Consider the following 115,343-nt stretch of genomic DNA (forward strand, 5'->3'; position numbering starts at 1 on the left):
ACGCCAACCTGTGGCGCGACACGGCGAACAAGACCTCTCCTGACTCCGCGCGGGCGCAGTTCAACCACGGCGTCGCCCTGGCTCGGGAGCAGCTCTATCCCTTGGCGGAGTCGAGCTTCGAGAAGGCGCTCGAGATCGCGCCCGACTTCGACCTGGCCCGCATCCAGCAGGCGGCGGCGCTGATGGCGTCCTTCCGCACCGAGGAGGCGCTGGTGCCCCTGCGCGCCGTGGTCATCAACCAAGTGGTCGCGGACGACTTCAAGTACGAGCGCGACCCGGTCGTCGGCCTGCTCAACGTCGACCTCTTGCTGTTCCAGATCACGCAGATCGACGCCATGGACGCGGGCGGCGATCCCGAGCGTCACCTGGCGTGGCTCGATGGCCTGATCGAGGAGGGCTACGAGAGCCCCTTCGCGCACCTCTACCGCGCGGAGACCCTCAGCAAGCTGGGACGCAACGCCGAGGCCGAGGCGGCCTTCCGTCGCTCGCTCGAGATCGAGCCGACCCCGGCGGCCGTGCGCGGCTTCGGCAGCTTCCTGCGGATCCGCGGGCGCAACGAAGAGGCCCTGGCCCTGTACCAGTCCGAGATCGGTCGACTGGGCAGCGAGAGCACCGACGCCAACGACAAGGCGGCGTCGATCGAGTTCAAGCTGCAGGAGGCCGACCTCGAGTACCTGCGCGACCCGGCCCGGGCGAACCAGTTGGTCTCGGCTCTGATCGAGGCCGGCGGGATGACGCCCGACCAACTGTCGCGCGCCCTGATCCTGCGAGCCCAGACGCGCCTGGACCTGGTCCCCGCCTCGGACAGCCTGGCCGCGGCCACCGCGGTGGCCGACAGCGCCCGTGACCTGCAGAAGGCCCTGGGCACCTACCAAGGCCAGTCCGAGCAGTCCTACATCGCCCTCTACATGCTGGTCGACCTGTTGATGCAGCAGGGTCGCGTGGGCATGGCCGAGGCCACGATTCTCGAGCTGGTGGCCTTCCGCCGCGCGCCGGTGCTGCACGGCCGCCTGGGCGAGCTGTATGCCAACACCGGCAACCACGACAAGGCCGCCGAGCAGTTCGAGCTCTCCACCTCGGGCCTGGCCGACGAGACCGGCGCGCCCTTGGATCCGGGCATCTACGTGCGCACGCGCATGCTCCAGCTCCACAACCTCGCCGCCCTTGGAGGTCGCGAGGCGGAGATCGCCGAGATCATCGGCGCCGAGCGCGCGCGCGCCGATGCCGCAGCGGCCTCGATCGACGCCTACTGGTCCGCGGCGACCGGCGACTGGTCGGCCCTGGAGGCCGCCATCATCGACCTGCGCGACCGGGTCCCGGGACTCAGCGTCCAGGCGACCATCGGCCAGCTCGAGGACTACCGGCAAGTCGCCCAGGCGCTCGCGGTCTCCGACCTCGACCTAGGGTCGCTAACCCGCCAGGCCCAGCTCGCCCTGGAGCTCTACAACTACCCGCGGGCCAAGAGCGCCATCGAGCGCGCCTTGGACCTGACCCCCGACAGCGACACCGACGGACGAGCCTTCCGCACGTCGATCCTGGCCCAGGTGCTCGAGCGCACCGGCAACCCGGCCGGAGCGCTCGAGGCACTCCAAGCCGTCGCCGCGTTGGAAGGTGTGTCCGTCGACGGACGCGCCTTCCTCGGCGAACAGATCGAGCGCCTCGAGGCACTGCTGAGCACCTGAGCGACGCACGCTTCGATCCAGCGAGGGCGCCCCACCGCAATGCGGTCGGGCGCCCTCGCTCGTTTCGGACCGCCCTGCGCGAGTTCGCGAGGAATCCGCGAGGCGCTGGGACCGCGCCGCTCGGGATCGAGCGCGGCAAGTCGTCGTCGAGGTTGCAAAGGCGCAGATCGACTCGCCGACTCGGACCTCGAGCTGCAGACTCGGCCCGCGAACGGGCCAGAACCCGGCGGGGACGGCCCTAGCCGGAAGGGGTGAGAAGGCCGATCTCCTGGCCGTAGTCACCCCGTCCGGCTAGATCCAGGTCCCTCAATCCTCGCTCGCGGCGGCCGAGGTACGCGCCGCCAGCGCGCGCTCGGCGGCCGCGCGAATCGACGCCGTCAAGCGCCGCGCGGCCTCCGCAAGGGGCGCCGGCAAGTCATCCATCGACTGCGCCGCCGCCATCCGCTCCTCGAGGACGCGGGCGATCGCCGCCTTGGGATAGCGTTGGCCCGCGGCTTCGAGGGCGTGGGACAGGCGCAGGGCGAGGCTGGTGCTCGGCTCGCTGCCGCCGTCGCGGGCGCGGTCGAGTGCCTCGGCTGCCGCGCTGCCGCAGACCTCGCGCGCCGCGCTCAGGTAGTAGTCGAGCGGAAACAGGTCCTCGATCGTGGCGTTCTCGAGCTCCATTCCGGCGGCCGGCGCGAGCTGCAGGAGCTGCACGTGCCAGTGGGCGCCGGCGTCGCGACTGACCTCGCGCAGCTCTCGATAGGCTGCGACCCCGGCGTCGTCGAAGTCGAGCAGCACGATCACCCCCAGACCCTTGCGCCCCAGGAACTCCGCCACCGCGACCACCTCTCGCACGCCGCCCGCGCTGATCACGCCCAGATCGTCGGGCAGGCCAGGCTCGCCGGAACGGTCCAGCAGGCGACCCAGGGCCTTGACGATCAACTCGTCGGTCGCGCCCTCGACGATCAGGTTCAGCTCGTCGATGCGGAAGGATGCACGCCCGGTCATGCCGAGCACCGAGCGCACGACCAGGTCGCGCCCCGCGTCGTGGGCGTGCCAGGCCACGGCTCCCGCCCGCGGTGCCGGGGTCAGGGCCAGGACCTGCTCGGAGTACTGCAGGTCCACGTCGAAGGGCAGCCGGGAGGTGTAGACCACCTGGGCTCCCGCCTGGGCGAGTCGCTCGACCATGGCGTGCAGCCGGCCGCGCGCTTCGCCGCGGAAGAATCGGCCGGGGCCGTCGAGCAGGCACAGGGGGCGCGAGCGGGGGCCGCCGAAGGCCGCCATCAGGCGCAGCTCCAGGGTCAGGCGGTAGCGCTCGGGCGGCGGCAGCTCGTCGAGCGGCACGCGCACGCCACCCAACTCGAAGTCCAAGAGCAGTCGGCCGCGGTCGATGCCCAGGTGCAGGGCCGAACCCAAGCCACGCGCCGCGAGGGCCTGGCCCAGGGCGACGCTGGCCTCGCTCACCCGCCGCGCGGCGCGGTCCCCCGCCAGCGCTGCATCGTCCAACCCCACCCGGGACAGGAGGCTGGCCAGGGCTGCGATGCCGGAGTCGACGGTGGACGAGCGCGCGGGCGACAGGTCCTGACCCGCGATGGCTCCGGGTAGGAAGGGGTCGTGCCCCGCGTGGACGATGCGGGGCAGGTGTTCCTGCACGAAGGCGGTCAGGGCCGGGCTGCCGCCGAAGCGCTCGTGGCCGTTGGCGAGCTCGTCCCCGGCCGGATCGCCACACCAGGCCTCGGTCACGAACTCACCCGCGAAGGTGCGACCCACGCGCACGCCGCAGGCGTCGGCAGCGACGGCGCCCTGCTCGACCAGGCGCGCGCGCGCCGACTCGCCCAAGCGGTAGGCCGTGAGGCAGGGCACCTGGTCGGCATCGCGTCGTTGTCGTCGATCGTGGGGCCAGTCGCGCTCCAGGGAGTAGGGCGAGGACGTGTCGGGATCGAGCCCGCGCAGGGCTCGGATCAGGGTCGTCTTGCCGGAAGGCTGACTGCCGACCAGAGCCGTGATCTGCGCCAGGGGCACGAAGCCCGAGTCGCGCACCGTGCGGAACATCCGCACCCGGAAGCCCACGAGTCCGAGCGGCTGCTCGTCGCGCTCGGGCGGGACGTCGGTGGGTCGCGGGCGATCCAAGGTCGGTTCGAGCTCCGAGCGGCGGCGTGGTGAGGAGGACGACCCCGATCAGGAGGCCGAGAGCTCGAGCGTCTCGCCCTGGTCGGCCACGTGGGCCGGCAGCTTCAGGTCCTGCGCCACGCGCTGGCGCAGGGTGTCGAGGGATGCCGGCTCGCCGTGGACCAGGATCACGCCCGCGGGCGGGCGCGGCGAGCGGCCCAGCCAGGCCAACAGCTCGGCCTGGTCCGCGTGGGCCGAGAGCATCGAGAACTGCAACACCTCGGCGTTGATCGGCAGTCGCTCGCCGTGGACCTTGACCTCCCTGGCCCCGGCGGCGAGGTCGGCCCCGCGCGTGCCCGGCGCCATGAAGCCGGGCAACAGGATCAAGTTCTCGGCGCGCGGACCAAAGGCCTTCAAGTGGTGCAGGACCCGCCCGCCGGTGAGCATGCCAGCGGCGGAAAGGACGATGCGCGGTGCGCCCGGCCGGTCCAGCGCCTTCGACTCTTCGACGGAGCGCGCGAAGTCCGCCAGGGAGCAGACCGCCTCGCACAGGGACGCGTCCATGCGATGCTCGTCCACGTGTCGCTCGTAGACCGAGGTCACCTTGCGCGCCATGGGGCTGTCCACGTGCACCGGCACCCGCGGCAGCGAACCGGACTCGAACAGCTTGTGGAGCGCGAAGAGCAGGGCCTGGGTGCGCCCCACCGCGAAGGCCGGCACGAGGGCCACGCCGCCCCGCTCGATGCAACGCCGCAGCGGATCGGCCAAGGCCTCGAGCACGTCGACGTCCTCGTGCAGGCGGTCGCCGTAGGTCGACTCCATGACCACGTGGTCGGCCTCCTGGGGCGCGCCCGGCGGGCGCATCAACAGGTCGTGGTCGCGCCCGAGGTCGCCCGAGAACAGCACGCTCGTCGAACCGTCGTCGACCCGAACGCTACAGGCCCCGAGGATGTGGCCCGCCTGGCTGAAGCGCACGGTCAGACCGCCCACGCTCAGGTCGCGGCCACGCTCGACGATCTGGAAGTGGCGATCGACCCGCTCGGCGTCGGCGACGGTGTACAGGGGCAGGGCCGGATGGTGCTTCGAGTAGCCCTTGCGGTTGGCGCGCTCGGCGTCGTCCTCCTGGATCCGCGCGCTGTCCGGCAACAGGATCCCGCACAGGTCGCGGGTGGCGGCGGTAGCCAGGATCGGCCCCTCGAAACCATCGCGGACCAGGGCCGGGAGGAAGCCGGAATGGTCCACGTGGGCATGGGTCAGGAGCACCCCGTCGAGGCTCGCGGGGTCCAGGGGCAGACCGCGCCAGTTGCGCTCGCGCAGGACCTTGTAGCCCTGGAACAGGCCGCAATCGACCAGGACCCGAGTACCACCGCCCTCAACCAGGAAGCGGGATCCGGTCACGCAGCCCGCGGCACCGAGAAAGGTCACCTGCATCGGGGCAGTCTAGCGCTCGCGCGCGCTGGCGTTCGGTACGGTGCCAGGCAGCGGACAGGTGCCTGGCACGGTGCCGAACGCCAAACGAATCACACCGCACCCCGTACACACCGTCATGAGCTCCGATTCCGAAGCCGAACTGCGTCAACGTATCGAGCGACTCGAGACCGACTACGGCTACCTCAAGCTCAAGGTCGACGAGCTGGACGCCGCCAGCGAGCTGGAGCAGAAGATCGCCATCGCGCGCAAGCGCCTGGGCGAGTTGAAGGCCAAGGGCGAGGACTCACTGGACGACGCCACGCGCATGGCCGAGATGGCCTGGGGCGAGGTCGAAGGGGCCTTCGAGCGCCTGCGCAAGCGCTTCAAGCGCGACTGAGGCACGGCCGGCGAGGTCAGAGCCCGGTCAGGTCAGGCGCGAGAGCAGGGCCGAGGCCGTGCCGAGCACCAGCAGGAAGCCGCACATGTCGGTCAACGTGGTCAGGATCGGGCCCGAGGCCAGGGCCGGGTCCATCCCGAAGCGCCGCAACAGCAGCGGAACCGTTCCCCCGATGGCGACCGCCACCAGGGTGTTGGCCGTCAAGGCGCCGCCGACCACGAGCCCCAGGTAGGGGTTGCCCTTCCAGATCCACGCCGCCGAGCCGACCATCACGCCCAGCACCACGCCGTTGACCAGGCCCACCGAGAGCTCCTTGCCGAGCACCGAGAGGGCGTCGGAGGGTCGCAGGATGCCCAGGGACATCTCGCGCATGCTGACGGCGACGGCCTGGTTGCCGGAGCAGCCGCTCATGTCCGAGATGATCGGCAGGAACACGGCCAGGGCGATCACCGCCTCGAGCGTGTCCTGGTGCGCGGCGATCACGCAGGCGGCCGCGATGTTCAGGAGCACGTTGGTCGACAGCCAGGCCAGACGCCGCCGCGAGCGCACCGCCAGGGGCATGGAGCGCAGCTCCTCTCCGCCGACGATGCCCTGGCTGGCGCGGTAGGTCTCGTCCGACTCCTCGACCATCGCGCGCTCGAGGTCGTCGCTCTTGACGACTCCGATCAGGCGGCCGCGGTCGTCGACCACGGGTAGGGCCGAGTAGTCGGTCTCCCGGAACAGGGGCGCCAGCTCCGCGATGTCCGAGACGTCGGTGACGCTGGGGAAGTCCGGCTGCATCAGGTCGACCAACCGGCGCCGGCGGGGCGTCAGCACCAGGTCGCGCAGCAGGAAGGAGCCGATCAGCTTCCACTCGTCGTCCACCACGAAGGCGCGGTGGAAGCCCGAGCCGACCAGGTCCTCGGCGCGCTCGGCCAGGTCGACCAAGACCGCCGCCACGTCGTGGGTGCCCGGGTAGGCCAGGAACTCGGTGACCATCAGGCCCCCGGCCTGGTCGTCCTCGTAGGCGGCCAGGCGCCGCACACTCTCGGCCTCCTCCTGGCCCAGCTCCACGAGGATCGCCTCGGCGTCCCCGGCATCGAGCTCGCCGATCAGGTCGGCCTGCTCGTCGCTGGAGAGCTCCTCGAGGATCCGCGCCGCCGCCGAGGGCTCGAGGGACTCGAGCGCCTCCAGGGCCTGGGGCTCGGGCAAGGACTCGAGCACCTCGGCCGCCGCGGCCGGCTCGAGCAGGTTCAGAAGGCCCTCGCGCTCGTCATCGGACAGGCGCGCGAGCACGCGCACCGTGTCCAGGCTGGGAGTGGCCTTGAGCCACTCGGCGCAGGCCGCGCCGTCACCCGCCCGCAGGAGATCGCGCAGGTCGACGACCTCGGTCACGTGACGCTCCTGTCGCGCAGGGGCCGCACCGGGTGGGGACGGGCGTCGACCTTGACTCGCGACTCACCCTCCACGGGCACGATGCCGCGCATCAGGAAGCCGAGCAGGTCCGCGCCGGTCAGGACCCGACGCTCGTCGTCGTTCCACAGCAGGATCAGGTCCTCGTCGATCACGTCGTCCTCGTCGCCCTCGGGACGCACGTGGAGCTTGCGCAGGGCGCGCCCGATGGTCGTGGTCGAGTTGCGAACCACGATCGGTCGGTGGCAGCAGTGGTAGGGCTTGAAGGCCGGGCCGTCGAGGAACAGGCCGCGCAGGAACTCGTCCGAGTCGAGCACCAGCAGGGGCTCCTCGTCCTCACCGCACAGGATCACCCACTTGTGGCCCGACTTGGACACCAGCTGCACGAAAGGATCGTCGGCCGAAGCCTCGCACTGGGGCAGCACCGGCAGGTCCAGTTGGGTGGGCAGCACGATGACCGAGTCCGGATCGACCGGCTGGCCCTCGTGGCTGAGGGGCAGGTCGTCGAGGGCCAGGAAGTTGAGCACGCCGCGGCCTTCGTGGACCTCGAGGTCGGCCTCGTCGGCCTCCATGTGCTTCACGATCACGCGGCGCAGGTCGTGCTCGCGCAGGTAGGCGATGCCTTCCTTGCCGAGCCAGCGGTCGAGCATCCAGGCCGAGGGCTTGGCCACGGGCCACAACAGGAACTGGTAGACACGCAGCACCGGCGCGAGCCGCGCGCCCATCCGCAGGGCGTTGCGCGAGAACCAGGCCTGGGGAACGATCTCACCGAAGAAGGTGATGCCGAAGGTCGAGAAGGCGAAGGCCCAGACCCCGGTCATGACCGAGTCCGTCAGCAGCGTCAGCAGCACGTTCGCGCCGACGTTGCCCCACAGGATCGTGGTCAACAGGAAGTTCGAGTCCCGGCGCAGGGCGATGATCGCGGCGGCCTCGGTGCTGCCGCCCTCGGCCTCGACTTCCAGCTGGAGTCGGCCGAGCCCGAACAGGGCCAAGTTCAGGCCGGAGAAGATCGCGGAGTGGGCGAGGCACAGGGCCACGCCGAACCAGGTCAGTGCTTGCATGGAACGCGGCGCCGAACGCGGCCGCTCCGGTACGCGGGGCAGACTGGATCGTCGAACCGCCCGGGACCGGGGCCGTCAGGTGGCGGAGACTAGTGCAGGGACTGGAGGAACTGGCGGATTTGCTCGAGCTTTAGTCGGTAATCCCGCCAAGCAGATCGGCGCTCGGCGGCCAGGTCGACCAGCGAAGGCTCGTCCAGATCGAGGAGCGCCGCAGCGGCCGCCTTCAGCTCGGCCAGCTCGGACTGGGCCAGGTCCTGCAACTCCTGCTCGAGGCCCGCTTCGGTCGCGGCCGCAAGCGTCGCAGCGACCTCGGCTACGTCCTGGCCGATGCTGGCATGGGTCGGGGTGGTGGGCATGGGAAGGGCTTCTCGCTCGTCCAGGGCAGGTACGACGGTCGGGAGGGATGGACGCCGACCCGAGAGTCGGCGCCCCGCCCGTCACATTCCCGCTCAGCTACCGGCCGTACCGACCGGGATGCTCTCGATCGGCTTGAGGACCTCCTCGAGCTTCTCCGTGGGACTCTTCTTCACCGGGACCGGCGCCGGGGCCTGGACCTGGGGCACCGGGGCGGGGGTCGGCGCCTCCGGCCAGTCCGGGCGGTACTCGGACTCGATCGCGCGGTTGGCCACGTAGATCGAGACGCCGTTCTCGACCGAATGGTCGGCCATCTGCGGCACCTGCCCGTCCATCACCAGCCACACGTAGCAGTCGCCGTTGGCCGGGTCGAACCACATGGCGCGCTGGCGGCTGCCGGACAGCACCAGGTCGGTGATGGCGCGATCGACCCCGAGGGACGACTTGGCCGAGCTGTTGTCGAAGGTGACCTCGTCGACCACCCGCGCGGCCTCGATGTACTGCTCCAGGTCGCCGCGGCCGACCTCTTGGACGCGGACCTCGAGCATGCGCGCCAGCTCGATGCGACCGTCGCGGCGTGCCTCGTTGAGCTGCTCGCGGGTACCCAGATCATTCTCGGGCGCGACGCCCAGGGATCCGAGCACGCCGTCGATGGCTGGATTCACGATCCAGTCCGGCGGGGTGAAGCGCACGTTGGCCGGCAGGCCCAGGGTCGTGATGTAGCGCGTGCCCGGCTCGAAGGGACGGGTCTGGCCGTCGTGGATGACCTTCACCACCTGGGTCGTGCCGTCGCCGGCCGGAACCAGGACCTGGGTCTCTTTCTGGGGCTCCTCGGCTGAGCCCGCCTTGGTGGTCGCGCAGCCTGCGATCCAGGTCGCGCAGGTCAGGCTGATGAGGATTCGGGTCGATCGGAGGAGGACGGTCATGGCTTCTTCTTCGGGGGAGGCGGGGATGCGGGCGGGGCGTCGTCAGAGGCCCCACTCACTTGCTCGGGGTCGTGTGGCGCGCCACCCGGACGGTCGGCGGTGGTCGAACCGCGGGGCGGGCCGGCCACGCTTCGCAGCCGCCGTGCGGGCAGTGCGCGGAACGACAAGGGCTAAGGCTTCCCCCGAGGCTTGCACGGGCCGTGCCGCGATCCATCCCCACGCCATAAGAGGCTCCCCCGCAACGACTTCGGGTGGAGCGTGAGCGCCCACTTCGCAGCCGCCCGCACACTTCGGGCCTTCAGCACCGTTTTTTCAGGCAGCCAGGCACTACGTTTCCGGGCCCATGCTGCTGCGAATCCTGATCGGCTCCCACGACCCCGATCAGGCGGCCGCGCTCGGCAAGCTGCTGGGGCCGAGCCTCGCGGCCCACGTTCGCGCCCTTCGGCCCAACGAGAACTTGTGGGCCGTCCTTCGCGCCGAACCGATCGACCTACTCGTCGTCGACGAACCGCTCCTGGGTGGAGGCGCCCTGGCCGCGATCCACGAGCTGCGCTCGCTCCCGGACGCGCCGGAGGTAGTGGTGCTGGTCGAGGCGGACGACGCGACCCACCGGGCCGAGCTGCTAGCGGCCGAGGCCTTCGCGGTGATCAACCCCGACATCCCCCCCGCCGAGCTGATCGCGGCTTTCCAGACGATCGTGCGACGCCGCGCCCACCAGGCACACCGCGAGGCCGCGGCAGCCAGACAGCAGACCACGAACCTGCTCAGTGACCTCGCCACCAAGAGCCCGGTCATGCGCGAGTTCCTGGCCCTGGTACGCAAGGTCGCGGACACCGACAGCACGCTCCTGGTCCAGGGCGAGACGGGCGTCGGCAAGGAATTCCTGTCGCGCGCGATCCACACCCAGAGCCGCCGCTTCGCCGCGCCCTTCGTGGCGGTCAACTGCTCGGCGCTCTCCGAGAGCCTGCTCGAGAGCGAGCTCTTCGGTCACGTCGAGGGCGCCTTCACCGGCGCGCGCCGAGCGCGCCGCGGCTACTTCGAGCTGGCCCACGGCGGAACGCTGTTCATCGACGAGGTCGGCGAGCTGTCGCCCCAGTTGCAGGTCAAGCTGCTGCGCGTGATCCAGGACCGGCGCATCCAACCGGTCGGCTCCGAGGAGGAGTTCGAGGTCGACGTCCGCATCATCGCCGCGACGAACCTGGACCTGAACCAGGAGATGGAGGCCGACCGCTTCCGGCCCGACCTGTTCTACCGGCTCAGCGTCGTGACCCTCGACATCCCGCCCCTGCGTTTGCGCCGCGAGGACATCCGGGCCATGGTCGACACCCACGTGGAGCACTTCGCGATCAACCTGCGGCGAGCCGTGGCGAGCGTCTCGCCGGAGGCCCTGGAGCTGCTCGAGGGCTACGACTGGCCCGGCAACGTGCGCGAGCTGGTCAACGTGGTCGAGCGCGCGGTGCTGTTGACCGATTCGCGCTCGATCCTCGTGCGCGACCTGCCGGAAGAGATTCGCAGCGGTCGGTCAACGGCGCAGCCTCCCGGCGGCGGCGACCTGGCCCTGCAGCCTCGGACAGCGAGCCAGGTCCGAAACGACCCGACCCAGCGCCCCTTCGCAGAAGCCCGCCAGGAGCTGCTCGACCAGTTCGAGATGAACTACCTGCGCGCGCTCTTGGGCCGCACCAACGGGCGCGTGACCGACGCCGCGCGCCTGGCCGAACTCAACTCCCGCAGCCTCTACGAGAAGATGCGCCGCCACGGGATCCGCAAGGAGTTTTTCAAGCTCGGCTCCTGACGCGACTCCGAGGCACCGCCTGCGCGAAGAAGCACCCCTCTGCGCGAAGAAGCACCCCTCTGCGCGAAGAAGCACTGCCTGCGCGAAGAAGCACTGCCTGCGCGAACCCGACCTCAGTCGGCCTGGGCCGGCGCCGCGTCGCCCAGGAACTCCTGGACGCGGAGCGCCAGCTTCGCGGGTGAGATGGGCTTCTCGACGAAGTTCAAGCCCGGCTTGAGAACGCCGTGGTGGACGATCACGTTGTCGGTGTAGCCCGACATGAACACCACGAACAGGTCGGGGCGCTCGACCTGGAGCTCTTGCGACAGCACCAAACCGCTGTCGCCGGTCAGCACCACGTCGGTGAGCAACATGTCGATGGTGCCCGAGTGGTTGCGACTGACCTCGAGAGCGGAGGCCGCGTCCCGCGCTTCGAGCACCTGGTAGCCCACGGCTCGCAGTCCCTGCACGAACAGCTCGCGCAGGGTGTCGAAGTCCTCGACCACGAGGATCGTGCGCTCCCCCTTGCGCCTGCTCCGAGGCAGCGCGGCCTTGGGTTCGGAGGCGGAGCTCGGTCCCTCATCCGCGGCGACGGGCAGGTAGAGCTTGAAGGTCGTCCCGACCCCCGGCTCGCTGTAGACCCAGATGTTCCCGCCGCACTGTTTGATCACCCCGTGGACCGACGCGAGCCCCAGGCCGGTGCCCTTGCCGACTCCCTTGGTGGTGTAGAAGGGCTCGAAGATCCGCTCGATCTGGGCTTCCTCCATGCCGTTGCCCGTGTCCGAGACGGCGAGCATCACGTGGGGACCGACCGTGGCCTCGACATGGTTGTCCGCGTAGTCCTGATCCAGAACCACGGCGCCCGTCTCGATCGTGAGCTGACCGCCCCGCGGCATGGCGTCGCGGGCGTTGGCCGCCAGGTTGATCAGAACCTGCTCCACTTGCCCTGCGTCTGCGCGCACGCTGCCGATGTCGGTGTGAAGGGCGACGATGATCCGCACGTCCTCGCCGATCAGGCGTTCGATCATCGGCAGCGTGCGCTCGACGATCGCGTTGATGTCGAGCACCTCCATCCGCAACACCTGCTTCCGACTGAAAGCCAGGAGCTGGTGGGTCAAGGTCGCCGCGCTCTCGGCCGCCTGGACGACGAGTTCGAGCGACGCGCGCGCGGGGTGCGCGTCGGGGAGCTGGTCGCGCGCGTCCTCGGAGAAGCCGATGACCACGGTCAACAGATTGTTGAAGTCGTGGGCGACTCCGCCCGCGAGCCTTCCGATTGCGGCCAGCTTGTTTGACTGGGCAACCTGACGTTGCAAGCGGTCGTGCTCCTCCAGGCTCTCCGCGAGGTTGCGGCTCAGGTCCTCGAATCTCCTGGCCAGGAGGCCGATCTCGCCACTTGTCACCTGGGGGACCTCGATCACCTGGCCCGGCTCGAGGTCCGCGACGGCGGTGGACAGGCACTGCAGGGGCTTGGTCAGAGAACGCGCCAACCACAGGCCGACCAGCAGCGCCAGGGCCACGGCGATCGACATGGCCCAGGCTGTGCTGGCCCTCACACTGGCGGCCGGGCGGCCGAGAACCTGCCCGTCGAGGACCCTCACGACCCAGACCACCGGTCCATCGGCCAGTCGCACGGGGCTCAGCCCGATCCCCATCGACTCACCCGCGACCTCGAGCGGCGCGGCGACAGAGCCCGTGCCGTGCAACATGGCCGCAATCTCCGGCATCGACTCGCTCAAGCGAAGCGGTCGTCCCCGATCGAAGCCGAACTCGAACTCGCGGTCGGGATGCACCAGGTAGTCCCCGTCGCCGTTGACCAGGAAGGTGCGCTGCCCGTCCTCGACCTCACGCAGGGCGTCGAGCGCGGGGCCGACGTCGACGTTGATCACGACGATGCCGATGGGCGCCCCGCCGCGGCCGAAGACGGGTCCGGACACCCGCAGGACGGGGATATTGCGCTCGTCGATTTCTCCGTGCTCGCGGTTCAAGTCGATCGGGGACACGTAGAACTCGCCCCGCGCCAGCGACCCCGCCGCGCTGACGTAGGGTCTGTGGCCCTTGCGCTGGAGCTGCGCTTCCCCGACCCGAGCCACGGGCGCTCCCGACCGCTCGCGGTCAACCCGGACGATCTCCAGGCCGTCCGCGTCCGCAGCGATCAGTCGCGCCTGGAGGTACTGGGGGTGCGCTTCCAGCTCCGCGGCGAAGCGCGCTGCGAGTCGGTCGAGGGCCGGAGCGGAACCGCCGACCGCGCCCGACGCGGCGGCGTCGGCGACGTCCCTCAGCGTGGGATCCGCGAGCAACGCCTGAACGCTCGCTCGCACGCCGAGGACGTAGCGATCGAGGCCGGCGCCCAGGCGCTCGGTCGAGGACCTCAAGCGATCGAGCTCGAGCGGGTCGACCACCCGCTGCACGCCGGAATAGGACAAGAACCCGGTGGTCACGGCGCTCAGCACCGCGATCGCGACGAACGCCCCGGCGCACCGAGAGGCAAGGTTCATGGCGGGAGTCTAGCCCCGGTGACGCGACTTGCTGCCATCGGTCCAGAGGCCAGGGCCTGCAGGTCTCGGCCCAGGGTGTCGCCTCGCGCCTTGAGCCCCGAACCCGGCCAGATTCCCCGGAGAAGGCCTGGTCAGGACTGGCTGCTGCGCGCGACGGGCCCAGCGACGGTTAGGCAACCGGCCACGCGGCCACGTTCACCGCAGGCCCGTCCGACCGACGAGCATCGGACCGATGCTGCTGTCGACCGCGAAGGGCTCCGACCGGTCGGTCGTGTCCTCGTTGAGGACCGCGATCAGACCGCCGTCCGCGCCGTCGTGGATCCAGACCTCGCCGTCGATCTGGTCGGGTGCAGCGGTGCAGATACGTCCCATCGCGACCTCGCGAACCCCGTCGCCGTTGACGTCGCCGATGAAGGCCGCGGAGACGCCGAACTCGATCGGAACGGTGGCCTCCGCGTCGGTCGGGTCGACGAGCTCGAGCCGGGGTCCGCCTCCCCCTCGATCGAAGACGTAGGCGCCGGGCTGGAAGCTGCTGTCCGCGCCAACCAGCGATCGACCCCCGAGCCCGTCGATCGCCACTGCGTCGACCCTCTGCGGAGGCGTGACGGCGCGCGGGCTTGCGCGCCGTCCGCCGCTCACGCCTCTTCGGCCGGCGCCTTGATCGAGACCAGCTTGGCACCACCCTCGACCGCTTGGCCGGCCTCCACGAAGATCGCCTCGACCGTGCCCGCGATGGGCGACTTGATCTCGTTCTGCATCTTCATGGCCTCGAGGATCAGCATCGGCTGGTCCTCCTCGACCTCGGCACCGACCTCGACCAGCAGCGTGACGACCACGCCGGGCATGACCGCCTTGACCACGCCGCCCTTGCCACCGCGGGCGCGGGCGGCGGCGTTGGCGGCGCGTTCGCGCTCGTCCTCGATCTCGAAGGCGTAGCGCGAGCCGGCGATGCAGACGGCGCCGTCGTGGGTGTCGCCCTCGATCGAGACGCCGTAGGCCCTGCGGTCGACGACCACCGCGAACTGACCCAGGCCGTCGACGTCGGCCACGGACAGGTCCATGGACGCGCCGTCGACGGAGATCTCGAGCTGCCCCAGGCGCTCGGTCAGCTCGACCTCGTGGTCCTTGCCGTTGACGGTGACGAAGTACTTCACTGGTTGCCTCCGGGCTCAGCGCCGGGCGAGGAGCTGGGCAGCGGGTAGCGGGTGTGTTGGATGCGGGCGCGGTTGGTCCAGGCCTCGCGGCGGCCGGCGGTCGGGGCCAGGGCGCTGCGGCGGGCGAGCTGCCAGCGATGCACCGTGGCCACCGCGGCGGCCACACCCGACAGGCCCAGCACGTCCTCCGACATGTCCAGGCTCTCCAGGAAGTGGGTGTCGTAGTCGCCGCTGCGGAACTTGGCCTCGCTCAAGACCCGCAGCGCGGCGGGCGCGCCGGTGGAGACGCCGCCGACGTTGAGCTCCTGCAGGGCGCGGGTCATGCGCGCGATCGCGGAGGCCCGGTCGGGACCCCAGACGATCAGCTTGGCCAGCATCGGGTCGTAGTTCAGACCGACCTCCATGCCCCGGTACAGGGCCGAGTCGATCCGCACCCACGGCCCGCCGGGCAGGCGCAGGTTGGAGATCGTGCCCGTCGACGGCAGGAAGCCGGCGACCGGGTCCTCGGCGTTGATCCGCACCTCGATCGACCAGCCGTGCATCGAGATGGCCGACTGGTCGTAGCCCAGGGGTTCGCCGCTGGCCACGCGCAGCTGCTCGCGCACCAGGTCCACGCCCGTGACCATCTCGGTCACCGGGTGCTCCACCTGCAGGCGCGTGTTCATCTCGAGGAAGAAGAACTCGCCCTTCGAATAGAGGAACTCGACCGTGCCGGCGCCCTGGTAGCCCACCGCGCGGCCGGCCTGGAGCGCGGCCTCGCCCATCTGCTCGCGCAGCTCGGGCGTGATCACCGGCGAGGGGCACTCCTCCACCAGCTTCTGGTGGCGGCGCTGGATCGAGCACTCGCGCTCGCCGAAGTGCACGCCGTTGCCGTGGGCGTCGAACATGACCTGGATCTCCACGTGGCGCGGGTTGTCCAGGTAGCGCTCGGGGTACATGCGACCGTCGCCGAAGGCCGCCTGGGCCTCGGCGGAGGCCTGGGTGAAGGCCGAGGCCATCTCCGACTCCTCGCGCACGATGCGGATGCCCTTGCCCCCGCCGCCGGCGGAGGCCTTGAGGCAGATCGGGTAACCGATGTCCTTGGCGGCCTCGACCGCCGCGTTGGCGTCGGCCACCGGCTCGGCCAGGCCGGGCACGATCGGCACCCCGGCGGCGCGCATCAGTTGGCGGCTGCCGATTTTGTCGCCCATGCCGCGGATCGCGTCCGGCGGCGGACCGACCCAGGTCAGACCGGCCGCGATCACGCGCTCGGCGAAGCCCGCGTTCTCGGCCAGGAAGCCGTAGCCCGGGTGCACCGCATCGGCGCCGGTGGCCTCCGCGGCCGCCAGGACCTTATCCACGTCGAGGTAGGACTGGGCCGGGGTCGAGCCACCCAGGGGATAGGCCAGCTCGGCGAAGCGCGTGTGCAGGGCGCTGCGGTCGGGATCGGAGTAGATCGCGACCGACTCGATGCCCATCTCGCGCGCGGTGCGAATGACGCGCAGCGCGATCTCGCCGCGGTTGGCGATCAGGAGTCGTTTGATCATCGTGCTCTCCGGATCACAAGGGGATATTGCCGTGCTTGCGCGTGGGGCGATGCTCGTGCTTCGAGCGCAACAGCTCCAACGAACGGATCAGCATCGGCCGCGTGCGGTGGGCCTCGATCACGTCGTCCACGAAGCCCCGCGCGGCAGCCTTGTAGGGGTTGTTGAAGGTCTCCTCGTACTCGGCGGCCTTCTTCTTCTCCATCGCCACCGGGTCGTCGGCGGCCAGGATCTCGCGGCGGTGGATGATCTTCGCGGCGCCGGCGGCGCCCATCACGGCGATCATCGAGCCGGGCCAGGCCAGGTTGATGTCGGCGCGGATGTGCTTGCTGGCCATCACGTCGTAGGCGCCGCCGTAGGCCTTGCGGGTGATCACGGTCAGCTTGGGCACGGTCGCCTCACAGTAGGCGTAGAGCAGCTTGGCCCCGTGCAGGATGATCCCGTCGTGCTCCTGGGCGGTGCCGGGCAGGAACCCGGGCACGTCCTCGAAGGTCACCACGGGGATGTTGAACGAGTCGCAGAAGCGGATGAAGCGCGCGCCCTTGATCGAGGCGTGGATGTCGAGACACCCCGCCAGCACCGCCGGCTGGTTGGCGACGACGCCGACCACGTGTCCGCCCAGGCGCGCGAAGCCGGTCAGGATGTTGCGCGCGTAGCCGTCGAGCACCGGGAACCACGTCTCGCGGTCGACGATCAGCTCGATCACGCGGTTCATGTCGTAGGGCTTGGTGTCGTCGCGCGGCACCAGCTCGTCCAGGGCGTGCTCCTCGCGGTCGGCCGGGTCGTCGGTCGGCACGAAGGGCGGGCCCTCGGCGTTGTTGAGCGGCAGGTACGACAACAGGCGCCGCACGAGCTGCATGCAGCTCTTGTCGTCGGAGCTGGTGAAGTGCGCCACGCCGCTCTTGGTGTGGTGCACCTCGGCGCCGCCGAGCTCCTCGCTGGTGACCTCCTCGTGGGTCACCGTCTTCACGACGTCGGGCCCGGTGATATGCATGAACGAGGTGTTCTCGACCATGCAGATGAAGTCGGTGATCGCCGGGCTGTAGACCGCGCCGCCCGCGCAGGGGCCCAGGATGGCCGAGATCTGCGGCACGACCCCGGAGGCCTGGGTGTTGCGCCAGAAGATCTCCGCGTAGCCGCCGAGGCTGCTGACGCCCTCCTGGATGCGCGCGCCGCCCGAATCGTTCAGGCCGATCACGGGCACGCCCACCTTCAGGGCCATGTCCATGATCTTGCAGATCTTCTCGGCGTGGGTCTCCGAGAGGGAGCCGCCGAAGACCGTGAAGTCCTGGCTGTAGAGGTAGACCGGGCGGCCGTCGATCAGCGCGTGGCCGGTGACCACGCCGTCGCCGAGGACCTGCTGCTCCTGCATGCCGAAGTTGGAGCAGCGGTGGGTCACGAAGCGATCGATCTCGACGAAGGAGCCCTCGTCGACCAGGAAGTCGATGCGCTCGCGCGCCGTCAACTTGCCCTTCTTGTGTTGGGCTTCGATGCGCTGCTCGCCGCCGCCGACGAGGGTCGACTCGCGCATACGGCGCAGTCGGTCCAGGGGGGTCTCAGGACTCAATGGGACTCTCCTTGGGGGAGCTGGCCTTGGGGGAGCTGGCCTTGGGGAAGCTGGCCTTGGGGAAGCTGGACGAGCTCGGTCAGCACGCCGCCGGTGCTCTTGGGGTGGATGAAGGCGATGGTCGTGTGGTGGGCGCCGGGGCGCGGCTCGCGGTCGATCATCCGCAGGCCCGCCGCCTCCAGGGACGCGATCGCGGCCGCCACGTCGTCGACGCGGTAGGCCACGTGGTGCAGCCCGCCCCCGCGCTTGGCCAGGAAGCCGGTCACGGGCGAGTCGTCGCTGGCCGGCTCGACCAGCTCGATGCGCTGGCCCCCGGCGTGGAGCACGAGCACGTTGACCTTCTGGTCGGCGACGAACTCGGGCTCGCCGGCGTCCAGGCCCAGGGCGGTCTCGTAGACCTTCCGGGCTTCCGCGATGCTCTCGACGACGATGGCGATGTGATGGAGATCGCGGACGACCCCGGCCGGCAGGTGGCCAGGGGACGCCGCGTCGCTGGGACGGGTCGGGGGGGACATGGGCTGCGGATTCTAACGGGCCGAGGGCCGCGGCTCCCGACTCGACATGGGTACCGGAGGGCGAATAGAGCTCGGGTGGCGTCGTATCCTGCCCGGCGTCGATCCCGGCGCCTCTCCGTCGCCGAGCCCCTGGCACCCCATGAAGAATCTCGGCCTGATCCTCGCCGCGCTCGCGCTCCTCGCAGGGGGCCTCGTCGCATACCTGCTGGTCGGCCGCACGGCTCCGGAAGAGGACGCGGGGATCGGCGGCGCCGCGACTGCGATGGATCGGCCTGTCGACGCGACACCGACCGCTCCGGCGAGCGTCCCCCTCGCGTCGAGCGGTGGTCGATCGAGTGGCCGCGAGGAGCTGGCCGCGGACCCCGCCGCGCCTGCGGGTTCCATCGCGGCCGCGCAGCGCGCCCCCGAGTCCGCCGGCGGCTCCGTCCGCGGGCGCGTGGTGGACCCTGTCGGCGCCGGGTTGGCGGGCATGCTCGTGGCCGCCTACGCCCCCGATCTCGAGGCTCGCGTCGTCCTCGGCTCGATCGTCGCCCACGTGGATGCAGCGCGTAGCGGTCTGGACACCGACGAAGAGAAGCTGCCCCTCGCCGCCGTGATGGCGGCGGACGACGGCAGCTTCGAGCTGACGCTCCCCAGGGGTCGCCGGGCGGTGCAGCTCGCGGCGGTCGGACCGCGGCACTTCACGGCGCTCCCGCTGGAGGCCCTGGCCGACGACAGTCCGATCGAGCTGCGCTGCAAGCTCGGCGCGCGCGTCGTGGGCACGATCATCCCGCCCGATGGCCACGAGCTTGCGAACCTGGCCGGGATCGCGATCTCCATGGACCAGTCCCTGGCGGACGGCCTCGAGTTCACGCAGGGAGCCTCCCCGAGCCGCAAGACGGTCACGGACGTGCGCGGCGAGTTCTCCTTCCCCGCGGTTGGGCCCGACACCAGTCGACGGGTCCTGGCCCTGCCCGATTCCCTCGCGAGTGCCTCCGCCCAAGTGTCCGACATCGAAGCCGGCGAGGTCCGTCAGGTGTTCCTGGAGCTGAGTCTCGGCGCGACCCTGCGGGGCCGGGTGGTCGACGAGTTGGGCCAGGGCATCGGCGGCGCGCAGGTGACCGCGGCGGGAGACACGGGCCTCGGAGTCCAAGGCAAGGCGCTGCGCGAGGCCGAGTCCGCCGCCGACGGCCAGTTCGTGCTGGAGCACGTCGCGCCGGTCAAGCTGCGCGTGCGCGCGGAGGCCGAGGGCTTCCTGCCGAGAAGCATCGACCCTGGGCAGCTCCAGAACGGCGACACCGTCGGCGGCCTGACCCTGAGCCTGGCTGCCGGCCAGCGCATTCGAGGCGTCGTGCTGCTCCCGGACGGTTCTCCGGCCCCAGGCGCAGAGCTCGTCGCACTCATCGACGTCGCCGCGGCCCAGGGCTCCAACCAGATGGACCTGTGGGGCTCGCGCGGATCGGAGACCGAGTCCGATGAGGACGGCACGTTCAGCCTGGAGGGCCTCAAGGGTCGGGCCTTCGTGATCGACGCGCGCGTCGAGCTCGATGCGGACGACGCGCGCGTCGCCAAGCTCGGCGGGCGGCACTTCTGGGCCCACATCGAGGGCTGCAGGCCGTCGGACGACATGGAGCTGCGTCTGCAGGTCGCGTCTGTGCTGTCGGGTCGCGTGGTCGATGCGGCCGCCCGACCGGTGACCGAGTTCTCGATCGTCGCCGAGCAGCCCAGCTCGTCGCCCCTGGTTCGCAACGGTCCGCCCCAGCGCTTCTGGTTCGAACACGACGACGGCCGCTTCGAGATCGCCGAGCTCAGCGACGGACTGTGGTCCCTGCGGGCCTCGGCGCCCGGCTTCGCCATCTCGGAGGCCGTCGAGGTCACGCTGCCTGACTCCGCGGGGGTGCAGATCAGCCTGGTGGACGGGGTGATCGTGTCCGGCCGGGTGGCGACCCCGCGCGGCGACGGTGTCGGCGGAGCGGTGGTGACCCTCGACCGCAACTGGATCGACGCGATCGTTCAGCTCGACTCGCGCCAGGCGACGAGCCTCGAGGACGGCAGTTTCGAGCTGCGCGATCAAGCCCCCGGCGAGCTGGCCCTGGTAGCCAAGCACCCCGACTGGGCCGACAGCGAGACGATCACCGTCGGGCTGCCGCAGTCCGGACGGCTGGACGGCGTCGAACTGGTCCTGCGCCAGGGCGGACGGATCACGGGCGTGGTCTACGACGAGGACGGACAGCCCGCCCCCGGGGCCCAGGTCATCTGCCAGAACCCGCAGACCTTCGAACCGATGTTGGCCCCCGCGGACGACAACGGTCGATTCGGCTTCGGGCCCCTGAAGCCGGGCACCTACCAGGTCGTCAGCATGGGCAACTTGACCGAACTGGCCGAGGGTGGTGGCGATTCCTCGCCCCTGTCGCTGTTGTCCGACATGAAGGTCGCCATGGTCGACGTCGTCGACGGCGAGACGGTCGAAGTCGAGCTCGGCGTGCCCCCGTCCAACCCCGTGGAAGTCAGCGGCCGGGTTACATCGGCGGGCGAACCCGTCACCACCGGCGCGATCCAGTTCATCCAGGAGTCCAAGGGCATGGACTCGCTCAAGTTCGCCGAGATCGGCGCCGACGGCCGCTACGAAGTGACCCTCAACGAGCCAGGCGACTACCTCGTCACCATCCAGCCCCATCGCCAGGGCGGGATGAGTCTGCGTCAGAACAACATCGAGTACAGAAAGCTGGTGCCGGAAGGGCCGGAGTGCCGCATCGACCTGACCCTGCCGGATTCGTCCATCTCAGGCCGCGTCACCGATCAGGACGGCGAGCCCCTGGACGGGGTGATCGTCAACTCGACCCGGCAGGAGGGCGTGATCTACGGCATGGCCTTCGGCGGCGGCTTCTCGACGACGACCACCGACGAGGACGGTCGCTACGAGCTGACCCACATGCGCCCCGGCCGCTACCAGGTCACCGCGGGCGGCACCTTCTTCGGAATGCAGCTCAGCAGCGGCCAGGTGCGCGGTCGGATCAACCGCGCCGACCTGGTGATCGAGGCCGATCAACACCTGGAGGGCATCGACTTCGAGCTCGGGCCCCCGATCACCGTTACCGGCACCGTGCGCTCGACCAACGGCGAGCCCGTCGCCGCCGCCACGATCTTCGTGCGCGACGCGGCGGGCAATCCGATCGAGCGCTTCTCCATGATCCTGACCGACGCCAGCGGGCGCTTCCGCTTCGAGGGCCTGGCACCGGGCGAGTACAGCTTCAGCGCGCGCAACCGCGAGATGGCGTCGATCGAGACCGACCCGGTCGAGGTCAACGCCGAGAACCCGCCGGTGGTGAACATGGTCGCCGAGGTCGGCACGACCCTGATCGCGCGCATCGAACTCGACGACGAGCCCTCGATCGACGCCTCGGTACGGGTCTTCGACGAGCGCGAGCACGACGTCTCGGGAATGGTCGGCTACCCCGACCTGATGGCCGCCATCACCGCCGGCTTCGAGTCCGGCGAGTTCCGCATCGGCCCCCTGGCCCCCGGCAAGTACCGCGTCGAGGCCACGGCCCCGGACGGGCGTTCGAAGTCGAAGGTCGTGGTCCTGGGCGGCAGCGACGAGCGGCGGGTGCGGATCCGGATCCACTAGTGGGACGTGCGGTGGCGGCGGGACGTACGGTGGCGGGATCATTTGTCCCAACGGCCGCCGTCGGCGCTGCGTTCCGCAGCGCCGACGGCGGCCGTTGGGACAAATGATCCCGCCACCGTACGTCCCGCGCCTACGACTGCTCCGGTCGGTTCGCCCGCAACCACTCGAGGAACGCTGCCATGTCCTCGGGCAGGGGCGCCTCGAACTCCACGGGCCCCGTCCCGTCGGGGTGGCTGAAGCTCAGTCGAGAGGCGTGCAGACACTGCCGGCGCGGCACCGGCGCGTCCGCGGGGAGCGCCTTGTGGGTTCTCCCACCCGTGTAGATCTTGTCGGCCACGATCGAGTGACCGAGCCACTCGAGGTGCACGCGGATCTGGTGCGTGCGCCCAGTGCGCGGCTTGCACTCGAGCAGGGAGTAGCCGTCGAAGCGCTCGCGCACCTCGTAGAAGGTCTGGGCCTCGCGGCCCTCCTCGGAGGGCACCACGCTGATCCGATCCGACGCGCGCTCGGAGCGGCCCAGGGGCTGGTCGATCCACTCGGACTCGAAGCGCGGCTGGCCGTGGACGATCGCCAGGTACGACTTGCTCACCTCGCGCTCGCGGAACTGGCGTCGTACCGACTCGCCCGCGGCCTCGGTCTTGACGATCACCATCAGGCCGCTGGTCGCGCCGTCCAGTCGATGCACGATGCCGGGGCGGTCGGGGCCCTGTACGGCGGGCAGCTCGCCCCACTGTTCCACGGCCAGGTCGGCCACGGTGCCGCCGGAGACGCCGTCGTTGGGGTGGGCGACCAGCCCCGCGGGCTTGTCGATGATGGCGAAGGATGGCTCGTCGTGGATCACCGCGAAGCGCACGACCCCGGACGCGACCCGGCGCTGCTTGGCCACCGGGCGCCAGACGAGCCTCTGGCCCTGGACCAAGGGCGTCGAGGGCCGCAGCAGGACCTCGTCATCCACCTGCACCCCGCCGCCCTTGATCCACTCCTGGATCTTGGTCCGGGAGGTGTCCGGACAGAGGTCGCAGAGCGCCTTGTCCAGCCGCATCCCCTCCCACTCCGGGGGGATCACGTGGCGTCGCTCCTCTGTTTGGTCGGCCTCGTTGGTGGTCACAACGGGATCATGGACGAGCGGAGGGGGCAGGTCGAGCCCTGCGCGGTCTGCTTGCCCCGCCTCGGAGCCCTTCGGCGGGCCCAGGTCGCCCCTGACGAGCCGGGGTTCGGCCGGTAACATGCGCCGCTCGACCGGGTAGACCGAGCGCGTCGGGCTCTCTCCCGGGCCCCCGACGGCTCGATCTCTCGCCCGAGAGCCTGCGGGGTCCACCCGAGGGTCCCGACACGGGCCCGCCTGCGGCCCAACAGCGGCCCGCCTGCGGGATCGACCCGTCCCGACCGTTCCTGGCCCACACTCCTGTCACGGACGCGCCCGAGATCGACTATCCCCCCCGGCATCTTCGCGGAGCCGAGGACGGCGCCCGCGCGGATCCGATCCGGGCGGGGATGAATCCAAGCCCGCAGAACTTCGCCAGCACTGCCAAGGCCCACCCGTAAGACCGACGCGGACTGTCCTCGACGCCAGTACCGCCGCCCGACGAACCGACGCCAAGCAACGCCCATGAGCCTCGCCGCCATCGTTCTCCCGCTCGCCACCGCCTTCGCACCGCAGCAGGGGGCCGTCGCCCCCCCCCCGGGGATGGTCTTCGTCGAAGGCGGTCGGGTCACGGTCGGCGCCGACAAGGACCACCTCGAGCCCCTGATCGAGGCGGATCAAGAGTTCGCCCCCTCCTTCGCCTCGGAGTTCCCCCAGCACACGGAGAACGTGCGGGAGTTCTTCCTCATGCCGACCGAGGTCACGAACGAGCAGTACGCCGCGTTCGTGCGCGCCACGGGGCACCGGGTTCCCTTCCACATGGCCGACCAGGAGGCCGTCGCCGCCGCCCAGGCGGCCTTCCTCGAGGAGGACGGTCGCCGGCGGCAGGAGCTCAAGGACGCGGGGCAGACCGTGCCCCCGGCCCAGAAGTTCGACCAGCAGGCCTGGTGGGACGACAACTGGCGCGACTTCGAATGGTCCATCCCGGAGGGCAAGGAGGACCATCCGGTCGTCTACGTCGACTACCAGGACGCCCAGGCCTACGCCAAGTGGGCCGGACTGCGGCTGATGACCGAGGTCGAGTTCCAGGCCGCGGGCCGCGGCAAGGAGGAGACGGTCTACCCCTGGGGCGACGAGTGGGATGGCTCCAAGGTCACCTCGAGCGCGGATCGCCCGAAGAGCTCGACCCTTGCGGTGGGCGCCACCAAGTCCGCTACCGGCGCGGGCTTCTACGACCTGCTCGGCAGTGTCTGGGAGTGGACCTCGAGCCCCTTCACGCCCTTCGACAAGTACAAGGCCTTCACCGTCGACGTGGGCAAAGGCAGCCGCTCGCGCACGGTGAATGCCGCCGCCGAGTGGAATGCGGACTTCCGCGTGGCCGTGGGCGGCTCCTGGGGCAGCCCGGCCTTCCACTGCCGCCTGACGACGCGCCGCCGCTGCGACCGCAGCCAGCAGACCGCTGCCTTGGGCTTCCGCTGCGCGGCCTCGCCGGGCATCGCCACGGACCTGGTCCAGGCGGTCGTCGACGACCTGCCCCACGCCCTGCGTCCGGACCTCGACCTGGAGCCGGTGGCGGCCCTCTCGATGGACCGCTACATCTCCGACGCCGGCACCGCGAAGGTGCCCGGCTACGCGCGGATCACGGGCTACGACTACTTCTCGGTCATCCCGGTGGACCGCATCCTGCACAGCAACCCCTCGAGCTTCGGGGTCGAGACCCTCGAAGAGGGTCCCGTGGGCGTGGCCGTGCTGACCACCTCGCTGCCGATCCTCGAGCCCGCGCTGGAGCCCGGGACCTACCTGATCTCCTTCCGTGAGAAGGGCAAGGACCGCCGCGACAAGGGCGAAGAGGACGAGAAGGCCGCCGCGCAGGGAGTCGCCAGTCGCCAGGACGGGCCCAGCGCCGATGAGGCCGAGCCCGCCTACGACATCGAGAGCGCGAACCTCTTGATCACCGACGCCAATGGCGTCCTGATCCACGCCATCCCGATCAAGGACGTCGAGTACGCGACGGTCGACAAGGACTACCCCGACGGACGACTGCTGGTCACCGCCTACAAGGCGCCGAAGCGGGCCGGCGAGGACGAGGTCGTGGGCGACACGCTCGGCGTGACCCTCGACGTCTCGTCGAAGAACAGCAAGAAGGCCATGCGCTTCGAGTTCAAGGTCAAGGTCGAGAAGGACCTGATCGACGGCACCTGGCGCAAGCGCTGACACGGTCCGCGACAGGTTCCGAATGCGAACCGGCCCCGCGGTGCTCGTCGCACCGCGGGGCCGGTTCGCGTTCATCAGGTGGCACTGCGGGCCGGACTCCGTTCCTCGGGCAGTGGGGTCGGGGCTAGCGCCGCCCCCCGCCTCAGGACAGCCCTTCGAGGTTGCGCTCTAAGAGCGCCAGCTCCTGCTCGAGCTCCTCCTGCTTGACCTTCTCGGCCTCGACCATCTCCGGCTCGGCGTTGGCCAGGAAGCCCTGGTTGGCGAGCTTCTTCGACAGGGCCTCGAGGCCCTTCCTGGCCTTGTCCGCCCGGCGCGCGAGGGTCTCGCTCAGCTTGGCCGTGTCCACGTCCTCGCCCAGGCGCACGAAGACCTCGATGCCGCCGGCCACCGCCGCCGCCGAGGACGGCGGGCGCTCGGCGGCCGCATGGACCTCGACCGTCTCCAGGTGCGCCAGGCCGCGCAGGCGCTCGACCGAGGACTCGATCACGTCGCGGTCCTCGGCACGGGGGGCCACGATCACCGTGTCCAGGGCCTTGCGCTCGCCGACCATCGTCAGGGCGCGCACGGAACGCACGGCCCGCACGACCTCCTGCAACACGCCGATACGCGCCTCGGCCGCCTCGTCGACGGCCAGGCCCTCGCCCGTGGGCCAGGGACCTCGCACGAGCATCCCGCGCTCCCCGTCGCCGAGCACGCGCCCGAGCTCCGCCCACAGCACCTCGGTCTGGAAGGGCGTGAAGGGGTGCAGCAGCGCCAGCATGTCGTTCAGCACCCGCGCCAGGGTCCCTCGCGCCGCCTTCGCCGAGTCGTCCTCGCCGGCCAGGCGCCCCTTCGCGAGCTCCACGTACCAGTCGCAGAAGTCGTTCCAGACGAAGCGGTACAGGGCCGTGGCCGCGTCGTTGAAGTGGTAGTCGGTCAGGGCCGTGTGGACCTCCGACCGCGTCCGCGCCAGGCGCGACAGGATCCAGCGGTCCTCGACCTCCACGGCCGCGGCGGACGAGCCGTCCGTGCGCTCGCCCTCGAGGTTCATCATCACGAAGCGCGCCGCGTTCCAGATCTTGTTGGTGAAGCGCCGCCCCTCCTCGAAGCGCGCCGGGGCCAGCTTCACGTCCTGCCCCTCGCGGGTCAGCATCATCAGCGAGTAGCGCACGGCGTCCGCACCGAACTCCTCGATCATCGCGATCGGGTCGATGCCGTTGCCCGCGCTCTTGCTCATGCGCTTGCCCTTGCCGTCGAGCACGGTCGCGTGCACGTAGCAGGTGGTGAAGGGGCAACGCTCGGCCTCGGGCAGCGAGTCCACGAACTCGTAGCCCGCCATGACCATGCGCGCGATCCACAGGTAGATGATCTCGCGCGCCGTGGAGATGAACTGGGTCGGGTAGAAGCGGCGCAGGTCCGCCGTGTCGTCGGGCCAACCCAGGGTCGCGAAGGGCCAAAGCCACGAGGAGGCCCAGGTGTCGAGCACGTCCGCGTCCTGGCGCACGATCGGCTTGCCGGTCTTCGGGTGGGCGTCGCCGAGCTGCAGCTCGTCGGCCGAGCCCGCCGGCACGCCGTCCTCGTCGTACCAGATCGGAATCCGGTGCCCCCACCACAGCTGGCGGCTGATGCACCAGTCCTGCACGTTCTCGAGCCAGTCCAGGTAGACCTTCTTCCAGCGCTCGGGCCGGAAGGTCAGCGAGCCGTTGCCAACGGCCGCGATGGCCGGCTCGGCCAGCTCCTTCATGCGCACGAACCACTGCTCGCTGACCAGCGGCTCGATGACGGACTTGGAGCGATCCGACAGGGACACGTTGTGGGTGATCGACTCGACCTTGTCGAGCAGGCCCAGCTCCTCGAGTTGCTTGACCACCTCGGTGCGGGCCTTCTCGCGCGACATCCCCGCGAACGGCCCGCCTTCCGCGTTCAGCGTGCCGTCCTTCTCGAGGATCGAGATGATCGGCAAGTTGTGCCGCGCGCCGCGCTCGTAGTCGGCGGGGTCGTGGCCGGGCGTGACCTTGACCGCGCCCGTACCGAAGGCCGGGTCCACGCTCTCGTCGGCCACGATCGGGATCTCACGCCCCAGGAAGGGCAGCACCACCGACTTGCCGACCAGGTCGCCGTAGCGCTCGTCGTCCGGGTGCACCGCCACGCCCGTGTCGCCGAGCATGGTCTCCGGCCGCGTGGTCGCCACCACCAGGAAGCGCTCCGGCTGGTCCTTGACCGGGTACTTGAGGTGCCAGAGCTTGCCCTTGCGGGTCTCGTACTCGATCTCGTCGTCGCTGATCGCCGTCTGCAGCACGCAGTCCCAGTGCACCAGCCGCGCGCCGCGATAGATCAGCCCCTTCTCCCACAGGGCCAGGAACGACACGCGCACGGCGCGCGACAGGTCCTCGTCCATGGTGAACTTGGTGCGCGACCAGTCGCAGGAGGCGCCCAGGCGCCGGTACTGCTCGAGGATCTGGTTGCCGTGCAGCTCCTTCCACTCCCAGACCTTCCCCAGGAAGGCGTCGCGCCCCAGGTCCTGGCGCGTCTTGCCCTCTTCCGCATAGAGCTTCTTCTCCACCACCGCCTGGGTCGCGATGCCCGCGTGGTCGGTGCCCGGCAGCCACAGGGCGTCGAAGCCCTGCATGCGCTTGTGGCGGATCACGATGTCCTGGATCGCCCCGTTCAAGGCGTGCCCCATGTGGAGCACCCCCGTCACGTTGGGCGGCGGGATCATGATCGTGAAGGGCTCGGCCCCCTTCGGCGCTTCGGCAGCGGGTGTGAACGAGCCGGCCTCGAGCCAGCGGGTGTAGACCGCTGCCTCGTGCTCGTGCGGGTCGTAGCGCGGAGAGAGTTCCATCGATGCGAAGGGGTAGGTGCGGGCCGGGGGCGGCGGACGGGCGCGGGCCGCTGGAGCAGCGGGCGCCCACTTCAACGGGGCTCCCGGCAGGGGTCAAGCGATGCGGGCGCGGGCCGGGCTCAATCGGGGGCGAAGCCACGATCTGTCGCCCAACGGTCGATTCCGGCCTGCAGACCGGGCAGCTCGAAGGACAGGAGCGCGGCCGCGCGGCGCGCGTCGAGGGAGGTGTCGCCGGGGCGATCGGCGGCGCCGGCGTCGGCTCGCAGGCTGGCCCGCGGAGGCTCCAGGTCGCCGGCCGCCGAGCCCACAGCGGCCAGGGCCGCCAGGCCCAGATCCAGACGGCTGACGCGCTCGGGTCCGGCCACGTGCAGGATCCCCCGCGCGTCGCCCGCGACCAGCTCGACCAGGGCCGCGGCGGCGGCGCCCACCTCGAGGGGCGTGCGCCACTCGTCCTTGAAGAGGGTGAAGGGGCCCCGTGCGAGGGCCGCCAGGAGTCCGTCCGTGGCGCCCAGTCCGCGCCCGCGCGAGTCCCCGAACAGCAGCGGCAGGCGTACCACGAGGGCGGCGGGGCAGGCGTCGAGCACGGCCCGCTCCCCGGCCCACTTCGACTGGCCGTAGACGCTCACCGGCGCCGGCAGCGCGTCTTCGTCGAAGCCCCCCGGCGGCGCGGGCTCGGCGCCGAAGACGAGGTCGGTGGAGACGTGCAAGAGCCGCGCGCCGTGGCCTTGGCACCAGGCCGCGATCTCTCCAGGCGCCGCCGCGTTGATGCGATTCGCGAGCTCGGGCTGGGCCTCGCACACGCCTTGGCTCGCGATGGCGGCCAGGTTCAGCACGTGGGTCGGCGCGCAGCGCTCGAGCGCGGAGGAGATCGCCGCGCAGGAGGCGAGGTCGATCGCGACGGGCTCGAAGGCCACGCCGGTGAGCGGCGGGCAGGAGCGCCGCGGATCGCGGGCGCCGGCCGCGACGGTCCAGCCGGGCCGCGCCGCCGCGCGCTCCAGCACGTGGGGACCGAGGAAACCCGACGCGCCGAGCACCAGGACCACGCGGCGATCCGCGCTTCCGCCACCACTCCCGAGCGCACCGTCCCCGCGCAAGCTGTCCGCAACCTGGTCCATAGCCGTCGATTGTCACGCGCAACGGCGCGACGGTGCCAGTCTCCGACGTCGCTCCGCGCTATAACGACCCGCCGCCACCGGTCATCGCCGCGGGCGGGATCCCCCATGGCCGACCGCAGCAACAGCGCCGACGTCTCCGAGCCCGCGCGCGAGTTCCGCCGGGCCCAGGTGATCGCCAACCCGATCGCCGGCCGCGGCCGCGGCTCAAGCTACGCGCGCGAGCTGACCGAGGGCCTGCGCGCGGCGGGGATCGAGACCGAGCTGCTGCTCACCGCCGGCCGCGGCGACGCGGGCAAACGCGCCTGCGAGGTCGCGGGCGAGGTCGACCTGATCGTCAGCGTGGGCGGCGACGGAACCCTCAACGAGGTCCTGGGCGGAGTCGGCAGCGCGAGCCCGGCGATCGCGCAGCTGCCCCTGGGCACCGCCAATGTGCTGGCCACCGAGCTGCACCTGCCGCGCAGGGTCGAGGCCGCCGTCGAGATCATCCGCCGCGGCCGCACGACGCCCCTCGACACCTCACAGGTGAACGGCCGGCTCAGCTTCCTGTGCGTCGGCGTCGGCATCGACGGCTTCGCCGTGCGCGAGGTCGAGCGGCGCCGCACCGGCGCGATCACCAAGCTGGCCTACGTGACCGCGATGGCGCGCGTGCTGGGCGGCTACCGCCCGCCGCAGCTCAGCCTGGAGATCGACGGCGTCCCGGTGGACGGCCACTTCGGCTTCGTCCTGATCAGCAACGTGCGCGGTTACGGCGCGGTCTTCAACCTCAGCCCCGACTGCCGCCACGCAGACGGCCTGGTGGAGGTCTACGGCCTGCGCTCCGGCTCGATCCCCGCCCTGGTCAAGATGGCCGCCGTCGGCATGGCCGGCCGCCTGCCGGGCAGGGCGGTCGAATTCTGGCAGGGCAGCCGCGTGCGGGTCACCGCCCCCGAAGAAGTGCCCTTCCAGGTCGACGGCGACTTCGGCGGCGCGGGCCCGGTGGACTTCGAGGTCAGCGGGCGCCAGGTCCGGATCGTGGTGCCGTGAGTGCCCCGGTCCACTGAGGACGAGCTGCCCGAGTCCACGTGTACTCCGCTCGCCTCTGATCGCCCATGGACCTCTGCATGTCGACCCGCTGGTCGGCTGACTGCGGCCGCCGAGGTGTTCTGCGCCGATCGGGCCGTTGAGGTGGCGGCGCGCGATCAACGGAAGGGCAAGCGGACCTGCTCAGGCACCTTCCGACGCGCATCAACGACGACTTCGGTGCTCCAGATCGGCGGTTCGGCGGTCTCGTCCCACCAGCGAGTACGCAGGGTGTAGACCCCGGGCAGCAAACGCTCCCCGATGATCGGGAGCTCGTCCGCCCCCGTCATTCTCCCGAACGCACCGCTCATGTTCTGGGTGACGACTCGGCCCTGGTCGTCGATGACGTCAACGATCGGCGTGGCCTTCGAACCAGCCGGACGTTCGAACTTCGCGCGCAGGAGAACCCCGGGGACGATTCGCACGGTTGCCCTCGCATGGCCACCCGCCGGAACGGTCACGAGTTGAGGATCGGGCACCCACCCCTCCTGTAGAGCCCGCTGAAAGGGCGACAGCGCAATCCGCCACGTCCCTGGCTGCAAGTCGACGAGTTCGACCTGCTTGCGGGCGAGCAGCTCATCCATCTCCTGGTTCCGAAGCAGATCCTCGTTCGCTTCGAGCGTCCAATGGATCGGCAGCGGCGCCTCGGATCCGCCCCAGTGGTCGAGGCGATGCTGTCGGCGGTAGTGTTGGACGAGGAGCGTGCCGCCGGCCTCGCTCTCTCGGTTCCCCGAGAGGAACTCCAACGTCATCGCGCCCGGACGTTGCAACTGCGCGACGAATGGCGTTCCGGCCTGTTCCAGGTCGAACCGGAAGATCCGCCTGAAGGGAGCGAAGCCCTCCGCCTCCAGGCGCAGCTCGTAGGGCTGGCCGTCGACGAGTTCGGACTGCAAGGACGAGCCCTCGACCTCGAGGGCGACGAGGCTCGAGCGCCAGGTCGTGTCCCCACCCAACCAGGTGAGCTTGGCGTCGACGATGGCCGGTACAAGGTCGCCGGCGGCGGAGCGAGCCTCGCAGGTCCACCGCCCGCGCTCCGCATCCGCGAAGCCGAGCTGTACCGTTGGCCTCGCGCCCCTCTCCAGCGCCAGCTTGGTGATGACCTGGGCCGCCAAGTCGGGTCGATTGGAGGGGCGCTCGACGGTCAGGACGAAGTCACCGCCCGGGAACAGGCCGAGCTCGGCAATGCCGTCGTCCCCGGTGGCCCCGCGCTCCATTGCGAAGTGCATCCCATTGCGAACCTCGACCAGCACACTGGCCCTCGGGACCGGCTTCCCGTCGGCTTCCACGACCAGGACCTCCAGCGGGCTCGCCGGCAGCATCACGAGCTGGGAGCCACTGGCGAAGAGGTCGCCGGAGGCCGAGCGCATCTGACGATGGCCGGCAAGAGTGAGCTCGACCTGTGCAATCCCCGCGTCGGCGACGCTCGAAGCAATCAGGAAGCGTCCGTTCCCATCTGTGACCGCCTCGCAATAGGAGTCCTCCGAAGGGTCTCCTACGTACCCCAACAGGGCCAGGACGTAGTGGAGCGAGCCGCAGAAGACCTCGACTCCCTCGAGGGGTGAGGCTTCTCCATCGACAACGGTCAGCCCCGAGTCGACGGGAGGCGGGTCGTCCTGCGCAGCGAGTACTGGGCAGAGGAGCGCGAGGGCCAGCGAGGCGAGAGACATTGGTTCTCCGGGTTGGCGCCACTAGCGCGACTGGGCGATTGGGGCGAGGCCGACGTCGAATATGCCGGCGCCACGCGTGCGAGAGCGAACCCGTTGGAACGAGATCACAGGCCTCGAACAGGCGGAGGTGAGCGTATGGAAGCGCATGCCGATCCGCTGAACGAGCGAGGGCGAGTGTCGGATCTGCTCCTTCAGCAAGAGGAATCGGAGTCGACCTCTTGGCCCCGGAGCGGCCGTGGCTCCATCGATCGCCTGTCGCTGACCTTTCCATCCGATCGATCGCTGGGCTACTCCGAGCCATCGAGCTCCAGCGGCGCGAAGCGCTCGCCGTCGAAGACGTAGACTCCCTGAGTGAGGGTGCCGACCCAGAGCTTGCCGTCCCGGGCCCCGAGGATGGAGAGGGCGTAGGCCTCGTCGCCGAGGGCGAAGTGCGTTACCGACTCGCCGTCGTGCCTCCAGACGCCGCCCGCGCCGCAGGCGAACCAGAGGGTGCCGTCGTCGGTCTCGGTCACGGAAGGAAAGTAGGTGAAGTTCGGCGCGGCGTCGGAGTCGGCGCCGGGCAGGCCTGCGCTGCGCTCGTACTGCAGCGTCTCGAAGCCCCCTTCACGGCGCGACTCGGGTGCGACGCGGAAGGACTGGCGCGTGTTGCAGATCCAGAAGCGTCCGGCCCGGTCCTCGTGGATCGAACGGATCCCGAAGGCCCCGCCGGTCGGTGTCGTGGTCAGGCGCTCCTCGTACATCCAGGCCAGCTTCTCGCCGTCGAAGCGGCTCAGCCCCGCGACCGCGGTGCCGAACCACAGGTGCCCGCGACGGTCGCGGTGGATGGTGTAGACGCCGTCGGGCGCGAAGGACGCGTTGCTGTCCGGTGGTTCGGCCGGCCGCGGACCGGGCGGGAGTTCCAGGCGGTACAGGTGCTGGCCGTCGTATCGACAGGGTCCGCCGTGGCCAGGATCGACGACGAGCCAGGTGTCGTTCTCGTCGAGCAACCAGCCGCCCCCCTCCGGCGGCTCTTCCACCGCCAACGCGCTCCACCTCGTCCCATCGAACCGCGCGACTCCACCTGTCGTCGAGACCAGAACGTCTCCACTGACGTGTTGCTCGATGTCGCGCACCTGGCTGCCGACCAGCCCGTCCGCCTCGGTGTAGTGGATCGCGCGCTCGCCGTCGTAGCGATAGACCCCATCGCCGTTGCTACCGAGCCACAGGTCGCCGTTCTGCGCCTCGAACACGCACCAGATGCGCGGGTCGATCTCCGTCACGACCCGGCCGCTCGGCGGATCCACCTCGGGCGGGGCTGCCTCCGCGGGTTCCTGACCGACGAGGGCGATCGCGGCGTTCGCAACAAGGCAGCAGAGCAGCATCTTCGTCCGTGATCTTGGCCGGCCCCGTGGAGCCTGCGGAGACCGTCGGCCCCGTCGCGGTGGGTACGGCAACTGGCCGCGCGAGTTGGGGCGGCTTCCCGGCTGCGGCGGCGGGTCCGGCTGGGCCCATCCGGGTCCAGCCCAGGTGGCACCTCGACTCCCCGGCGGACCGGACCCGGACTGCGACCAGCGCGGCGGAACACCGGCCCCGGATCGACCCGCGGCCCCGCACGGACCGAATCCGGCCCGGCCACGTGCCCATGGGGTAACGTCGAGGGCCCCCGCGACCAGTCGCGGTCAGATGGAATCCTCTGCCCTCAACAAGGTCCTGGACGACGCGACCCTCGACGAGCATGGCCAGCGGCTGCAGAGCCTGGCGCGCGCGCTGGTGGGCGAGTCCGCGGCCGACGACCTGGTCCAGCGCACCTGGCTCGAGGCCCTGCGCTCGCGGACCTTCGCCCTGCTCGGGCAGGACGACCGCGGGCCCTACCTGCGTGGGATCGCCCGCCGGCTGGCGGCCAACGAGCGGCGCCAGGCGGCCCGGCGAGGCAAGCGCGAGGCAGGCGCGGCGCGCTCCGAGGAGATCGGCGGCGTGGGCACCGACCCCGGCGCGACCACCGAGCAGATCGAGCTGCTCGAGGTGGTGCTGAAGAACCTGAAGGACCTGCCCGAGCCCTACCGCACGACCCTGCGCCTGCGCTACCTGGAGCAACTGCCGGCCAAGGAGATCGGCGAGCGCACGGGCGCGAGCGAGGGCGCGGTGCGGGTGCGCGTGCACCGCGGGCTGGGCCTGTTGCGCGAGCGCATGGACCAGTCGCACCGGGGCAACCGCTCGATGTGGTTCCTGCCCCTGGCCAAGTTCGCCGGCGCCGATCGGATCTGGGCCCCGGCCGCGGCGCCCGGCGGTCTGCTGCCCTGGTTGGCGCTGGGCGTGGTCCTGCTCGGGATTCCGGGCCTCTTGTACTTCCTGGGCGGCGACGACCAGCCGCTTCGAAGCTCGGCGCCGATCACCGTCGCCGAGCCGACCGGCGAGGCTCCCTCCGCGCTCGGGACACCGAGTGCCTCCGAACTCGACGGACGCACCGCCGTTGCCGTGGCGCCGGTTGCCAGCGCGGCCGATTCACCGCTCGCGGTCCCGGTGATCACCGTGGTCTCGAGGCCGGATGGCGAGCCCCTGGCCGGCGCGCGCATCCAGCTGCGCGAGTCCGACGGCATCCCCAACCGCCCCTACGATCACGACGAGCTGACCGGCGCCGACGGGCGCGCGCTCTTCCCCCTGGCGTCCAGTGAGGTTCCGCGCTTCGAGATCGAGGTCACCGCGCCCGGCTTCGCGCGGGTACTCGGCAACGTCGCCCCCGAGGTGACCCTGGCGGGCGAGCTGACCATCGACCTGTGGCCGCTCGACGAGTACTCCGGACGGGTGCTCGACTCGGGCGGGACCCCGGTCGTGGGCGCGATCGTCGAGTTGCGCTCGCGCTGGAGCCGTTCGAACCGCTCGCGCTTCGTAACGGGCCCGGAGCTGCTCACGGTGAGGACCGACGAGTTCGGCCACTTCGAGTTGGCGGGCATCGCCGACGGGCCGATGCCGCCGCGCCTGACCCTGATGCATCCGGAGTGCGGGGAGCGGGTGCTCGACGACCTCTCACGCCAGCCGGAGCTGCGCGCCGCCCTGCTCGCCGGCCAGGCCGAGCTGACCCTGGAGCGCGCGAACCGCTCCGTGCAGCTGCGAGTCGTGGATCCGAGCGGCAACCCGATCGCGGGAGCCTCGGTCGCGCCCCCGCGGCTCGAGCGCAAGCAGCCCTCGTGGACAGCCACCACCGACGCCGACGGACGCCTGCGAGCGGCCCTGGGCCCCGGCGACCTGGCCCAGTTCACGGTTGCTGCCGAGGGCTACGGCACGCGCAACGTCCTGGTGCACGGCGACAGCGACCCGGCGGTCGACTTGCAGGTCATCCTGCGCCCGGCCGAGCCGCTCGAAGGTCTGGTGGTCGACCGCCACGGCGAACCGATCCCGGGCGCGAGCGTCTCGGTGGTCGGTCTGCCCCTCGGCCTGCCCGACGGATCGCTGCTGCCAGCGATCGATTCGGTGGAGTCGGCGCGCGCCCTGTTGGACTCGGAGCCCGCGGACCGCGGGCCGGAAGAGATCCTCGCCGGCCATGCCGTCGCGCCCGAGCAGGCGACCTCGGCCGCCTGGCTCTACCTCGATCCGGTTTGGACCGAGCAAGCGGACGAGGAGGGACACTTCGCCTGGGACCGCGGCAGTCGCGGGCCCGTGCTCCTGACGGTCAATGCGCCCGGCTTCGGTGCCCTGTCCCGCTGGTCCGTCGTGGGCGATGACGACCTGCGGGTGGTCCTCGATCCCAGCGGCAACTTCACCCTGCTGGTGGCGTCCGCCGAGACCGGGGAGCGGCCGCCGGAGGCGCGCTGGATCACCCACTACGGTCGCTACGCCGCAGGCGGCGAGGTCGAGCACGTGGGGACCTTCGGCAGCGCCGTGAACCCCGACGGTCGCGTCGAGGTGGCGATCCAGTACACCTGCGACGTGATCGACTACTCGCTGGTCGCCGAGGGCCATGCGACCTTCGACAGCGGTTGGGTCCCCGTGGATGAGCTGCGCGGCCGCACCCTGTCGATCGAGCTCGCGGCGCACCACGCGGACGCGCTGACGATCCTGACCCCGGGGGGAGAACCCGCCGTGGGGGCCGAGGTCTCCTCTTCCCAACCGGGCGCTCCCCTCGACCTGGTCGACGGGGCCCTGGACCCGGGGGGCAGTGGCTACTTCGGCCGTGCCGCGGCCGACGGCTCGATCGAGTGCCCCTGGCCCCAGGTGCGCTCGACCCTGGTCGCCGTCCACCCCGATGGGATCGGGATCATCGAGGGCGACTGGCGGGTCTGGCACGAGCTCGTCCTGACGCCTTGGAGCACCGTCGAGATCGACCTGGGACCCGGCGCCGCCGGGGCCGAGGTGGCCCTTACCACCCGACGGCCCGACCGTAGTGAGGACGCCCGAACCGTCCTCGGTACCGGCGACTTCGCGCCCTCGTCCCTGACCTTCGAGTACCGAATCACCCTGGACGCCCTGGGGCGCGGGACGGTCTTCCGGGTCCCGCCGCTGGTGCTCGGACTGCGGGCCGTCTCGACCCGCGGGGAGCTGCTCGAGGAGCGGGTCAGCCTGCTTCCCGAGGCAGGAAAGATTTTTCCTGTTCGGTCTCGCTAGCCAGCCCGTTGGCCCCCGCGATTTCCGTCCCGAGAGAGGGGACGCCGAGATGGTAGGGAGGGCCCGGCTTGCCCCCGAAGGAGGAGGTCCGACGCAATGCGTTTGCCACCCCCGGGCCCGAGAGCAGCGGTCGTCGAGCACAGCTCGGCGGCCGCTTTCTCGTCTGGGGGCCCTTCGAGCGGTGCAAATCCAGGCTGGCGGGGCCTGAGCCTCGGGTTCGGGTCCCCGGGGGCCCCGACCAGGAACCGCCGCCTCGGGCGCGCCGGGATGCAATCCATCGGGAAGAATGAAACGTGGCCGCCCGCGGACGGCACCTCCCCTCCCGTCATGCCCCCCCGCTCCCTGTCCGCAGAGGCCTGGTTGCTCGAAGCAGCCCGGCTCAGGCCCCTCGTCCGGGCCGTGGTCCGCGACGACCATCTGACGGAGGACGTGCTCCAGGAGACCTGGCTCGCGGCCTCGAACAGCGAGGTCGTCGCCGAGCTCGACGCCCCCGCCCGCCGTTCCTGGCTGCGCACGGTCGCCCGCCGGCTGGCCGCCAAGGCCGCCCGTCGGGATCGGCGCTCCGACGACCTCGAGCAACAGGCCGCCCGCCCCGAAGCCATCACGGCGGACGAGCGGCCGGAGCTGCTCGACGACCTGCGCGTGGTGCTCGAGGAGCTCGGCTCCATGGGAGCCAAGGCTCGCGAAGCCGTCTGCCTGCGCTACCTCGACGGCCTCGATGGCGAGCAGGTCGCGGCCCGGATGGGCTGCAACCCGACCACGGCACGGGTGCGCTTGCACCGCGGCCTGGATGAACTCCGCGAACGGCTGCGCCGACGCTTCGGCGAGGGCGCGCCGGCCGCCTTCGCCCTCCTCGGTCGCTGGACCGACAGCGGCCCGGCGATCGCCCCGATCCCTCCCGACACCGCGCCGACCGACTCCCCCTCCGGCGGGAGCCTCGCCGGCGTCGGCGGCTCGGGCGGCCTCGGGCTGGTCCTCGCCGTGTTGGCCTCGGTGACCTTGCTGGTCGGCTTGGGCATGTACTTGAAGCACGGCGGCGACCCGCCCGACGGCGCGGCAACCTCGCAGCGCCCGACTTCGACCGACGGCTCGGGCGATTCGCGCTTGAGCGCGGTACCCGACGAGCGGGGGGGCAAGCGCAGCACCGCGCTCGTCGAAGCAAGCGTGCCCCGCGAGGAGGCCAGCTCCGCGTCCTTCGATCCGATCGTCGTCGGCGCCGTCGAGGCCGCGACCCGGGAGCCGATCCCCGACGTCGAGCTGCTCGGGTTCGCCGAGCTGCGCGACGGCTCCATCGCGACCATCGACCTTCGGACCGACCACCAGGGCGTGGCGCGACTTCCCTTCGACCCGGCGGACCTGGTCCTGATCGCGATCCACTTCGCTGCACCCGGCCGCGCGCCGGAGGTGCTCTCGCTGCGGCAGCGACAGATGCTCGAAGGACCCGACCGCGCTCGCGCGGTGCCCTTGGCCCGGGGCTCGACGGTGGGCGGCGTGGTGCTCGACGACTTCGACCGTCCGGTCGAGGGCGCTCGCGTGACGATCGAACGCCAGCGCCCCGGCCGAATGCGGACGCGCCACTTCCCCGACTCCCCCCACCTCGTCGCGACCACCGACGCCTCCGGCCGCTGGCAGCTGCCCGCGGTGGACCTCTCGGGGAGTCTGGGTGACGGAGCCCTGGGCAGCCTGCGCCTGCGCGTGGAGTGCGAGGGCTTCGCGACCTGGGAGTCCCGCTCGCCACGGCGCAGCGACGACTTCGCCTTGCTCTCCCGCGAGCTTGAACTCGAGGTGCTGTCGGTACGCCTCGCCACTCCGGGCGTCGCCACCCTGAGCATCGTCGACGGGAACGGGGCTCCGGTCGCAGGCGCTTGGCTCTACGAGATCCAGCCCACGCGCAAGACCAGCGGCGCACTCGTGCGCGGACGCAGCGACGCCCTGGGTCAGATCGCGCTCACGACCGAGGCGAGTAGTCGAGACCTGCGCGTCGAAGCCGCGGGGTACGCCCCAGCCGTGAGCTCGGGACTCGACCGCGCGGAGGGAGACTGGACGATCGAGCTCGAGCGTGGTTCGGTCCTGCGCGGTGTGGTGACCGACGCCTCCGGAGCGCCAGTGGCGGGTGCCCATGTGTCGGCGAGCGTCCGACCGGGAACCGTCGAGACCGGCGTGACGGTCAGCACCGACGCCGACGGCAACTTCGAGCTCGAAGACCTGCCCGCGCGCACAGTGGCCGTTGCGGTCGAACACGCACTGTTTCAGCCCTTCGAAGTCGAGCTGAGCCCCCTGGGCGGTTTCGCCAACCTCACGCTGGTGCGCCGCACGATCGTGACTGGCACGGTGGTCGACATGAGCGGGGCTCCGATCGCCGGCGCGCGGATCGAGAGCGCGCCCGCGGAGTCCGACCAGTGGCGCGCGACATCCGAGGTCAGCGACGACCTCGGCAACTTCACCTTCATCCCCACCCAGCAGGACGTGGGTCGCCGCATCCGGCTCGATGCCGTCGCCCACGGCTTCAAGTCGCAGTCGCCCGTGACCGTCGACACCGCAGCACTGGGCGGGCCGATCCGTCTGCGCCTGATCGGGTCGCCTGACCTGCGCCTGCGCCTGGTCGACCCGGCCGGCAATCCCCTGCCCGCGGTGCAGGTGCGGCTGTGTAGCCCCGGCGCTGCGGAGTGGGACCTGAAGAGCGGCCCGCGCCTGCGGCCCACGCTCGAGTCGGCCAACAGCGGTCCCGATGGAACGGTCGCGATCGCGCGCCGCTCGGACCGGGTCCTCGCCGTGGCCGGCGACGAGTCGGCGCTGGGGGCCCTCGAGGTCGAACTCGACCAGATGGCGGACGAGGCGGCAGTGATCGAAGTGGTGCCGACCTCGCGCCTGCGAGTCGCCCTCCACGGCCGGCCGGGGCTCGGACTACGGCTGACCCTGGTTCCGGCCGAGAGCTCCCCCTTCGCCGCCCACCCCCTGCGCTTGGTCCCCGAGAGCTCCACTTCCGAGCTCGGTCAGATCGAGCTCACGGTCCCCGCCGGTGGAGCGGAGCTGCGTGTCGAGATCCTCGAGCGGTCGGACCAACGCTCCTCCGACACCGAGGAGATCCTCCTGATCCGCGACGGCAGCGGGAGCCGTCGGCCCTATCGGGTCGCGACCAGTTCCGTGATCCCCTTCGAGGTCGCCGCGGGGGCGATGCTGGACCTGGGCGAGCTCTAGTGTCCTGGATCAGCCCCGGTCCGCGGTCGGTCCGACTCGCTCCAGCGCCCACCGAATGCCCCACTCGGGGCAGGCTCGTAGCGGCCGCCCTCGCGGGGCGCCGCGCGCGCGAGGTTCCGTAAGATCTCGTCCATGGCCGACTCCCCCGCCCACGCTCGCCCCGCCGTTCAGATCGGAAACCACCGCCTGGGCGGGGGCGAGCTGTTCTTGATCAGCGGTCCCTGCGTCCTGGAACGCCGCGACCTGACCCTGCAGATCGCCGAGCGCCTGCGCGACATCGCCGGGGAACGGGGCGTGACCGCGGTCTTCAAGGCCAGCTTCGACAAGGCCAACCGCACCTCGATCGGATCCGGCCGCGGCCCCGGCCCCGAGACCGGGCTCGAGTGGTTGGCGGAGGTGCGCGAGACCCTGCAGATGCCCGTCCTGACCGACGTCCACCTGCCCGACCAGTGCGCCGTGGCGGCGGCCTCGGTCGACGTGCTGCAGATCCCGGCCTTCCTGTGCCGCCAGACCGACCTCCTGGTGGCCGCCGCCGAGAGCGGCGCCGTGGTGAACGTGAAGAAGGGTCAGTTCCTGGCGCCCTGGGACATGCGCCACGTGGCGGCCAAGGTTCGTGACAGCGGCAACGACCGGGTGATCGTGACCGAACGCGGCAGCTCCTTCGGCTACGGACGCCTGGTGGTCGACATGGCCGGCTTCGCCGACCTGGACGCGATCGGAGTCCCGGTGGTGTTCGACGCCACCCACTCGGTCCAGCGCCCCGGCGGCTCCGACGGCCGCACCGGGGGCGACCGCTCCCTGGTCCCGGCCCTGGCCCGGGCCGCCGTGGCCACCGGCCAAGTCGACGGCCTGTTCTTCGAGGTCCACCCGGACCCGGACAGCTCGCCCTCGGACGGACCCAACATGGTCCGGCTGGACGACTTCCCGGCCGTGCTCGACGGCTGCCTGGCCGTCTTCCGCGCAGCCCGCGGGCTCAGCTAGTGTCCCGGCTAGTCCGGTCGAGCGCGACCAGGGCCTCGTCCAGCGCGCGCTGGACGACTCGCGGCGCGTGGGAGCGGTGACGGGGCAGACCGCCGGCCGCTTCGATCGCGGCGTTCACGTCGAACGCTTCGGCGAAGGCGCGCGACGCACCGTCGAGGGCTTCCACCAACAGCGAGGCCGTGGCGATCACCGCCGAGCAGGCACTGGCTTCGAAGCGCAGACGCAGCGCGCCGTCCGCTTGACCGACGTACAGCCGCAGGTCGTCGCCGCAGGCGGGGTTCGATCCGCGCCCCTCCGCACAGGGCCATTGCGGACGCCCGACACCCCGCGGTGAACGCAGGTGTTCGGCCAGTACTGGCGAGAGCTCGGCCATGGAAAACGCTGCCAGAATGGCTGAAACGTCCGAATTCGGCCCTTGGGAAAACTATTCCCGACCCGATTCGAGATCGCAAATCGTGTGGCTGAATCGACTTGCGTGTCGGCCTGGGCCGAATCGCGGGGCCCGATTTGCCCCGCGCCGGGACGCCAGTATGTTTCCGCGCCTCAACGATGGAACGAGAAGGGCAAACCAACCGCGAGGTTGGGGCGCAAAGCCGCGGGCCCCTAGTGGGCAGCCGGGCTACCGAAAGCCGTCAACGCCTTCTGCACGTCATCCGAGGGGTGAGGGTCCCTGAGCCCTCCTACTGGTTCGAGTTACCAGTCGATCGGAAGTCGTGCGTCCCCGTCTCGGTTGTCCCGAGGCGGGGGCGCCGTCCGACCCTTCGGCGCTCGAACCACGGGAACGCAGGCTGTCCGCGACTCTGGACCCGCTCCCATGGATCACCACGTGCTCTTCGACGACGCGACCCGGGCAACCCGCTCGGGTCTCTGCGTCGTTACTTCGCACGTGGATCGCGACGACGTACCGCCGGCCGCGCTGCGGCCGGGCGAGACGGGGGGAGGAAGGATGGAGAAGAACGCCCCACGCAGGTCGCGCCGAGTTCGTGCAGGAGGTCCCCGACCGGGGTCCGTCGGCACCTCGACGCACCAGCCAGGGCACGTGCGGAACGCTGTGGGGACGGCGTCCGTGCGTCAGACGGAGGAGATGCACGTCCGGGGAGCAGATGGGGACCTGCACCCGGACACTTTCGCCGCTGCCGCTCTCAACGGGGATAGAGCACGACGCGACGGGGACTGCCCGGGCTTCTGGCTCGGGTAGCGCGACGTCGGCGCCGTACACCGGCGCCGGGATCGGCGATGCGAGGGCATGGAGCCGCTGCTCTGTGCCCTCGCTCTATTCAAGGCCCCCGCGCCGCGGGAGCTTCAACATCACCGCAAGCCTGGCCGAGGAACCCTCGAGGCAAGATGCGACGCGTCCTGCCATGCTCCAACGCCGCCAGGCGTCAGGCCAAGGGCGGCTTGAGACAGGACGCTACGCGTCCTGCCACGCTCCAACGCCGCCAGGCGTCAGGCCAAGGACGACTCGAGGCTGGACGCTACGCGTCCTGCCATGCTCCAACGCCGCCAGGCGTTGGGCCAAGGGCGGCTTGAGACAGGACGCTATGCGTCCTGTCTCAACCGGCCCAACCGCTCCTGCAACCGGTCGATCAACCGCGCGTGGATCTTGCACACGCGCGACTCCGACAAGCCGGTGAGCTGGCCGATCTCGCGCATCGGCAGCTCCTCCCAGTACTTCAGGTAGACGATGCGGTACTCCTGCTCCGTCAAGCGCTGGGCGACCAGGCCGAGCAGCTCCTCGCGCGTGAGGCGCACGTCGGGAGCGTCGCCGCGGGTGTCGGGTACGACGTCGAGGCCGGAACTCGACTCACCGTCGTCGTTGTCGCGTTCGGCGGATCCCGTCGCTGCGCCCGGGAAGACGGTGCCGAACAGCATCTGGTAGTCGGCCACGGAGAGGTCCATGGCCTCGGCCACCTCCTGGTCCCGGGGCCGGCGGCCGAGGTCGGCGCGCAGGCGCTCGCGGATGCGCTTGTGCTGCTCGATCAGTGCTCGCCAGGGGCGCGGCAGCCAATCCTGGGCCCTCAACTCGTCGAGCAGGGCGCCCTTGATGCGCCGCTCGCCGTAGACCTCGAAGGGCACGCCGCGCTCGGTGTCGAAGCTCTGGATCGACTTCATCAGGCCGACGTTGGCGGCGGTCTGTAGGTCACCGCGGTCGATGTTGCGTGGCAGTCGGCTGGCGAAGCGGCGCACCACCGAGTGCACCAGACCCTGGTAGGCCTCAACCAGCTCGTTGCGCGCGGCGTCTCCGGGTGCCTTCGTAAAGGCGGCCCACAGAACCTCGCGCTCTCGCTCCCTGCGCTTCGCGGCTTCGGTCGTGCTGTGCTCGCGACCCTGCCGGTCGTCGCGCCGAGCAGCCGGTAGCTTCTCCGGCGCCACGCCATGCGGCGGTTCTTGCAGACTCGAGGGGCGGGCGTCCGCCGTCGATTGGGCTGATGTCGTCGTTCGTTTCATCCGGCCCCGCGGCGGGTCTCGTCGAAGTCGTCGAGTGCCTTCGGAGCACGTCTTCGACCTTCGCAGAGCGTCGCGGGTACGTCACCGAGCGCCCAGAAGGGCACTCGATGCGTTCCGATGTACAAAGCCCGTCCAGCGACCGCAAGCAATAGATCGACGCGCCACCGGTTGCAGTCTTGCTGCTCGGATCCACTCGAGCGCGCTGAACGCGTCGATCACAGGTCGTGCGGACGCTCGTCGGGTTCGAAGCCGAGCCGCTGCATGACCGCGGACTCGGCCGCGCGCATCCGTTGCCGATCCTCGGCTTCGTGGTCGTCGTAGCCGCACAGGTGCAACGTTCCATGCACCAAGTAGAGCGTGATCTCACGCTCCAAGGAGGTCCCGCGGGCGCTGCTGACTGCGCGCGCGCGGTCGACGCTGACGATGACTTCTCCACCCGGGCCGGGCCCGTCGTCCTCGAGGTCGAAGCTCATCACGTCCGTCACCGAGGGATCACCCAGACAGCGCTCGTGCAGCTCAGCGAGGGTCGGATCGTCCACCAGGGCGACGCTCAGCTCGAAATCGGGACGCTGCCCGTACTCCAGGGCCTCACGGACGGCCCGCGCGACCCCGTCATCGCCCGGCGCAACGGGCTCGACGAGCCACTCCACGTGGACCTTCAAGGGTTCTCCACAGCCGCACCGTCGCCGTCACGCCCATCGCGCGACGACGGGTCAGGCTTCGTCAGGTCTCGCACCGGCGCCTCGTAGGCCCGCACGATCTGCTCCACCAACGGGTGGCGCACGATGTCACCGGCGTTGAACTCGACGACCCCGATGCCCGCGAAGCCCCGCACGCGACGCACCGCGTCGACCAGGCCGCTGGGCTGGCGCGTGTCCAAGTCGTTCTGGGTCGGGTCGCCCGTAACGACCATGCGGCCGCCCTCGCCGAGGCGCGTCAGGAACATCTTCATCTGACCCGGCGTGGTGTTCTGGGCCTCGTCCAGGATCACGAAGGCGTGGGACAGGGTCCGGCCGCGCATGTAGGCCAAGGGCGCGATCTCGAGCACGCCCGCCTCGGCGAGCTGCCCGACGTCCTCGAAGGGGATGATCTCGTACAGCGCGTCGTAGATCGGCCGGATGTAGGGATCGAGCTTGGCCTGGAGGTCGCCGGGCAGGAAGCCCAGCCGCTCGCCGGCCTCGACCACGGGCCGCGAGATGATGATGCGACGCACCTCGCCCGCGCGCAGGGCGCGCACCGCGGCCACCACGGCCAGGAAGGTCTTGCCGGTGCCGGCCGAGCCGAGGCCGAAGGTCAGCGCGTGGCGTTCGATCGCCTCGAGGTAGCGGCGTTGGTTCTGGGAGCGCGGCTCGACCGCGCGCGGGCGCGAGACCTGCACCCGCCGGCGCGGTCCGCGGGAACGCCCGCCGTCGGCGGCGCCGAACTCGCGCTCGGGGCTGTCGGGATCGCGGGTGACGACGGCGGTGCGGTCCTGCACCGTGCCCGCGGGTAGCCCGGCGCCGAGGATCTCCTCGATCGTCGTCGGGTGCAGTTCGCGACCCTTGCGGTGCTTGCCGAGCAAATGCTCGAGGCGCTTGCGCGCCTCCTCGACCGCGGCCGGCTCGCCCTTCAGGCGCAGGTTCCCGCCGCGCGTGAAGAGCTCGATGTCGAGCGCGTCCCGCAGCAGCTTGGCGTGGCGGTCATAGGGTCCGAGGACGAGGATCGCCTCGTCGTGGGAGCGCAGCGGGATCGTCAGCTCGAGCAAGGAATCCTCCGGCCGCGCGAGGCGACCGTTCGCAGAAGAGTCGTCGTGTACACGACGTCGGTCAAACGAACACGAGGCCCCAGGCCAACAGGGCCACCGGAACCGTCAGTAGCAGGCTATCGACCACATCGAGGAATCCGCCCGATGCGCCCAGGGCGGCGCTCGAGTCTTTCACCCCGGAGCGGCGCTTGGCCAGGCTCTCCACCAGGTCGCCCGCCTGGGCGGCCAGGTTGATCACGACACCCAACCCCAGCCCGACCAGCGTCGGCGAGAGACCCTCGCGGATGGCCGGAAGCAAGTTCGCAGCGCCCAAGGCGGCCCCGCACACGGCCCCGCCCACCAGCGAGGCCAGGCAGCCCTCGGTGGTCTTGCCCGGACTCAAGTGCGGGAAGGGATGGTGGCGTCCGAAGGCGTTGCCCCCGTAGTAGCCGGCGATGTCGCCGACCTTCGAGAGCACGATCAAGAGCACCAGACCGCGGGTGCCGTGGTCCAGATGGATCCAGGCCATCAGCGGCAGGGCGGGTGCGACCCACAGGGCCAAGAGACCGGTCCGGGCCAAGCGTCCGGCCTCGCGGCCGCCCGCGGCCGAATGCCCGACGAGGCCCGCGGCGCCGGCAGCGCCGTAGACCAGCAGCCCGCCGAGCGCGCCGCGGGAGATCGATCCTTCGACGCCGAGCCAGGCCAGCCCGACGACCGCGACCAGTGCCGCCCACAGGCCTACCCGTCGCGGCGCAAGGGCCAGGGAACCCAGGCCGCCCAGCTCCCAAACCGAGGCCGCGGCGAGCAGCGCGGCCACGCCCAGCACCGGCAGGGACGAGCCCAGCTCGTCGGCCACGACGATCAGGAGCGTCACGACCAGCGCCAGGCCGCCGCCGGTCAGGGTTCGCCGCAGGATCGCGGCCCGCTTCGAGCGGGGCTTGCTGGAAGACGCAGCGTCCGAGCTGGCACCGCGCGGCGCCGCGTCCTTCGGATCAGCCCCTCGGCGATGATCCGTCATCCCTTGCGCTCGCCGTCGTCGCCGCCGGGGCCGACCGCATCGACCAGCCCGCCGAACTTGCGCGTGCGCCGGGCGTAGCTCTCGAGCGCCTTCAGGAGCTGGGCGCGGTCGAAGTCGGGCCAGCAGACATCGGCGACGTGCAGCTCCGCGTAGGAGGCCTGCCAGAGCAGGAAGTTCGAAAGTCGCATCTCCCCCGCCGTGCGGATCATCAGGTCAGGATCGGGGGTGACGGGGTCGTAGAGGTAGCGACGCATGGTCTGCTCGTCGATCGTGTCCGGATCGAGCAGGCCCGCCATCGCGTCGCGCGCGACGCCCTTCAGGGCGTCGGCGAGCTCCGCCCGACTGCCGTAGGACAGGGCCAGGCGCAGCAGCATGCCCTCGTTCTCCCCGGTGACCCGCTCGGTCTCGCGCAGCGTCCGCAGGGAATCCTCCGGCAGGTCGTCGACGCGACCGATCGCCCGCAGCCGCACGCCGTTTCGCATCAAGGTCGGCCGCTCCTGCACCAGATAGCGCTTGAGCAGGCGCATCAGATACAGGACCTCGCGCCGCGGTCGCTTCCAGTTCTCGACCGAGAAGGCGTAGAGCGTGAGGCTCTTGACGCCCATCTCCGCGCAGGAGGTGGTGATCTCACGCACCGTCCGCGCGCCGCGCCGGTGGCCGAAGACGCGCCGCAGACCCTGGGCCTGGGCCCAACGCCCATTGCCATCCATGATGATGGCGATGTGCTCCGGGAAGGGCCCGCCGAAGTCGGGGCGCTCGATGTTGGGTCGAGTCATGCCTGCGTTCGACGGTAGCGCAAGGAACGTCTGGTGGGCGGTGGGAGCTGGGAGGAAGTGGGAGCGGCCGGTCGCGGAGCCCTTCGATCAGCGCACGGCGCGCAGGCCGCGGTCGATCAACTGTTCCCGGTCGGGGCCGACGGAGATCATACGGATCGGCGCTGCGACCACGCCCTCGAGCCATTCGACGTAGTCCCGAGCGGCCGCCGGGAGGTCGGCGTACTGGCGGCAGGCGGTGATGTCCTCGCTCCACCCGGGCCGGTGCTCGTACTCGACCTCGATCGCCGACAGGTCGTTCAGCTCGCCGGGGAAGTGCTCGCGCCGCTCCCCGTCCAGGCGGTAGGCCACGCCGACGGGGATCGTCTCCAGGCCGGAGAGCACGTCCAGGTTGGTCAGGATCCAGCCCTCGGCGCCGTTGAACTCGAGGGCGTAGCGCAGGGCCACGGCGTCCAGCCAACCACAGCGCCGCGGGCGACCGGTGGTGGCGCCGTACTCGTGACCGCGCTCGCGCAGGTCCTCGCCGGCCTTGCCGTGGTCCTCGGTGGGGAAGGGCCCCTCGCCCACGCGGGTGCAGTAGGCCTTGGCGATGCCGTAGGCCGGGCCGAGGCGCGCGGGGGGGAAGCCTGTGCCCGGTGCAATCCCACCCACGCCGGTGCTCGACGAGGTCACGAAAGGATAGGTGCCGTGGTCCAGGTCGAGCATCGCGCCCTGGGCCGCTTCGAACAGGAGCCGCTTGCCGTCCCTGTCCGCCTTGCGCAGCAGCGCGCCCGTGTCGCACACGAACGGCTTCAGGCGCTCGCCGAGGGCCGCGTAGCGCTGGACCTGCTCGTCGAGGTCCAGGGGCGCCTCGTCGAACAGCTTCTCGCGCTGGGCGTTGCGCTCGAGCAGGATCGCGCCCAAGCGCTCGCGGAAGGTCGCCGTGTCGATCAGGTCGCCCATCCGCAGGCCGCTGCGCGCCGCCTTGTCGGCGTAGGCCGGACCGATGCCGCGCCCGGTGGTGCCCAGGCGCCGCTCGCCGCGCAGGCGCTCGGCATTCTGATCGGCACCCATGTGGTGCTCGAAGATGACGTGGGCGCGGGCGGAGATCTTGAGCGACGCGGGTGTCACCTCGATGCCGGCCTCCATCAGCCCGTCGAGCTCCTCGACCAGCTTGCACGGGTCGATGGCCACGCCGTTGGCGATGACGTTGAGACGCCCGGGGTGCAGCACACCCGATGGAATCAGGTGCAGGACGAACTTGCGTCCGTCGGCGACGACCGTGTGGCCTGCGTTCGAACCACCCTGGTAACGCACGACGAGATCGACGTCGGGTGCCAGGCTGTCGATGATCTTGCCCTTGCCCTCGTCACCCCATTGGGCACCGAAGACGCAGAGAGAAGGCATGGGTAGCGCGCGGCGCCGCACGGGGCACCGCGAGGGGGGACCGGCGCCTGGTGGGCGCCTGGAGTCGCGGGAGGGTCTCGGCGGAACCTGCCTGCCGAGGGCGAAGCGGAGGATTCTCCGGGTCAGCGCAGCCTCCGACAAGGTCCGATCGTCCGCAAGGGCCAGTCGGCCGCGCTCGAACGCGCGAGCTGGCCCGGAGCCCCGCTCGTGGCGACCGTCCGACGCGGCCGATCTGGCGCCGCCGACCCCGCTGGCGCCGATCGCCGCAGACCAGGTCGGTCAGCCGTGTCCGCCGCCGCCCGGGGTCTCGAGCAGCACTTCGCCGCCGGCGGGCAGCTCCACAGCAGCCTGGGCACCGAGCGATGTCCAGGCGCCCGCCGCGCCGCCGCGCGCCCGCGCGCGCCCCGGACACCCGGCGCCGCCGCCGGCTGCCCCGGGAGGACCCTCGCGCTGGCGATCGGCGAGCCAGCCCACCCGCACCGGCTCGAGGAAGCGCAGATGCTTGGCCAGCCCGTCGCCGCCGGCGCGGCGCCCCGCTCCACCCGAACCGCGCCTCAGCCCGAGGGCCAGGATCCGCGCCGGCACGTGGCGCTCGAGGCTCTCGATCGGCGTGTTGCGGGTGTTGGTCATGTGGCACTGCACCGCGTGGGCGCCGGCGCGGCTGGCCGAGGCCCCGGCGCCACCGGCGTGGGTCTCGTACCAGGTGCTGCCGCCGCCCTCCGCACCGGATGCCGCGCCGAAGGTCAGGTTGCTCATGGTCCCCGCGCTGGCGGCCGGGATGCGATCCGGAGCCGCCGGGGCGAGGGCCGCCAGGATCAGGTCGACCAGACGCTGACTGGTCTCCACGTTGCCGGCCGCGACCGGCGCCGGCGGGCGCGGGTCGACCAGGCTGCCCGGGCGCGTGATCAACTCGACCGGCGCCATGACCCCGTCGCTGGCCGGCGTCCCACTCGGCAAGAGGCAACGCAGCACGTAGAAGATCGCCGACTCGACCACCGCGCGGGGCGTGTTGTACGGAGCGGCGACCTGATCGTCGGTGCCGCTGAAGTCGAAGCGCGCCCGCCCGCCGCCGAGCTCGACGACCAGGTGCAAGTGCGCGTCGCGGCCCAGGCGGTCGGCCAGCTCCAACCGATCGTGGGCCTCGTAGCGCCCCGGCGGCAACTCGGAGAGCAGGGCCTTGCAGAGCGCGTGGGTCCAGTCGAGCTGATCCGCGGCGCGAGCCTCCAACTCGGCAGCACCGTGCTCCTGGCACAGCTCCTCGATGCGCCGCGCCCCGAGCCTGTTGGCCGACCATTGGGCCAAGAGGTCGCCCTCGCGCTCGCGGGTGCCGCGCATGTTGGCCAGCACCAGATCCAGGATCTCGCGCTGTACCTGCCCGCCGCGCACCAGGTGCACAGGAGGGATCCGCAGGCCCTCGGCGTAGAGCTCGGTCGCGGGCCCCATCGAACCGGGGTAGGGACCGCCGACATCCGCGTGGTGCGCGCGGTTGGCAACGTGGAAGGAGGGACGCTCGCGCCCGGGCAGCCACACCGGCGTGACCAGGGTGAGGTCAGGAAGGTGCGTGCCGCCGCGGTAGGGATCGTTGAGCAACACCGCATCGCCCGGCGCCAGGGGCCCGGCGGCGAGCGCCGCTTGGACGCTGCGCGGCGAAGACCCCAGGTGCACCGGAAGGTGCGCGGCCTGGCCGATCATGCGGCCCTCGCAGTCGAACAGAGCGCAGGAATAGTCCCGGCGCTCGACGATGTTGGGCGAGAAGGCCGAGCGCTGCAGAGTCGCGCCCATCTCCCCCGCCACGGCGGCGAAGAGGTGCTTGAAGACCCCGGTCCGCAGGGGATCGATCTGCCTGCCGGGCGACCCCGCTCGAGGGCGCGGCATCAGCGATCTTCGTTGGGATAGTCGAGGATCTCCCAGGGCACGTAGTCGAGGTACTCCCAACGCTGCAGCGGGATGATCTCGACACCCTCGTCGGTGGTTCGGCGCCAGACAGTGCAGGCGATCGTGCGCGAGAGGTTGGTGGGCAGGCGCTCGACCTCCTCGATCTCCTCGCGGGTCATCGTGCCCTGCATGGTGTTCTTGCCCGAGGTGTCCTTGCGCGCCGTGAGGAAGATCGTGAACACGTCGCTCGAAACGCCCAGGTGGCGCACGAGGTCGTCGCGCACCAGCGGCTCGACCAGATCCCAGTCGCGAATCTCGCTGAGCTGGTCTACCGAGGAGAAGAACTTGCGCAGCACGAGTTCCTCGCCGAACTCGTCGAGCATCGGCTCGTCGTCGTCGGAGTCCATCGCCTCCTCGTCCTCCTCGTTGCGGTAGGCGATAACGTCGTCCCAGAAGCGCTGGTCCAGGTCGTCCTCGTCCATCAGAGCCTTGAGCACCACCGGCGGCGCGGTGTTGATGTTCACAGCGCCGGCAACCCCACTTCCCGCGTCTTGACCACCGGCGCCAAAGGCGCCCGCCTGGGACGCGTCGCCGGATTCGGCCACCGGTCCACCGAAGCTGAGAGTCCCGTCGGAAGAAGCGGTCGTCGCGCCCTGGGATCCACCGCCACCTCCGCCGCCGCCGCCACCGCCGCCGCCGCCACCCTGCCCATCGGGATTGCCCTGGGTCGTGCCCGCGCCTGCGCCAGGGCCCTCGGCCTGCTCCTCCTGCATCTCCTCGAGCGTCTGCAACGAGGTCCAGGTCGTCAGGTAGGACGAGAGGGAATGGACGATCACGTCGTCCTCCGTGCGGAAGTCGCGGAACAGGGGCGCCTCGAGGTTGGCCTCGATGCGACCGATCTCCTCGTACTGGACGATCTCGCGCAGGCTCAACATCGGCTTGCTCCGGTCGTCGCCGTCGGGATCGTCCGTCACCAGCCGCGCACGGTCGGCCTCGGTCTCCTGCAGCAGGTGGTCGCGAATCAACTCGGCGATGGTCTCAGCGTCGGTGGAGTCCACGTCGACGTCGGTGCCCTCGCGGAACAGGTCGATGATGCGAACCACGCGCCAGAAGGCCTTCTCGGCCTCCTCCTCGTCGTCGGTCAGCATCGCGAGGACGTTGTACTTGCTGTTCTCGTCCTGGATCAGGATTCGAACGTTGACGCCGTTGGCGCGCCCGACCGTGTCGGCCCGGCCTGGGCTGGCCCACTCGTCGCGGCGCGAGTCCACCGGCCCGCCGGCCTGGTCACCGACCGCTCCGCCACCGCCGCCGAGGCCACCCAGCGCACCACCCAACCCGCCGCTAGCCGAGGCCCCGCCGATGTCGCCGGCCCCCACCGCGCCGTTCCCACCCCCGGATGCGCTGTCCGCGGCGTCGTTCTTGAGCACCTCGAACTGGTCCAGAAGGACCGACTCCATGGCCAGGTCCATGGCCGTGTGGGCCACGTCGTTGCGCGCCACACGCGCGTCGGTCCCAGTGGCGATGTTGATCTGGAACACCACCGCCACGAGCACCAGGAGGACGAGCACCGAGAGCATCAGCGCGGCCCCTCGGCGGGGATGGGCGAGGTCTCGGGCGGAGTTGTGGAGCAGGATCATGGTTGTCGCTTGCGGGGCCTCGGCCGAGGGAACCTCGGACGACAGGCGCCGGCGGATCTTCCGGGCAGTCTACCCACGGTCGGTCCGCTTTCCGGTGGCGCGGGGGGGCGGGCGCGCGGCCCGCCGTCCGGGCCTCTGGTACGGCGCTGCCCCGTCGGCGGTAGGCAGATCTGGAGTTCGGCCCCGAGTTGCGGCAGCCATTGGACCCCGCCAATGGCAGTCGGGACCGGCGAGCGGCCGACCTGGGACCAGGTGCCGGCGCCCCCCCTCCATTCGCGACCCACTCGAAGGCCTGATCTGAGGCCGAGACACCGGCAGCCGGACGAGCGCGAGCGCACCGGCCTGACCGCGGCGGCGACCTGCGACCCAGGCTCCTGCCGCGCAGGCGGGGCTAACCGCGCAGCGGAACGGTCCGCGACCCGTCCCAGACCGGCTGGTTGAAGTCGGCGCCCTCGAGGATCCGCGGTTGGATCAGGAACAGCACCTCGGTGCGCTCCTTGCGGATGCGGGTCGACTTGAACAGCCAGCCGATGAGCGGGATGTCGCCCAGGATCGGAACCTTGCTCTCCGATTCCTGTTCGCGCTCCGAGATCAGGCCGCCGATGGCGATCGCCTGGCCGGGTTGGAGGTAGACGACCGTGCGCGCCTGGCGCTGGGCGATCAGGGGCGAGCGGAACTCGTTGCCCTGGGAGTCGGTCAGGGAGACCGAGGTGCCGATCTGGGCCGACGCCTCGACGAACAGGTTCAGCGCCAGGGTCTTCGAGCCCATCACGCGCGGCGCCACGTAGAGCTTGACGCCGACCTCCTCGAACTTGACCTGGGCCGTGAAGTTCTGACTGGTGCTCGAGATGTTGCCGAACAGGAAGGTCGGGATCTGGCGCGTGTTCAGGATCTCCGCCACGCCCCCTTCGCGCACGGCGATGCGTGGGTTGGTCCGGATGTCGACGTTCTCCCACTCCTGGATGGCCTCGAGCAGGGCGTTGATCGCCACCCCGTCCTGGATCGCGCCGATGCTCAGGACCGCCTCCACGCCGTCCACCGTGTTCGGTACCGAGTAGGAGAAGCTGTCGACGAAGGTCCCGTCGGGGAAGTCGAAGACGACCGAGCCGTCCGGACCGTTGACGCCGTAGTCCAGTTCGTCGAAGTAGGTGAACTCGACGATGCTGGCGGTGATCTCCACCTGCGGTACCGACGCGGCGAAGAGCTCGACGAACTCCTGCACCTGCAGCAGCACGTCGCGGCCGGCGGTGACCACGACCCAATCAGCCAGGTCGATCCGCGAGGGCTGCTGGGGCGACTGCTGGATGTCGGTGGCGAAGTTCTGGTAGAGCTCGAAGTCCCACTTCTCCAGCAGCACCACGTCCGCCACCTCCGGCGGGAGGACCTGCTCACGGGCCGGGGGGACGTCTGACTTGGCGCTGTCGAGGATCGTCCACTCGAAGGCGAAGGCCTGCGCCAGGCCCATCATCTGCATCAAGGCGCGGCCCTTGCCGGGCGCCACCTGGAAGGGCTTCGTGATGCGCCCGTCGTCGTGGACGTAGATGCGCTCGCCGAATTCGAGGTAGGGGTTGGGGACGACATTCGCGGTGGGCGACTCTCCGCGGCGCGCGGCCAGGCCCGGCTGGGGCAGGGTGTCGCTGAGGGCGGCACCGGGGCGCACGGCTTCGTACTCGTCTTCGGTCGCGAGGTCGCTCTCGATCGCGGCTGCCAGGGCTTCGATCTCCGCGTCCAATTGCTCTGCGTCGAGGCCACCCTCGAACTCGTAGGCAGCCATCTCGGCGGGATCGGGATCGATCAGACCGCCGGACGGTGCCGAGGCCTCGCTGCCCTTGGCCGAGCTGCCGGTCGGAATGCCCAAGGAGGGCAGGGTGCTGCCCGCCAACAGAGCCGGATCGATCGGCTCGCGCGCATCGAGCGTCGGCGCGCCCTCTTCGACTTCGCGGACATCGGCGACCACCGGAGCGATGGCGCCCGCCTGGATCAGCGAGCGCAGCTCGTCGACGGAGCCCGTGTGTCCCCCACCCGAGGTCCCGCTCCCCTCCCCGTTCCGGTCGCCGGTGCCGGGTCCGACGCACCCCCAGGCAATCGCGACCCCGACCCACAGCAGACCCTGCGAGAGCGGCCGCAATCCGGTCCGCAGATTCGAATGGTGCCGCGGCAATCGGCGCGGCCGCGTCACAGGTTTCGACGCACCTCGGCGGAGACGTCGGTCACGTCTCGGCCGTCGGTGTGCGAGATGTTCTTCCAGACGCTGCAGTACCCGCCCTCGCCCATCACCGTCTTGGCCGCGTCGGTCACCCGACGGGTGGCCCGGTTCACCAACTGCTGACCGCGGGGCGAGCTCGGATCGATGCCATCGCGCTTGAGGGTCTTCATCTCGGTCGTCGCCGCCATGACGTCGTCGAAGTCGATCTTGGCCGGGTTCGAGAGCTGGTTGGCACTCTTCAGGCCGCAGATGTGGTCGGCCTCGCGGATCTCCCAGCCGGGGACGAGGGCGAGACCGAGGTCCGTGGCGCCCGTGATCGCAGGCGCAAGGGCAGTGGTGTCGTAGGCCGAGCCCCAGCTGTCGGAGCCAGAGCTGTCGGGCGCTGCGATCGAGATCGAGTCCTGGGTCGCCGCATTGGTGAGCGGGGCGATCAGGACGAGTGCGATCAGGGTGGTGAGGGCCGGCTTCATGGCGTGCCTCGGACGGGGTGGCTCGTGGGCGGCTGGTGGAGTCCTGAGTGGGGCTCGACGAAGGGCGACCGGATCGGGTCCTTATCGGTCCCCGACGCCCTGGACTGAATCCTCCCCAGGTCTGTGCCGGCCGATGGCGATCGGCCGGCAGCCCGGGTCGGATCCGCCGACGGACCCAACCGGATCGGCTGCGCGAACGATGTCCCGCACCCCGGACCGGACGGGCGCCCCCAGCGCACCGCACAGCGTCGAGCCGACCGGCGGACCGGCAGCCCCGCTCAGAATCTTGCCGCGTTTACAGAGTTCTATCGACCCCCGAGGGGGACTTTTCGCCTGGGGGCCGATGTGAGGTCGTCGATGGGAATCGATCCCGGTCCGTCGACTCCTGGGCTTCATGAGGGAGAACGGGTCCCGAGCCTGCGCCGCACGCGCAGGGCCGAACGCTCCTACCTGCGCGGTGTTGGTCCCTCCCCACCCGGTCCGGATCTGGCTCGCCCGCCCCGGGACGATCGAGGTGCCATGGCAACCACCGCGCCGGCCGCGGGGCACGGCGCCTCGCCATGCCGACCCGAGGCCCCTGCGCTCGGTCGCCCCTCGGGCTCGCGCAGGCTGGCTGGCCGCGCGCCTGGCCGCCAACGGCCACCGGTCCTCGCAGCCAGTTCGCGCGACCCATCGACCGGCCTGGTCCTGCGAGCCGAGCCCCGAACGAAGCCGGCGCCCGGACCCCCATTGGGAGTCCGGGCGCCGGCTGGCCTCGAGCCCGGTCCGGAGCCTGGTCGGCCCCGAACGGGGTCTCAGTCGACGCTGGTCTCGAGCGCCTGCTTGTGGGAGAGCTTGACCTTGCCGCGATCGTCGACGTTGATGATCACGACCTCGAGCTCGTCGCCGACGTTGACCACGTCGGTGACCTTCTCCACGTAGCCCTCCGCCAGCTCCGAGATGTGGCACATGCCCTCGACGCCGGGAAGGATCTCGATGAAGGCGCCGAAGTCCTTCACGCTGCGGACCGTGCCCGAGTAGCGCGAGCCGATCTTGGGCGTCTCGCACATGGCTTGGACGTGCTTGTAGCAGGTCGCCAGCTTCTCGCGGTCGACACCGGCGATGGTCACGTGGCCGTCCTCGGAGACCGCGACGCGCACGCCGTAGTCGGCCTCGAGGCCCTTGATGGTGCGACCACCCGGGCCGATCAGGAAGCCGATGCGCTCCTGGGGAATGTTCAGCGACTCCATGCGCGGCGCGTGCTTCGACACGTCGTCACTCGGGGCCGGAACCGCAGCCAGCATCTTCTTGAGGATGTGGATGCGACCCTCGCGCGCCTGCTGGAGCGCGGAGGTCAGAAGCTCGCGGCTAACGCCGTCGACCTTGATGTCCATCTGCAGGGCGGTGATGCCCAGGCCGCTGCCCGCAACCTTGAAGTCCATGTCGCCGGTGTGATCCTCGGAGCCAAGGATATCGGACAGGATCGCGGTCTTGCCGCCCTCCTGCACCAGGCCCATGGCGATACCCGCGACGGGCTGGGTCAGCGGAACGCCGCCGACCATCATCGAGAGGCAACCGCCGCACACGCTGGCCATCGACGACGAGCCGTTGGACTCGGTGATGTCGGAGACGATCCGGATCGTGTAGGGGAAGGCTTCCTTGCTCGGCAGCACGGCCTGCAGGGCGCGCTCGGCGAGCATACCGTGGCCGATCTCGCGACGACCCGGGCCCATCAGGCGGCGGCACTCGCCGACGCTGTAGGCGGGGAAGTTGTAGTGCAGGTAGAAGGACTTGCGGTACTCCTCCTCGATGCCGTCGATGATCGCCTCGTCGTCGCGCGTGCCGAGCGTGGTGCTGACCAGCGCTTGGGTCTCGCCACGGGTGAACAGCACGGAGCCGTGCTGGCGCGGAACGAAGTTCGGGACGATGGTGATCTCGCGGATCTCGTCGTGGGCACGACCGTCGACGCGCTTGCCGTCGAGGATGCACTCACGCTCGACGGAGCCCTTGAGGCTGTAGAAGGCTTCCTTGACGGCCTTGGTGCGCGCCTTGAGCTCAGCCGAATCCTCGATACCGGCGGTCAGGTCGGCCACCGCGACGTTGCGCACGGCTCCGACGGCCGCGTCGCGCTCGTGCTTGCCCTGGGTGTAGATGACTTCCTTGACGCGGGCGCGGTAGGCGCCGATCGCCGCCTCGAGCTCGGCGTCGCCCTGGGGCGCGGTGAACTCCATCTTGGGCTTGCCCGCCTTCTCGCGCAGCTCGTCGACCGCACCGCAGATCTTGCGGATGGTGTCGTGGGCCAGCTCGAGGGCGTCGATCATCTCGGCCTCCGGCAGCTCCTTGGCCGAGGCCTCGACCATCGCGACGGCCTTGTCATGGCCGGCCACGACCAGGTCCAGGCGCGACGATCCGCGCTGGTCCGCGACCGCGGGGAAGGCGACGAGCTCGCCGTCGACGTGGCCGATACGCACGGCGCCCATGGCGCAGGCGAAGGGGATCTGGCTGATGTGGACCGCGGCGAAGCCGCCGATCATGGCCAGAACGTCGGACGCGTGCTCGCCGTCGAAGCTGAGCACGTGGGTCATGACCTGGACTTCCTGGCGGAAGCCGTCCGGGAACAGCGGGCGGATCGAGCGATCGATCATCCGCATGGTCAGGATTTCCTTCGTGGTCGGACGGCCCTCACGCTTGAAGAAGCCACCGGGGATCTTGCCGGCCGACTCGGTCTTCTCGCGGTAGTCGACCGTCAGGGGGAAGAAGTCGAGGTCGTCTCGGCCCTTGTCGGTGCAAACGGCGGCGAAGACCTTGGTCTCGCCCATCGTCACGATGACGGAACCGTGGGCCTGGCGGGCCACTTGGCCGGTCTCGATCGTGAGTGTCTTGTCGCCGAGTTGGCACTCGACTTTGGTCGGAGTCATGGACATGTGTTGCGTCTCTTCCTCTGTCGTCGTCTCTGTTGTCTTAGCTAGTAACGTCGTTCGTCTCCGGGCGCGCCGGGCGGCGGGCCAGGTCACTCGCGCGCTGGGCGGGGCCGTGGGCCCTGGCGCGGCGCGAGTCGGTTGTGTCCGTGGCGGCGCCGTATCTCCTGGCGCCTCGAATCTGAGTGGCCGCCCTTGCGCCCCCTGATCGCAGCCGAATCGGCTCGGTCCAGCGGATGCGTCGGTCGGCAGCGTCGGTCGGTGGCCCAGCCGCGTCGATTGTCGGCGGGGTCGGCGGGGTCGGTGGGGTCGGTGGGGTCGGCGGGGTCGGCGGGGTCGGTGGATCAGCGTGACCGTCGCTCAGCGACCGGTCCGCATCCGAGCGCCGCGGTCGCGAGGTCGAATCGAAATCGGCCTCGCTCGGCCCTGCCGCATGCGACGGCGTCCGCCGGCGACCGCCGACTGGAAGCGAGTCGGGCCGCCCGGCGATTGCCGGTCGGCCCGAACTGGTTCCTAGCGGCGCAGGCCCAGTCGCTGGATCAGGGCCTGGTAGGCCGCGGGGTTGCGCTTGCGGAGGTAGCGCAGCAGCTTGCTGCGCTGACCCACCATCATCAGCAGACCTCGACGGCTGGTGAAGTCCTTGCGGTGCACCTTCAGGTGCTCCGTGAGGTTCTTGATGTGCTCGGTGAGCAGCGCGACCTGAACCTCGGGCGACCCGTTGTCGCCTTCCTTGGTCGCGAATTCCTTGATGATCTCGGTCTTGCGTTCGCCTGCGATAGCCATGGCATGCCTCGTCGCCCGCCGGGGGGCTGAGTGTCGATTGCGAGGGAAGCGCACGGGGCCGCCCGGCTCGTTTCGAGCCGACCCGACGCGCGGTGCGCACAGGCCCGTTCCCAAGGGTGTCCCTTGCCGTCGGGAGCCCCCCAGGGAGGGGTGGAAGTCCGCCGGGCAGCCGTCCAGGACGGTCGCCGATCGGCGGATGAGCGCAAGAGGATACAGACCCGCCCGACGAGCGCCTACCCCCACGCAGCCTGAGCCCTTGTCCAGGACATCCAGGAGCGAACCACCAGTGAGTCCGGTCTGGGCAGCCGCGTCCTCGGCAGCGATCTGCGTCGGTCAAAGGGACCCTCGGACCCGGCCCAGCCATGCGGGGCCTCGGAATCGGGTCCCAACCGGCGGGTCTCAGGTCTGCCCCGCTGCCTCGGCACCAGCGGAACGAGTCCAGCCGGGCGGGGCCCGTCGGCTCAGCCCTGCGACGCGGCGCGAACCGGGTCGCGCTGGGGCATCAAGCCCAGGACCTCGCGGCCCAGGTTGCGGATTGCCAGCTCCTCGAGCTCGCCCGTGGTCGACTGGCGCAGACGGCTCTTGTCGACGCTCAGCTCGCGGGCCAGGCGGCGACCCCAGAGTTGCGTCGCAGGCGTGGTCCGTGGGTCGATCAGTCGAGCCTCGAGCTCGGCGAAGACGGAGCCGCTGCGCTCGATGGACGAGGCATCCCAGCTCAGCACCCGAACCTCCAGCACGGCCTCGGCGCCCATGGCACCGGTCGGGAACCCGCCGGTGCTCGCGGAGGCCTCGGCCAACTGGGCGTCGCCCCAGACCAGGGCGATCGGGGTGTACAGGCGTGCGACGAGCCCGCGGTAGAGCTCATCGCGCAGGGCGCCGACCGGGGCTCCGCGACCGGAGCTCGCGTCCACGACCGGCTGGATCCAGACGTCCGCCGGCTGGCTCGCGATGGCCGCGGGAACGCCGTCCATCCCCGCGGGAGGGGGCAGGGGGTCCGTGTAGGGCTGCGGGCGGGGCATCTCACCGCCGACCGAGGCGCAGCCGGCCAAGAGCACCGAGGCGCAGCCGGCCAGGAGCAGAGCCGCGCAGCCGCTGACCAGGCTCGCGAGACCCCCGCTGCGGAGGACCCTATGGATCAGGCCCCGGCGGCCAAGGTGGCCGTGGAGAGTCCCGGTTGTGTCGGACGCAATGGATCGTGATGACATGGAGTCTCGGCCCGAACGCGTCGGGTGGGCGCGCGAGGTTATCCGGCAGGAGCGCGGGTGACGAGCCCCCTACCCCAGGGTCCCGCCCCCGGCTACTCCGAAGCAGCCCTCAGGGGCCCGGCGCGACGAGTCCCACGACCCGAGGTGCCGACCTGGTGCTGAGGATCGCCTGGAGCGGCACCTCCGACCACAGGAAGCGTCCGCGGGCGAAGGCGTCATCCTGCGCCGGTGGTGCCCCCGAGATCGGGGTAGCCGACTCCCATGCGGAATAGCCCACCTCGATCGAAATGGACCCCAGGGCCAGCCCAGTCCCGGTCCCTGCCAAGCCAGGGGCGGTCGTGTCGAGCACCAAGACATCGAGCTCGGTCGGGTTGTCTCCGGCGGAGTCGCTGTCGTCGTAGCGGTAGATCGTGTGGTGCCGACCGTTGACGTCAGTCAGTCGAACCCGCTGCGGACCGTCGGCGTAGTACACACTCTTGTACGCGAACGAAAGGGAGTCGCGAAAGCGCACGACGAACTCGCCGAGGGGCACGTCGCTGCCGGCCGTGGGCAGGAACACCTCGGGCACGATCGGCGGAACGATTACGTTCATGAAGCCGCTCGGGTTCGGCAACTGGGAGAGGCGCGAGCGCGCGACCGCGCGGTTGCCGGAGGAGTCCTCCATGGTCACCGAGAGGTGCGACGACTCGAGCAGGTCGCCGAACTGGGCGGTGTAGGGCACGAGCTCGCCGGCGTAGACGCCCTCGATGCGGTAGGTCGGCGTCCCGACGCTGATGTCGAAAGAAGCCCCGGGGCCGATCGGAAGGGCGCGATCGAGGCCGGGGAGCCGCGTCTCGACGAAGACCCCCACCGCTCCCGAGAAGACCGAGTTCTCGACCAAGTCGTCGTAGTCGAGGGCGGTGGGGAAAGTGATGATCTCGGCCGTCGAGAGGGTCAGGGTGCCCAGCGACGTGGGCAGCTCGAAGGGCTGGATGCCCGTCTCGGTGGTCGACAGGAGCTTCTCGATCTCGCCCGAGGACACGCCGACGCCGCCGGGTTGCGCCGCGGGCACGGGAACCTGCAGTTGGAAGCCCTTGAGGAACTCGGAGGCACTGAACGACGCGGAGGAGAGGCCGAAGCTGCCCACGAACAGGGCTTGAGCGCCCAGGTGCCTGGGCCGGATCGCCTCGGGGCCGAAGGCGCAGTTGGGGTTCAGGCCGGTGAACGGATCGGCGGTGCAGGGCTGGGCACCGTAGGTCGGCAGGTTGCCGTCCGGTCGCCGCGAGTCGGCAATGCGTAGGTCGGCGTTGGGCAGGAAGCTCTGCGCGCTCTGGCTCACGGCGGTGACGGCTCCCGTCACCAGGGCCGGGGCCGTCCCACTCGGCTCGAGCAGGATCCCGAGCCAGTCGGTCGTAACGCCATGGAAGGACGTCAAGTGGTAGCCCGCCGCCTCGACGGTGACCACCGTTTCCTGACCCGTCGTCTTGGTCGTGACCGTCGTGTGGCCTGTCGAGTCGGTCAGCGAGGACTCCAGATCCGAGGCCGGCGTCGCGGCATCGACGTACCCACCAGCGACGACCAGGGCACCCGGAACGGGCAGCAGCGTGTCGGCGTCGATGACCTCCACGTGGATCGGGTCGCCCTGGACCACCGGCGCGCCCGCGACGGCGCCGAATTGGCGATAGAGGCCGGAGATCAGGTTCGGATTGGCGTTCAGCGCCCGGTCGTAGACCCGGAACGAGTACTGCACCGAGGGCACGCCGTAGCCGCCCTTGCCATCCGCCACGGGGTCCACGATGCCGATCTTGACCGGCGCCGCGATGAACAAGCCACCCGAGGTGCTGCCCACCACCGGCGCGAATTCCGCGCCGGTCAGGTCCATGTTCGAGATCACGTCCTCGGGGTTCGGATAGCCGCTCACGGTGACGTTCACCGCGCGCACCTCTTCGCTCGCCGAGCCGGTCAGGACCAGGTCGATCAGCGATGAGCTGAACAGGTCGCCGCCACCTCCGGGCAGGGTCAAGTCCGTAAAGGTCGGCCGCACGGTGTCCAGGAAGGCAGATTGCACTCCGGGCGTGTCCGGGTCGACGTCGAGGATTCGCAAGGGACTGACCACCGAGCCGCGGGTCACGCGGAAGGCCAGGTCCACGTCGCCGTCCAAGAAAGACGCCTGCAACGGCGAAGTGCTCTCGATCAGCGGCGTCTGCCCCAGGCCGATCGTGAACGGATTCGAGACAGTCGCGATGTCGATGTCGCTCTGGGTCGCGACGGTGACCGGCTCGTCGCCGAGCCCAGTGCCGAACGCGAAGACCGACACCCGGTCGCCGGGCGCCGCCCCGTCGAGGAGCAGTGACAACTCGAGAGCCCTCGCATCACCGGCGGTCAGGTTCGCGATCCCGATGGCATCCGAGGGCGCTGATGCGATCGAAGCCGACAGGGGCGCCCCGAACGTCGCGGTGCGGAAATTGACGACTGTCTCGGGCAGTACCTCGTCGTCGATGCTCTGGACCTCGCCACTGGGCGAGAGCAGCAGCGAGATCTGCGAGCCATTCAGATAGCTGAGCGGGAGTCCGGTCGCTGCGTCGGAGCGGCGGTAGGTCCAGGCCCGCGTGTCGGTGATCGGAAGGCCGCCGAGGGGCGAGATATTCACCGCGTTCGGGGTCGGATCGGGTACCGGCGGCGATCCGCCGACCTCCACCTGCCAACCGGTGCTGAGGAAGCTGGTGGGCTTCATGCGCCGATCGAAGACGGCCACGATGTCCGTGGTCGCGCTGGCATTCTGCTCGCCGGCCGGCGGCCAGGTGGTCAACAGGCGCGGAACCGCGGGCTCCGTCTCGGCCACCGTGAAGCTACCCACCACCGACTCGAGCGCGGCTTGCAGCGGCTGCCCGGTGAGGTCGCGCGCCTCGTTGCTGTCCTGGAACACGACCTGGATGTCGCTGTTCGCCGGCAGGCTGACCGCCGGGAACAGGACCAGCAGTCGCCCCGCGCCGATCAAGACGGATGTCGTCGCCAGGGGCAGGCCACCGATCGCATTGGCGTCGATCAAGCGGAAGGCGCCCTGGACGCTGGACGGGTTCATCGACTCGCTGAAGCGCACCACCACCGGCGTGTCCGGGTGGATGCCCCCGCCGGTGGGGAAGATCGCCTCGACCACAGGAACGTTGTCGGAGACCCACAGCCCGTCCTCGGGCGTGGTCGCGGCGCCGACCCCCAGTTGTCCGGTGGTGCCAGTGCCGCCCTGACAAGTGCCCGAGCCGAAGACGCAGGCCGGGTCGTCGCAACCCGCCAAGAGGCCCAGGCCCAGCCCGACGGCCACGACCGGCGCCCAGAAGGACGGGCGGAGCCCCTGGCGAAGGACGGAGAGGCCCCCGCGCACACGGCCCATGCCTGAAAGACGCTGAAGGAGGCTCGCGGGTTGGCTGGACCGTTCCCGGGAGGATCCCGCACGGGGCCGGGGAAGGGGGGTCGAACGCATGGGTGGATCGGCGTGGCGGAGTCGGAACGCGCGAAATGGGGCCGGGTCAGGCGGATCTGCGCCGGGCCCGTGGAGCGCGCGGGCCCTGAAGTCTAGAGGAACGACAGGGAGCTGCTGATCTTCCAGACCCTTACCCGTTCCGAACGGCCCGGCCTTTGCTGGTCCTCTCGCCTCCGCGGCGCCCCGCCGGCGCCTCCCCGCCGCGGCCGGTCGCTAAGCTGCTCGGCCGCCCGCGACGAACGCGGCGCCCCGGCTGCGCCCGTGCCCCATCGACCGGACCCCCACCGACCGCCTACCCCATGCGACGACTGCGCCACGCGCTCGGACCCATCGCGCTGATCGCGACCTGGGCCCTGCCCCTCCACGCTCAACCGCAAGCTGACCACGGTGCCGACGGTGGTGATCCGCCGACCGGTCGCCCGATCGTGCTGCATGCCGACGGCAGCTGGACCCTGCTGACGGAGCGCGAGGCCGCCGACCAGGAGGCCCGCCTGACGGACTCCGCGATCGACGCCCTGCGCGATGGTCGCGTGGCCGATGCACGCGACCTGCTCGGGGAGATCCTGGTCGAGCGCCAGCGGCGGCAGGCCGAGGAGCTGCTGGCAGCCGGTGAGCCGGCCGACGCCTTGAACGCCATCGACCGGGCCCTCGACATCGAACCGAACGACGAGTCCGTCCTGGAGCTGCGAGCGCGCGGGCTGCTGGCCCTGGGCGAGCGGATGATCTCCGACGGCGCCGGTGGCGTCTTCGTAGACGGCGCGTTCAACGACGCCCTGAAGGCCTTCCGCGGCCTCGGTCGCACGGCGACCGGGCGCCTGGGCGCCGCGCGCGCCGCCTACATGCTGAACCGCAGCGACGATGCCCTGCGCTACGCCCGCGAAGCAACGGCCCTGCTCGACGGGGCTGAGGCGGACGGCGCCGGAGCGGATCGGGCCACCGCGGCGCGGCCGAGCTTCTTGCACCCCCAGCGGGTCGTCGCCGACGCGGTCTACCTGGCCTACGCGGACGCGGCGCGCCTGGCGATGACTGGCGATCCGGCGGCGCGCGCTGCGGAGGACGAACTGTTCCCCGAGGCCGAGAACGCCCTCGACGATCTGATCGCCACCGTGCCCCAGGAGGCCGACACCTGGCAGTTGGCCGCGAATCTGTACCTGTTCCGCTCGTCCGCCCGCGAGGACGTGCAGGCGCGCTTGGACGCACGCGACCTCTTGGAAACCGGGCTCGAGTACGTGCCGGAGGATCGCGACCTCTTGGCCCGTGCGGCCGAGGTGGCTCGGACCGACAGCCCCGCGGAGTCGGTCGCGCTGCTCGAGCGCTACCAGGCGAGCAACCCCGGCTCGATGCTCGCCCACAGATTCCTGGGGATCGAGCGCTTCGAGCTGGCCATGGCCGAGTTCCCGGGTCCCGACGCCGACCCTGCACTCTGTGCACTCGCCGTCGAGCGCTTCGAGGCCGCGGAGACCGAGTTCCGGACGGTCCGTGAGGCCGGCGCCAGCGGAGCGATGGACCCCGGGGAGGCCATTTCCTGGGAGATCATCTGCCGCAACGCCAGGGGTTGGGTGCGCTTCAACGAGGGCGACCTCGAGGGCGCCCGGGCCGCGTTCCTCTCCACCGAGGAGCTGAACCCGCGCGGCCTGGAGTGGGACTACGCCGCGCGCGGTCTCTACTCCGGCATCCGCGGCCTGGAATTCGTCGTAGCCGCCCACGTGGAGTCGGAGGAGCTGGTCCAGGCCGCCGAGGTCGCGGACATCCTGCACGCGCGTCTGCCCGACGACGCGGACATGGCCAACAACGCGGGGTTCCTCAATCGCGACGCTGCGACTGCACTGGCCAACATGGGTGAACGTTACTGCCGCGCGGCCAAGGGCGAGATCGACGACCCCGACATGGTGGCGCGCATCGTCGCGACCCTGGAGTCGACCGAAGGGCTGACGCCGGAGCAGATCGACGACCTGCTGGTTGCCAAGTCCCGCGAGTACGCGGCCCGCGCGCGCGCGACGATGGTCCGCAGCAGCGAGGCCTACCGGGACGCCGCGCGGCTGTCCCCGGACGACGTTCGCATCATCAACGACACGGCGCTGGTCTTCGTCTACTACCTGCACTCGGACCTCGAGTTCGCCGAGGGGCTGCTGATGCGCGCGGTCGCCCTGGGCGAGGAACAACTCGCCGCGGGCGGTCTCGACGAGCAGCAGCTGTACGAGCTGAAGAACGCCTGGGGCGACGCCCACGAGAACCTGGGTGTGCTCTGGCTCGAACACCGCCAGGACCTCGACCAGGCGGAGGCCTGGTTCCGCGGGGCAGCCGAGATCGGGCCCGACCCGCGCCCGATCGTCGACGAGTACTGGCTCGCGACCATCAGCGCCCGTCGCGCGGGCGCCCCGGCCGAGCCGTCGCCGGTCCTGGCCTGGGTCCGCGACTGCGAGTGAGTCCCGCCGCCCTACGACGAACAACCTCAGCCCCAATCACCCCATGTTGATCGAAGCCCTGCTCGCCGCCCTGGCCAACCCCGTCGCGCCGAACGCACCCGCGTGCGCGCCCTTCCTCGTCGCATCGACCGTGACCCAGTCCGCGGCCGAGTTGGTGGCCAGCGGCCGCGCGCACCTCGAGGCCGGACGCTTCGCGGAGGCCCGCGCGGACCTGGAGCGCGCCGTCGCCCTGGACGAGTCCTTCGCGACGTCCATGTGGCTGCTGCGACTGGACGTGGCCGAGGGCCGCCCCGAGGAAGTTCTGGGCCAGCTCTCGCGCCTGCGCCGCGACGGGCAGCGCGGTCCCGACATGGACTACAGCGTCGGCATCGCCCTGGCCGCCCAGTGCGAGGCGGACATCGCCGCCGGCGGCGGCGGTCAGACGGGGCTGATGCTCCAGGACGCCGAGGGCAAATTGAATGCGGCGCTCGAGACCGACCCCGAGCGCTACGGCGATGCGTGGCTGGTCCTCGCACGGGTGACGCGCAACCTCGGCGACTCGGCCGGCTCCCTGACGGCCGCGAGCAGGGCCGCCGAGCGCGATCCGAGCTCGATCGAGGCCCAGGAGCTGATCGGTCGGGCGGCGCTGGGGATGTTCGCCGCGCGGGCGAGTGAGGACCCTCGCCCCGATGAGGTCAGCGCCTACTTCGACCAGGCCCGGACCGCCCTGGTGCACGGTCTCGAGCTCGCGGGCGAGCCCGGCGACTTCGCCGGCCAGCAGCGGGTGGCCGGCCTGTGGAACGTGCTCGGCGACCTGCACGCCTGGGGCGGCGACCTGGAGGCGGCCCGCGCTGCCTATGGCGAGGCCCTCGGCTGGGACCCGAACGCGGTCAACATCGGGCAGATCCGCGGCACCCTCGGCGAACATTTCATCAGCGCCCTCGAGTTCGGCGAGGAGCGCTTCACGGCGCGCTTCGGCGAGCGCGACAGCCGCGATGCGACGCTGCTCTGGTGGCTCGGCTGGGCGCTCTACGCCACCGGTGACCGCGCGCGCCTCGACGACGCCGAGGCGGCCTTCGAGGCCTGCGTCGCCAAGTGGCCGGCCTACATCAACTCCTGGTACTGGCTCGGGCGCATCCGCTACGACCAGCAGGACTACGGCGGATCGATCGCGGCCCTGCGCGAGAACTGGATCGCCGGTCGTGCCGACCTGGTGGCCTCGGTCTCCGCCGACGGGCTCGACCCCGATCGCATCGAGTACATGGTCGGTTGGTGCGCCCAGCGCGACGCCTTCGACGACGCGGCCTTCCTGAGCGAGGTGCTGTGCGAGGTCCGCCCCCAGGAGCCGCGCTTCTGGAACAACCTCGGTCTGTTCCTGCGCGATAGCACCGCCCAGTTGGCCCTGACCCTGGAGGACGACGACGAGCTCGGCTGGAGCGAGGTTCAGGCCGGCTACGAGCGCTCCTTCGAGGCCTACGACCGCGCCCTGCAGATGGTCCCGGACAGTCCGGCCTTCCTCAACGACGCGGCGGTGCTGCTGCACTACTACCTCGAGCGCGACTACGACAAGGCACTCGAGATGTACGCCCGCGCCAAGGACTTGGCCGAGCAACAACTGGAGTCGGGCAAGCTGAGCGCGGACGAGCGGCCGATCATCGAGATCGCCCTGCGCGATGCGAAGAACAACAGCCGACTCCTGCGCGAGAAGATCGAGAAGGAGCGCAAGGCCGCGGAGGAAGCCGACGCCGCGGGCGCCGGCTCCGACCAGGGCTGATCCCCAGCGCCAGGCACAGGCAAGACCATGTTCGAACGCGAAGAACGCGAGGGTGTGGTCGTCCTGCGCCTGGCCCACGGTCGCGGCAATGCCCTCGACCTGGAGTTCCTGCGGGGCATCACGCGCGAGATGTGCGAGCTCGCCCACGCGCCCGCGATGGTCCTGACCGGACGCGAGGGAATCTTCTCGGCCGGCGTGGACCTGGTTCGACTGCGGGACGGCGGCGCCGACTACGTGCGCGAGTTCCTGCCGGCCTTGGATGAGGCCTTCGACGCCTTGTTCGAATTCGAGGGACCCGTCGTGGCGGCCATCAACGGCCACGCGATCGCCGGGGGCTGCGTGCTGGCCTGCGCCTGCGACGTCCGCGTGATGGGTGAAGGCTCCGGCCGCATCGGCGTGCCCGAACTGCGCGTCGGCGTGCCCTTCCCGCCTGCCGCCCTCGAGCTGATCCGGCGGGTGGCACCCGGGCATGTCGAGGAGATCGTGCTGCGCGGCGAGACCTACACGGCGCAAGAGGGCCTCGAGCGCGGCCTGGTCGACGAGGTCGTGCCTTCGGAGGAGGTCCTCGATCGAGCCGTGGCCGTAGCGGCCGAGCTGGCGCGCGTACCCCGCAGCGCCTTCGCCATCTCCAAGCGCGCCCTGCGCGCGCCGACCTCGGAGCGCATCGCGCGCTACCGGGCGCAGACCGGCGCCGAGCAGCTGCGAGCCTGGTCCTCGCCCGAGGTGCTGGGGGCCGTGGACGCCTACGTGCGCGCGGTCCTGCGGAAGTGAGACCCGAGCCGGTTACCTGATCGAACTGCGCGGGCCCGGGCACTACAGTCCCGCCGTGGATCTCCCCTACCGCCTCCATGACGGGTCCTCCACCGACCCCGTCCTGACTGTCGACGGCGCCACCGGCGCGCCCGGGCTCGAGTTGTCCCATTGGCCGGGCAACCGCACGCCCGTACACCTGCGGCACCGGCTCTCGACGGGTATCGCCCTGCGCTTCGCGATGCTGCCCGAGGCGGAGCGCCGGGCCCTGGCCGAGGGCTGCACGGCGGTGGTCAACAACCACTACGACACCGACGGCCTGTGCGCGGCCTGGACGGTGCTGAACCCCGAGCGGGCGCGCTCCCTGGCCTCACGGCTGATCGCGGTGGCCGCCGCCGGGGACTTCCAGCGGGTGCCGGACGAGCACGCCTTCTGCGTCGACGTGCTGGTCCAGGCGATCACGGATCCCGAGCGGTCGCCCCTGAAGTCGAGCCTGCGCCGCTTGGAGAGCCGAGAGCGACACCAGCTCGCCAGCGACTACGTGCTCGAGCACCTCGAGTCGTGGCTCGGCTCGGAGCTCGACGAGCGGCCCCTCGCCAAGCACGCCGACCTCTGGGGTCCCGCGCTCGAGCGGCTGCGCGCGGACCTCGAGTTGCTCGACGACCCGCGCACCCTGCGGCGCGAGTTGGACGACATCGACCTGGTGCTGTTCGAACTGCCCCGCGGCACCGGCGTGGACGCCATGCCCGGACGCCACGCCCTGTTCGAGCGCGGCGGGCGCGATCGGGTGCTGGTCAGTGCGCGCCAGGCCGATGGCCGCGACCTGTTGCGGCTGATCGTGGGCACGCGCTCCTTCTTCGACCTCGATCCGGCCGAGGCCCCGCCCAAGCGCTTCAACCTCGAGCGGGTCGCCGCACGCCTGCGCGAGCTCGAGAGTGCTACTTCGGACTCCGCCTGGCAGGACGACGGCAACCGGCACGCCTCACCCGAGCTGTGGTTCGGGACCGACGAGCACGAGGACTACGAGGAGCACAACCTCGCCCTGCATCCGTCGCGACTGGACGCGACAACCGTGCTCGCCGCGATCGATCACGCAGCGGACTGAGCCGGGACCGCGGCCTCGAGCAAGGTCCGAGGATTGCGTCGGAACCGTGGCTTGCGACGGTTCCGCAGCGCGAGAAGAGGCCAGTGGCCCGAACGGCCGCCGCTGCGTTCAGCGCGCCGCGCTGGCCGCGTTGACGGGCCCCGAGTCGAAGGCCGGCGACTCGCTGCGGCGGACGCGCGGCAGGGAGCGCAGCTCGAGCTGGGACTCGTCGCCTTCGACCTTGCGACGGCCGCAGAGAGACAGCACGTTCTCGATCGTGCGCACGCGCTCCTGCATCGAGAGGGACTCCACCGCGATGTACGGCACGGCGAACATCTCGAGCAGCAGCTTGACCATGCCGTCGATGCGAATGACCTCTTCCCAGGCCAAGCCGGCGCGCACGCCGTCGTCGGCCAAGAGTTCGCGGTGCGGGCGCAGGAAGAACACGATTCCCTCGCGCACCGACTCCATGTAGTGGTGCAGTCGCTTGTCGGTCGCGATCGACGCGAGGATCGTCGAGTGGTGCGCCGCGTAGGCCAGGTTGCAAAAGGCCCGGTCGGAGACGAAGGAGCCCTGCTGGTCGGCCTCGGCCGAGAGCTGGCGCTCGAAGACCTCGCGCTGGTAACGGTCGACCAGGTCCAGGTTCGAGCGCAGGGAGTCGAGCTGGGCCTCCATCTCGGCCAGCACCCCGCGCGCCACCTCGGAGATCATCGGCAGGCCGTAGTGGTCGCGGATCCAACGGGCGAGGGTGGTCTTGCCGGTCGAGTGGGCGCCGACGAGGTAGATCCGCAGGGGGCCTTGCATGGGAGCGTCTGTCAGGGGCGGGGGGATCCGGAGCCGGCCGATCTGGGCGGCCCCGCGCGAGGGGCCGGTACCCTACCCCTGGCGGTCAAAACTGACCAGGCCACAAGATCTAGTGGGTTTCAGGAACGGGCGCGGTGGCCGGAAGTCACCGGCAAGTTCATTTCAACGTCCCTCGGGGGTCGGCCTCGGCAGGCTAGACTCGCGGCTTCTTGCAACTCTGGACGCCCTCCATGCGAAATCCTGTGCTCTCGAGCCTGCTCCTGCTCGCCGCCTGCGCGGCCCCCGACATCGAGGGCCGCGAGCCCGAGCCGGCGGCCGCCGCCACCGATTCGGAGCGGGGCTCCGGGCCCTGGGCCAAGTCCTTCTCCCCGCCCCTGGCCCTGGACACCGAGCGCCTGCACTTGGAGCCCCTGTCACCGGAGCACGTGGAGCTCGACTTCGCCGCCCTGATGGGCAGCCGCGAGCACCTGCAGCGCACCCTGGGCTGGGGCGATTGGCCCCGCGAGGACTTCACCGTGGCCGAGAACCGCGTTGACCTGGAGCGCCACTGGGCGGAGTTCGAAGCGCGCGAGGGCTACGCCTACACGGTGCTGTCCCCCGATCGCTCGAAGTGCTTGGGCTGCATCTACCTTGTCGCTTTGCCGGTCCCCGCCGACGACGTGGCCGCACTGGCCTACTGGGTGATCGAGCCCGAGCTCGCCACCGACCTCGACCGCCACCTGCTCGAGTCGCTCACGGCTTGGTTCGAGCGGGATTGGCCCTTGCGGCGCGTGTGCCTGATCGAGTCCGCCGCCAACCCGCGCGGCCGAGCGCTCGCCCGCGAGCTGGGCTTCGGCCCCGACGACGGCGAGTTCGGCGCCATGACCGACGCCGGCGGCGGCGACCACCTGTTGGTCTGGACCCGGGGCCGCTAGTGGGGTGAGTCAAAGCTTCGACTCATTTGTTTGCCTGGAACGAATGGCGCTCGCTGTGTCGCAGTAGCGGCGGAGGCTGGCGAGGATCTGGTCTGCGGTCTTGGTCCAGACGTACGGCTTCGGCTCGTCGTTGTGGGCATCGATGAACGCCCTCACGTCCTTCTCGAGCGCAGCCGTACTTCGATGGACGCCGCGCTCAGTCACTCGCCGGGAGACGATCGAGAACCAGCTCTCGACGAGGTTGAGCCAGGACGACGTCGTCGGCGTGAAGTGCACGTGAAATCGGGGTCGGCGTAGCAGCCACCGCTTCACGGCTGGCGTCTTGTGCGTGGCGTAGTTGTCCATCACGAGGTGGACGTCCAGCTCCTCGGGCACGGACTGCTCGATCTCGCCCAGGAACTTCAGGAACTCCTTCGACCTGTGTCGACGGAAGCACTTGCCGATGACTCGCCCCGTGGCGATGTCGAGCGCTGCGAACAGCGACGTCGTCCCGTGGCGCACGTAGGTATTCGAGCGTCGCTCCGGGTGCGTCGGCGTCATCGGCAGCAGGGGCTGAGTGCGATCCAGTGCCTGCATCTGGGACTTCTCGTCGACGCAGAGCACGAGCGCATTGTCCGGAGGGCTCATGTACAGGCCCACGATGTCCCGGACCTTCTCGACGAACTGAGGGTCGCGGGACAAGGAGAAGGACTCGCTGCGGTCTGGACGAAGGCTGAAGGCCTTCCAGATCCGCGCCACAGCGCTCTGAGACAATCCGAGCTCGTTCGCGACTTGGCGGGAGCTCCAGTGGGTCCCGGTTTTCGGCTTACGGTGGAGCGTCATGTCCACGACGCGGGCGACATCGTCATCTGAGACGCTCCTCGGCCGTCCAATCCGAGGCTCGTCGTACAGCGCGTCCAGACGCTCCTTCACGAATCGGCGACGCCAGCGACCAACGGTCTGAAAGTGCAGCCCCAACTCGTCGGCGACATCGGTATTGTCCAGCCCCTTCGCACAGCGAAGGATGGCGCGCGCCCGCACCGCCACTGCCGCAGGCGTCGAGCGACGCCGAACCAGCCGATTCAACTCCGCGCGCTCCTGCTCGGACAACACGAGCTTCGCCTTCGGCCGTCCCATCTTGGTCGTCATGATGCAACCATCGGCGCGGCCGAGCCCGACTTGCCCGAAACTTGCAACTTATTAGTCGAATCTTTGACTCGCCCCACTAGTGTCCTGGATCAGAAATTCGGCGTCACTTCCCGGAGGTCCGATCGATGCTGGCTAGGCGCGCCGACGACGCGTATCCGCTGCGATACTCGGAGGAGGCGCTGGCGACGCCAGCGGCGATCGGAGCCCGGGAAGTGACGCCGAATTTCTGATCCAGGACACTAGCGAACCGCGTCAGGCGGCGGCGGCCCGCGCGCGGTGGCGCGAGCGGATCCAGAGCCCGAACAGGGACGCGGCCAAGAGCACCACGCCGGTCGCCAGGAACAACCCGCGGATCGTGAGCCAGCCGGCCAGGATCCCCCCCAGTCCGGCCGAGAGGGCCATGGCGAAGGTGCGCGCGCTGAAGACGGCGCCGAAGGACGCGCCGCGGCGATGCTCGGGCGATTCGGCGGCGGCCAGGGCGAAGGCGCAGGGACCCATGGCGGCCGCGCCCAGGCTCAAGAGCACGCGCAGGGACAACAGGCCCCAGTAGCCCGTCGCCGCGGCGGTGATCGTGAGGGCCACGGCGCTGGCCGCGGCGGCGATGACCAGCGCGCGCAGGTGACCGATGCGATCCCCGATGCGCCCCCAGGCTGGCATCGCGACCAGGTTCGCCACCGCCATGGCGGTGAAGACCCAACCGGTCAGCTTCTGCGGCGAGAGCTCGGGATCGCCGCCGATGAGCTCGCGCACGAACAACTCGAGCTGCGGATTGGTCGCCCCGATCCCCAACTGGGTCATGAACAGGAGCACCAGCCCGGCGCGGGTGCGCGGGTTGCGCCACAGGGCCAAGAGATCGCCGGCCAGGCCCTGGAGCAGGGCCGCGAGCCCGCCGGGCTTGGCGTCGACGGCCTGCGCCCGCTCGGCCGCGGTGCGCTGCTCACGGGCGAAGAGCGCAACCAACATCGCCCCTAGGCCGGTCAGCGCCGAAACCACCAGAAACAGCGAGCGCAGGCCCAGCCAGTCGACCATCAGCCCGCCCAAGAGTGGCCCCAGGATGGCTCCGGCAGCCATGGCCATCTGCAGCTCCCCGGCCACCCGGCCCTGCTTGCCGCGCGGCACCCCCACGCTCACCAGGGTGATCGACGGCGGTAGGAAGCCCGAGAAGATGCCCTGGCCCAGCCGCAGGATCAGGAGCTGCAGCGGCGTCTGCGCCAGGGACATCAGCCCCACGAACAGGCACAGGGCCAACATCGAGCGCAGCACCATGAGCTTGCGCCCGAAGCGATCGCCGAAGGCGCCCCAGAAGGGCCCCATGATCCCCGCCATCAGCGGCGCAGCGCCGAAGCACAGCCCGCTCCACAGGCTGATCTCGCCCAGGCTGTCCGCCCCCAACTCTTCCACCACGCTGGGGAAGAAGGGCAGGAAGCTCATCATCCCCAGCGCCGCAGTCAGGTTGGCGAACCAAACTGACCAGTAGGTGCGACGCCAGGGAGACATGGGGCGCAGAGGCTAACCGAGCAGGCGAGGCGCGGTAGGCGTTCGTACGGTGCCAGGCACGAAACCGCCGCCTGAGTGCCCTCGACGAGCCGCTCAGACCCAGTCCAACGAGATCGGGTAGCGGTACTCGCGTCCCTCGTTGCCGCGCATGGCGCCGCGGACCGCGCAGACCATCTCGAAGCTCCAGGCGCACAGCAGGACTGGGACCAGCACGAACACGCTGCGTCCTCCAGTAGCGTGTAGCGAGAAGATCAGCACGAACACCCAGGCAGCGAAGAAGACCATCGCGGAGATCTGGAAGTTGAGCGAGCGGCGGGCGTGCTCGGCGACGAAGGGCGAATCGTCGCGCTTGTTCAGCCAGATCACCAGCGGCCCGATCACGTTGCCGAAGGGGACCAGGAACCCGGCGAAGGCCGACAGGTGGGCCAGGCATCCGAGGGTGCGCTCGTCCGTGGTCGGGTCCTCGGTGCGGGTCGGCGGCGGAGTATCCATGGCTTCAGACCCAGGCCAGTGACAGGGGGTAGCGGTACTCGCGCCCTTCGTACCCGCGCACGGCGGCGATCACCGTGAAGACCAGTCCGAGCATGGTCACCACGATCAGGACCGGAGCAACCACGAACACGGCGAGCCCCAGGGTCGCGACCACCACGGCCAGGGAGACGAACCCGAGGACCATCATCGTGATTTGGAAGTTGAGGGCCTGGCGGGCGTGCTCGGCCACGAAGGGCGACTCGTCGCGCTGCACCAGCCAGATCACCAGGGGTGCGATCACGTTCCCGAAAGGCACGATGCCGCCCGCGAAGGTCGACAGGTGGGCGAGGCAACTGAGGGTGCGCTGCTCGGAGGTCAGGGGCGCCGTGTCGGCGTTCGAGTGGTTGGAGCTCGTGCTCATGGTGCCGTCCGCGGTTGGGCCGATCGCGATGGGTCCGTCGAGTCGCAACGGCGCCACTACGCGACGATGCCCTGGTCATTCAGGATCGAGCGCGACCCGGCGCCCGCTCAGCGGCGACCTCAACCCCCGCCGGTCTTCCAGACCCGCACCCGGCCACCCCGCACCTCGACGTGGAAGCGCCCCTCGCCCGCGAGCAGTCGCGGGAGGTCCGCCAGGGACCCGGTCGCCGTGGGCGGCGGGTCGTCCCCAGCGCCCTCGTAGACGATGCGAATGCCTCTGGAGCGAGCCGCATCCAGGCCCGAGGGCGTCGCGATCGCGTCCGCGCCCAGCCGCAGCTCGCTCCCGGCGGGCATGCGGGCGACGTCGCCCTCGGTGTAGACGCGCTTGGGCACAGAGCTGGTCGGCGGCCGCGCCCTAGAGGAAGCGGGACAGGTCCCGGTGCGGCTGGGCGATGACCACGTCGCGCTGCAGGTGGCCGGCGGCGCGGGCCGAGTCGCTGGCGGCACCCACGGCGGAGCGCACGTCGGAGACCTCGCCGGTCACCACCAGGAAGCTCTTGCCCCCCAGGCCGTTGGCCACGCGCAGGTCGATCAGGTCCACCGTCGCGGCCTTGAGCGCCAGGTCGGCGGCCACGATCGAGGAGGCCACCGTCGCCGTCTCGACCACGCCCACGGCGTCCAGCTGTCCGTCGATGGTGCCCCCGCGCCGGCGCAGGGCCACCGGCACCTGGGCGTGGACCTGGGGGATCAACAACTGGTCGATCAGGTCCGAGCCGGCCAACTCGGCGCCTCGCGCGAGGCCCGCCTTGCAGTCGTCGACGCTCCCGGTGAACAGCAGCACGTACTTGCCCGGCTGCACCGGCGAGGCGACCAGGCACTCGACCTGGGCCTCCCACAGGACGGCGTCGGTGACCTCAACGCCGCGCGCCACCGAGCTCAACTCGAGCATGCCGATGCACGGCTCCAGCTCCGCTCCCTCGGCGATCGGCGGGTTGACGTCGTTGCGGCAGGCTTTTGCGTTGGTGTCGCTCATCGCTGTTCGGTTGGGCTTGCGGACGCCCTCAGGCGTTGCCGCTGTTGGCGCGTCCGACGACGCTGGCCAGGGTCTGCTCGACGGCTCTGGCGGCCACGTCGATCGCCGCATCCGTGCCAGCCAGGCGCACGCGACCGACGGCGCCGTGGTTGTCGAGGCCGACCAGGCGGATCGGCGCGGCCTTCTCGGCCTCGTTGGCGGCCAGGAGGGCCCAGACCGCCGGATTGACTTCGAGCGTGTAGAGGGTGTCGCCCTCGAGGATCAACATCCCGTCGCGGTTGCGGTTCAGGAGCGCCGCCTGGTGGGCGTCGATCTGGCGCACGATCTCGGAGGTCAAGAGGTGCGGCGCGAGCTGCTCGTCCTGGCTCACCCCCGCCGCCGCCAGGATCTGACGGCCGGCCTCGCGCACCTGACCCTGGTCCTTCGAGTGGACCTCGAGCAGGCCGAAGGAGCGCTCCGTGATCAGCGCCCCGGGTCGCACGTCGCAGGCCTTGAGCGCCACGTCGAGCAGCCGGTTGACCGTGATCCCCGGGCGCACCTCGAGCCAGAAGGCGCTCTCCCCCGGCACGGGGAAGAAGCCGTCCGACTTGACGGCGACCACGGCGGCGAGCTGCGGCTGGAGCTGGTCGAGGACCAGACTCCCGCGCAACTCGATCGCGGTGGCGGAGCGGGGCTTGGTGGACAAGGTTGGCCTGCTAGGTGCGACCGGAGCGCCGCGCCGATCGAGTCGGCGCCGCACCCGTCATCACTTGCCGTCCTTGGGGATCGGGGGCAGGAAGTGCTCGAGCTCCGCCGCCGGGCGCGGGATCACGTGCACGGAACGCAGCTCGCCGACGCGGCGAGCGGCCGCGGCGCCGGCTTCGGTGGCGGCCTTCACCGCGCCGACCTCGCCGCGCACCATCACGGTCACGAGGGCGCCGCCGGAGATCTCCTTGCCGAGCAGGGTCACCTTCGCGGCTTTGCACATGGCGTCGGCGGCCTCGATGGCGCCGACCATGCCGCGGGTCTCGATCAGGCCGAGTGCGATCAAGCTGTCCATGGGTCCTTGGGGTCTGGGTCAGGGCCGCGATCGCTCGCGGCCGGTGTTCGTGGTCGGGGGTCGGGACGCGCGCCGGTTGTCTGCCGCCCTCAGGCGGTGCAGGCGCCGGACTTCGTGTCCTGGTGAGGGCATCCGCGGCAGGGCCCGAGGGGGCAACCACTGCCGCCTTGGGCGGGAAGGGGCATCGCCAGCGCGTCGCCGCCGCCGGGAGGGATCGGTGAGAGTCTGGGAGCGCTTGCCGCGCGCAGCATCTCGCCCGGTCGCGGGGACCGCGGGCCCTGCGAGTTGGCGGGCGCGGAGCGTGGCGCGCTGGCGGCCCGTGCGGACGGCGAAGCAGCGGAATGCGAAACAGCGGGGTTCCCGGCCCAGGACAGGCTCGAGCTGCCGCTGGATTGGGCCGTCGCGGCCACCGCAGCCGCTCCATTCGAAGCCCCTCCCCGCGCCAGGGCCGGATCGCCCTCGAGCATCGAGCCGCGCGGCACCGCGCTGCGGTCCCCCATCAGCTCGGCCGCCCGACGCATGTCGCGCTCGTAGCGCTGCTCCCAGTCCGCACGGCGCAGACCGACCCGCTTGAGGTTGATCATGTGGCGCGCGGTGATGTTGTCGGAGGTGATGTTCCCGGCCAGGGGGCCGCAGCCCAGGCTCATCGACGGCGCCAGGCCGGTCGAGTAGCCCACCGCGCCCTGGGACGTCGGCCCGTTGGACACGATGCGGCTGGCGGGCTTCTCCACGTACCAGGCCTCGAGCACGCGCTGGTCCGTGGCCCACACGCCGATGGTGTGACCCAGGCCGCCGTTGCGCAGGATCTCGAAGGAAACCTCGCAACCGCGCTCCCAACCGTCGACCACGTGCACCGACAGGAGCGGGCACAGGATCTCGATCGACAGGGGGTGTTCGGGGCCGACGCCACCCTGGTGCGCGAGCAGCACGGAGGTGCTGCGCGACACGCGGAAGCCGGCCATCTCGGCCACGCGCCAGGGATCCAGACCGACCAGGTCCGGGTTCATGTGCCCGCCGCGGTTGGCCAGGCGCTCGAGGGCGCGGGTCTCGTCCGGCGAGCACAGGTGCGCGCCGCGCTGGCCCAGCTCGGACAACATGCGCTCGGCGATCGGCGCGTCCAGCACCAGCGCCTGCTCCGAACAGCACAGCGTCGCGTTGTCGAAGCTCTGACTGGCGACGATCCAGTGGGCGGCCTCGGCCAGGTTCGCCGAGCGGTCCACCCAGACCGGCACGTTGCCCGGGCCCACGCCGTAGGCCGGCTTGCCCGAGCTGTAGGCCGCCTTCACCAGGCCCGCGCCACCGGTGGCCAGGATCAACTTGGTGTCCGGGTGGTGCATCAGCGCCTCGGTCGACTGGATCGTCGGACTCGAGAGGCTCTGCACCAGGTCCGGCGGCCCGCCGGCGCGCGAGACCGCCCGCCGCAGCACCTCCGCCGACTCGCCGATGCAGCGCGCCGCCCGCGGGTGGGGGCTGATCACGATCGCGTTGCGACCCTTGACCGCGATCAGCGCCTTGCCGAGGGCGGTCGAGGTCGGGTTGGTGGTCGGCACGATGCCCGCGATCACCCCGATCGGCGTCGCGACCTCGATCACGCCCGCCGCCTCGTCGCGGCGCACGATTCCGACCGTGGGCTCGGACTCGATCGAGGCCCAGATGCCCTCGGTGGCGAAGAGGTTCTTCAGGACCTTGTAGTGGGCGCGGCCGATGCCGGTCTCCTCCACCGCCAGGCGCGCCAGGTCGGCGGCCGCAGCGGCGCCGGCCTTGGCCATGGCCCGACACAGGTCGTCGATCTGGGCCTGGCTCCAATGGGCGACCGCGCGCTGCGCCTCGACGGCGCGTCGCATGCAGTCGCGCACCTCCTGGAGGGCGCGCAGGTCGGGATCGAGCCGCTCCACGCTCTAGCGTCCGCAAGTCCGAGGCAAGGCGCGGCGATCTCGCCGCGACCCGCCCCGAGGGGGATCACTCGTCGCCGCCCGGCGGCTTCATCTCGGGCAGGATCCGCAGGAGCTGCTCGTGGGGACGGGGGATCACGTGGACGCTGACGAGCTCGCCGACCCGCCGGGCGGCCGAGGCCCCCGCGTCGGTGGCGGCCTTGACGGCGCCGACCTCGCCGGCGACGTACATCGTCACCAGCCCGGCCGTGGCCTTCTCCTTGCCGAACAGGTCGACCTTCGCGGCCTTGACCATGGCGTCGGCGGCCTCGATGGCACCGACCAGGCCGCGGGTCTCGATCATTCCTAGGGCGCGCTGTTGCACGGGTGCTCCTTGGGTCGTGGCTCCGCCGGGGAAGTCCTGGTCGCGCCAGGGCCGGTCGGAGGGGGGGAGCGGGACGGTAGGGCCCGATCCAGGGGCCGCGCAGTCTATCGCCTGGCAGCCGTTGGCCGCGAGTCCGCATGGGGGACCCCGGGGCCGATTCGGTCGCCCCCCAACTCGACCCGGTCGGGGACGCCCGCGGGGGACTTGCGGGGCCGTAGCGCTGGCTCGCAGCGGCGAAGCGGCGCGTGGTCGCCTTGGATCGGGCCCCGTCGATCGACATCGGGCACTGGAAGGCCGCGGCGTCGGAAGGAAGGGCGGGCGGTCGAGGTGCTGGCACCCGAGACTGCACCCGAGCAGGGTCGAGACGTCATCCGTCGCCAGGGCGGCGCTCGGGAGCACGGAGTGTGCCGCACCGAGAATCGGCGCGGGCGTCGACGCGAAGCGGACGATCCTGCTCCGGTCTCCGAACTTCCCGGGCGGGCGGGCGGGCCGGGAAGCGGGACACGCTCCTGAGCGCGTGGAGTCGCAATGCCTCCTCGATCGCCCCTGCGCCGCGCCGACCACGACCGGTTGGACGGGCATCGAGGCTGGCGGTGGAGCCCCCCGTCCCGACTCTCACCAGGGGACCGCGTCGGGATCGATGTACGAGCTGGCGCCGGGCGGCTCGCCGACGAGCGCCACGAGCTCGCGATCGAGCTGGAGCAGGATCGCGACCACGTCCGCGTCGACCCCTCGCCACGCGGCGAGACGCTCGTCGGCCTTCAGGGCGCGCGCGTTGTAGGAGCCGGCCATGCTCTCCGGCAGCGGCGCGACGCCGATGTCCCGCGTCGCGTCCACGGCGCGGCCGAGCTGGCGGGCGATCGACTCCTCGAGCGCGTCGACCTCGTCTGCGGTCAGCTCGCGGCCGACTTCCTCGCCCACCAGGTCGAGCACCTGCTGTGCAGCCGCCTGGCTCCCGGCCCGAACCAAGCGATAGCTCGGCAGCTCGGCCTGGGCGTCCGCGAGCTCCCGGATCGACCACTGCCAACGGCGGAAGTCATCCTCGGTCTGACCCGTGGCCGCGATCTCGGCGCGCAGCTCGTCGGAGATCTCGACATCGATCAGCTCCCACGGCGGCGGGGCGAAGTCCTCGGCGGCGCCAGCGGCGGGCGCATCGTGTCCCGCGTCGGCCCCACTGGGTGCACGAGCGGGGACCGCCTCGCCGTCGAGGGCCGACAGGCGAGCGCCCCTGGCCCCATCGGCGGGCACGGACACCGCCCCGCCCGACGCCGGGTCGCCTCGGCCCGTGCCCTGCTCGCTGCGTACACGGCCGCGCTCGCCGCCGACGATGACCAGGACGAGCGACACGCCCGCGGCTGCCACCAGCGCGAGGATGACGGCGCCGCCTCGCCCACTGCGAAGGCCGCCAATCCCAAGGGTTCTGATTTTCACTCCCGCCTCCTCTTCGCCCCCGAACCTAGCGCCTGCGGCCGATGACGGGGGTCAGTTCCGGAAGCGTTTTTCGGACGCGGCGACGCCGTCCGTCAGGCGCGGAATGCGTCTTCGTCCAACGACGGTTCCTCCTGCGCCGCGAGACCGAGGGCCAGGCCCAGGGCCAGGAAGGTCGTCAGCAGCGACGAGCCCCCGGTGGACAACAGGGGCAGGGTCAACCCCGTCATGGGCACCAGGCCCAGGTTGACGCCCACGTTGACGAAGAAGTGCGCCGCGAAGTAGAGCCCGACGCCGGCCACCACGAAGCGCGTGAAGCGCTCGCGGATACCCGCCGCCGTGCGCAGCAGGCCCGCGATCAGCGCCGCGTAGCAGGCCAGGAACAAGGTCGTGCGCGCGAAGCCCAGCTCCTCCGCCACGACGCAGAAGATCGAGTCGCTCTCGCGCTCGGGCAGGTGGCCGGCGCGGCTCGAGACGCCCTCGCCGAGGCCCGTGCCCTCGAGCCCGCCGTTCCCGATCGAGACCCGCGCGTGGTAGACGTGGAAGGCCGGTCCGTTGCGGCCCTCTACCAGTGCCCCCGAGTCGAAGGACGCAGCCCAGGTCTCGATGCGCCGCAGCTGGTAGTCCTGGACCCACTCGAACTTCCAGGCCGACAGGCCCACCAGCACGACGATCCCCACCGTCACGCTGATCAGGCGCCCGCTGCCGCCCGCCAGGTAGAGCATGCCCAGGGTCACGGGCACGATCGTCATCGCCGTGCCGAGATCGGGTTGGGCCGCGACGAGCACCATCGGCAACAGGGCCAGGGCCGCCGGCTTGACCCAATCGCGCAGCCGCGCCAGGCGGTTTCGGTGCAGGACCCGCGCCAGGACCACGATCAAGGCCAGCTTGGCCAGCTCGGAGGGCTGCAGGTCGAAGCCGATCGGGGTCGGGATCCAGCGCCGCGCGTTGTTGCGTTCCTCGCCGACGAGGGGCACCAGCAGCAACATCACGATCGCGACCGCATACAGGGTCCAAGCGTGCTTGCGCAGGAAGCGCGGTCGCACCAGCGCGCCCAGGACCAGCATCGGCAGGGCCACTACGACTTTCTTCACGTGGCTGTCGAAGCTCACCTCGTCGCGCTGGAACAGCTCGTCGACGCTCGCCATCGAGTGGATGAAGGTCAGGCCGACGGCGAACAGGCCCAGGGCTAGCAGCAGCAACCCGAATGGGAAGTGGTTCAGGCGCAGCCCGTGCAAGAGGCCCCGCGGCACCGCGCGGCGCGCGGACCAGTCCCTGCGGGCGGCGTTCCTCATCGGTTCACCTGCGCCGGGAAGCCCTCGGCCTCCATCCACTCACGCAGCTCGGGCCGCTGGAGGATCTGGCGCGCCACGTAGATCGCGCCGTGGCTCGAGGTGCTGGTGGTGCCGTTCAGGAACACCACGAAGACGAGTTGCGGATCCTCGGCCGGCAGCCAGCCGGCGACCCAGGTGTGCTTGTAGCTGACGTCGGCGCCCTCGACGTTCTTGCGACTCTGCAGGTCGGCGCTGCCGGTCTTGGCCGCCACCGTCCAACCCAGGACCTCGTGCCGCAGGGTCTTGTAGGCGGATCCACCGGCATCGTTGGTGACCAGCTCCATCATGGCGCGCACCTTGTCGAAGGACGCCTCGCCGTAGGGCAACTCACGTACCGGACCGCGCGACACGGCCTCATCGCCGACGCGCTGGATCAGTTGCATCGAGGGCAGGACCCCCGTGGCCAGGCCCGCGACGGCGCGGGCGACCTGCACGGGCGTCACGTCGACCACCGACAGGCCATTGCAGGCCCGGCGCAGCTCGCGCCGCAGGCCCGCGCTCGAGGTCGCCGACCATTGAAAGTCCTCGGGCACGTCCTCCGCGAGTCCCGGTGAGCTGCCTTCGAAGCGCACGCCCGTGGGTTGCCCGAAGCCGAAGTCCGCGCCGACCTGCTCGACCTGCGCGGTCGTCAGCTCGTCGGCCAGGCGCGCGAAGTAGCTGTTGCAGGAGACCGCGATCGCGCCGGCCATGTCGAGCACACCATGCCCCCAGCGCGAGTGGCAGCGCACGCCGCCCCAGCCCGCGTGGCTGACCTCTTCGTCGGGCGCGCAGTCGTGCACGAAGTGCTCGTCGATGCCGCTCTGCTCGAGTCGATCGAGGACATAGACCGCCACGAATGGCTTGAACACCGAGCCGATCGGCTGGAATCCCGGCATCCGCAGTGCCCGGTCCATGACCACCGCACGCTGGCCCTCGGCGTCCGGCCCGACCAGCTCCTGCCGCGACGGTGCCGAGGCCGTGGCCAGGAGGTCGCCGTTCGGCCGGGCCAGCACGATCGCCCCCACCGGCTGGTCGAACCAACCCAGGTCGGCCAGCTCGTCAGGCGGATCGTCGGGCAGGTCGGGGAAGTCGATCACCGACTGGGCGGCGCGCTGCAGGTCGTCGTCGATGGTCAGCCAGACGTCGTGGCCGTCGACCACGTCGGTCAGGAAGATCGACTCAGCGCCGCGACCGAAGACGTCCTCGAGCCCCAAGCGCTCGCGGTAGCCGTTGTGCCCGGCCAGCCAGGGGTCGGTCATGGCCTCGACACCGCTGACGCCGCGGGCCTCGTCGTGCATCAAGAGCTCGCGCATCAGCGTCTGCAGACGACCCTGCTGCTCGTCGGTGCGACTTCCGAGACGCCGCAGCTCCTGCAACTCGAAGTAGGCCGCGCGCTGGGCCTGGGCCGCCTGGGGGTCCATGGCGCTCACGTCGCCCAGCAGGTGCTCCGCGGGTACCGCATCCTCGCCCTCGAGCACCACACGGCGCCGCTCGCGCTCGGGCCGCGCGATCAGGCCCGGGTAGCTCGCGGGATCCCGCGTCAGCAGGTACACGACCTCGTACTCGGGCTGGCGGTGCAGCAGCGCCCGGCGGGTGCCGTAGTCGCGCAGCACGTTGCGCGCCCGTTCGCCGATGCGATCGAGCCCCTCCTCGGAGGGCGCCAGGCGCCCGTCGCCGTCCGGGTCGAGCTCGACCAGGGCGTCGAAGACCTCACCCAGGCGGGCCTGTAGGTGGGCTTCGAGGGAGTCGAGCAGGGCGCGGGCCAGCAGCAACACGCGCTCGCGATCGCGGCCGCGGAAGCTCGGCGCCACCCGCGCCCACAGGGCGCCCAGGTCCCCGTCGGCGATCCCTGAGAAGGCCCGCGGATCGTCGATCGTGAGCTGCGAGAGGAGCGCGGCGCGGCGCGGGTGATCGGTCAGCTCGTCCAACAGGGACCAGGGCGCCGCGCGCCCGCGCAGCTCGCCCAGGAAGCGCGGCGCGCGGGGTGCGAAGGCCACGCCCTCCGGCGGGCGCCAGCCCCGCGGCACGTCCAGGTCGAAGCACCACGGCACGTCGGACAGCACCTCCGGTCGATCGAATGCGCGCCAGTTGCGGGGCGCGCCGTCCAGGGCGTCGGCCAGGGCCTGGGGCTCGCCGTAGACCGCGGCGAGCAGGGAGAGGGCGCGGTCGGCGCTGGGCGCGGGGTCCTCGACGAGACGCAGCTCCGCCAACAGGCGCGGCAGGGCGTAGCCGTCGCGCCAGCCTTCGAGCCACATGGCGCGCTCGGACCGGTACCACTGCTCGATGCGACCCTGCCGCCAGCCGAGTTCGCGGGCCAGCCAGTCCAAGTCCAAGCGCGCGGCCAGGTGCGGTTCCAGGCGCCCGATCTCGAAGCCCACCACGTCGCGGAACAGCACCGCCGCCGCCGAGGACTCGACCTGGCGCCGCCACTCCTCGAGCTGGGCCAAGATCGCGTCCAGGGGTTCGGCGCCAGCGTCCAGATCGATCGTCCCGGTGCCGTTGCCGCTGGCGCGCAGGCGCTCGGCGAGCAGCTCGAGGCTGTCCAGCGACCGACGCCAGCGCACCCGCTGCTCGTCCAGCAACACCTCAGGCGCCACGCCGCGCAGGCCCGCCACCAGCTCCAGGTAGCTCTGGTCGATCTCGGGCTTGCGCTCGAGCTTGACCAACGCGCGCCGCTCGACCGAGTCGGGCTCGAGCAGGCTGCGCGCGTAGAAGCGTAGGTCGCTGGCCCGTCCGGGGCGACGGTCGACCCAGGGCTGATCCACGCCGTCGATCACGAAGCCGCCCACCCGCAGGCCCGCCCCGCGGGCGAAGCGGTGCAGGTCGCCGGGCGACAGTCGCACCAGCTCGGTCGCCCACGCGTCGAGGGTCGCCGCCGCTTCGGGCAGGGACACCGCGCGCTGTTCGATCGCCGAGCGCGCGTGGGCCACGAGCCCGACTGGGTGGGCCCGGCGGAAGTCCCGGTAGCGCAGCTCCAGGTGGTAGATGGCCTGGTCCTCGACCAGCACGCGACCGTTGGTGTCGCGGATCGATCCGCGCTCGTAGAGCAGCACCTCGCCGCTGCGCTCGAGCTTGGCGGCCTCCTCGGCCCAGACCTGGTGCTCGCCCAGTTGGACCTGGCCCAAGCGCACGACCAGGACCACCCAGCCGAGCAGCAGGAGCACGATCAGCGGGCGGGTTCGGCGAAACCCCACGGGCGCTCCTTCCTCCACAGGGGGCCGAGGCCCGGCAGACGCCGCAGCCAGCCACCGAAGACGAACGACAGCAGCGCGGTCGAGAAGGCCGCGCGCCAGGCCCACTCGCCCAGTGGCTGCGACCAGCCCACCGGGGTGTCGGCGCGGACCAGGTCGACCAGGGCCAGCCAACCGACCACCGCCAGGGCGCCGAGCCCCGAGAGGAAGCCGCGCAACACCGTCCCGTCGGTGTTGACCGAGGCCCGCAGGCTCGACACGACCACGACCAGGGCCAGGTAGGCGGCCAGCACCGCCACGACCGGATCGCCGCTCAGGCCCGCGCGGGTCAGGGCCAGCAGCACCGCGCCCGCGCGCGCGCGCTCGGGGGTCATGCGGCTGGCGAGGCCGACGAGCAGCACGACGCCCACGTCGGGCGTCCATGAGGCGAACAGGTCCGAGCGCGCGAGCACGCCCTGGGCCGCGAAGGCCCAGGCGCTCCACAGGAGCAGACACGCCCAGCCCACGAGGCCGCCGCTCACGGGCTGCTCCTGGTCGTGGCGGTGCCGCTGTCGATGCGAACCCAGAGGCGTCCGAGCTCGTCCACCCGCGAGGCGGCGTCGGAGAGGCGCACGGTGTGTCCCTCGCCTTCGCTGGAGTAGCTGGGCATGTCGGCGATGCCGATCAGCAGCCCGGCGGGCAGGCCGGCCTCGCCCGAACCGGTGAACAGGCGCATGCGCCGCGGCGGGGGCGTCGGGCCGTCGCCGACGCGGGGCAGGGTCACGTCGCGCCAGTGGTAGACCAGTGCCCCGTCCGAGGCGGGGCCCAGGGCCACCAAGCGGCCGAGCACACGCGGCGTGCTGTCGCCCTGCACCGGTCGGCCGACAGCCGTCAGGGCCAGGCCCGGATCGTCGAGCAACGCAACCTCGCAGCCGAGCTCGCCGACGGTGGCCACGCGGCCGACCAGCCGCGCGCCGGCTACGACCGCGGCGCCCGCGCGCACGCCGTGCACGCGGCCTCGATCGAGCTGCACGGTGGAGCGCCAGGGTGATGGATCACCCGCGGTCAGCGCGCGCGCGCGCACCCAACGCCCCTCCTCGAGCGGATGCAGGGGCGGCGCGGGGTCGAGCTGACCCCGTCGCGGATGGGTCAGGACGACCACCTGGAACAACCCGTGCAAGTAGTCGAGCACTGGCCGCACGCGCCAGTCGTCGTCGCTCGAGCCGAGCTCGAGGGTGCCCAGCTCGAAACCCGCGGCCAGGGCCGAGTGGGGGTCCAGCTCCGGCAGCAGCTCCCCCACCACGACGGAGCGTCCGGCGATGGGCCTGCCCGAGGGGTTGTGGGCGGCGAGCCACGTCGCGGGTTCGCCGCTGCGACGGCTCTGGACGGCCAGACCACCCACCACCAGGTGCACGGTCGACTCCCTCGCACCGGAGTCGAGGGTCGCACCCACGAAGAAGCTGCGATCGGTGACCAGGTCCACGGTCACGCGGCCGCGCGCGCGATCGACCTGGACCACGCGGCCCACGTAGGCATCGCGCGCCACCACCGGTTGGCCGACCTCGAGGCCCTCGAAGGTCCAGGGCCGGATCACGATCCGGTCACGCCCGCGCTCGCTGCGTGAGACGACCTCCGCGCGCACCAAGCGGCGACCCTCGAGCAGGTCCGCGCGCGTCGGCAGAACCGAGTCGTGCAGGGCCAGGAGCGCCGAGCGACTCGAGGCCTCCTCGATCAGCTCGCGACGCACGTCGCCCTGCGCCCGCGCCGGGCGGCCGCCCACCAACCGCAGGGGCCAGGTCAGCTCGGCCACGAAGCGCAGGGGCGTCAAGAGCCGCTCGATCCCGGCTTCCAAGGGCGCCACCGGCCGCAGGGACAGGACCACCAGTGCGATCCAAACCAGCAACATGGCTCCGCGACTACGGGCCAGGCTCACGCCAGACCTCCCAGCGCGCGAACAGCGCGCCATGCATCCGCCGCGAATACGACTGTCGACAAGGCTGCGATCGAGAACGCTGCCGCAGGGCGCGCGGCAGATTGAATCGTGGCCGCTCGAATCACGACCACTCGATTCACGGCCGTTGGCCTTGCTCCCTCTATCCGACTACGCGGCGCCCATCCCCGAGCACGCGAGGGCGGTCGTTGCTGCGAGGGCCGCGCGCCGGGGGTCGACAAGGGCCGGCGACGGCCAGGTGCGGCCGGCGTCGGCACTTGGATCAGCCCTCATCGTCGTCCGCGAAGACGCTGGCGTAGACGTCGAGGTGCTCGATGAAGATGCCCGTGCCACGCGCGACGGCGGTCAGTGGGTCGTTGCCGATGCGGGACTGGATCCCCAGGGCGTTGGTGATCGCCGTGTCGATGCCCTGCAACAGGGCACCGCCGCCGACGATCGTGGCCCCGGAGTCGACCAGATCAGCCGAGATCTCGGGCGGGGCCTCCTCGAGCACCTGGCGAATGGCCTCGCAGATCTGATTGATCGGCTCGGACAGGGCCTCACGGATCTCGATCGAGTTGATCGTGCACATGCGCGGCAGACCGCTGATCGAGTCGCGACCCTTGACCTCCATCTCGAGCTCGGTGGGAAGTTCCCAGGCGCTGCCGATGGTGTGCTTGATGCGCTCGGCGGTCTGCTCGCCGATCAAGAGGTTGTGGGCCCGCCGCAGGTGGGCGGCGATGGCGTCGTCCATCTTGTCCCCGGCCACGCGCAGGGACGTGGCGACGACCGGCTCGGCCAGGGACAGCACGGCGATCTCCGTGGTGCCGCCGCCGATGTCGACGATCAGGCAACCGGTGGCCTCGGTCACGGGCAGGTCCACCCCGACCGCGGCCGCGATCGGCTCCTCGACCAGGTGCACCTTGCGGGCGCCGGCGCGCTCGGCCGACTGGATCACGGCCCGGCGCTCCACGGCGGTGATCCCCACCGGGACCGAGATCACGACGCGCGGCTTGACCCACGTGCGGCCCTCGTGGACCCGGTGGATGAAGTACCGCAGCATCTTCTCCGTCACCTCGAAGTCGGCGATGACCCCGTCGCGCAGGGGACGGATGGCCTCGAACTTGCCAGGCGTCTTGCCCAGCATGGCCTTGGCCTGGGCCCCCACGGCCATGCCGTTGTTGAGGACCTCGTTGGTCCCCTTGCGGACGGCGACGACGCTGGGCTCATTGAGGATGATCCCGCGACCTCTCACGCAGACCAGGGTGTTGGCCGTCCCCAGGTCGATGCCCATGTCCACCGAGAAACGGCCTAGCAGCCACTCCAACGGTTTAATCATGCTGGCCATGCAGGCTCCCTACGCGAGGGTCGTGGTCCCGGAGCTCGCTCCGAGGGTGCGTATGCCGGAAGCGGGGCGCTGGACTCCGCGACCGAAGGCTGCGGCCACCGGCGGCACGACGACGCGGTCGTGCATTGACACCGGGTGACCGGTCCGCCCTGACACCCTCGGTCGACGGCGACGCGCGCCGTTCATCGGGGGGGATCCGGGCAGTGGGCGATGCCACAGGCGACGCGCGCCGACGGCTATCGAGCCGCAGTCTACGCGACCCGGACCCGGGATCAAGCTGCCGAGGTCGGCCGGCCACAACGAAGCGTCGCACCTTGGACGCGCGCCAATGGCGACGCTGCGCGGGAACGGGATCGGATGGCTGGCCTGGAGGAGGTCGCGTCGAAGCGGTCGAATCAGCGGAAGCCCTGACGTGAGCCCGAGCTGCGTTCAATGGCAGCAGCGGCGGCCTCCCTGGGGAGACCGCCGCTGCGAGTGCCTGCTCGGCGTCCGGCCGGAGCCGGTTCGGTGTTCGAAGAATCGCTGACCAGGTCCGATCGGTACGAGGGGCAACCGACCGGGATCCGGATCAGCTCTTGAAGAACACGCCCCCGCCGTAGGTCGTGCCGAGGTAGTAGTCGACCATCAGACAGGCGGCGATCAGGACGATCGTCGTGACGATCGCGACGGCGCCTTCGATGCCCATTCCGCCGTCGGCGTCAGCCTGGGCGGCGGACGCGGTCTGGCGACGCGGACCGCTGGAGGCGCGGGTTGCGGTGGAACGGGAGGCGGAACGGTTGGCTTGGCGACGTGCCATGGTCAGGTTCTCTTTCTGCTCGAGGGGAGCGTCTGCTCGAGGGGATCGGGCTCGTTGAATCCGATCAGAGAGCCGTGGTCGCGTTGTCGCCGACCTGGATAGCGGCGCCGTCGACCGCGGTGGTCACGACCGCCGTGCACATGTCCTCATCGACGGTCTCGACGCGCACCTTGCCCTTGTAGACCTGGCCGCGGTACACGTCGAAGACCATGCCCCGGCGGATGCCGAGAGCGCTGCCGGCGTTGATGGCGACGAAGCCGGGGCTCAGGTCCATCCGCACATCGACCACGCTGCGGTCGACGGCCGGCTGCTGGACCAGGGTGCCCAGGTCGATGCCACTGAGGGCGGACATGTTCTCGAGGTTGCGCTCGGCGGCGGCCAGGGAGTTGGTCAGGGTCTCGGCGCGAACGGTGACCGCGGCCAGGTCGGACGCCAGCTTGGCGGCCCGGTCCTCGGCGTCGCGGCGGGCGATCTCAGCGTCGCGCTGGGCGTCCTCGGCGTCTTCCTTGGCCACCACGGCGTCGCGAGCCTCCCTGGCCGCGTCGGCCGCGCGGGCATCCGACGCCTCGACCTTGTTGGCCAACAGGTCCAGGCGCTCGTTGTAGCCGCCGAGGCTGCTGCGCAGCTCGTCGTTGTCCTTCTCGGCGTCGACCAGCTCGTTCTTCTTGGCCGCGAGCTCGGTGGCGTCCTTGCTGGCCGCTTCACGCACTTGGCCGAGGGTGTCCCGCTGGGCGGCGAGCTCCGCGTTCAACTTCGAGATCTGGCTCTCGAGGTCGTTGCGGGTCTCCGTGTGGGCCTTCTCTTCCTCCAAGTAACTCGTCTTGTAGTCCTGGCCAGCCTTCAGGACCTGGGAGGCCCAGCCGAGGAAGGCGCCGGCGAGAAGGAGATTCACCACGATGAGGATTCGTCCGATGCTGCTCATACCGTCGCTGCGCGGGCTCGAAGTGTCTGGATGGGGGGACGCACGCGAAAGAGATGGGGTCGCGTGCGTTTGGGTCGGCGCGGGCGCATGCCCGCAGGCCAGGATGCGCTCGAAGCGCTCGGAGTAGCTAGCGCCGGGGCGCTCGAGAGACAGTCAGTCAGTCAGTCGCCGCTCCGTCCGCCTGGTGTCGCCGGCCGGGCGTTCGCTGCCAGGACACCGTGCGCGGGGCACAGCAGGCAGAGACCGCGGAGAGCCGGGATTGGGGTCAGGCGAGGGAGCCGAAAGAGCGGGGTCCGAAGGGCGTTCCCGTCCGGCGAGTGGCGCGACTATAGGGAGGCCCCCCGGGGGGGTCAAGCAAGGCGAGAACGCCTGCCGGTCACGTCACTACCGCACCCGCCCCCCCCGGTCACCGACGTGGCTCAGGCTTCTCGCCGCCGACGCGGCAGGGCCAGCAATCCGAGGCCCAAAAGGGCCCAGGCAGACCTCCAGAGGGGCCGCAGGGCCGCGAAGGGCGTGGACGAGGAGGGGTCGGAGGGCACCGGGACCTGCACCCGCAGGGTGCCCTGGACCTCGCGGTCGTCCCCATCCACCGTAAGTCGCTCCACCTCCCGTCCGCTCGGATCGATCAGGGCCGAGACCCCTGAGTTGGTGCAGCGGGCGACGCTGCGACCACTCGATACGGCCGCCAGGCGCGTGAAGGCGATCATCTGGTCGAGCTCGATCGAGCGCCGGTACCAGGCCTCGTTCGACAGCACCACGTGGAAGTCCACGTCACCCGGAAAGGACTCGATGAAGGCGTTGTCGAAGCAGATCGCCTGCCCCATGCGCCAGGCCCGGCCCTGGCGGTCCTCGAAGGTCAGCGAGGTGGTTGGCGCCGAGGCGAAGTCCGGGATGTAGCGGGCCATCGCGTACATCGCGCGCCGGATGGGTTCGAAGCGCTCGAAGCCGAAGGTCGTCTCCCCCAGGGGTACGAGGTGCGTCTTCGCCGCGGTCGCGCGCTGGCCGTCCGGCGTCCACAGGCAGGCGACGTTGAAGCGGCGCAGGCGTCCACCCTGTGGGCGCCACTCCTCGATTCCGCCCAGGAACGAGGTCCCCGGCATCAAAGCCGCGCCACCGGCGAAGCCGCCGATGCGGTCGCCGAAGACCATGTCGCGCACCCACAGGCGCTGGTACTGCTCGTGCATGAGGTCGAACCACTTGGACGGTTCCCCACGCTCCGCCTGCCAGGAGTCGAACTCGGCTCCCCCCGCGGCGGCCTCGACCGCTTCGGGCGAGGCGATCTCGAAGCGCACCATGGTCTCCGACCAGACCACCAGGTCGACCGGCCCCGCCGCCTGCCCCGCGCGGCTCAGCAGCACCTGCTCGCGCATGATCGACTGGTCGTCGGGGTCCAACTGCTTGCGGGCCTGGGAGAGGCCCGGCTGGACCAGGAGCAGGGTCGGCCCGGGCTCGGTGGCCGGCGCGGGCACGATCCGGGCCAGGGCCAGGCCCGCGACAAGGGCGAGGATTCCGCCGCCGAACTCGACCACGGCCCGGTTGCGATGACGCTCCACCAGGGCGCGCCAGGCTCCACTCAGTCCGGCCGCGGCGGCCACCACCACGAAGCCCAGCCCCGCCGGACCGATCACCCGGGCGCAGCCCAACAGCGGCTCGAAGTCGACCACGCAGTGGGCCAGGCGCACCCACCCCATGCCGAAGGGCGGCTCGATCAGGTCGCGCAGGGTCTCGAGCGAGGTCCAGGCCAGGGAAGCCGCCAGGAAGATCGGCAGGCGGCGCGCCAGGGCCCGAGCCAGGGAGCCGGCCGCGGCCATGTAGAGGCCCATGCCGATCCCTGCCGGGGGCACGACGAAGGGCGAGATGTACGCCAGCCAATGCATCAGGCCGCCCATCGCGAGGGCTGCCGCCAGCCACTCGACGAGGAAGGCGCGCCGTCCAGGCCGCACCGCCGCCCCGCTCCACAGGACCATGGCCACGAAGGCCAAGAGGGGCGCGCCCGCGGGTTTCAGGACCCCGGGCGAGGCCAAGACGAAGGCCCCCCAGGCCGGGAACACGAACCAAGCCCGCCGCCACGGACCGAGGTCCGGGAGGGGCGGCGGCTGACTCCGGTCGCTGGGCTGGGTCTCCACGCTGGCGTCTATCCGCGGCCGAGGGGCCGGTAGTCGATCGTCTGGCCTTCTTCGACCCGTTCGTCCGCGGGCAGCACCGCCAGGGCCTCGGCGTGGATCACCGTGACGATGTCCGCCGAGCCCTTCCAATCCAGGGGCACCAGGCGCTCGCGGCCATCGGCATCCTGCTCCAGCCGGCAGGGGTAGTTGAGCTGGCGGTCGCCGGCGTCGCGGGCGGGCCCGGACCAGACGGCGCGGCGCAGGCGCTCCTGGGTCCCCGCGCCCGTCTCGCCACCCAGGCGCGCCAGGGCCGGTCGCACGAACGCCTCGAGGCCCAGCAGGGCCGAGACGGGGTTGCCCGGCAGGCCGAGCACCGGCTTGGGTCCGCGCATCCCGAACCAGATCGGCTTGCCCGGCTTGACCGCGACCTTGTGGAGCACCGGCTCGACGCCGAGCTTCTCGAACGTCTTGCCCACCAGGTCGTACTTGCCCATCGAGACGCCGCCGGTGGTGATCAGCGCGTCGGAGGACTCCAACGCGCGCCCGAAGTCGCGCTCGAGCAGGGCCTCGTCGTCGGGGACGATGCCTACCTCGAGCACCTCGTGAAACAGCTCGAAGCAGCGGTGCGCGAGGAACAGGGTGTTGCCCTCGCGGATCTGCCCCTTCTGGGGTTTGACCCAGGCGGGCACGAGTTCGTCACCGGTGGTCAGGATCGACACGCGCACCGGCCGGAATACGGACACCGGATGGGCTCCGATGGCGGCCAAGACCGAAACGTCGACCGGCGTCAGGCGCCGGCCGGGGGCGAGCACCTGCGCCCCCTCGGCCAGGATGTCGGCGCGCGCCTGCACGTGCTGCCCCGCGCGCGCGGAGTCGAGCAGCCGCACGCGGTTGCCCTGGCGCGAGGTGCGCTCGATCATCACGACCGCGTCGCACTCGTCGGGGACCTCGGCGCCGGTGTAGATCTCGATGCAGTTGCCGGGCAACACCAGCCCCTCGAAGGGCGCGCCGGCCTTGGCCTCGCCGCAGCAGTTGAGCTGGATCGAGCCGTCGTCCAACTTGGGCCCGTCGAAGTCCGCCGAGCGCACCGCGAAACCGTCCATCATCGCGCGCCGGAAGGGCGGCATGTCGATGTCGGAGACGGCGGGCTTGGCGAGGACCCGGCCGGCGGCGTGGGTCAGGGGCATCTCGTCCACGTCGCCGATCGGTTCGATCGTGGCGAGGATCTGAGCCAGGGCTTGCGAAGGGGTCAGCATGGGCGCGGGGCGGGTTTGGGGGGCGAAGAGTCTAACGGGGCGGAGCTCGGGACCCGGCGGGTCGCCGCCGCGGACTTCGCCGCCGGACGAGCGTCGCCGGTGGGCGAGACCAGAGATCGGGTCGGCGAGCTTCGACAGACCTGGGACCTGCGCGCCCGTGAGTGGGATTGCCTCCGACTTGTCCTGTCAGCCCTGGTCAGGAGACCTTCCCGATCGAGCTTGGCGCCCCCATCGCCCTGTTCACCCTGACCTGCGTCGCGGCCGGCCGAGCGGTGCTCGTCGTCGACGGCAGTCCCGGGATCGTCGGCGTCATCCCGAGCGCCCAGGGGGCCATCGACGTAGGACGTCCGGGCGACACCATCGCGGCACGGCCGAGCAGCTTCCACTCGGCAACGATGGTCTGGAAGTCGCTGACCCAGTTCGGCGTCCGCGGCTCGGACGGGACCGTCCCGCAGCTCGCCAGCGTCATGGTCGACGCCCCGGCGGCGGGCGGGCAGTTGGCGGTGTCGAGGCTCACCGTGACCGACGGGCCCGTGGTCGCGACTCGCAGCGCGGGCGGCGCGTCGACCTGCGTGATCGACTCGACTTCGGTGAGCCAGGGATTCACGGCCCAGGACCGGGTCGCTGCGGTGCGCCTGTCGGGCTCGACGATCCGCGAGGATCGGCCTCCTCGACGACTCTCTTCGGCGGTCGAAGCCGTCAAGCGGAGCCTGGTGATCCAGGAGGCCGGCCGAGCAGGGCCATCCGGAGCATGGAGGGAGATCGCCAGGCGTCGTTGTGGGCCGTGGCACGAGCTCGAAACTCTCTACCAGCCGCACCACGGTTCGAAGCACGGCCTCCCAGCATGCCGACGACACCTCGCCCACCCGTCAGCCGCCGACCTGTGCCCCACGGCCGCATCGCCCGCGATCGACGGGGACCTACCGGCCTGCATGCCCCTTCCGGGCGAGCTCGACCTGGATGGCGCAACGCGCGTCCAGGGCGACACAGCGGACCTGGGTCGCGACGAGACGTCGCCCTGCGGTCCGCGGGCGACGCGCACCCGAGCGGAGCGGGGGGCCGCGTCGACGGACTCCCCGGTTCGTCTCGGGTCCCGGTGCCGCGCAATGACAGGGGTCGCCCAGAGACCGGCCGCTCGAGGATCGGTCCCCAGGCGGGCCAGATCGCGGGCTCTGCTCCTGCGCCGGGGGACCGCGAGCACCGGGGACGGTAAGCTCCCGCCCCGGTTTCTCCGCGTGCGTCCGAACCGGGTCGGCGGGCGAACTCCACCCGGAGGTCGGATGGCCCCGCCCGCAGGCCGGGCGAGGAATAGGGTCGGACGGGAACCGTAAGGTCGTCGTCTCCGTAAGCCTGGTCAGCGGCGCGAGCTGTGCGATCGGTCCTGCGCCGGGACAGACGCGGCCGCGCCCGAGTGGGCTGCCGCAGTCGCCCACTGAACGCGCCCCCTGGGCACCCGACCGCGCCCCACGCCCCTGCCTCCGTCGGTGTCCCCGCCGGCGGCCCGATCCTACCTCGCCTCCCCGTGCCGATGCTCCACAGTCGCCCCCCCCGCCAGGACCCGTCCAGCTCCAGCCTGAGGGGGTCGATCGCGGCGGCCTCGTTGACCCTCATCGTGGCCCTCGCGGGATGCACCAAGGGGCAGGAGCGCAGCCCCGAAGTCTCGGCCGCCGCCGACCAGGGCATGCGCGAGCGCCAGGCAGCGCGGGTCGTGACCATCCCCGTGGCGCGGCGCGAGATGGTGCGCCTGCTCGAGACCACCAGCGTGGTCGAGTCGGAGACCGAGATCGACGTGGTGCCCCGCGCGTCCGGGCTGGTGACCCACGTGCTCGTTGAAGAGGGCGACGAAGTCGAGGCCGGTCAGGTCCTGGCGCGGCTCGACTCGCGCGAGGAGACCATGGCCCTGCGCGACTCGCAGATCGCCCTGGAGGAGGCCGAGCACGCGGTGACCACCGCCGCCGTGGCCGTGGCCGAGGCCGAGAGCCGCATCGCCACCGCCCAGAGCGCCCTCGAGCAGGCCGAGCGCGACTACCAGCGCGACGTGGCCCTGCGGACGGGCGGCGCGAACCCCTTCGGTTCGGTCTCCGAGCGCACGGTCGAGGCCAGCAAGCTCGCCCGCGACCAGGCCGAGCAGGAGCTGGCCCAGTCCCAGCTCGCCCTGCAGCGGGCCAAGGCCGACGAGGGCGCCGCGCGCACCTCGGTCACCCGCGCCCAGGTCACCAGCGAGCGCGCCGAGCTGACCCTCGAGCGCATGACGATCACCGCCCCCATCACCGGGCGCGTGGCCTCGCGCGACGTGCGCGTGGGCGCCACCGTCGACATGGCCCAGCCGGTGTTCCGGATCACCGACACCGCCAAGCTGCGCACGGTCTTCTACCGACCCCAGCGCGAGTTGAGCCTGTTCCGCACCGCCGGGGACGACGACGGGGGCCTGGAGCTGACCGCCACCGCCGAGGCGGCGCCCGGCGCCGTCTTCCGAGGTCACATCGAGCGCACCAGCCCGACCATCGACGCGACCTCGGGCTCGTTCCGCGTCACCGCGGGGCTCGAGCGTTACCCCGAAGAGGGGCCCGAGGCCGGCGCCCTGCTGCCGGGCATGTTGGCCCGCATCCGCATCGTCACCGACCGGCGCCCCGGCGCCCTGGCGGTGCCCAAGCGCGCGGTGCGGCGCGAGGGTGAACAGTCCTTCGTCCAGGTGGCCGACGGCGGCGTGGCGCGGCGGGTGCTCGTGGCCGAGGGCTACTCGGACGACGAGTACGTCGAGCTGCGCCTGGAGCCGGGCGCCGAGCTGGCCGTCGGCGACCGGGTGATCGTGGTCGGCGGGCGCGACCTCGAGGAGGGCGACGCGGTGACCGAGGGCGACGAATCGGCCAAGGCCATCGCGGACCAGGCACTGGCCGCGTCCCAGGCGAGCGAGTTCGCGAGCGAGGACGGCGCAGTCGCGTCCGACCGGGCAGCCGACGGTCCCGACAGCGGCGGCGGTGCCGGCAGCGAGAGCACCGACAGCAACAGCGGCGACGGCCGATGAGCCCCAGCCCCACGACGCCCGCGGGTGAGCCCCGCGGCGCCCTGGCCTTCGTCACCCGACGGCCGGTGGCGATCACCATGCTCATGCTCTCGCTGGGCGTGTTCGGGGTGGTCTCCTTCTTCAAGCTGAGCCAGGACCTGCTGCCCGAGATCAGCTACCCGACGCTGACCGTGCGCACGAGCTGGCCCGGCTCCGCGCCCGAGGACGTGGAGCAGCGCATCTCGACCCGCATCCAGGAGGCCCTCAACGCCCTGCCGGGGGTCGTGCGCTCGAGCTCGACCAGCCGCGCCGGGGTCTCCGACGTGCTGCTCGAGTACACCTGGGGCACGCCCATGACCTTCGCGGTCCAGGACGTGCGCGAGCAGCTCGACGGGGTCTTCCTGCCGGACGGCGCCGAGCGGCCGCTGATCCTGCGCTACGACCCGAACCTGGATCCTGTGCTGCGGATCGGCATGACCTCCTCGCGGGGCAACCAGTACGGCGCCTCGTCGTCGGTCGACACGCTGATCCAACTGCGCTGGCTGGCCGAGAACCGCATCAAGCGCGAGCTGGAGGCGATCGAAGGCGTGGCCGCCGTGCAGGTGCGCGGCGGGCTCGAGGAGGAGATCCACGTGGCCGTGGACCCGTTCCAACTCGCCGCGCGCGACATCGACCCCTCCGAGCTGGCCACGCGCCTGGCGCAAGAGAACGTCAACGCCTCGGGCGGCGCCCTGCGCGAGGGCTCGACCGAGTACATCGTCCGCACCGTCAACGAGTTCCTCAACCTGGAGGAGATCGCCGACCTGGCCATCGCCGAGCGCGGCGAGTCCGTTGTGCGCGTGCGCGACGTGGCGCGGGTCGAGCGCACCTACAAGAAGCGCGAAGTCGTCAGCCGCATCGACGGCGCCGAGGCCGTCGAGCTGGCGATCTACCGCGAGGCCGGCGCCAACATCGTGACCCTGGCCGAGCGCGTGCGCACGACCCTGTTCGGCACCGAGGAGCAGCAGCAAAAGGCCCAAGAGTTCGCCGGCCGCGGCGGCGACGGCGGCATGACCCTGGGCGACCGCGACGAGACCAACTACCTGGCCTTCAGGAACCGCGACACCTCGAACTTCACCCTGCTCTCCGACCAGTCGACCTTCATCGAGGACGCGGTCAACGACGTGCAGCAGGCGGCGGTGCTGGGCGCGATCTTCGCCGTGCTGGTGATCTGGACCTTCCTGCGCCGCCTGGCGCCGACGGTCATCATCGCCCTGGCGATTCCGATCTCGGTCGTGGTGACCTTCGCGCCCATGTACCTGAGTGGCGTCACGCTCAACATCATGTCCCTGGGCGGCCTGGCCCTGGGCGTGGGCATGTTGGTGGACAACGCGATCGTGGTACTCGAGTCGATCACCCGTTGCCGCGAGGAGGGCGATTGCCTCAACCAGGCGGCGGTGCGCGGCACGCGCGAGGTGGCCGGCGCGGTGACGGCCTCGACCCTGACCACCGTCTCGGTCTTCGCGCCGATCGTGTTCGTCAGCGGCGTGGCCGGTCAGATCTTCGGCGACCAGGCCCTGACCGTCGTCACGGCCCTCTCGGTCTCGCTGATCGTGGCGGTGCTGTTCATTCCGATGCTGGCCTCGCGCCCCTGGCTGGCCGGTGGTCAGAGCACCGAGCGCGCGCCCCTGCCCTCGATCTTCGCGGGGCTCGACTGGCGCGGCTTCGCCATCGTCGGCGCCCTCGCCGTGGTAGTCGGTCGCACGCTGCTGTGGATCGCCTCCTTCCTGCTGCGCGTGGTGGCCGGGGTCATCGGAGCGGTCTGGTGGGTCCTGTCGATCCCCGGGCGGGTCTTCTCGCGCGCCTTCGAAGTGGTCTGGGGCGCGGTCGAGCGCGGCTACGAGCAGTTCGTGCGCGGCGCCCTGGCCCTGCCCGTGTTGGTGCTCCTGGCCGTGGGCGCGATCGCCTGGCACGCGAGCCAGCGGGCCTCGAACCTGGGCGTCGAGCTCTTGCCCGAGATCCACCAGGGCGAGTTCACGGCCTTCGTGCAGCTCTACGTCGGCACGCCCCTCGAGACCACCGACGGCGTGCTCGACGGCTTGGCCAAGGAGATCGCCCTGCTCGACGGGGTCGCGACCACCGCGGCCACGGCAGGGGTCGAGGAGGACACGCTCACGCGCGACGTCGAGGGGCCGCACACCGGCCGCCTGACGGTCCGCATGGACGCCGATGCCGTTGGCGTCGAGGCCGAGAACGCCCTGGCCGACCACGTGCGCGACCTGGTGCGCGACCACCCGGCCGTGCGCTCGGTGGAGATTCGCAGGCCCACGCCCTTCGCCCTCGAAGCGCCGATCGCGATCGAGGTCCGCGGCCACGACCTGGAACGCCTGGGCGAGGTCTCCGAGGAGGTGCGCGAGCGCATCTCCGCCTTGGATAGCGTGGCCGACATGCGCTCGAGCCTGCGGCCGGGCTTCCCGGAGGTGCGCGTCACCTTCGACCGGGACAAGACCCTCGAGTACGGGCTCGACCTGGCCTCGGTCTCGACGCTCGTGCGCGATCAGGTGCTGGGCAACATCTCCACGCGCTTCACCCGCGGCGACGACCGCATCGACGTGCGCGTGATCGCCGACGACAAGATCCTGGCCACACTGGCCGACGTGATGGATCTGGTGATCAACCCGTCAAGCCCGCGGCCGGTGCCCCTGTCGGCCGTGGCCGACGTGCAGACCGTGCAAGGTCCGGCCGAGATCCGTCGCATCGGCAACAGCCGCGCGGTGGTGCTCGAGGCCGAGACCCGCGGCCTGGATCTGGGCGCCACGGCTTCGCTGATCGAAGCCGAGCTGCGCCAGATGCCGGCCACCGACGGCGTGGTCGTGGAGCTGGGCGGCCAGAAGCGCGAGATGGACGAGGCCCAGAGCTCGATGCGCTTCGCCCTGATCCTGGCGATCTTCCTGGTCTACGTGGTCATGGCCGCGCAGTTCGAGTCCCTGCTGCAGCCGCTGGTGATCCTGTTGACCGTGCCCCTGGCCGGGGTCGGGGTGGTCTACACCCTCGAGGCCCTGTCGATCCCCCTCTCGGTGGTGGTCTTCATCGGCCTGATCATGTTGGCCGGCATCGTGGTCAACAACGCAATCGTGCTGGTCGACCGCATCAACCAGAACCGCGGGCGCGGGCTGGAGCTGCACGAGGCCATCGTCGAGGCGGGCCGCGCGCGGCTGCGGCCGATCCTGATGACCACGGCGACCACAGCCCTGGGCCTGTTGCCGATGACCGGCTGGCTCGAGGGCCTGCCGCTGGTCGGCGAGCTGGGTTCCGGTGAGGGCGCCGAGCTGCGCGCTCCCATGGCCATCGCGGTCATCACCGGCCTGGTCGCGTCGACCCTGTTGACGCTCTTGGTGATCCCCACCGTGTACTCGCTCGTGGCCCGACTCGAGGGGCTCTTCGTCCGCAACCGGACCGCCTGAGGACTACGACCATGTCTGACTCCGAGGTTCCCGCGCCCGAGCGCTCCGATTCGCAACGATCCGAGCCGCAGGGCGCCGCGCTCGCCGGCTCCTCGGAGCAAGGCTCCCCCCAGGACGGCGACGGCTTCTTCGGCTTCACCGTGCTGCGTCCGATCGGGCTGCTGGTCGCCTTCGTGACCCTGCTCGTGGTCGGACTGATCTCCTACCAGCGCATCCCGCTGCAGTTGATGCCCTCGGGCTTCGCGGCCCAGCGCCTGTGGGTCTGGGTGCCCAACCCGGGGGCCAGCGCGCGCGAGAACGAGGAGAAGGTCGCGCGGGTGATCGAGGAGCAGCTGCGGACCCTGCCGGGCATCGACACGGTGCGCTCGGACTCGACCGAGGACCTGGTCCAGATCCGCATCAACTTCGACGCCTCGCAGCCGATCGACCTGATGAAGGCCGAGGTGCGCGACCGGCTCGAGCGGGCGCGGCCCAACCTGCCCTCGACCGTCGAGGACATCGGCACCTGGAGCGAGGATGCCGACCAACTGCCGATCTCGTGGTTCGGGATCCTGCACCCGGGCGATTCGGACCGCACCGACTTCCTCTTGAACGAGGTCGTCATCCCGCGCCTGGAGTCGATCGAGGGCGTGAGCAAGATCGACGTCTGGGGCGACCTGGCGGACTCCGTGCGGGTGCTGCTGGACGAGGATCGCGTGCGCGCCGCGAACATCGACATCGGCGACTTGATCGGTCGGCTGAGCCGCGACAACTTCGCCCAGCCCCTGGGCGAGATCGACGACGGCGGACGGCACTTCCTGCTGCGCGCGGACAGCCGCTTCAAGTCGCTGGAGGAGATCGAGCGCTACCCGATCGGCAACGGGCAGACCCTGGCCGACCTGGGCGAGGTGATCAAGGCCAAGAGCGTGCGCGACCAGCTCAGCCGCATCGACGGCAACTACTCCTACTTCGGCGTGGCCCAGAAGGAGAGCCAGGCCAACGCAGTCGACGCCAGTCGCGCCCTGGTGGCGGCGTTCAAAGAGCTGGAGCAGGACCCGCGCCTGGCAGGCGAGATCTCGTTCCTGCCCTTCTTCGTGCAGGGCGAGCTGATCGAGAACAGCCTGGCGCAGCTGCGCGCCACGGCCCTGTGGGGTGGTGGACTGGCGCTGCTCGTGCTCTTGGTGTTCCTGCGCCGCCTGCGCCTGACCCTGTGCGTGGCCCTGTCGATCCCCGTCTCGGCGCTCCTGGCCATCGCCTTCGAGTTCTTCAGCGGCGGCAGCTTCAACCTCTTGACGATGGTGGGCATCACGCTCGGCATCGGGATGCTGGTCGACAACTCGGTGGTCGTGGTCGAGAACATCGCGCGCCGCCGCAATGACGGCGAGGACGGCCTGCGCGCCGCCGTGACCGGCGCCCGTGAGATCGCCCTGGCCGTGACCCTGGCGACCATGACCACCGTGGTCGTCTTCCTGCCGATCATCTTCATGTCGGACGACCCGCGCGCGCGGGTGCTGTTCGGCGGCATCGGCATCCCCCTCTCGGTCTCGCTGATCTCGAGTCTGTTCGTGGCGGTTGTCTTCCTGCCGGTGGTCGCCGCGCGGGTGCTCGGGGACCGCGCCCCCTGGGTCGACCGGATCCTGGCCCCCGTGGCAGCGGTCGGTCGCGTTCCGGCGCGCCTGACCGGTCTGCTGGTCGGGGGTCTGCGCTGGGTGGCGCTGCAGGTCACGCGTGCGCTCTACGCCTTGATGGGCGTGGTCTTGTCGCTGCTCGCCCCGCGGCGGTTCCCGCTGGTCGGCTACCTGGTGCGCGGCGCCATCGCCCTGGCAGTGGTTTGGATCGCCGTGCCGTCGGCCCACCGTCAACTGGAGGGCGTCGCCGGCGTCGGGGCCCTGCCGGGGGGCAAGCAAGCCTTCCAGGTCGCTCCGCCGGCGACGGCCTACGTGCTGGGCGGGTTGTTCGCACTGGGCTTGATCGCCCTGCCGCCGCTGTTGCGCCGACGCGGCCGCAGCGCGCCCCGGCGACCGGTGCAACTCGTGCCGCGCTACGACTCCCTGCTCGACCTGACTCGCGAGGGCCAGCGGCGCGTCGTGGCCTGGGCCCTGCGTAATCGCGCGGCGTCGGTGGTGCTGGCCCTGGGCTCGATGCTGACGATCGTGATTCCCTTCTCGGGCATCGGCCTCGAAGCCCTGACCGAGGAGCAGAACACCGACTCGATCGGCTACGACCTCGACTTCGACACGGACTTCACCCTCGCCGAGGCCTCGGACGAGGTCGCGATCCACGAGCGCTTCCTGGACGAGATCAAGCCCGAGCTCGGCTTCGACCACTGGAGCACGCGCTTCTCCGAGCGCGGCGCCGACGTCGAGGTCTACTGGGACGAGCCCGTCCAGCCCAGCGAGCGCAAGGCCCTCGAGCGCCGCATGAAGGAGCTGGTGCCGCGCCCGCCCGGGCACATCGTCACCTTCTTCGACTCCGAGCGTGACGTCGACTTCAGCTCGGACTTCGCCGCCTTCGAGCTGCGCGGGCCCGACAGTCGCGTGCTGGCGGACCTCGGCGTGGAGGCCAAGCGCCTGCTCGAGGCCGTGCCCGGCCTGGGCGTGGTCAAGGGCCCCCTCGACGACTCCCCCAACCAGCTGCAGATCGGCATCGATCGCGACATGGCCCTCTCCATGGGGGTCAACTCCGAGATCGCCATGAACACGATCGCCTGGACCCTGCGCGGCTGGCCGCTGCCGCGCTACCAGGAGGAGGGTCGCGAGGTGCCCTTCCTGATCGAGTTCGACCAGGACGAGGTCGCCGGTCTGTCGACCGTGAAGGACCTACAGGTCTTCAACGGCGAGACGTCCGTGCCCCTGGCGTCGTTCTCGGCCCTGACCTTCGAGCCGGCCCCGCGCCGCATCCGTCGCATCGACGGCCAGACGACCTTCACCCTGACCGCCGAGGTCGAGGACACCCTGCGCCTGACCGAGCTGACCGAGCGCGGCTACGAGGCCCTGGCTGCGCTCGAGCTGCCGCGCGGCTATCGCCTGGGCACGGAGAACTCCGCCCGCGCGCGCCAGCAGGACGAGGCCGCCGAGATGCAGCGCGCGCTGCTGCTCTCGATCGTGCTGGTGTTCCTGTTGATGGGGATCCTGTTCGAGTCGGTGACCCTGCCCTTCTCGGTGCTGGTCACGATCCCTTACTCGATGCTGGGCGCGATCTGGACCCTGTACCTGACGGGTACGCCCATGGACATGCTGGGTTGGATCGGCTTGATCATCCTGGCCGGCGTGGTGGTCAACAACGGCATCGTGCTGATCGACCGCATCCACCGCCTGCGCCAGGAATACGGCGACGCCCGCCGCGACGAGGCCATCGTCGACGGCGCCGCCCAACGCGTGCGTCCGATCCTGATGACGGCCCTGACGACGGTCTTCGGCCTGATGCCGATGATCCTGGCCGAGGCCGCCACCGACGCCATCGACTACCGCGCCCTGGCGACCATCGTCGCCGGCGGCCTGGCGGCGAGCACGTTCTTCACCCTGTGGGTCGTGCCGCTCGCCTACAGCCTGATCGACGACGTGGAGGTCGCCACGCGCCGCGGGGTGAGCTGGGCGCTGACGCGGGGGAGTCGCACGGCCCCCGGGCCCGAGGGCCCGCAAGGCGCGGAGTTGTCGGGGACCCTGTAAGGACTTGGCGCGCGACTAGGCGTTCGTACCGTGCCAGGCACAAAACCGCCGCCTAACCCGGAGGGGCCCCAGCCGCCGAAGGTGGCTGGGGCCCCTCCGGGTTAGGCGGCGGTTTTGTGCCTGGCACGGTACGAACGCCTAGTCGCACCATGGGCACATGACCGATCCAACCCTGCATCCCATCGCCCTCGGCTTCCTCGGCAGCCTCGCCGCGGGATCGGCCACGGGGCTCGGGGCCCTGGGCGTGTTCGCGGTCAAGGACATCTCCGAGCGCCTGCGCTCCCTGCTCCTGGGCTCGGCCGCGGGGGTGATGCTCGCGGCGACGGTCTTCTCCCTGATCCTCCCGGGGCTCGAGGCCGGGGGTGAGCTGTACGGCAGCGAGCCCGCGGCCGTCGCCACGGTCTCGGCCGGGATCCTGGCCGGCGCCGTGGTCATCTGGTGGCTCAACCGCGTCGCGCCCCACGAGCACTTCGTGGTCGGGCGCGAGGGCCACAGCCGCCGCGAGCTGAGCCGCATCTGGCTGTTCGTGATCGCCATCGCGATCCACAACCTGCCCGAGGGCATGGCGGTCGGCGTCGGCTACGGGGGCGGCGAGATGGCCGACGGCAACGCCCTGGCCTTCGGCATCGGCCTGCAGAACATCCCCGAGGGCCTGGCCGTGGCGGTCAGCCTGGCCTCGGTCGGTTACTCGCGCCTGGCGGCCTTCGGCTGGTCCCTCTTGACCGGCCTGCTCGAGCCCCTGGGCGGCCTGGTCGGCGCGGCCGGCGTGGCCCTGGCCGAGCCGGCCCTGCCCTTCGGCCTGGGCTTCGCCGGTGGCGCGATGCTGTTCGTGATCAGCGACGAGATCATCCCCGAGACCCACCGCCGCGGCGACGAGGACCACGCCACCTTCGCTCTGGTGGGCGGCTTCCTGGTGATGATGGCCATGGACGTGCTCTTGGGCTGACGGCCCTGCCCGGGTCGTCGGGGTCAGCGGAGAATCCTCTCGATTCTCGTCTCCCCCGAAGCGGGGTGGGTCCCCAGCGGCCCTCGACGGCTTAGACTCTGCGGTCCGTCAGGGCGTCTCGAACTCTCTCCGAGCCCGCTGACCCTGTTCCATGGCTCTAGACAGCAACAGTTCCGCCGGCGCGAACGCGCGCCTGAAACCGGGCACCCGCATCGCAGCGGTGGTCTCGACCTACCACCACGACCTGACCGGGGCGATGTTGGAGTCGGCCCGCGATCACCTGATCGACTGCGGGCTCGACGCGGCCGATCTGATCGTGGTCCTGGCACCCGGCGCCTTCGAGCTGCCGATCCTGGCCCAGCGCCTGGCGCGTCGCAACGACGTGCACGCGGTGCTGTGCTTCGGTCTGGTGCTGAAGGGCGAGACCGAGCACGACCGACACATCGCCGGCGCGGTCGCCCACGGTTTGACCGACGTGGCGCTGCAGACCGACACTCCGGTGCTGTTCGGGCTCCTGACCACCAACACCCTCGAGCAGGCCCAGGCGCGCGCGCGGCGGGCGGGCGAGGGCGGGCTCGACAAGGGCCGCGAGGTGGCACGGGCCGCGGTCGCGGTGCTCGCCGGCCTGACCCAGATCGAACGACTCGAGCGTGGCGGCCGTGTGCGCGCGGAGATCAAGTCATGAAACGCCGCACCCGCGCCCGCGAACTCGCACTGCAGTTCCTCTACCAGGTCGACATCCGTGGCCGCGAGGTGAAGGACGAGCTCGACACCTTCCTGCGCGCCGAGGAGGCCGACCGCACGGCCTCTGAGTTCGCCGCGACGCTCGTGCGCGGAGCTCTCGAGCACCGCGACGAGATCGACGACCACATTCGCGCGGTCGCGCAGAACTGGGAGATCTCGCGCATGGCGGTGATCGATCGGAACGTGCTGCGCCTGGCGACCTTCGAGCTCCTGTTCCGCGACGACATCCCGCCCAAGGTCTCGATCAACGAGGCCATCGAGCTCGGCAAGCGCTTCTCGACCGCGAACTCCGGCGGCTTCATCAACGGCGTGCTGGACAAGGTCAAGGATCGCTCCAAGAGCCGTCCGGCGCCGCCGGCCGTGGTCGATCCGCTGGTCGCCCCCGAACACGGCGACTGACGCACAACGCCCATGGGTCTCTTCGATCGGCTCAAGCAGCGCCTCACGCGCACCCGCACCGCCATTAGCGACGGCCTATCCGGCCTGTTCCGGGGCGGACGTGAGATCGACAACGAGCTCCTCGACGAGCTCGAGGAGATGCTCTTCACCTCGGACCTGGGTTCCGAGGCGATCGAGCTGGTCGACCAGCTCAAGCGCCAACACAAGCGCGGCGAGCTCAAGGGCGAGGACGACGTGCGCGCCAGCCTGCGGGCCGCGCTCTTGGAACGCCTCGACACGGAACCGGCCGAGATCGTGCTGGCCCACTCGCCCACCGTGGTTCTCGTGGTGGGCGTCAACGGGTCGGGTAAGACGACCTCGATCGCGAAGCTGGCCCAACGCTTCACCAGCCAGGGCAAGCGCGTGATCGTCGGCGCCGCCGACACCTTCCGCGCCGCCGCCGCCGACCAGCTCGAGATCTGGGCCGGCCGCGTGGGCTGCGACATCGTGCGCAAGAACGAAGGCGCCGATCCCGCCGCAGTCGCCTACGAGACCGTGGACCGCGCCCTGCGCGAGGGCCACGACCTGGTGATCATCGACACGGCCGGACGCCTGCACACCCAATCGAACCTGATGAAGGAGCTCGAAAAGGTGCGCCGGGTGGTGGCCAAGCGGCTCGAGGGCGCGCCCCACGAGGTGCTGCTGGTGATCGACGGGACCAACGGTCAGAACGCCATCAACCAGGCCAAGCAGTTCACCCAGTCGGCCGAGGTCACCGGCCTGGTGGTCGCCAAGCTGGACGGCACCGCCCGCGGCGGGGCGATCTTCGGCATCCGCCGCGAGCTGGGCCTGCCGGTGCGCTACATCGGGACCGGGGAAACCGTCGAGGCCCTGGAGGCCTTCGAGCCCCAGACCTTCGTGGACGCGATCCTGGCCGTGCGCCAGGTCAGCGCGAATTCCTGAGCGCCCGATCCCGGGAGCTCGAGCCCTGATCCCGGCCTGCAGGCCCCTTCCGCGCCCCCTCGCCGGCCCCGGGGACGCCTTCCTGCGCGGACCCGGGAAGGTCAGGGCGCTCGGAGCGTTCGGTCGAGGCCCGGCGGCGGCTGACCGCTCTCGCGGCTTCCCCTGCCCCCCGCCACCCGGCTCCCGACACAGGCTCGTCTTCAGGACCACAAGTCCTGCCCTAGAGCGCACTTGACGCATCCGGACTGCTGGAGTCCGATGCTCTCCGCCGATCGTCCCCCCCGATGACGCCCGATCCCACCACGGCGCCGAGCCGCGCCGGCCTGGCTGGCACCATCGCCCTCTTGGCAGCTCCCGCGCTGCTCGCGTGGCCGCTGCCCCGCGTCGTCTCCGGCTTCGATCCCCTGCCGCTGATCACTGGTGCGGGTTGGGCGACCCTCTCGGGGCTGGCCGCGGTGGTCGTGATCGCCCTCTCCATCACGCGTCTGCCGGTCGGAGCCCTGCTGGCGGTGCTGCCGGCGATCGCGCTGGTGGCCGGACACTTCCTCGGGGACCAGGTTCCGGCGCTGGAGAACTCGGCGCCCCTGTTCACCTTGGGCAGCGGCCTCGCGGTCTTCGTGGCCGCCTCCTGCCTCGACCGCGGCGAGCGACACACCCTGGTCAAGGGCCTGACGATCGTGTCCCTGCTCTACACCGTGCCGGCCCTCTTGGAAGCTGCCGTGGGCGCGAGCTCCGTCGGCCTGGCCGGCACCCTGCAGAACGTCGGTTCGACCAACCAAGCCGCCCTGCCCGGCGCCATTGCCGGCGCCTGGATCGGAATCTGCCGGCGCGGCGCCTGGCGCTGGATCGGCTTCACGGCCCTGGGCGCCTTCGCCGTGCACGCGGCCGTGAGCCCCGTGATCGCCGGCGGACTGGCCGCCGCCGCGGCCCTGGTCGCCGCGGCCCTCGGCTCGCCCTGGTGCCAAGAGATCCGGCGCATGCGCGGCGCCTTTGGCTCCGCGGCGGCGATGTTCGTGTTCGTGGCCATGCTCTCGGCCTTCCCCCACAACGACGACTCGCGCGCCGACGTCGGCAGCGGCGGTCCGGGTGTGGTCCTCGCCGTGGCCGACATCGATCCCGTCGAAGACGCGACCGCCCCGGACGACGACCTGGGCGGCGTCGGCGTGCGCCTGCGGATCTGGGGCGCCCTGCCGGCGATGGTCGCCGATGCCGGGCCCTTCGGCTTCGGACCGGGCGGCTTTCAGCGCAGCTTCCCGCCCTACCGCGACCCGGCAGAGGCCCGCGCCTCCGAGCTGAACGGCGAACTGGGAGCCGCGACCGAGGTCGAGCACGCCCACAACGATTGGTTCGAAGGCTTCGTCGAGCTGGGTTGGTTCGGCGGACTGGCTTGGTTCGCCTTCCTGGCCGCCTGCCTGGCAGCCGCCTGCGCCAGCATCACGGAGCGGGCCTTCGGCCGCGCGGCCTGCGCCGCCTGCGGCATCGCGGTGCTGGTCAACGCCGCCATGCACTCGAACCTGATCGCCAACCCCGCGGCGTCCCTGCAGGCCATGGCGGTCTTCGGCGTGGTCGCGGGGACGCGCTGGGGCGCGCCCCTGGGTCGCGGTCGCGCGCGGTTGGTCGCCCTCGCGCCGGTGGTCGTCGCCCTGGCGGCCCCGCTCGCACCCTGGCGGCTGGTGACCCATGGCAACGCCCTGGCTCGCAGCGTCCGCGCGAACCTGACCCTGGCCCAGGGTGGCCTGGGCGAGTCCGAAGCCGCGGCGACGCGCGCGCGCGCGACCCAGGCCCTCGACGCGGCCCTCGTCGCCAGCGGCCGGACCAGCTCCACCGCCCTCGAGTTGGCGTTGATCGACGCGCGGCGCGCCGGCGACTCCCAGCTCGTCGCGGTGCTCGGCGAGCGTCTGCACGCGGTGCGCCCCTTCTCGGCCAACGCTCACACCCAGCGGGGCCTGGCGGCGATCGCCATCGGCGACCTGCGAGCGGCGCGCATCGCCTTCCAGGAAGCCGCGGCCCTGCGCCCCCACGATCCGGCCTGCGCCTTCAACGAGGTGCGCGTGACCCTGCAGTCGGGCCTCGCGACAGCCGCCCTCGATGCGGCCCGCGCCGCGGTCGCGCGAGGCGCCCTCGACTCCGAGCGCGTGAGCGCCCTGGCCCGCGACGCCCAGCTCGGCGGTTGGGTCGGACCGCAGACGGCGCGCGAACTCCTGGAGCTGGCTGGCAAGCCCTTGACCCCCGACGACCTGATCGAGCGGGCCGACAAGCTGCGCGACCAATCGGGCACGACACCGACGGTTGCCGCCCTGGAGTCGATGGCCCAACACTTGTGGGGTCGCGAGCACGCCCAGGTGGGCAACTACGGCATCGCCGTGCGCAGCTACCGCCAGGCCTGGCGCGCCTCCTGCGACGCGGGGCAACCGGGCTCGCCCCTGCTGCGACTCGAACTGGCCGCCGCCGAGCGCCTGTCGGGCAACCCAGAGCGCGCCGAGGTGCTGCTCGAAGCGTCCGTGCCCGAGGGTCAAGTGACCCTCGACCTGCCCCACTGGGCCGTGGGCGCGCTGGCGAACTGACGGGCCCGGGAAGGGGCCACCACCGCGCCCGGACCCACCTCCGGGTCCCGCTGCGTCCGGGATATGGATCGGATCCGTCCAGACCCGGGATCGGGGTGCCGGCTGGATCCAGCCACCGTGGTCGAGGACCCACCCGCCCATCCCCTGCGCCGGCCCCGAGCGCCGTCGGCGCGAGCCTGGCCCGAGGCGGCACGACATTTGGCAAGGGATCAGAGTCCACCGCCATCTCCTCGCGCCCGGGAACGCCTTCTCGAGTCGTGGGACCAGCGGTGGATTCGGCGCCTAAATGCCACCACGCGATCCCGAGATCTGCCAAAAGTGACCTCGGACCGCCCGTACGCGCGCCGGCGATTCCACCCCGCGACCCCTGACCGGAAGCCAGCGATGCTCCCCCGACTGTTCGAGCCAGTGCGCCTGCTGTGCGCCCTGACCCTTCTCTCCGCCCCCGCCATGGCCCAGCTCAGCGGCGGCGAGAGCAAGTTCCTCCCCGGCGACGACCTGATCGGTGCCGCGGCGGGTCTCCAAGACCAACCCCAGGTGGCCGCGGGTGGGCCCGGCGCCCTGGCCGTCTGGAGCGACCTTCGCAGCGAGCCGCTGACGACATTCTCCGGCAACGCCACCGTCCGCGACATCTTCGCCGTGCGCCTCGACCCCGCCGGCCTGCCCCTCGATCCGACGCCGATCCCTATCAGCACGACCTTCGGCGAGCAGCGCGAGCCGCAGGTGGCGTGGAACGGCGAGAACTGGCTCGTGGTCTGGCGCGACCAGTCGCCGACGCAGAGCTTCTTCGCCGACGGCATCCTGGCCGTGCGGGTCTCGCCGGACGGCGTCGTCCTCGATGAGTCGCCGCTGGTGCTGCACGCCTTCGAGACTTCTTCGAGCTCCATGTTCGCTCTGGCCACATCCGGCACCGACTGGATGGTCGCCTACCAGGGCACCACATCGACCGAGACCGGGATCTTCGGCGTGCGCGTCGCGGCCGACGGCACGGTGGTCGATCCAGCCGGCGTCGAACTCGTGCCCGGCACGTTCTTCCTGTTCTTCAACCTCGGCCTCGCGAGCGCGGGCGGCGAGTACCTGCTGACCTACACCGCCAGCGGAGCTCCAATCGCCAAGCGCTACTCGTCGAACCTCGCCGCCCTGGGCACCCTGAACAACCTGCCGGCGGGCAGCTTCGCCTCCGACGGCAGCCAGTACATGGTGACCTGGATCGAGGGCGGGCAGGTGCGCGCGTCGACCATGAGTACGACCGGCGTGCTCGCCGTGCCGGCGGGCCTCGCCCTGGGATCGAGCGCCAGCGTGACGGGCTCGCCTCATGCTTCGTGGGCCGGCGGCCAGTGGTGGGTCTACTGGCGCAACGTGCTGCTCGGTCCCCTGGCGGTCAGGATCACGTCCACGGGTCAGGTGCTCGACCCCGGCGGCATCGCCCTCGACACGCCGAACGAGAACTCCATCGACCAAGTGGATCTCACCGGCCGAACCGACGGTGGCGCTCAAGTGGTCTGGCGCGACCGTCGCGCGGCGACCTTCGTGCCCGACGACATCTACGGGCAGGCCCTCGGTGCGGACGGGAGCACCACCGTCCCCGCGCCGATCTCCCTGGCGGCGCCGGCTCAACTCTTCCCCGACCTGACCGTGGGATCCGGGCAGGTGCTGACGACGTTCCTGGATGCGACCTCGGCCGGTATGCGGCTCATGGCCCAGCGCATCGACGAGTTCGGGACTGCGATCGATCTTCAACCGATCGAGGTCGCGACCGGCGTCAACCTGTCGCCGCCGGACGCGGCCTGGAACGGATCGGCGTTCTTGATCGTCTGGGCCGATAACGGCCAGACCTTCGGGCGGCGCTACGACGCGGCCATGGTTGCGCTGGATGCCCAGCCGATCGCGATCGACGCGGGGCATTCGCCCGACGTCGCCGCCGTCGGGGACGACTTCCTGGTGGTCTACGCCCAGTTCGTCTCGTCGATCCAGTTCGCCTTCCCCCGCGCCAAGCGCGTGGACGGACCGACGGGCGCGGTGTTGGACGCGACGCCGATCGCCCTGGGCAACTCCTTCGCGCGTCGGCCGGAGGTGACCGCCTTCGGTAACCGCTGGCTGGCCGTGTGGCAACGCAACGTGAGCCACGACAACCCCGCGGCGGTGGTCACCGCGGCGTTCATCGCGGCGGATGGCTCGACGGCCGGTGAGTTCGTGGTGAGCTTCACAGGCGGTCAGCCCACGGTCGCGGCCTCGGACAGCGTGGCCCTGGTCGCCTGGCGCACCGGCACGGACAGCAGCTCGAACCCCGACCTCGCGTTCGGGCGCCTGGCCCTCGATGGCAGCCTGCTCGACGGGACCTCGGGCAAGAACCTCGCGACGGCGCCTGGCCAACAGGTCTGGCCCAGCGCGACCTGGACCGGATCGCAGTTCGTCGTCGCCTGGGAGGACAAGCGCGAGGCAGCGAGTTTCTTCGACCAGCGGACGGACGTCTACGGCATCCGCGTGCTCGAGGACGGCACGCTCGTGGACTCGGGCGGCGTTCCGCTCCACACGGGTCTCGACCCGATCACCGCGCCGAGCCTGGCCACGATCGACGGGCACTCGCTGCTCGCAACCGCGGACCTGCGCTTCGACGAGCCCTACCAGAGCTACCGCGCGGCCCTTCGCACCATCGGCCCATGGGAAGGGCTGGGCGGCGGACTCGCAGGAACCCAGGGGCTGCCGGTCCTGGACGGCGCGGGCGCACTGGCGGCGGGAAGCAGCGTCGAGCTGCGGCTGTCGAGCGCCCGAGCCTCGTCGCCGGGCGCCTGGGTCCTGGGCCCGGCGGCGGTGCCGACACCGCTGTTCGGCGGTCTCTTGATTCCCCAGCCCGTGATCGTCCTGCCCCTTTCGACCGATGCCCTGGGGCAGGCGACGATCGGCGGCACGCTGAATCCGCCGATCCTCTCGGGGGCCCAACTCGTGCTGCAGGCCTGGATCCTCGACCCGGTCGCGGTGCAGGGCTTTGCCGCCTCGAACGGTCTGAGTTCGCTCGCGCCGTGATTCGCGCGGCCGCCGCCCCGTCACGTCGGGGCGGCCGCCGCTTGGCAACGTGAGGCGGGGACCTCGATCGACGTAGGATCGGTCGATGCGATCGCAACGCCCGTCCTCACACATCGCCGTCGTCGGCGCCGGCGCCTTCGGCGGTTGGTCCGCCCTTCAGCTCGCCCGCGCCGGGCACCGCGTGACCCTGGTCGACGCCTGGGGGCCGGGCAACGCGCGCTCCAGCTCGGGGGGCGAGAGTCGGGTCCTGCGACGCAGCTACGGGGCGAGCGAGCTGTTCACGCGCATGGCCGCGCGTTCCTTGGACCTGTGGCGCGGGTTCGAGGTCGAGCGGGGGCGGCGGCTGTTCCACGAGACCGGGCTGCTCTGGATGGCGGGCGCCGTCGACGATCGCACCGAGCGCGACAGCCTCGCGGGCCTGCGCTCGATCGGCGTGACGCCGCAGGTGCTCGACGCGGCGCAGGTGGCCGAGCGCTATCCGGCGATCTCGCCCGAGGGGATCGAATGGGCCTTCGTCGAGCCCGGGGCGGGCTCACTCCTGGCGCGGCGGTCCTGCGCCGAGGTGCGCGACGCGCTCTTGGAGGCGCGCGGAAGCTACCTGACCGCGCGGGCGCGCTTGGGTCCACGCGACGGGGGGCGACTGCGACACCTCGAAGTCGAAGGGCACGACCGGCTCGAGGCCGACGCCTTCGTGCTCGCCGCCGGCCCTTGGCTCGGCGAGCTGGTGCGGCGCGCGGGGACGCACCTGCGCGTCACGCGGCAGGAGGTCTTCTACTTCGGCACGCCCCCGGGGGATGAGGCGCACCGCGGCCTGCCGGTCTGGTCCGACCACGCCGAGCGCTTCTGGTACGGCATCCCCGAGACCGAAGCGCGGGGCTTCAAGCTCGCGGACGACACGCGGGGCGAGGTCTGTGATCCCTCAACCCAAGACCGCAGCCCGTCGGCCGCCGGACTCGAGCGCGCGCGGGAGCACTTGGCCCTGCGCTTTCCCGGCCTGCGCGCCGCGCCGCTGCTCGAGGCGCGCGTGTGTCAGTACACCGAGACGCCTGACGGTGCGTTCGTGGTCGACCGCCATCCCGACCTAGACAACGTCTGGATCGCCGGCGGCGGCAGTGGGCACGGGTTCAAGCACGGCCCGGCCCTGGGTGAGCACGTGGCGCAGCTCGTGTCGGGAGCGCGCGAGGTCGAACCTCGCTTCGCCCTCGCGCGCTTCGACTGACGGGAGCGCGTCCGGTAGGCGTTCGTACGAACGCCTACCGGACGCTCGGGGAGTGCTCAGTCGAGCTCGGGGGCGTCGAGCGGCGTCTGCTCGCGCCAGATCACGGTCCAATCGTCCCGCTCTCCACCGCGGGCGAAGACGAGCAGCTCGCGCCCGCGCTCCACGTGGTTCACCCCGGGCTCCTCGAGCACCACGTACTCGACCTCGAACAGGTAACTGACCACCGCCGTGTCACCACTCACCTGCACCCGGTGCTCGAACTCCTCGAAGCGCACCGTGCGCGCGCCCTCGGCGTAGTCGACGAAGCTCTGCACCATCTCCACCCGCCCCCGGACCAGAACCCGCCCGTCGGGGGCGGCCATCACGACGCTCGGGTGGAAGAACTCGGCGACCTCCTCGGGTCGCCCCTGGGTCCAGGCTTCGTTGGCGGCGCGCAGGCGCTGCAGCAGGGTGTGTTCGGCGTCCATCGGCGCGGGCCGGGGTTCGGCACCTTGTGGGTTGGCGGTCACGGGGAGCGCGGCAGTCGACCAAACCCGCCGGCCTGGGTCGAGCGCCCTCGGCGGCGACTCGGGATCGAAGTTTTGCCATCGAGGGGGGTTGCCGCCATACGCATATTCATGCACTCTCGCCGCATATTCCTGCCATGGTCTCCACCGTCCAAACCAAGCGCCAGCGCCGCGGCGCCATCGTCGAGCTGCTCCAGACCGAGTCGATCGGGAGCCAGGCCGAGTTGGCCCAGCGCCTCGCCGATCGCGGCCTGGTCGCCAACCAGGCCACCCTCAGCCGCGACCTGCGCGACATGGGCGTGGTCAAGGGCCCCGACGGCTACCACCTGCCCGAGGAGCCCGGCGCTGCGGATGACGCCTCGGCCGCCCTGGCCACGGCCCTGCGGCGCTGGGCGGTGTCGGCGGTGGCGGCCCAGAACCAAGTGGTGCTGCGGACGCCGCCCTCCGGTGCCCAACCCCTGGCCCTGGCCATCGATCAGGCCGACGAGCCGCAGATCCTCGGCACCGTGGCCGGCGACGACACGATCCTCGTCATCACCCGCAACCCGGGCTCGGCCAAGGCCCTCGTGAAGCACTTCGCCGCCGCGGCGGGCAAGAGTCTGGAGACCGCTCGATGAACACCAAGTCCGCCGCGATCCTGGGTGCCAGCGGCTACGCCGGGCGCGAGCTGCGCGCCTTGATCGAGGCCCACCCGGCCCTCGAGCTGGCCGCCGCCATGAGCGCGCGGCCGGGCCAGGCCCCGGAGCCGCCGGCCCTGCCGGTCGACCCCCCCATCGACGCCCTCGACCTCGACCGTTTGGACGGCGTCGACGTGGTCTTCCTCTGCACGCCCCATGGCACCTCGGCGCCCCTGGCCCTCGCCGCCCTGGAGCGCGGGGCCCGCGTGGTCGACCTCTCGGCGGACTTCCGCCTGCGCGACGCAGCCCAGTACGAGCGCGTCTACGGCCAGCCCCACACAGCGCCCGAACTCCTGGCCGAGGCCGTCTACGGCCTGACCGAGTTCGCGCGCGAGCGCGTCCCCGGCGCCCAGCTCGTGGCCAACCCCGGCTGCTACCCCACTTCGGCCCTGTTGGCCCTCAAGCCCCTGCTCGAGGCGGACCTGCTCGAGCCCGCGGCCCCGATGGTGGTCGACGCCAAGAGCGGACTGACCGGCGCCGGCCGCAGCGCCAGCGCGACGACGCACTTTGGCAACGTGCACGAGAACTTCCGCGCCTACGGCGTGGGCGTCCATCGGCACGGCCCCGAGATCTGCCAGGAGGCCGGCAACGATCGGGTCGTCTTCACCGCGCACCTGCTGCCAATCCTGCGCGGGATCCTGTCGACGATCTACCTCCAGCCGCGCGCGGGAGTCGGCGCGGGCGACATCGCGGCCGCCCTGTCGGCGCGCTATCGGGACGAGCCCTTCGTGACCGTCTACGAACGCGGCCTGCCCGAGCTGGACCGCGTCCAACGCACCAACCAGTGCCACCTGGGCGTCGCCGCCCACGGGCCGCTGGTCTGCGTGGTCAGCGCCATCGACAACCTGCTCAAGGGCGCCGCTGGGCAGGCCCTGCAGAACGCCAACCTGCTGCTCGGCTTGCCCGAGGGGACAGGACTGGGCCCGGCACACGGGCAACACACGGCGACCGCGGTCGCCCCGGGAGGCCTGCAATGAGGATGCTCGTCAAGGTGGGCGGCGCGGTGCTCGACGAGCCCGACGCCCGCAGCTCCTTCGCGCGTTCGGTGGCCCAGGCCCTGGCGGCCGGGCACGAGCTCGTGATCGTCCACGGGGGCGGGCGCCAGCTCGGCCGCATGTGCGCGGACCTGGGCCTGGTCGAGCGCCGCTGGCGCGGCCTGCGAGTGACCGACGCGCGCACCGCCGAGGTGGCCCTGGCGATCCTCGGCGGCAGCGTGAACCGGATCCTGGTGCGCGCCCTCGAGGTGGCCGGGGTCAGTGCCGCGGGCCTCTCTGGCGCCGACGGCGCGCTCTTCGATGCCGAGCCCCTGCACTCCGACGAGGTCGACCTGGGCTACGTGGGTCAGGTCAGCGCGGTCAACTCGAAGCTGCTCGAGCACCTGCTCGCCGGCGGCTTCGTGCCGGTCGTCGCGACCGTCGGTCCGCACCAGGGCTCGGCGGGCGGCGACGAGCCCTTCCTGAATGTCAACGCCGACCACGCGGCCGGCGCCCTGGCGCGGGCGATCGACGCGGACGTGCTGCTGCTGCTCACGGACGTTCCCGCACTGCTCGACGGCAAGGGCCAACGGGTGGCCTGCGCGACCCTCGACCGCCTGGCCGAGCTCGACCGCGAGGGCACCATCGAAGGCGGCATGATCCCCAAGGTCGAGGGCGCCCTGGCGGCCCTGACCCCGCCCTCGCGCACCCTGGTCAAGATCGCTCCCTGGGCCGGCGAGGACGCGATTCGCGGCGCGCTGCAGTCCAGCGTCGGCACGGTCTTGCTGTCCAACTCGGAGGTTGTCGGCCGTGGATGAGCACGTTCTTCGGACCTATCAGCGCGCCGAGCCGACCTTCACCCACGGCCGCG

At 71.1% G+C, this 115,343-nt stretch carries 83 protein-coding genes and 1 riboswitch (2 of these 84 running past the window's edge); of the genes, 28 read left to right on the forward strand and 55 right to left on the reverse strand.

Translation table 11 applies throughout. The annotated features are described in order from the left end of the window. Window positions 1–1,682, forward strand: the 3' portion of a protein-coding gene (locus tag Pla133_RS19775; protein WP_145068442.1) for a tetratricopeptide repeat protein. The gene continues 1,342 nt to the left of window position 1, outside the view; only the last 1,682 of its 3,024 coding nucleotides appear in the window; the start codon falls outside the window, past its left edge; its stop codon occupies window positions 1,680–1,682. Window positions 1,683–1,988: 306 nt separating this feature from the next. Here the strand turns inward: Pla133_RS19775 and Pla133_RS19780 are convergent, their stop codons facing one another. Then, window positions 1,989–3,794, reverse strand: a complete 1,806-nt coding sequence (locus tag Pla133_RS19780; protein ID WP_145068444.1) for a hypothetical protein — start codon at window positions 3,792–3,794, stop codon at window positions 1,989–1,991. Window positions 3,795–3,842: 48 nt separating this feature from the next. Further along, the gene (locus Pla133_RS19785) at window positions 3,843–5,204 is read right to left on the reverse strand and encodes an MBL fold metallo-hydrolase (protein WP_145068446.1); all 1,362 of its coding nucleotides are present in this window, start codon (window positions 5,202–5,204) and stop codon (window positions 3,843–3,845) included. A gap of 115 nt (window positions 5,205–5,319) precedes the next feature. Here Pla133_RS19785 and Pla133_RS19790 point away from each other — a divergent pair, with 115 nt between their 5' ends. Beyond that, complete coding sequence (locus Pla133_RS19790) at window positions 5,320–5,580, forward strand: hypothetical protein (RefSeq protein ID WP_145068448.1); 261 nt, start codon at window positions 5,320–5,322, stop codon at window positions 5,578–5,580. A gap of 27 nt (window positions 5,581–5,607) precedes the next feature. Here the strand turns inward: Pla133_RS19790 and mgtE are convergent, their stop codons facing one another. The 4 genes from mgtE to Pla133_RS19810 form a co-directional block, all read right to left on the reverse strand. Then, complete coding sequence (gene mgtE, locus Pla133_RS19795; protein ID WP_145068450.1) at window positions 5,608–6,954, reverse strand: magnesium transporter; 1,347 nt, start codon at window positions 6,952–6,954, stop codon at window positions 5,608–5,610. Further along, window positions 6,951–8,033 (reverse strand): DUF21 domain-containing protein, encoded by a 1,083-nt coding sequence (locus tag Pla133_RS19800; protein ID WP_145068452.1) that lies wholly within the window; start codon window positions 8,031–8,033, stop codon window positions 6,951–6,953. Before Pla133_RS19800 ends, mgtE begins: the two co-directional genes overlap by 4 nt. A gap of 89 nt (window positions 8,034–8,122) precedes the next feature. After that, window positions 8,123–8,389, reverse strand: a complete 267-nt coding sequence (locus Pla133_RS19805) for a hypothetical protein (protein WP_145068454.1) — start codon at window positions 8,387–8,389, stop codon at window positions 8,123–8,125. Window positions 8,390–8,482: 93 nt separating this feature from the next. Then, complete coding sequence (locus Pla133_RS19810; protein WP_145068456.1) at window positions 8,483–9,313, reverse strand: hypothetical protein; 831 nt, start codon at window positions 9,311–9,313, stop codon at window positions 8,483–8,485. Between the two features lie 343 nt (window positions 9,314–9,656). Here Pla133_RS19810 and Pla133_RS19815 point away from each other — a divergent pair, with 343 nt between their 5' ends. After that, window positions 9,657–11,105, forward strand: coding sequence for a sigma-54 dependent transcriptional regulator (locus tag Pla133_RS19815; protein ID WP_145068458.1), 1,449 nt, complete (start codon window positions 9,657–9,659; stop codon window positions 11,103–11,105). 113 nt (window positions 11,106–11,218) lie between these two features. Here Pla133_RS19815 and Pla133_RS19820 read toward each other — a convergent pair whose 3' ends face one another. From Pla133_RS19820 to mce, 6 genes are all read right to left on the reverse strand, one after another. Then, window positions 11,219–13,579: a hybrid sensor histidine kinase/response regulator gene (locus tag Pla133_RS19820; protein WP_145068460.1), complete on the reverse strand. Its 2,361-nt coding sequence runs from the start codon at window positions 13,577–13,579 to the stop codon at window positions 11,219–11,221. Window positions 13,580–13,774: 195 nt separating this feature from the next. Further along, window positions 13,775–14,158: a hypothetical protein gene (locus tag Pla133_RS19825; RefSeq protein WP_145068462.1), complete on the reverse strand. Its 384-nt coding sequence runs from the start codon at window positions 14,156–14,158 to the stop codon at window positions 13,775–13,777. Window positions 14,159–14,214: 56 nt separating this feature from the next. Next, entirely contained in the window at window positions 14,215–14,733 is a 519-nt protein-coding gene (locus tag Pla133_RS19830) for a biotin/lipoyl-containing protein (RefSeq protein WP_145068465.1), read from the reverse strand. Further along, window positions 14,730–16,259: an acetyl-CoA carboxylase biotin carboxylase subunit gene (locus Pla133_RS19835; protein ID WP_145068467.1), complete on the reverse strand. Its 1,530-nt coding sequence runs from the start codon at window positions 16,257–16,259 to the stop codon at window positions 14,730–14,732. Before Pla133_RS19835 ends, Pla133_RS19830 begins: the two co-directional genes overlap by 4 nt. A 13-nt stretch (window positions 16,260–16,272) precedes the next feature. Then, a complete protein-coding gene (locus Pla133_RS19840; protein WP_145070996.1) occupies window positions 16,273–17,787 on the reverse strand; it encodes an acyl-CoA carboxylase subunit beta in 1,515 nt (504 codons plus the stop codon). Window positions 17,788–17,819: 32 nt separating this feature from the next. Continuing rightward, window positions 17,820–18,338 carry a methylmalonyl-CoA epimerase gene (gene mce, locus Pla133_RS19845; RefSeq protein WP_145068469.1) on the reverse strand — a complete coding sequence of 173 codons (519 nt, stop codon included), beginning with the start codon at window positions 18,336–18,338 and terminating at the stop codon, window positions 17,820–17,822. Between the two features lie 139 nt (window positions 18,339–18,477). Between mce and Pla133_RS19850 the strand changes: the two genes are divergently transcribed. After that, on the forward strand, window positions 18,478–21,945 hold the full coding sequence (locus tag Pla133_RS19850; protein ID WP_419191754.1) for a carboxypeptidase-like regulatory domain-containing protein: 3,468 nt from the start codon (window positions 18,478–18,480) through the stop codon (window positions 21,943–21,945). A gap of 130 nt (window positions 21,946–22,075) precedes the next feature. Here the strand turns inward: Pla133_RS19850 and Pla133_RS19855 are convergent, their stop codons facing one another. After that, entirely contained in the window at window positions 22,076–23,053 is a 978-nt protein-coding gene (locus tag Pla133_RS19855; RefSeq protein ID WP_419191755.1) for an RluA family pseudouridine synthase, read from the reverse strand. A gap of 501 nt (window positions 23,054–23,554) precedes the next feature. Between Pla133_RS19855 and Pla133_RS19860 the strand changes: the two genes are divergently transcribed. Continuing rightward, window positions 23,555–25,243 carry a formylglycine-generating enzyme family protein gene (locus Pla133_RS19860; RefSeq protein WP_145068475.1) on the forward strand — a complete coding sequence of 563 codons (1,689 nt, stop codon included), beginning with the start codon at window positions 23,555–23,557 and terminating at the stop codon, window positions 25,241–25,243. A gap of 142 nt (window positions 25,244–25,385) precedes the next feature. On the opposite strand, the gene Pla133_RS19865 is transcribed toward Pla133_RS19860, so the two are convergent. Both Pla133_RS19865 and Pla133_RS19870 read right to left on the reverse strand, forming a co-directional pair. After that, window positions 25,386–28,064: a valine--tRNA ligase gene (locus Pla133_RS19865; protein ID WP_145068477.1), complete on the reverse strand. Its 2,679-nt coding sequence runs from the start codon at window positions 28,062–28,064 to the stop codon at window positions 25,386–25,388. Window positions 28,065–28,183: 119 nt separating this feature from the next. Further along, complete coding sequence (locus tag Pla133_RS19870) at window positions 28,184–29,179, reverse strand: SDR family oxidoreductase (RefSeq protein ID WP_145068479.1); 996 nt, start codon at window positions 29,177–29,179, stop codon at window positions 28,184–28,186. 105 nt (window positions 29,180–29,284) lie between these two features. On the opposite strand from Pla133_RS19870, the gene Pla133_RS19875 reads away from it, so the two are divergent. Next, a complete protein-coding gene (locus Pla133_RS19875; protein WP_145068481.1) occupies window positions 29,285–30,202 on the forward strand; it encodes a diacylglycerol/lipid kinase family protein in 918 nt (305 codons plus the stop codon). Between the two features lie 155 nt (window positions 30,203–30,357). Here Pla133_RS19875 and Pla133_RS19880 read toward each other — a convergent pair whose 3' ends face one another. Continuing rightward, on the reverse strand, window positions 30,358–31,905 hold the full coding sequence (locus Pla133_RS19880) for a hypothetical protein (RefSeq protein WP_145068483.1): 1,548 nt from the start codon (window positions 31,903–31,905) through the stop codon (window positions 30,358–30,360). A gap of 287 nt (window positions 31,906–32,192) precedes the next feature. Further along, window positions 32,193–33,266: a ligand-binding sensor domain-containing protein gene (locus tag Pla133_RS19885; RefSeq protein ID WP_145068485.1), complete on the reverse strand. Its 1,074-nt coding sequence runs from the start codon at window positions 33,264–33,266 to the stop codon at window positions 32,193–32,195. Between the two features lie 301 nt (window positions 33,267–33,567). Here Pla133_RS19885 and Pla133_RS19890 point away from each other — a divergent pair, with 301 nt between their 5' ends. From Pla133_RS19890 to kdsA, 3 genes are all read left to right on the forward strand, one after another. Further along, the gene (locus Pla133_RS19890; protein WP_145068487.1) at window positions 33,568–36,483 is read left to right on the forward strand and encodes a sigma-70 family RNA polymerase sigma factor; all 2,916 of its coding nucleotides are present in this window, start codon (window positions 33,568–33,570) and stop codon (window positions 36,481–36,483) included. Between the two features lie 327 nt (window positions 36,484–36,810). Further along, complete coding sequence (locus tag Pla133_RS19895) at window positions 36,811–39,681, forward strand: sigma-70 family RNA polymerase sigma factor (protein ID WP_419191756.1); 2,871 nt, start codon at window positions 36,811–36,813, stop codon at window positions 39,679–39,681. Window positions 39,682–39,813: 132 nt separating this feature from the next. Continuing rightward, window positions 39,814–40,662, forward strand: coding sequence for a 3-deoxy-8-phosphooctulonate synthase (kdsA, locus tag Pla133_RS19900; RefSeq protein WP_145068491.1), 849 nt, complete (start codon window positions 39,814–39,816; stop codon window positions 40,660–40,662). Here kdsA and Pla133_RS19905 read toward each other — a convergent pair. From Pla133_RS19905 to Pla133_RS19975, 15 genes are all read right to left on the reverse strand, one after another. Further along, window positions 40,655–41,035, reverse strand: a complete 381-nt coding sequence (locus Pla133_RS19905) for an iron-sulfur cluster assembly scaffold protein (protein WP_145068493.1) — start codon at window positions 41,033–41,035, stop codon at window positions 40,655–40,657. The two genes, kdsA and Pla133_RS19905, sit on opposite strands and share 8 nt — an antisense overlap. A gap of 179 nt (window positions 41,036–41,214) precedes the next feature. Next, a riboswitch (cyclic di-GMP riboswitch) is annotated at window positions 41,215–41,289 on the forward strand. Between the two features lie 912 nt (window positions 41,290–42,201). Further along, window positions 42,202–43,035 carry a sigma-70 family RNA polymerase sigma factor gene (locus tag Pla133_RS19910; protein ID WP_419191757.1) on the reverse strand — a complete coding sequence of 278 codons (834 nt, stop codon included), beginning with the start codon at window positions 43,033–43,035 and terminating at the stop codon, window positions 42,202–42,204. 290 nt (window positions 43,036–43,325) lie between these two features. Continuing rightward, window positions 43,326–43,772, reverse strand: coding sequence for an rRNA maturation RNase YbeY (gene ybeY, locus Pla133_RS19915; protein WP_145068497.1), 447 nt, complete (start codon window positions 43,770–43,772; stop codon window positions 43,326–43,328). Next, entirely contained in the window at window positions 43,769–44,854 is a 1,086-nt protein-coding gene (locus Pla133_RS19920; protein ID WP_419191758.1) for a PhoH family protein, read from the reverse strand. The genes ybeY and Pla133_RS19920 overlap by 4 nt, the downstream gene beginning before the upstream one ends. A gap of 61 nt (window positions 44,855–44,915) precedes the next feature. Continuing rightward, window positions 44,916–45,851, reverse strand: a complete 936-nt coding sequence (locus Pla133_RS19925) for a phosphatidate cytidylyltransferase (protein ID WP_145068499.1) — start codon at window positions 45,849–45,851, stop codon at window positions 44,916–44,918. Continuing rightward, window positions 45,848–46,627 carry an isoprenyl transferase gene (locus Pla133_RS19930; protein ID WP_145068501.1) on the reverse strand — a complete coding sequence of 260 codons (780 nt, stop codon included), beginning with the start codon at window positions 46,625–46,627 and terminating at the stop codon, window positions 45,848–45,850. Before Pla133_RS19930 ends, Pla133_RS19925 begins: the two co-directional genes overlap by 4 nt. A gap of 87 nt (window positions 46,628–46,714) precedes the next feature. Beyond that, window positions 46,715–48,010, reverse strand: coding sequence for an adenylosuccinate synthase (locus Pla133_RS19935; protein WP_145068503.1), 1,296 nt, complete (start codon window positions 48,008–48,010; stop codon window positions 46,715–46,717). Window positions 48,011–48,289: 279 nt separating this feature from the next. Beyond that, window positions 48,290–49,885, reverse strand: coding sequence for a hydantoinase B/oxoprolinase family protein (locus Pla133_RS19940; protein WP_145068505.1), 1,596 nt, complete (start codon window positions 49,883–49,885; stop codon window positions 48,290–48,292). Continuing rightward, a complete protein-coding gene (locus Pla133_RS19945; RefSeq protein ID WP_145068507.1) occupies window positions 49,885–51,522 on the reverse strand; it encodes a hypothetical protein in 1,638 nt (545 codons plus the stop codon). The genes Pla133_RS19940 and Pla133_RS19945 overlap by 1 nt, the downstream gene beginning before the upstream one ends. A gap of 391 nt (window positions 51,523–51,913) precedes the next feature. After that, window positions 51,914–53,650, reverse strand: coding sequence for a type II secretion system protein GspD (locus tag Pla133_RS19950; RefSeq protein ID WP_145068509.1), 1,737 nt, complete (start codon window positions 53,648–53,650; stop codon window positions 51,914–51,916). A gap of 47 nt (window positions 53,651–53,697) precedes the next feature. After that, complete coding sequence (locus Pla133_RS19955) at window positions 53,698–54,198, reverse strand: hypothetical protein (RefSeq protein ID WP_145068512.1); 501 nt, start codon at window positions 54,196–54,198, stop codon at window positions 53,698–53,700. Window positions 54,199–54,992: 794 nt separating this feature from the next. Next, window positions 54,993–57,095, reverse strand: coding sequence for a polyribonucleotide nucleotidyltransferase (gene pnp, locus Pla133_RS19960; protein ID WP_145068514.1), 2,103 nt, complete (start codon window positions 57,093–57,095; stop codon window positions 54,993–54,995). A 513-nt stretch (window positions 57,096–57,608) separates the two neighbouring features. Then, on the reverse strand, window positions 57,609–57,878 hold the full coding sequence (gene rpsO / locus Pla133_RS19965) for a 30S ribosomal protein S15 (RefSeq protein WP_145068516.1): 270 nt from the start codon (window positions 57,876–57,878) through the stop codon (window positions 57,609–57,611). Window positions 57,879–58,339: 461 nt separating this feature from the next. Then, on the reverse strand, window positions 58,340–59,083 hold the full coding sequence (locus tag Pla133_RS19970) for a hypothetical protein (protein WP_145068518.1): 744 nt from the start codon (window positions 59,081–59,083) through the stop codon (window positions 58,340–58,342). 109 nt (window positions 59,084–59,192) lie between these two features. Further along, window positions 59,193–62,450, reverse strand: coding sequence for an Ig-like domain-containing domain (locus Pla133_RS19975; RefSeq protein ID WP_419195407.1), 3,258 nt, complete (start codon window positions 62,448–62,450; stop codon window positions 59,193–59,195). 389 nt (window positions 62,451–62,839) lie between these two features. Between Pla133_RS19975 and Pla133_RS19980 the strand changes: the two genes are divergently transcribed. From Pla133_RS19980 to Pla133_RS19995, 4 genes are read left to right on the forward strand one after another with little or no spacing between them, the layout of a single operon-like run. Then, on the forward strand, window positions 62,840–64,966 hold the full coding sequence (locus Pla133_RS19980; protein ID WP_145068522.1) for a tetratricopeptide repeat protein: 2,127 nt from the start codon (window positions 62,840–62,842) through the stop codon (window positions 64,964–64,966). Between the two features lie 43 nt (window positions 64,967–65,009). Next, window positions 65,010–66,719, forward strand: a complete 1,710-nt coding sequence (locus Pla133_RS19985) for a tetratricopeptide repeat protein (protein WP_145068524.1) — start codon at window positions 65,010–65,012, stop codon at window positions 66,717–66,719. Window positions 66,720–66,746: 27 nt separating this feature from the next. Then, the gene (locus Pla133_RS19990; protein WP_145068526.1) at window positions 66,747–67,490 is read left to right on the forward strand and encodes an enoyl-CoA hydratase/isomerase family protein; all 744 of its coding nucleotides are present in this window, start codon (window positions 66,747–66,749) and stop codon (window positions 67,488–67,490) included. A gap of 55 nt (window positions 67,491–67,545) precedes the next feature. Continuing rightward, a complete protein-coding gene (locus Pla133_RS19995; protein ID WP_145068528.1) occupies window positions 67,546–68,574 on the forward strand; it encodes a DUF6687 family protein in 1,029 nt (342 codons plus the stop codon). Window positions 68,575–68,682: 108 nt separating this feature from the next. Here Pla133_RS19995 and Pla133_RS20000 read toward each other — a convergent pair whose 3' ends face one another. Further along, window positions 68,683–69,357 (reverse strand): ATP/GTP-binding protein, encoded by a 675-nt coding sequence (locus tag Pla133_RS20000; protein ID WP_145068530.1) that lies wholly within the window; start codon window positions 69,355–69,357, stop codon window positions 68,683–68,685. A 230-nt stretch (window positions 69,358–69,587) separates the two neighbouring features. Here Pla133_RS20000 and Pla133_RS20005 point away from each other — a divergent pair, with 230 nt between their 5' ends. Further along, a complete protein-coding gene (locus Pla133_RS20005) occupies window positions 69,588–70,271 on the forward strand; it encodes a GNAT family N-acetyltransferase (RefSeq protein ID WP_145068532.1) in 684 nt (227 codons plus the stop codon). 9 nt (window positions 70,272–70,280) lie between these two features. Here the strand turns inward: Pla133_RS20005 and Pla133_RS20010 are convergent, their stop codons facing one another. The 21 genes from Pla133_RS20010 to Pla133_RS20110 all read right to left on the reverse strand — a co-directional run bounded on the left by Pla133_RS20010 (window position 70,281) and on the right by Pla133_RS20110 (window position 92,900). Next, window positions 70,281–71,387, reverse strand: a complete 1,107-nt coding sequence (locus Pla133_RS20010; RefSeq protein ID WP_145071000.1) for an IS630 family transposase — start codon at window positions 71,385–71,387, stop codon at window positions 70,281–70,283. Between the two features lie 264 nt (window positions 71,388–71,651). Further along, the gene (locus Pla133_RS20015; RefSeq protein WP_145068534.1) at window positions 71,652–72,896 is read right to left on the reverse strand and encodes an MFS transporter; all 1,245 of its coding nucleotides are present in this window, start codon (window positions 72,894–72,896) and stop codon (window positions 71,652–71,654) included. A 93-nt stretch (window positions 72,897–72,989) separates the two neighbouring features. Next, window positions 72,990–73,388: a DUF4870 domain-containing protein gene (locus Pla133_RS20020; protein WP_145068536.1), complete on the reverse strand. Its 399-nt coding sequence runs from the start codon at window positions 73,386–73,388 to the stop codon at window positions 72,990–72,992. A 4-nt stretch (window positions 73,389–73,392) separates the two neighbouring features. Continuing rightward, on the reverse strand, window positions 73,393–73,788 hold the full coding sequence (locus Pla133_RS20025; protein ID WP_145068538.1) for a DUF4870 domain-containing protein: 396 nt from the start codon (window positions 73,786–73,788) through the stop codon (window positions 73,393–73,395). Between the two features lie 119 nt (window positions 73,789–73,907). Next, window positions 73,908–74,180 (reverse strand): hypothetical protein, encoded by a 273-nt coding sequence (locus Pla133_RS20030; protein ID WP_145068540.1) that lies wholly within the window; start codon window positions 74,178–74,180, stop codon window positions 73,908–73,910. A 22-nt stretch (window positions 74,181–74,202) separates the two neighbouring features. After that, window positions 74,203–74,820 (reverse strand): BMC domain-containing protein, encoded by a 618-nt coding sequence (locus Pla133_RS20035; protein WP_419191760.1) that lies wholly within the window; start codon window positions 74,818–74,820, stop codon window positions 74,203–74,205. A 28-nt stretch (window positions 74,821–74,848) separates the two neighbouring features. Next, a complete protein-coding gene (locus Pla133_RS20040) occupies window positions 74,849–75,505 on the reverse strand; it encodes a hypothetical protein (protein ID WP_419191761.1) in 657 nt (218 codons plus the stop codon). A gap of 60 nt (window positions 75,506–75,565) precedes the next feature. After that, window positions 75,566–75,859 (reverse strand): BMC domain-containing protein, encoded by a 294-nt coding sequence (locus Pla133_RS20045; protein ID WP_145068544.1) that lies wholly within the window; start codon window positions 75,857–75,859, stop codon window positions 75,566–75,568. An 89-nt stretch (window positions 75,860–75,948) separates the two neighbouring features. Beyond that, window positions 75,949–77,754: an aldehyde dehydrogenase family protein gene (locus Pla133_RS20050; RefSeq protein WP_145068546.1), complete on the reverse strand. Its 1,806-nt coding sequence runs from the start codon at window positions 77,752–77,754 to the stop codon at window positions 75,949–75,951. A gap of 64 nt (window positions 77,755–77,818) precedes the next feature. Further along, window positions 77,819–78,115, reverse strand: coding sequence for a BMC domain-containing protein (locus Pla133_RS20055; protein WP_419191762.1), 297 nt, complete (start codon window positions 78,113–78,115; stop codon window positions 77,819–77,821). A gap of 615 nt (window positions 78,116–78,730) precedes the next feature. Further along, window positions 78,731–79,546 (reverse strand): hypothetical protein, encoded by an 816-nt coding sequence (locus Pla133_RS20060; RefSeq protein ID WP_145068548.1) that lies wholly within the window; start codon window positions 79,544–79,546, stop codon window positions 78,731–78,733. A gap of 92 nt (window positions 79,547–79,638) precedes the next feature. Continuing rightward, the gene (locus tag Pla133_RS20065) at window positions 79,639–80,838 is read right to left on the reverse strand and encodes an FtsW/RodA/SpoVE family cell cycle protein (RefSeq protein WP_145068550.1); all 1,200 of its coding nucleotides are present in this window, start codon (window positions 80,836–80,838) and stop codon (window positions 79,639–79,641) included. Beyond that, complete coding sequence (locus tag Pla133_RS20070) at window positions 80,835–84,050, reverse strand: penicillin-binding transpeptidase domain-containing protein (RefSeq protein WP_145168473.1); 3,216 nt, start codon at window positions 84,048–84,050, stop codon at window positions 80,835–80,837. The genes Pla133_RS20065 and Pla133_RS20070 overlap by 4 nt, the downstream gene beginning before the upstream one ends. Continuing rightward, the gene (locus Pla133_RS20075) at window positions 84,023–84,568 is read right to left on the reverse strand and encodes a hypothetical protein (RefSeq protein WP_145068554.1); all 546 of its coding nucleotides are present in this window, start codon (window positions 84,566–84,568) and stop codon (window positions 84,023–84,025) included. Before Pla133_RS20075 ends, Pla133_RS20070 begins: the two co-directional genes overlap by 28 nt. Then, window positions 84,565–85,959 carry a rod shape-determining protein MreC gene (locus Pla133_RS20080; RefSeq protein WP_419191763.1) on the reverse strand — a complete coding sequence of 465 codons (1,395 nt, stop codon included), beginning with the start codon at window positions 85,957–85,959 and terminating at the stop codon, window positions 84,565–84,567. Before Pla133_RS20080 ends, Pla133_RS20075 begins: the two co-directional genes overlap by 4 nt. A 280-nt stretch (window positions 85,960–86,239) precedes the next feature. Beyond that, window positions 86,240–87,295, reverse strand: coding sequence for a rod shape-determining protein (locus Pla133_RS20085; RefSeq protein ID WP_419191764.1), 1,056 nt, complete (start codon window positions 87,293–87,295; stop codon window positions 86,240–86,242). Window positions 87,296–87,872: 577 nt separating this feature from the next. Then, the gene (locus Pla133_RS20090) at window positions 87,873–88,100 is read right to left on the reverse strand and encodes a hypothetical protein (protein ID WP_145068558.1); all 228 of its coding nucleotides are present in this window, start codon (window positions 88,098–88,100) and stop codon (window positions 87,873–87,875) included. Window positions 88,101–88,164: 64 nt separating this feature from the next. Continuing rightward, the gene (locus tag Pla133_RS20095; protein ID WP_145068560.1) at window positions 88,165–88,992 is read right to left on the reverse strand and encodes a hypothetical protein; all 828 of its coding nucleotides are present in this window, start codon (window positions 88,990–88,992) and stop codon (window positions 88,165–88,167) included. A gap of 449 nt (window positions 88,993–89,441) precedes the next feature. Next, on the reverse strand, window positions 89,442–91,148 hold the full coding sequence (gene lnt / locus Pla133_RS20100; RefSeq protein ID WP_145068562.1) for an apolipoprotein N-acyltransferase: 1,707 nt from the start codon (window positions 91,146–91,148) through the stop codon (window positions 89,442–89,444). An 8-nt stretch (window positions 91,149–91,156) separates the two neighbouring features. Further along, a complete protein-coding gene (locus Pla133_RS20105) occupies window positions 91,157–92,383 on the reverse strand; it encodes a molybdopterin molybdotransferase MoeA (protein ID WP_145068564.1) in 1,227 nt (408 codons plus the stop codon). 196 nt (window positions 92,384–92,579) lie between these two features. Continuing rightward, window positions 92,580–92,900, reverse strand: coding sequence for a hypothetical protein (locus Pla133_RS20110; protein ID WP_145068565.1), 321 nt, complete (start codon window positions 92,898–92,900; stop codon window positions 92,580–92,582). Between the two features lie 1,011 nt (window positions 92,901–93,911). Here Pla133_RS20110 and Pla133_RS20115 point away from each other — a divergent pair. The 10 genes from Pla133_RS20115 (at window position 93,912) to Pla133_RS20160 (ending at window position 112,315) form a co-directional block, all read left to right on the forward strand. Beyond that, complete coding sequence (locus tag Pla133_RS20115; RefSeq protein WP_145068567.1) at window positions 93,912–95,408, forward strand: efflux RND transporter periplasmic adaptor subunit; 1,497 nt, start codon at window positions 93,912–93,914, stop codon at window positions 95,406–95,408. Continuing rightward, complete coding sequence (locus Pla133_RS20120; RefSeq protein ID WP_145068569.1) at window positions 95,405–98,830, forward strand: efflux RND transporter permease subunit; 3,426 nt, start codon at window positions 95,405–95,407, stop codon at window positions 98,828–98,830. Before Pla133_RS20115 ends, Pla133_RS20120 begins: the two co-directional genes overlap by 4 nt. An 11-nt stretch (window positions 98,831–98,841) precedes the next feature. Then, the gene (locus Pla133_RS20125; protein WP_145068571.1) at window positions 98,842–102,477 is read left to right on the forward strand and encodes an efflux RND transporter permease subunit; all 3,636 of its coding nucleotides are present in this window, start codon (window positions 98,842–98,844) and stop codon (window positions 102,475–102,477) included. 157 nt (window positions 102,478–102,634) lie between these two features. Next, complete coding sequence (locus Pla133_RS20130; RefSeq protein ID WP_145068573.1) at window positions 102,635–103,423, forward strand: ZIP family metal transporter; 789 nt, start codon at window positions 102,635–102,637, stop codon at window positions 103,421–103,423. Between the two features lie 151 nt (window positions 103,424–103,574). Continuing rightward, on the forward strand, window positions 103,575–104,108 hold the full coding sequence (gene ribH / locus Pla133_RS20135; RefSeq protein WP_145068575.1) for a 6,7-dimethyl-8-ribityllumazine synthase: 534 nt from the start codon (window positions 103,575–103,577) through the stop codon (window positions 104,106–104,108). Beyond that, window positions 104,105–104,566: a transcription antitermination factor NusB gene (nusB, locus tag Pla133_RS20140; protein ID WP_145068577.1), complete on the forward strand. Its 462-nt coding sequence runs from the start codon at window positions 104,105–104,107 to the stop codon at window positions 104,564–104,566. The genes ribH and nusB overlap by 4 nt, the downstream gene beginning before the upstream one ends. A gap of 12 nt (window positions 104,567–104,578) precedes the next feature. Next, entirely contained in the window at window positions 104,579–105,508 is a 930-nt protein-coding gene (gene ftsY, locus Pla133_RS20145) for a signal recognition particle-docking protein FtsY (protein WP_145068578.1), read from the forward strand. 284 nt (window positions 105,509–105,792) lie between these two features. Next, window positions 105,793–108,072, forward strand: a complete 2,280-nt coding sequence (locus Pla133_RS20150; RefSeq protein WP_145068580.1) for a hypothetical protein — start codon at window positions 105,793–105,795, stop codon at window positions 108,070–108,072. A 384-nt stretch (window positions 108,073–108,456) separates the two neighbouring features. After that, a complete protein-coding gene (locus tag Pla133_RS20155; RefSeq protein ID WP_145068582.1) occupies window positions 108,457–111,096 on the forward strand; it encodes a hypothetical protein in 2,640 nt (879 codons plus the stop codon). Between the two features lie 85 nt (window positions 111,097–111,181). After that, window positions 111,182–112,315, forward strand: coding sequence for an FAD-dependent oxidoreductase (locus Pla133_RS20160; protein WP_145068585.1), 1,134 nt, complete (start codon window positions 111,182–111,184; stop codon window positions 112,313–112,315). Window positions 112,316–112,371: 56 nt separating this feature from the next. Here the strand turns inward: Pla133_RS20160 and Pla133_RS20165 are convergent, their stop codons facing one another. Then, entirely contained in the window at window positions 112,372–112,782 is a 411-nt protein-coding gene (locus tag Pla133_RS20165; RefSeq protein WP_145068587.1) for a YybH family protein, read from the reverse strand. Between the two features lie 176 nt (window positions 112,783–112,958). On the opposite strand from Pla133_RS20165, the gene Pla133_RS20170 reads away from it, so the two are divergent. The 4 genes in view from Pla133_RS20170 to Pla133_RS20185 are tightly spaced (each overlapping or abutting the next) and all read left to right on the forward strand, a layout consistent with a single transcriptional unit that may run on beyond the window. Beyond that, window positions 112,959–113,438: an arginine repressor gene (locus Pla133_RS20170; RefSeq protein ID WP_145068590.1), complete on the forward strand. Its 480-nt coding sequence runs from the start codon at window positions 112,959–112,961 to the stop codon at window positions 113,436–113,438. Beyond that, complete coding sequence (gene argC / locus Pla133_RS20175; protein ID WP_145068592.1) at window positions 113,435–114,475, forward strand: N-acetyl-gamma-glutamyl-phosphate reductase; 1,041 nt, start codon at window positions 113,435–113,437, stop codon at window positions 114,473–114,475. Before Pla133_RS20170 ends, argC begins: the two co-directional genes overlap by 4 nt. Further along, the gene (argB, locus tag Pla133_RS20180) at window positions 114,472–115,290 is read left to right on the forward strand and encodes an acetylglutamate kinase (RefSeq protein ID WP_145068594.1); all 819 of its coding nucleotides are present in this window, start codon (window positions 114,472–114,474) and stop codon (window positions 115,288–115,290) included. The genes argC and argB overlap by 4 nt, the downstream gene beginning before the upstream one ends. Further along, window positions 115,283–115,343, forward strand: the start of a protein-coding gene (locus Pla133_RS20185; RefSeq protein ID WP_419191765.1) for an aspartate aminotransferase family protein. It continues 1,133 nt past the right edge of the window; 61 of the gene's 1,194 nt are visible here — the first part of the coding sequence; the start codon lies at window positions 115,283–115,285; the stop codon falls past the right edge of the window. The genes argB and Pla133_RS20185 overlap by 8 nt, the downstream gene beginning before the upstream one ends.

It is taken from the genome of Engelhardtia mirabilis (assembly GCF_007748095.1).
Classification (GTDB): Bacteria; Planctomycetota; UBA1135; order UBA1135.

Excerpts from the sequence above, each read along its gene's own strand:
- Pla133_RS19785 (WP_145068446.1), bottom strand. The coding sequence starts at position 5,204 with ATGCAGGTGACCTTTCTCGGTGCCGCGGGCTGCGTGACCGGATCCCGC.
- Pla133_RS19790 (WP_145068448.1), top strand. The coding sequence starts at position 5,320 with ATGAGCTCCGATTCCGAAGCCGAACTGCGTCAACGTATCGAGCGACTC.
- Pla133_RS19800 (WP_145068452.1), bottom strand. The coding sequence starts at position 8,033 with ATGCAAGCACTGACCTGGTTCGGCGTGGCCCTGTGCCTCGCCCACTCC.
- Pla133_RS19805 (WP_145068454.1), bottom strand. The coding sequence starts at position 8,389 with ATGCCCACCACCCCGACCCATGCCAGCATCGGCCAGGACGTAGCCGAG.
- Pla133_RS19810 (WP_145068456.1), bottom strand. The coding sequence starts at position 9,313 with ATGACCGTCCTCCTCCGATCGACCCGAATCCTCATCAGCCTGACCTGC.
- Pla133_RS19815 (WP_145068458.1), top strand. The coding sequence starts at position 9,657 with ATGCTGCTGCGAATCCTGATCGGCTCCCACGACCCCGATCAGGCGGCC.
- Pla133_RS19820 (WP_145068460.1), bottom strand. The coding sequence starts at position 13,579 with ATGAACCTTGCCTCTCGGTGCGCCGGGGCGTTCGTCGCGATCGCGGTG.
- Pla133_RS19835 (WP_145068467.1), bottom strand. The coding sequence starts at position 16,259 with ATGATCAAACGACTCCTGATCGCCAACCGCGGCGAGATCGCGCTGCGC.
- Pla133_RS19840 (WP_145070996.1), bottom strand. The coding sequence starts at position 17,787 with ATGCGCGAGTCGACCCTCGTCGGCGGCGGCGAGCAGCGCATCGAAGCC.
- mce (WP_145068469.1), bottom strand. The coding sequence starts at position 18,338 with ATGTCCCCCCCGACCCGTCCCAGCGACGCGGCGTCCCCTGGCCACCTG.
- Pla133_RS19850 (WP_419191754.1), top strand. The coding sequence starts at position 18,478 with ATGAAGAATCTCGGCCTGATCCTCGCCGCGCTCGCGCTCCTCGCAGGG.
- Pla133_RS19860 (WP_145068475.1), top strand. The coding sequence starts at position 23,555 with ATGAGCCTCGCCGCCATCGTTCTCCCGCTCGCCACCGCCTTCGCACCG.
- Pla133_RS19865 (WP_145068477.1), bottom strand. The coding sequence starts at position 28,064 with ATGGAACTCTCTCCGCGCTACGACCCGCACGAGCACGAGGCAGCGGTC.
- Pla133_RS19870 (WP_145068479.1), bottom strand. The coding sequence starts at position 29,179 with ATGGACCAGGTTGCGGACAGCTTGCGCGGGGACGGTGCGCTCGGGAGT.
- Pla133_RS19875 (WP_145068481.1), top strand. The coding sequence starts at position 29,285 with ATGGCCGACCGCAGCAACAGCGCCGACGTCTCCGAGCCCGCGCGCGAG.
- Pla133_RS19880 (WP_145068483.1), bottom strand. The coding sequence starts at position 31,905 with ATGTCTCTCGCCTCGCTGGCCCTCGCGCTCCTCTGCCCAGTACTCGCT.
- Pla133_RS19885 (WP_145068485.1), bottom strand. The coding sequence starts at position 33,266 with ATGCTGCTCTGCTGCCTTGTTGCGAACGCCGCGATCGCCCTCGTCGGT.
- Pla133_RS19890 (WP_145068487.1), top strand. The coding sequence starts at position 33,568 with ATGGAATCCTCTGCCCTCAACAAGGTCCTGGACGACGCGACCCTCGAC.
- Pla133_RS19895 (WP_419191756.1), top strand. The coding sequence starts at position 36,811 with ATGCCCCCCCGCTCCCTGTCCGCAGAGGCCTGGTTGCTCGAAGCAGCC.
- kdsA (WP_145068491.1), top strand. The coding sequence starts at position 39,814 with ATGGCCGACTCCCCCGCCCACGCTCGCCCCGCCGTTCAGATCGGAAAC.
- Pla133_RS19905 (WP_145068493.1), bottom strand. The coding sequence starts at position 41,035 with ATGGCCGAGCTCTCGCCAGTACTGGCCGAACACCTGCGTTCACCGCGG.
- Pla133_RS19925 (WP_145068499.1), bottom strand. The coding sequence starts at position 45,851 with ATGACGGATCATCGCCGAGGGGCTGATCCGAAGGACGCGGCGCCGCGC.
- Pla133_RS19930 (WP_145068501.1), bottom strand. The coding sequence starts at position 46,627 with ATGACTCGACCCAACATCGAGCGCCCCGACTTCGGCGGGCCCTTCCCG.
- Pla133_RS19935 (WP_145068503.1), bottom strand. The coding sequence starts at position 48,010 with ATGCCTTCTCTCTGCGTCTTCGGTGCCCAATGGGGTGACGAGGGCAAG.
- Pla133_RS19940 (WP_145068505.1), bottom strand. The coding sequence starts at position 49,885 with ATGCCGCGCCCTCGAGCGGGGTCGCCCGGCAGGCAGATCGATCCCCTG.
- Pla133_RS19945 (WP_145068507.1), bottom strand. The coding sequence starts at position 51,522 with ATGATCCTGCTCCACAACTCCGCCCGAGACCTCGCCCATCCCCGCCGA.
- Pla133_RS19955 (WP_145068512.1), bottom strand. The coding sequence starts at position 54,198 with ATGAAGCCGGCCCTCACCACCCTGATCGCACTCGTCCTGATCGCCCCG.
- pnp (WP_145068514.1), bottom strand. The coding sequence starts at position 57,095 with ATGACTCCGACCAAAGTCGAGTGCCAACTCGGCGACAAGACACTCACG.
- rpsO (WP_145068516.1), bottom strand. The coding sequence starts at position 57,878 with ATGGCTATCGCAGGCGAACGCAAGACCGAGATCATCAAGGAATTCGCG.
- Pla133_RS19970 (WP_145068518.1), bottom strand. The coding sequence starts at position 59,083 with ATGTCATCACGATCCATTGCGTCCGACACAACCGGGACTCTCCACGGC.
- Pla133_RS19975 (WP_419195407.1), bottom strand. The coding sequence starts at position 62,450 with ATGGGCCGTGTGCGCGGGGGCCTCTCCGTCCTTCGCCAGGGGCTCCGC.
- Pla133_RS19980 (WP_145068522.1), top strand. The coding sequence starts at position 62,840 with ATGCGACGACTGCGCCACGCGCTCGGACCCATCGCGCTGATCGCGACC.
- Pla133_RS19985 (WP_145068524.1), top strand. The coding sequence starts at position 65,010 with ATGTTGATCGAAGCCCTGCTCGCCGCCCTGGCCAACCCCGTCGCGCCG.
- Pla133_RS19990 (WP_145068526.1), top strand. The coding sequence starts at position 66,747 with ATGTTCGAACGCGAAGAACGCGAGGGTGTGGTCGTCCTGCGCCTGGCC.
- Pla133_RS20000 (WP_145068530.1), bottom strand. The coding sequence starts at position 69,357 with ATGCAAGGCCCCCTGCGGATCTACCTCGTCGGCGCCCACTCGACCGGC.
- Pla133_RS20005 (WP_145068532.1), top strand. The coding sequence starts at position 69,588 with ATGCGAAATCCTGTGCTCTCGAGCCTGCTCCTGCTCGCCGCCTGCGCG.
- Pla133_RS20010 (WP_145071000.1), bottom strand. The coding sequence starts at position 71,387 with ATGGGACGGCCGAAGGCGAAGCTCGTGTTGTCCGAGCAGGAGCGCGCG.
- Pla133_RS20015 (WP_145068534.1), bottom strand. The coding sequence starts at position 72,896 with ATGTCTCCCTGGCGTCGCACCTACTGGTCAGTTTGGTTCGCCAACCTG.
- Pla133_RS20020 (WP_145068536.1), bottom strand. The coding sequence starts at position 73,388 with ATGGATACTCCGCCGCCGACCCGCACCGAGGACCCGACCACGGACGAG.
- Pla133_RS20025 (WP_145068538.1), bottom strand. The coding sequence starts at position 73,788 with ATGAGCACGAGCTCCAACCACTCGAACGCCGACACGGCGCCCCTGACC.
- Pla133_RS20035 (WP_419191760.1), bottom strand. The coding sequence starts at position 74,820 with ATGAGCGACACCAACGCAAAAGCCTGCCGCAACGACGTCAACCCGCCG.
- Pla133_RS20045 (WP_145068544.1), bottom strand. The coding sequence starts at position 75,859 with ATGGACAGCTTGATCGCACTCGGCCTGATCGAGACCCGCGGCATGGTC.
- Pla133_RS20065 (WP_145068550.1), bottom strand. The coding sequence starts at position 80,838 with ATGAGGAACGCCGCCCGCAGGGACTGGTCCGCGCGCCGCGCGGTGCCG.
- Pla133_RS20085 (WP_419191764.1), bottom strand. The coding sequence starts at position 87,295 with ATGATTAAACCGTTGGAGTGGCTGCTAGGCCGTTTCTCGGTGGACATG.
- Pla133_RS20090 (WP_145068558.1), bottom strand. The coding sequence starts at position 88,100 with ATGGCACGTCGCCAAGCCAACCGTTCCGCCTCCCGTTCCACCGCAACC.
- Pla133_RS20105 (WP_145068564.1), bottom strand. The coding sequence starts at position 92,383 with ATGCTGACCCCTTCGCAAGCCCTGGCTCAGATCCTCGCCACGATCGAA.
- Pla133_RS20115 (WP_145068567.1), top strand. The coding sequence starts at position 93,912 with ATGCTCCACAGTCGCCCCCCCCGCCAGGACCCGTCCAGCTCCAGCCTG.
- Pla133_RS20120 (WP_145068569.1), top strand. The coding sequence starts at position 95,405 with ATGAGCCCCAGCCCCACGACGCCCGCGGGTGAGCCCCGCGGCGCCCTG.
- Pla133_RS20125 (WP_145068571.1), top strand. The coding sequence starts at position 98,842 with ATGTCTGACTCCGAGGTTCCCGCGCCCGAGCGCTCCGATTCGCAACGA.
- Pla133_RS20130 (WP_145068573.1), top strand. The coding sequence starts at position 102,635 with ATGACCGATCCAACCCTGCATCCCATCGCCCTCGGCTTCCTCGGCAGC.
- ribH (WP_145068575.1), top strand. The coding sequence starts at position 103,575 with ATGGCTCTAGACAGCAACAGTTCCGCCGGCGCGAACGCGCGCCTGAAA.
- nusB (WP_145068577.1), top strand. The coding sequence starts at position 104,105 with ATGAAACGCCGCACCCGCGCCCGCGAACTCGCACTGCAGTTCCTCTAC.
- ftsY (WP_145068578.1), top strand. The coding sequence starts at position 104,579 with ATGGGTCTCTTCGATCGGCTCAAGCAGCGCCTCACGCGCACCCGCACC.
- Pla133_RS20150 (WP_145068580.1), top strand. The coding sequence starts at position 105,793 with ATGACGCCCGATCCCACCACGGCGCCGAGCCGCGCCGGCCTGGCTGGC.
- Pla133_RS20155 (WP_145068582.1), top strand. The coding sequence starts at position 108,457 with ATGCTCCCCCGACTGTTCGAGCCAGTGCGCCTGCTGTGCGCCCTGACC.
- Pla133_RS20160 (WP_145068585.1), top strand. The coding sequence starts at position 111,182 with ATGCGATCGCAACGCCCGTCCTCACACATCGCCGTCGTCGGCGCCGGC.
- Pla133_RS20165 (WP_145068587.1), bottom strand. The coding sequence starts at position 112,782 with ATGGACGCCGAACACACCCTGCTGCAGCGCCTGCGCGCCGCCAACGAA.
- Pla133_RS20170 (WP_145068590.1), top strand. The coding sequence starts at position 112,959 with ATGGTCTCCACCGTCCAAACCAAGCGCCAGCGCCGCGGCGCCATCGTC.
- argC (WP_145068592.1), top strand. The coding sequence starts at position 113,435 with ATGAACACCAAGTCCGCCGCGATCCTGGGTGCCAGCGGCTACGCCGGG.
- argB (WP_145068594.1), top strand. The coding sequence starts at position 114,472 with ATGAGGATGCTCGTCAAGGTGGGCGGCGCGGTGCTCGACGAGCCCGAC.